98 protein-coding genes and 1 tRNA gene (1 of these 99 running past the window's edge) are annotated in these 115343 nt (G+C 67.5%); 38 read left to right on the forward strand and 61 right to left on the reverse strand.

What is annotated here, in order from left to right; translation table 11 throughout:
• The first annotated feature begins 415 nt into the window (after window positions 1-415).
• Together glgX and IEW22_RS04985 are read left to right on the forward strand one after the other, a co-directional pair.
• Window positions 416-2716, forward strand: a complete 2301-nt coding sequence (gene glgX, locus IEW22_RS04980; protein ID WP_229742196.1) for a glycogen debranching protein GlgX — start codon at window positions 416-418, stop codon at window positions 2714-2716.
• A gap of 233 nt (window positions 2717-2949) precedes the next feature.
• Complete coding sequence (locus IEW22_RS04985; protein WP_188585507.1) at window positions 2950-5349, forward strand: lysylphosphatidylglycerol synthase transmembrane domain-containing protein; 2400 nt, start codon at window positions 2950-2952, stop codon at window positions 5347-5349.
• 43 nt (window positions 5350-5392) lie between these two features.
• Here IEW22_RS04985 and IEW22_RS04990 read toward each other — a convergent pair whose 3' ends face one another.
• Both IEW22_RS04990 and IEW22_RS04995 read right to left on the reverse strand, forming a co-directional pair.
• The gene (locus tag IEW22_RS04990; RefSeq protein ID WP_188585508.1) at window positions 5393-6124 is read right to left on the reverse strand and encodes a hypothetical protein; all 732 of its coding nucleotides are present in this window, start codon (window positions 6122-6124) and stop codon (window positions 5393-5395) included.
• 139 nt (window positions 6125-6263) lie between these two features.
• Entirely contained in the window at window positions 6264-7574 is a 1311-nt protein-coding gene (locus tag IEW22_RS04995; protein ID WP_188585509.1) for an MFS transporter, read from the reverse strand.
• A gap of 113 nt (window positions 7575-7687) precedes the next feature.
• Here IEW22_RS04995 and IEW22_RS05000 point away from each other — a divergent pair, with 113 nt between their 5' ends.
• Window positions 7688-8134, forward strand: a complete 447-nt coding sequence (locus tag IEW22_RS05000) for a MerR family transcriptional regulator (protein WP_188585510.1) — start codon at window positions 7688-7690, stop codon at window positions 8132-8134.
• 38 nt (window positions 8135-8172) lie between these two features.
• On the opposite strand, the gene IEW22_RS05005 is transcribed toward IEW22_RS05000, so the two are convergent.
• Entirely contained in the window at window positions 8173-8970 is a 798-nt protein-coding gene (locus tag IEW22_RS05005; RefSeq protein ID WP_229742197.1) for a GntR family transcriptional regulator, read from the reverse strand.
• A 214-nt stretch (window positions 8971-9184) separates the two neighbouring features.
• On the opposite strand from IEW22_RS05005, the gene IEW22_RS05010 reads away from it, so the two are divergent.
• Window positions 9185-10528: a flavin-containing monooxygenase gene (locus IEW22_RS05010; protein WP_188585512.1), complete on the forward strand. Its 1344-nt coding sequence runs from the start codon at window positions 9185-9187 to the stop codon at window positions 10526-10528.
• A gap of 4 nt (window positions 10529-10532) precedes the next feature.
• Here the strand turns inward: IEW22_RS05010 and IEW22_RS05015 are convergent, their stop codons facing one another.
• Window positions 10533-12188 carry a class I adenylate-forming enzyme family protein gene (locus IEW22_RS05015; protein ID WP_188585513.1) on the reverse strand — a complete coding sequence of 552 codons (1656 nt, stop codon included), beginning with the start codon at window positions 12186-12188 and terminating at the stop codon, window positions 10533-10535.
• The gene (locus IEW22_RS05020) at window positions 12185-13336 is read right to left on the reverse strand and encodes an NAD(P)H-dependent flavin oxidoreductase (RefSeq protein ID WP_188585514.1); all 1152 of its coding nucleotides are present in this window, start codon (window positions 13334-13336) and stop codon (window positions 12185-12187) included. The genes IEW22_RS05015 and IEW22_RS05020 overlap by 4 nt, the downstream gene beginning before the upstream one ends.
• A 254-nt stretch (window positions 13337-13590) precedes the next feature.
• Between IEW22_RS05020 and IEW22_RS05025 the strand changes: the two genes are divergently transcribed.
• The 10 genes from IEW22_RS05025 to IEW22_RS05070 all read left to right on the forward strand — a co-directional run bounded on the left by IEW22_RS05025 (window position 13591) and on the right by IEW22_RS05070 (window position 23571).
• Entirely contained in the window at window positions 13591-14025 is a 435-nt protein-coding gene (locus IEW22_RS05025) for a Fur family transcriptional regulator (RefSeq protein WP_188585515.1), read from the forward strand.
• Between the two features lie 218 nt (window positions 14026-14243).
• On the forward strand, window positions 14244-16394 hold the full coding sequence (katG, locus tag IEW22_RS05030) for a catalase/peroxidase HPI (RefSeq protein WP_188585656.1): 2151 nt from the start codon (window positions 14244-14246) through the stop codon (window positions 16392-16394).
• 198 nt (window positions 16395-16592) lie between these two features.
• Entirely contained in the window at window positions 16593-17303 is a 711-nt protein-coding gene (locus tag IEW22_RS05035) for a cutinase family protein (RefSeq protein ID WP_188585516.1), read from the forward strand.
• A 123-nt stretch (window positions 17304-17426) separates the two neighbouring features.
• The gene (locus tag IEW22_RS05040) at window positions 17427-18062 is read left to right on the forward strand and encodes a TetR/AcrR family transcriptional regulator (RefSeq protein ID WP_188585517.1); all 636 of its coding nucleotides are present in this window, start codon (window positions 17427-17429) and stop codon (window positions 18060-18062) included.
• A gap of 124 nt (window positions 18063-18186) precedes the next feature.
• Window positions 18187-19809: an ABC transporter permease gene (locus IEW22_RS05045; protein WP_188585518.1), complete on the forward strand. Its 1623-nt coding sequence runs from the start codon at window positions 18187-18189 to the stop codon at window positions 19807-19809.
• A 101-nt stretch (window positions 19810-19910) separates the two neighbouring features.
• Window positions 19911-21026, forward strand: a complete 1116-nt coding sequence (locus IEW22_RS05050) for an alpha/beta hydrolase (protein WP_188585519.1) — start codon at window positions 19911-19913, stop codon at window positions 21024-21026.
• A 51-nt stretch (window positions 21027-21077) separates the two neighbouring features.
• A complete protein-coding gene (locus tag IEW22_RS05055; protein WP_188585520.1) occupies window positions 21078-21431 on the forward strand; it encodes a VOC family protein in 354 nt (117 codons plus the stop codon).
• A 37-nt stretch (window positions 21432-21468) separates the two neighbouring features.
• A complete protein-coding gene (locus IEW22_RS05060; RefSeq protein ID WP_188585521.1) occupies window positions 21469-21771 on the forward strand; it encodes a DUF2316 family protein in 303 nt (100 codons plus the stop codon).
• 167 nt (window positions 21772-21938) lie between these two features.
• Window positions 21939-22691, forward strand: a complete 753-nt coding sequence (locus IEW22_RS05065; protein ID WP_188585522.1) for a fructosamine kinase family protein — start codon at window positions 21939-21941, stop codon at window positions 22689-22691.
• 115 nt (window positions 22692-22806) lie between these two features.
• On the forward strand, window positions 22807-23571 hold the full coding sequence (locus tag IEW22_RS05070; RefSeq protein ID WP_188585523.1) for an SDR family NAD(P)-dependent oxidoreductase: 765 nt from the start codon (window positions 22807-22809) through the stop codon (window positions 23569-23571).
• Here IEW22_RS05070 and IEW22_RS05075 read toward each other — a convergent pair.
• Window positions 23525-24610: an EamA family transporter gene (locus tag IEW22_RS05075; RefSeq protein ID WP_188585524.1), complete on the reverse strand. Its 1086-nt coding sequence runs from the start codon at window positions 24608-24610 to the stop codon at window positions 23525-23527. The two genes, IEW22_RS05070 and IEW22_RS05075, sit on opposite strands and share 47 nt — an antisense overlap.
• A 70-nt stretch (window positions 24611-24680) precedes the next feature.
• Here IEW22_RS05075 and IEW22_RS05080 point away from each other — a divergent pair, with 70 nt between their 5' ends.
• Window positions 24681-25535: a LysR family transcriptional regulator gene (locus IEW22_RS05080; RefSeq protein WP_188585525.1), complete on the forward strand. Its 855-nt coding sequence runs from the start codon at window positions 24681-24683 to the stop codon at window positions 25533-25535.
• 132 nt (window positions 25536-25667) lie between these two features.
• Here IEW22_RS05080 and IEW22_RS05085 read toward each other — a convergent pair whose 3' ends face one another.
• Window positions 25668-26624, reverse strand: coding sequence for an NADP-dependent oxidoreductase (locus IEW22_RS05085; RefSeq protein ID WP_188585526.1), 957 nt, complete (start codon window positions 26622-26624; stop codon window positions 25668-25670).
• A gap of 18 nt (window positions 26625-26642) precedes the next feature.
• Window positions 26643-28034 carry an aspartate aminotransferase family protein gene (locus tag IEW22_RS05090; protein ID WP_188585527.1) on the reverse strand — a complete coding sequence of 464 codons (1392 nt, stop codon included), beginning with the start codon at window positions 28032-28034 and terminating at the stop codon, window positions 26643-26645.
• Between the two features lie 233 nt (window positions 28035-28267).
• Here IEW22_RS05090 and IEW22_RS05095 point away from each other — a divergent pair, with 233 nt between their 5' ends.
• Complete coding sequence (locus IEW22_RS05095) at window positions 28268-29494, forward strand: NAD(P)/FAD-dependent oxidoreductase (RefSeq protein WP_188585528.1); 1227 nt, start codon at window positions 28268-28270, stop codon at window positions 29492-29494.
• Window positions 29495-29557: 63 nt separating this feature from the next.
• Here the strand turns inward: IEW22_RS05095 and rnhA are convergent, their stop codons facing one another.
• From rnhA to IEW22_RS05115, 4 genes are read right to left on the reverse strand one after another with little or no spacing between them, the layout of a single operon-like run.
• Window positions 29558-30049, reverse strand: a complete 492-nt coding sequence (gene rnhA / locus IEW22_RS05100) for a ribonuclease HI (protein ID WP_188585529.1) — start codon at window positions 30047-30049, stop codon at window positions 29558-29560.
• Window positions 30050-30095: 46 nt separating this feature from the next.
• Window positions 30096-30767 (reverse strand): rhomboid-like protein, encoded by a 672-nt coding sequence (locus IEW22_RS05105; protein WP_188585530.1) that lies wholly within the window; start codon window positions 30765-30767, stop codon window positions 30096-30098.
• The gene (locus IEW22_RS05110; RefSeq protein WP_188585531.1) at window positions 30764-31969 is read right to left on the reverse strand and encodes a DUF475 domain-containing protein; all 1206 of its coding nucleotides are present in this window, start codon (window positions 31967-31969) and stop codon (window positions 30764-30766) included. The genes IEW22_RS05105 and IEW22_RS05110 overlap by 4 nt, the downstream gene beginning before the upstream one ends.
• Before the next feature lie 28 nt (window positions 31970-31997).
• Complete coding sequence (locus tag IEW22_RS05115; RefSeq protein WP_188585657.1) at window positions 31998-32330, reverse strand: hypothetical protein; 333 nt, start codon at window positions 32328-32330, stop codon at window positions 31998-32000.
• A 325-nt stretch (window positions 32331-32655) separates the two neighbouring features.
• Between IEW22_RS05115 and IEW22_RS05120 the strand changes: the two genes are divergently transcribed.
• A complete protein-coding gene (locus IEW22_RS05120) occupies window positions 32656-33000 on the forward strand; it encodes an RNA polymerase-binding protein RbpA (protein WP_188585532.1) in 345 nt (114 codons plus the stop codon).
• 230 nt (window positions 33001-33230) lie between these two features.
• Here the strand turns inward: IEW22_RS05120 and IEW22_RS05125 are convergent, their stop codons facing one another.
• The 5 genes from IEW22_RS05125 to cobN form a co-directional block, all read right to left on the reverse strand.
• On the reverse strand, window positions 33231-34049 hold the full coding sequence (locus tag IEW22_RS05125; protein ID WP_188585533.1) for a polyprenol monophosphomannose synthase: 819 nt from the start codon (window positions 34047-34049) through the stop codon (window positions 33231-33233).
• The gene (lnt, locus tag IEW22_RS05130; RefSeq protein WP_229742209.1) at window positions 34033-35697 is read right to left on the reverse strand and encodes an apolipoprotein N-acyltransferase; all 1665 of its coding nucleotides are present in this window, start codon (window positions 35695-35697) and stop codon (window positions 34033-34035) included. The genes IEW22_RS05125 and lnt overlap by 17 nt, the downstream gene beginning before the upstream one ends.
• 62 nt (window positions 35698-35759) lie before the next feature.
• Window positions 35760-37388 (reverse strand): amidohydrolase, encoded by a 1629-nt coding sequence (locus IEW22_RS05135; protein ID WP_188585535.1) that lies wholly within the window; start codon window positions 37386-37388, stop codon window positions 35760-35762.
• 127 nt (window positions 37389-37515) lie between these two features.
• Window positions 37516-37998, reverse strand: a complete 483-nt coding sequence (locus IEW22_RS05140) for an FxsA family protein (RefSeq protein ID WP_188585536.1) — start codon at window positions 37996-37998, stop codon at window positions 37516-37518.
• 63 nt (window positions 37999-38061) lie between these two features.
• Window positions 38062-41700, reverse strand: coding sequence for a cobaltochelatase subunit CobN (cobN, locus tag IEW22_RS05145; protein ID WP_188585537.1), 3639 nt, complete (start codon window positions 41698-41700; stop codon window positions 38062-38064).
• 330 nt (window positions 41701-42030) lie between these two features.
• Here cobN and cobG point away from each other — a divergent pair, with 330 nt between their 5' ends.
• The 3 genes from cobG to IEW22_RS05160 are packed head-to-tail and all read left to right on the forward strand — an operon-like array spanning window position 42031 to window position 45438.
• Window positions 42031-43212: a precorrin-3B synthase gene (gene cobG, locus IEW22_RS05150; protein ID WP_229742198.1), complete on the forward strand. Its 1182-nt coding sequence runs from the start codon at window positions 42031-42033 to the stop codon at window positions 43210-43212.
• 20 nt (window positions 43213-43232) lie between these two features.
• On the forward strand, window positions 43233-43856 hold the full coding sequence (locus IEW22_RS05155; RefSeq protein WP_188585539.1) for a precorrin-8X methylmutase: 624 nt from the start codon (window positions 43233-43235) through the stop codon (window positions 43854-43856).
• A 4-nt stretch (window positions 43857-43860) separates the two neighbouring features.
• On the forward strand, window positions 43861-45438 hold the full coding sequence (locus IEW22_RS05160) for a precorrin-2 C(20)-methyltransferase (RefSeq protein ID WP_188585540.1): 1578 nt from the start codon (window positions 43861-43863) through the stop codon (window positions 45436-45438).
• Here IEW22_RS05160 and IEW22_RS05165 read toward each other — a convergent pair.
• The 4 genes from IEW22_RS05165 to IEW22_RS05180 are packed head-to-tail and all read right to left on the reverse strand — an operon-like array spanning window position 45426 to window position 48925.
• Entirely contained in the window at window positions 45426-46172 is a 747-nt protein-coding gene (locus tag IEW22_RS05165; protein ID WP_188585541.1) for a cobalt-precorrin-6A reductase, read from the reverse strand. The two genes, IEW22_RS05160 and IEW22_RS05165, sit on opposite strands and share 13 nt — an antisense overlap.
• Window position 46173: 1 nt before the next feature.
• Window positions 46174-46944: a precorrin-4 C(11)-methyltransferase gene (gene cobM / locus IEW22_RS05170; RefSeq protein WP_188585542.1), complete on the reverse strand. Its 771-nt coding sequence runs from the start codon at window positions 46942-46944 to the stop codon at window positions 46174-46176.
• Window positions 46941-48155 (reverse strand): precorrin-6y C5,15-methyltransferase (decarboxylating) subunit CbiE, encoded by a 1215-nt coding sequence (gene cbiE, locus IEW22_RS05175; RefSeq protein ID WP_188585543.1) that lies wholly within the window; start codon window positions 48153-48155, stop codon window positions 46941-46943. Before cbiE ends, cobM begins: the two co-directional genes overlap by 4 nt.
• Entirely contained in the window at window positions 48152-48925 is a 774-nt protein-coding gene (locus tag IEW22_RS05180) for an SDR family NAD(P)-dependent oxidoreductase (protein WP_188585544.1), read from the reverse strand. Before IEW22_RS05180 ends, cbiE begins: the two co-directional genes overlap by 4 nt.
• Before the next feature lie 36 nt (window positions 48926-48961).
• Here IEW22_RS05180 and IEW22_RS05185 point away from each other — a divergent pair, with 36 nt between their 5' ends.
• Window positions 48962-49366: a TIGR03618 family F420-dependent PPOX class oxidoreductase gene (locus tag IEW22_RS05185; protein ID WP_188585545.1), complete on the forward strand. Its 405-nt coding sequence runs from the start codon at window positions 48962-48964 to the stop codon at window positions 49364-49366.
• Between the two features lie 71 nt (window positions 49367-49437).
• Here IEW22_RS05185 and IEW22_RS05190 read toward each other — a convergent pair whose 3' ends face one another.
• Window positions 49438-50553, reverse strand: coding sequence for a M24 family metallopeptidase (locus tag IEW22_RS05190; RefSeq protein ID WP_188585546.1), 1116 nt, complete (start codon window positions 50551-50553; stop codon window positions 49438-49440).
• Window positions 50554-50755: 202 nt separating this feature from the next.
• On the opposite strand from IEW22_RS05190, the gene IEW22_RS05195 reads away from it, so the two are divergent.
• Window positions 50756-51679 (forward strand): 5'-3' exonuclease, encoded by a 924-nt coding sequence (locus IEW22_RS05195; protein ID WP_188585658.1) that lies wholly within the window; start codon window positions 50756-50758, stop codon window positions 51677-51679.
• A gap of 62 nt (window positions 51680-51741) precedes the next feature.
• Here the strand turns inward: IEW22_RS05195 and IEW22_RS05200 are convergent, their stop codons facing one another.
• The 11 genes from IEW22_RS05200 to dop form a co-directional block, all read right to left on the reverse strand.
• Window positions 51742-52704, reverse strand: coding sequence for a DUF4333 domain-containing protein (locus tag IEW22_RS05200; protein WP_188585547.1), 963 nt, complete (start codon window positions 52702-52704; stop codon window positions 51742-51744).
• A 157-nt stretch (window positions 52705-52861) separates the two neighbouring features.
• Window positions 52862-55756 carry a DEAD/DEAH box helicase gene (locus IEW22_RS05210; protein ID WP_229742210.1) on the reverse strand — a complete coding sequence of 965 codons (2895 nt, stop codon included), beginning with the start codon at window positions 55754-55756 and terminating at the stop codon, window positions 52862-52864.
• 34 nt (window positions 55757-55790) lie between these two features.
• The gene (gene tatC / locus IEW22_RS05215) at window positions 55791-56792 is read right to left on the reverse strand and encodes a twin-arginine translocase subunit TatC (protein ID WP_188585548.1); all 1002 of its coding nucleotides are present in this window, start codon (window positions 56790-56792) and stop codon (window positions 55791-55793) included.
• A 135-nt stretch (window positions 56793-56927) separates the two neighbouring features.
• Window positions 56928-57191, reverse strand: a complete 264-nt coding sequence (gene tatA, locus IEW22_RS05220; RefSeq protein WP_188585549.1) for a Sec-independent protein translocase subunit TatA — start codon at window positions 57189-57191, stop codon at window positions 56928-56930.
• Between the two features lie 59 nt (window positions 57192-57250).
• Window positions 57251-58282, reverse strand: a complete 1032-nt coding sequence (locus IEW22_RS05225) for a helix-turn-helix transcriptional regulator (RefSeq protein WP_188585550.1) — start codon at window positions 58280-58282, stop codon at window positions 57251-57253.
• Window positions 58279-59319 carry a helix-turn-helix transcriptional regulator gene (locus IEW22_RS05230; protein WP_188585660.1) on the reverse strand — a complete coding sequence of 347 codons (1041 nt, stop codon included), beginning with the start codon at window positions 59317-59319 and terminating at the stop codon, window positions 58279-58281. Before IEW22_RS05230 ends, IEW22_RS05225 begins: the two co-directional genes overlap by 4 nt.
• Window positions 59320-59387: 68 nt before the next feature.
• Entirely contained in the window at window positions 59388-60746 is a 1359-nt protein-coding gene (gene pafA, locus IEW22_RS05235) for a Pup--protein ligase (protein ID WP_188585551.1), read from the reverse strand.
• A gap of 77 nt (window positions 60747-60823) precedes the next feature.
• Complete coding sequence (gene prcA / locus IEW22_RS05240; RefSeq protein WP_188585552.1) at window positions 60824-61606, reverse strand: proteasome subunit alpha; 783 nt, start codon at window positions 61604-61606, stop codon at window positions 60824-60826.
• Entirely contained in the window at window positions 61603-62439 is an 837-nt protein-coding gene (gene prcB / locus IEW22_RS05245; protein ID WP_229742199.1) for a proteasome subunit beta, read from the reverse strand. The genes prcA and prcB overlap by 4 nt, the downstream gene beginning before the upstream one ends.
• Window positions 62436-62627 (reverse strand): ubiquitin-like protein Pup, encoded by a 192-nt coding sequence (locus IEW22_RS05250; RefSeq protein ID WP_188585553.1) that lies wholly within the window; start codon window positions 62625-62627, stop codon window positions 62436-62438. The genes prcB and IEW22_RS05250 overlap by 4 nt, the downstream gene beginning before the upstream one ends.
• A gap of 178 nt (window positions 62628-62805) precedes the next feature.
• Entirely contained in the window at window positions 62806-64305 is a 1500-nt protein-coding gene (dop, locus tag IEW22_RS05255) for a depupylase/deamidase Dop (protein WP_188585554.1), read from the reverse strand.
• Between the two features lie 160 nt (window positions 64306-64465).
• Between dop and glgP the strand changes: the two genes are divergently transcribed.
• Window positions 64466-67081 carry an alpha-glucan family phosphorylase gene (gene glgP, locus IEW22_RS05260; protein WP_188585555.1) on the forward strand — a complete coding sequence of 872 codons (2616 nt, stop codon included), beginning with the start codon at window positions 64466-64468 and terminating at the stop codon, window positions 67079-67081.
• 149 nt (window positions 67082-67230) lie between these two features.
• Complete coding sequence (locus IEW22_RS05265; RefSeq protein ID WP_188585662.1) at window positions 67231-67761, forward strand: NUDIX domain-containing protein; 531 nt, start codon at window positions 67231-67233, stop codon at window positions 67759-67761.
• A gap of 5 nt (window positions 67762-67766) precedes the next feature.
• Here the strand turns inward: IEW22_RS05265 and arc are convergent, their stop codons facing one another.
• Both arc and IEW22_RS05275 read right to left on the reverse strand, forming a co-directional pair.
• Window positions 67767-69572 carry a proteasome ATPase gene (gene arc / locus IEW22_RS05270; protein WP_188585556.1) on the reverse strand — a complete coding sequence of 602 codons (1806 nt, stop codon included), beginning with the start codon at window positions 69570-69572 and terminating at the stop codon, window positions 67767-67769.
• Window positions 69573-69780: 208 nt separating this feature from the next.
• Window positions 69781-70611 carry a tRNA (adenine-N1)-methyltransferase gene (locus IEW22_RS05275; protein WP_188585557.1) on the reverse strand — a complete coding sequence of 277 codons (831 nt, stop codon included), beginning with the start codon at window positions 70609-70611 and terminating at the stop codon, window positions 69781-69783.
• Window positions 70612-70663: 52 nt separating this feature from the next.
• On the opposite strand from IEW22_RS05275, the gene IEW22_RS05280 reads away from it, so the two are divergent.
• The 3 genes from IEW22_RS05280 to IEW22_RS05290 all read left to right on the forward strand — a co-directional run bounded on the left by IEW22_RS05280 (window position 70664) and on the right by IEW22_RS05290 (window position 73254).
• Window positions 70664-71533, forward strand: coding sequence for a RecB family exonuclease (locus tag IEW22_RS05280; protein WP_373284129.1), 870 nt, complete (start codon window positions 70664-70666; stop codon window positions 71531-71533).
• Window positions 71533-72363 (forward strand): thioesterase family protein, encoded by an 831-nt coding sequence (locus IEW22_RS05285; protein WP_188585664.1) that lies wholly within the window; start codon window positions 71533-71535, stop codon window positions 72361-72363. Before IEW22_RS05280 ends, IEW22_RS05285 begins: the two co-directional genes overlap by 1 nt.
• Window positions 72364-72465: 102 nt before the next feature.
• The gene (locus IEW22_RS05290) at window positions 72466-73254 is read left to right on the forward strand and encodes an HAD-IIB family hydrolase (RefSeq protein WP_188585558.1); all 789 of its coding nucleotides are present in this window, start codon (window positions 72466-72468) and stop codon (window positions 73252-73254) included.
• A 121-nt stretch (window positions 73255-73375) separates the two neighbouring features.
• Here the strand turns inward: IEW22_RS05290 and hisG are convergent, their stop codons facing one another.
• The 4 genes from hisG to metH form a co-directional block, all read right to left on the reverse strand.
• Complete coding sequence (gene hisG / locus IEW22_RS05295; RefSeq protein ID WP_188585559.1) at window positions 73376-74221, reverse strand: ATP phosphoribosyltransferase; 846 nt, start codon at window positions 74219-74221, stop codon at window positions 73376-73378.
• 118 nt (window positions 74222-74339) lie between these two features.
• Entirely contained in the window at window positions 74340-74603 is a 264-nt protein-coding gene (locus IEW22_RS05300; protein WP_188585560.1) for a phosphoribosyl-ATP diphosphatase, read from the reverse strand.
• A complete protein-coding gene (locus IEW22_RS05305; protein ID WP_373284130.1) occupies window positions 74587-75312 on the reverse strand; it encodes an HAD family hydrolase in 726 nt (241 codons plus the stop codon). The genes IEW22_RS05300 and IEW22_RS05305 overlap by 17 nt, the downstream gene beginning before the upstream one ends.
• Before the next feature lie 111 nt (window positions 75313-75423).
• The gene (gene metH / locus IEW22_RS05310) at window positions 75424-79032 is read right to left on the reverse strand and encodes a methionine synthase (RefSeq protein WP_188585561.1); all 3609 of its coding nucleotides are present in this window, start codon (window positions 79030-79032) and stop codon (window positions 75424-75426) included.
• Between the two features lie 243 nt (window positions 79033-79275).
• Here metH and IEW22_RS05315 point away from each other — a divergent pair, with 243 nt between their 5' ends.
• The gene (locus tag IEW22_RS05315) at window positions 79276-80100 is read left to right on the forward strand and encodes a PAC2 family protein (RefSeq protein ID WP_373284134.1); all 825 of its coding nucleotides are present in this window, start codon (window positions 79276-79278) and stop codon (window positions 80098-80100) included.
• A 39-nt stretch (window positions 80101-80139) separates the two neighbouring features.
• Here IEW22_RS05315 and IEW22_RS05320 read toward each other — a convergent pair whose 3' ends face one another.
• The 6 genes from IEW22_RS05320 to IEW22_RS05345 form a co-directional block, all read right to left on the reverse strand.
• The gene (locus tag IEW22_RS05320; RefSeq protein ID WP_188585563.1) at window positions 80140-80448 is read right to left on the reverse strand and encodes a hypothetical protein; all 309 of its coding nucleotides are present in this window, start codon (window positions 80446-80448) and stop codon (window positions 80140-80142) included.
• A 99-nt stretch (window positions 80449-80547) separates the two neighbouring features.
• Complete coding sequence (gene mshC, locus IEW22_RS05325; RefSeq protein ID WP_188585564.1) at window positions 80548-81789, reverse strand: cysteine--1-D-myo-inosityl 2-amino-2-deoxy-alpha-D-glucopyranoside ligase; 1242 nt, start codon at window positions 81787-81789, stop codon at window positions 80548-80550.
• 91 nt (window positions 81790-81880) lie between these two features.
• Complete coding sequence (locus tag IEW22_RS05330) at window positions 81881-82741, reverse strand: SCO1664 family protein (RefSeq protein ID WP_373284131.1); 861 nt, start codon at window positions 82739-82741, stop codon at window positions 81881-81883.
• A complete protein-coding gene (locus IEW22_RS05335) occupies window positions 82738-83499 on the reverse strand; it encodes a DUF3090 domain-containing protein (protein ID WP_188585565.1) in 762 nt (253 codons plus the stop codon). The genes IEW22_RS05330 and IEW22_RS05335 overlap by 4 nt, the downstream gene beginning before the upstream one ends.
• A gap of 27 nt (window positions 83500-83526) precedes the next feature.
• Window positions 83527-84294: an MSMEG_4193 family putative phosphomutase gene (locus IEW22_RS05340; RefSeq protein WP_188585566.1), complete on the reverse strand. Its 768-nt coding sequence runs from the start codon at window positions 84292-84294 to the stop codon at window positions 83527-83529.
• Between the two features lie 25 nt (window positions 84295-84319).
• Window positions 84320-85162: an undecaprenyl-diphosphate phosphatase gene (locus IEW22_RS05345; RefSeq protein ID WP_188585567.1), complete on the reverse strand. Its 843-nt coding sequence runs from the start codon at window positions 85160-85162 to the stop codon at window positions 84320-84322.
• A 57-nt stretch (window positions 85163-85219) separates the two neighbouring features.
• On the opposite strand from IEW22_RS05345, the gene IEW22_RS05350 reads away from it, so the two are divergent.
• The 3 genes from IEW22_RS05350 to IEW22_RS05360 all read left to right on the forward strand — a co-directional run bounded on the left by IEW22_RS05350 (window position 85220) and on the right by IEW22_RS05360 (window position 88010).
• Window positions 85220-86341, forward strand: coding sequence for a YncE family protein (locus IEW22_RS05350; RefSeq protein WP_188585568.1), 1122 nt, complete (start codon window positions 85220-85222; stop codon window positions 86339-86341).
• Window positions 86342-86604: 263 nt separating this feature from the next.
• Window positions 86605-86832: a DUF5703 family protein gene (locus IEW22_RS05355; RefSeq protein ID WP_188585667.1), complete on the forward strand. Its 228-nt coding sequence runs from the start codon at window positions 86605-86607 to the stop codon at window positions 86830-86832.
• A gap of 80 nt (window positions 86833-86912) precedes the next feature.
• Window positions 86913-88010 carry a quinone-dependent dihydroorotate dehydrogenase gene (locus IEW22_RS05360; protein WP_188585668.1) on the forward strand — a complete coding sequence of 366 codons (1098 nt, stop codon included), beginning with the start codon at window positions 86913-86915 and terminating at the stop codon, window positions 88008-88010.
• Window positions 88011-88181: 171 nt separating this feature from the next.
• Here IEW22_RS05360 and IEW22_RS05365 read toward each other — a convergent pair whose 3' ends face one another.
• Both IEW22_RS05365 and IEW22_RS05370 read right to left on the reverse strand, forming a co-directional pair.
• Complete coding sequence (locus tag IEW22_RS05365) at window positions 88182-88721, reverse strand: YbhB/YbcL family Raf kinase inhibitor-like protein (protein ID WP_188585569.1); 540 nt, start codon at window positions 88719-88721, stop codon at window positions 88182-88184.
• Between the two features lie 147 nt (window positions 88722-88868).
• The gene (locus tag IEW22_RS05370; protein WP_188585570.1) at window positions 88869-90203 is read right to left on the reverse strand and encodes a M20/M25/M40 family metallo-hydrolase; all 1335 of its coding nucleotides are present in this window, start codon (window positions 90201-90203) and stop codon (window positions 88869-88871) included.
• A 216-nt stretch (window positions 90204-90419) separates the two neighbouring features.
• Here IEW22_RS05370 and IEW22_RS05375 point away from each other — a divergent pair.
• The 3 genes from IEW22_RS05375 (at window position 90420) to IEW22_RS05385 (ending at window position 93232) form a co-directional block, all read left to right on the forward strand.
• Window positions 90420-90505: transfer RNA gene (locus tag IEW22_RS05375), tRNA-Leu, on the forward strand.
• Window positions 90506-90603: 98 nt separating this feature from the next.
• The gene (locus tag IEW22_RS05380; protein WP_373284135.1) at window positions 90604-91659 is read left to right on the forward strand and encodes a nucleoside hydrolase; all 1056 of its coding nucleotides are present in this window, start codon (window positions 90604-90606) and stop codon (window positions 91657-91659) included.
• A gap of 169 nt (window positions 91660-91828) precedes the next feature.
• Window positions 91829-93232: a hypothetical protein gene (locus IEW22_RS05385; RefSeq protein ID WP_188585571.1), complete on the forward strand. Its 1404-nt coding sequence runs from the start codon at window positions 91829-91831 to the stop codon at window positions 93230-93232.
• 68 nt (window positions 93233-93300) lie between these two features.
• On the opposite strand, the gene meaB is transcribed toward IEW22_RS05385, so the two are convergent.
• Genes meaB through IEW22_RS05400 form a run of 3 tightly spaced genes read right to left on the reverse strand, consistent with a single transcriptional unit; the run spans window position 93301 to window position 98584 of the window.
• Entirely contained in the window at window positions 93301-94314 is a 1014-nt protein-coding gene (meaB, locus tag IEW22_RS05390) for a methylmalonyl Co-A mutase-associated GTPase MeaB (RefSeq protein ID WP_188585572.1), read from the reverse strand.
• Window positions 94314-96578, reverse strand: a complete 2265-nt coding sequence (gene scpA, locus IEW22_RS05395; protein ID WP_188585573.1) for a methylmalonyl-CoA mutase — start codon at window positions 96576-96578, stop codon at window positions 94314-94316. The genes meaB and scpA overlap by 1 nt, the downstream gene beginning before the upstream one ends.
• Entirely contained in the window at window positions 96575-98584 is a 2010-nt protein-coding gene (locus IEW22_RS05400; RefSeq protein WP_188585574.1) for a methylmalonyl-CoA mutase family protein, read from the reverse strand. The genes scpA and IEW22_RS05400 overlap by 4 nt, the downstream gene beginning before the upstream one ends.
• Before the next feature lie 330 nt (window positions 98585-98914).
• Between IEW22_RS05400 and IEW22_RS05405 the strand changes: the two genes are divergently transcribed.
• Complete coding sequence (locus IEW22_RS05405) at window positions 98915-99697, forward strand: TVP38/TMEM64 family protein (RefSeq protein ID WP_188585575.1); 783 nt, start codon at window positions 98915-98917, stop codon at window positions 99695-99697.
• Here IEW22_RS05405 and IEW22_RS05410 read toward each other — a convergent pair.
• The 3 genes from IEW22_RS05410 to IEW22_RS05420 are packed head-to-tail and all read right to left on the reverse strand — an operon-like array spanning window position 99660 to window position 102197.
• A complete protein-coding gene (locus tag IEW22_RS05410) occupies window positions 99660-100943 on the reverse strand; it encodes an SPFH domain-containing protein (RefSeq protein ID WP_188585576.1) in 1284 nt (427 codons plus the stop codon). The genes IEW22_RS05405 and IEW22_RS05410 overlap by 38 nt on opposite strands.
• A 9-nt stretch (window positions 100944-100952) precedes the next feature.
• Complete coding sequence (locus IEW22_RS05415) at window positions 100953-101381, reverse strand: NfeD family protein (RefSeq protein WP_188585577.1); 429 nt, start codon at window positions 101379-101381, stop codon at window positions 100953-100955.
• Between the two features lie 30 nt (window positions 101382-101411).
• Window positions 101412-102197, reverse strand: coding sequence for a DUF3097 domain-containing protein (locus IEW22_RS05420; RefSeq protein WP_229742212.1), 786 nt, complete (start codon window positions 102195-102197; stop codon window positions 101412-101414).
• 191 nt (window positions 102198-102388) lie between these two features.
• On the opposite strand from IEW22_RS05420, the gene IEW22_RS05425 reads away from it, so the two are divergent.
• Complete coding sequence (locus IEW22_RS05425; RefSeq protein ID WP_188585579.1) at window positions 102389-103213, forward strand: hypothetical protein; 825 nt, start codon at window positions 102389-102391, stop codon at window positions 103211-103213.
• A gap of 39 nt (window positions 103214-103252) precedes the next feature.
• On the opposite strand, the gene IEW22_RS05430 is transcribed toward IEW22_RS05425, so the two are convergent.
• The 7 genes from IEW22_RS05430 to IEW22_RS20445 all read right to left on the reverse strand — a co-directional run bounded on the left by IEW22_RS05430 (window position 103253) and on the right by IEW22_RS20445 (window position 111224).
• Window positions 103253-104371, reverse strand: coding sequence for a ferrochelatase (locus IEW22_RS05430; protein ID WP_188585580.1), 1119 nt, complete (start codon window positions 104369-104371; stop codon window positions 103253-103255).
• Complete coding sequence (gene inhA / locus IEW22_RS05435) at window positions 104368-105207, reverse strand: NADH-dependent enoyl-ACP reductase InhA (protein ID WP_188585581.1); 840 nt, start codon at window positions 105205-105207, stop codon at window positions 104368-104370. Before inhA ends, IEW22_RS05430 begins: the two co-directional genes overlap by 4 nt.
• Before the next feature lie 136 nt (window positions 105208-105343).
• Window positions 105344-106087, reverse strand: coding sequence for a 3-oxoacyl-ACP reductase FabG1 (fabG1, locus tag IEW22_RS05440; protein ID WP_188585582.1), 744 nt, complete (start codon window positions 106085-106087; stop codon window positions 105344-105346).
• Window positions 106088-106139: 52 nt separating this feature from the next.
• On the reverse strand, window positions 106140-107114 hold the full coding sequence (locus IEW22_RS05445) for a VWA domain-containing protein (protein ID WP_188585583.1): 975 nt from the start codon (window positions 107112-107114) through the stop codon (window positions 106140-106142).
• A gap of 2 nt (window positions 107115-107116) precedes the next feature.
• A complete protein-coding gene (locus IEW22_RS05450) occupies window positions 107117-108211 on the reverse strand; it encodes a DUF58 domain-containing protein (RefSeq protein WP_188585584.1) in 1095 nt (364 codons plus the stop codon).
• Window position 108212: 1 nt separating this feature from the next.
• A complete protein-coding gene (locus IEW22_RS05455) occupies window positions 108213-109496 on the reverse strand; it encodes an AAA family ATPase (RefSeq protein ID WP_229742200.1) in 1284 nt (427 codons plus the stop codon).
• Between the two features lie 189 nt (window positions 109497-109685).
• On the reverse strand, window positions 109686-111224 hold the full coding sequence (locus IEW22_RS20445; RefSeq protein WP_188585671.1) for an NlpC/P60 family protein: 1539 nt from the start codon (window positions 111222-111224) through the stop codon (window positions 109686-109688).
• 44 nt (window positions 111225-111268) lie between these two features.
• On the opposite strand from IEW22_RS20445, the gene IEW22_RS05465 reads away from it, so the two are divergent.
• On the forward strand, window positions 111269-111463 hold the full coding sequence (locus IEW22_RS05465) for a hypothetical protein (RefSeq protein WP_188585585.1): 195 nt from the start codon (window positions 111269-111271) through the stop codon (window positions 111461-111463).
• Window positions 111464-111724: 261 nt separating this feature from the next.
• Here the strand turns inward: IEW22_RS05465 and IEW22_RS05470 are convergent, their stop codons facing one another.
• Window positions 111725-112438, reverse strand: a complete 714-nt coding sequence (locus tag IEW22_RS05470; protein ID WP_188585586.1) for an Rv1476 family membrane protein — start codon at window positions 112436-112438, stop codon at window positions 111725-111727.
• A gap of 502 nt (window positions 112439-112940) precedes the next feature.
• On the opposite strand from IEW22_RS05470, the gene IEW22_RS05475 reads away from it, so the two are divergent.
• Window positions 112941-115343, forward strand: the 5' portion of a protein-coding gene (locus IEW22_RS05475; RefSeq protein WP_188585587.1) for an aconitate hydratase. The gene runs 399 nt beyond the window's last position; 2403 of the gene's 2802 nt are visible here — the first part of the coding sequence; the start codon lies at window positions 112941-112943; its stop codon lies off the right edge, out of view.

Consider the following 115343-nt stretch of genomic DNA (forward strand, 5'->3'; position numbering starts at 1 on the left):
CGCCTCGGCAGATTGACCCCCATTGAATTCGAGACCATCATCAACCACGAGGCCCCTCAGGCCGCGTGACTAACCCTGTCACCTATCCGTGCACCAGGCCCGACAGACCAGGGTGGCGTGAAAAGCCTTGTGATCCCGATGACCACCGGCGTCAGATGTCGGCTGCGGTGCGAGATCGCCCAATCCCACACACGGTGGTCGAGAGCCGACGGTCCCGGCTGCGCCGCGAAATGGACGGCCCCGATCATCACGCATATGAGCAGCACGCCGGCGAGGAGCAGCCGCAACCGCGTTGTCGTCATCCCGCCATTGTGATCCCTCCGGTGCAGTGATCCCGCCCTTGCGGCCGGGAGTGTCGTCACCGCAGCACGATGTCTCAGAAGTGTGGTGCACCAGCGCATTTACCGTCTCAGAGTTGGACAAATCCGACCTCGTACTGCGTGCGGTGGATGTCGCGGCGACGATGGTCGCGGTGGTGACGCCGATTTGGTGGCGCATGTGTCGCACGGGCGGGTCCACCGGATGCCGATCCACTCACCGACGAGGAGCCGTGACGATGGAGACGATGGCCGAGCTGCACACGGACACCGCGCTGACTCTGACACCCGGCGCACCCTTCCCGCTCGGGGCGACGCCGACGGCATCGGGTGTGAACTTCGCTGTGCATTCGTCCACGGCGACGCAGGTGTTCCTGCAACTCTTCGACGAGTCGGGGACGGCACCCTCCGACACCATCGCCCTCAACGGTCCCGCTGAAGGCGCCTGGCATGTGCACGTCGACGGCATCAAGGCCGGGCAGCGCTATGGATACCGGGCGGTCGGCGATTACGACCCTGCCCAGGGCATGCGGTTCACTCAGGCCAAACTGCTCGTCGACCCGTATGCCAAGGCCGTCACCGGGAAGTTCGTGAACTCCGACAACCTGCTTCTCGCCTACGATGCGGATGCCGGTACGGCCGATCTCACGCTCGACAACCGCGACTCGGCGTCGGTGGCACCGCAGGCGATCGTCGTCGACGACGCCGAATTCGACTGGAAGGGCGACGTCTCGCCGGCGCTTGCGCTCGAGGAGCTCGTCATCTATGAGGTACACCTCAAGGGCTTCACCGCACATGAGTCCTCGGGTGTGAGTGCACCGGGAACGTATTTGGGGTTCATCGACAAGATCGATCACCTCCGAAGGCTGGGAATCAACGCCGTCGAGTTGCTGCCGATCCACGAGAAGTACGTCGACGACTTCCTCGTCGACCGTGGACTGACCAACTACTGGGGCTACAACACGATCGGATTCTTCGCGCCGGAGTCGTCGTTTGCCGCCGGGGACCGGCCGGGCGCTCAGGTGACCGAATTCAAGACGCTCGTGCGGGCGCTGCACCAGGCGGGGATGAAAGTGATCCTCGACGTCGTGTTCAACCACACCGGCGAGGGCAACGAGATGGGGCCCACGATGTCCTTCCGAGGCATCGACAACCAGGCCTACTACATTCTGACCGGCGACGACTCCGAGCCCCGTCGCTATTACATGAATTACAGCGGCTGCGGCAACACACTGGATTTCGACAATCCGACCGTACTTGCGCTGGTAATGGACTCACTGCGTTACTGGGTCGAACAGATGCACGTCGACGGCTTTCGTTTCGATCTGGCCTCGGTGCTCGGCCGAACCGGTCGCGACGAGGACTTCAACTCGCATGCACCGTTTTTCGAGGCGGTGCGTGCCGATCCCATCCTCTCGCACGTGGTGCTGATCGCCGAACCGTGGGACACCGGCACCTATCAGGTGGGCAACTTCCCCACCGACTGGTCGGAGTGGAACGGCCGATTCCGCGATACGGTACGCAAATTCGTCAAGGGTGACGACGGACAGATCGCCGATCTCGGGCGGCGGCTGACGGGGTCGGCGGATCTGTACGGCGACGAGGGCCGGACGGCCTTCAACAGCGTCAACTTCATCACCTGTCACGACGGCTTCACCCTGCACGATCTGGTGGCCTACAACGGCAAACACAACGAAGCCAACGGTGAGGACAACCGCGACGGCTCTGACGACAACAATTCGTGGAACTGCGGGGCCGAGGGCCCCACCGACGACTCCGAGGTGCTCGAACTCCGAAAGCAATTGGTGAAGAACCATCTGTGTCTGCTGTTGTTCTCCGCAGGCACACCGATGTTGCTCGGCGGCGACGAGTTCCTGCGTACCCAGGGTGGGAACAACAACGCCTACTGCCAGGACAACGAGATCTCCTGGTACGACTGGACGTTGGCCGACGTACACCGCGACATGCTGGACTTCGCCACGAATGTGATCACGCTCACCCGCAGGTTCAAGGCCTTTCAGCACCGCAAGGAGGCCCTCGGGGACGACAACGACAGTTCGAACGCAACCAACGGCCTGGCCTGGTTCGGGGCCGACGGCGCCACACCGGACTGGTCGAATCCCACCGTGCACACCCTGTGTTACCGCCTCGACACCGAGGACACGTCGCCCCGGGGTGCGGTGTCCGGTGTGTACGCGATCCTCAACGCCGATCACCAGAACGCGTGGATCACGTTGCCCGCGTTGCCCGACGGCCTGCGCTGGCATCGGGTGATCGACACCTGTCTGCCCGCAGGCGAGGACTTCGCCGCGCCCGGCCACGAGGTGGCACTCGACCCGAGCGATCACTACCTGGCCAGCGCGCGCACGGTGGTCATCCTGGCCGCGCGCGCCTCCTGAGGGCGTCGGGAGGGCCGTCCTGGCACCTGCCGGCGGTCGCACTGGCGCCTGTCGGCAGTCGCATTGGCGCCTGTCGGCAGTCGCATTGGCGCCTGTCGGCAGTCGCACTGGCGCCTGTCGGCGCGGAGCCGTGCCGCGTGCTGCGCGGGACGACCGCAGGTGAGCCGTTAGTGTGATGCCCGGAGCAGTCGGCAACTGAGCCGAGGGGCCGGGACCTAGGAAGCCTGTTACTGATGCGTGTGGACGGACGCGAGATCACCGTATCCGGCCGCGTGTTGCAGCCGTTGACGCGGCGGACGAGCGATATCGTGCGGCTGGTCGTCGCGACGGTGTGCCTGGCGGTCGTGGTCGCCGGGTCGCTCATCACACGCAGTGACTGGGTCGCGCTCGAGCAGTCGATCTCGGGCATCGTCGGAGTGCTGACGCCCGCGCAATCCGACCTGGTCTACCTGATCTACGGCATCGCGATCCTCGCACTGCCGTTCGCCATCCTGCTCGGTCTCATCGCCGGACGTCAGTGGAAGATGCTGGTGGGTTACGCACTGGCAGCGGTGATCAGCTTTCTGCTCCTGTCGGTGAGCGAGAATGGGATCGCGGCGCCGCGATGGCATTTCAACTCTCGTGAGCGCTTACATTCGGTGGTCGCGCAGTTCCTTGACGACCCGCGCTGGATTGCGATGCTCGCCGCGGTCCTGACCGTGTCCGGCCCGTGGCTGCCCGCCCGGTGGCGCCGCTGGTGGTGGGCGCTGTTGCTGGCCTTCGTGCCCATCCACCTGGTGGTCAGTGCAGTGGTTCCCGCCAGGGCGGTGCTGGGCCTGGCCGCGGGGTTCTTCGTCGGCTCGCTGGTGGTCTGGGTGGTCGGCACGCCCGCGCTCGTGGTGCCTCTCGACGGTGCGGTCCGTGAACTGAACCGTCGTGGGATCGTCGTGTCGTCGATGTCGGTGGTGCGCCCGGCGGGTCCTGGTCCGCTGGAGTTGGCCGCCGAGGCCACCCGACCCGGCGCGGTGGCCGGCGACACGACCGCCTCGATATTCATCGACCTGTACGGGCCCAACCAGCGCGCGGGCGGCGCGGTGCGGCAGTTCTGGCGAAAGCTGCGCCTGCGCAGCCGGGAGACCTCTCCCCTGCAGCTGTCGGTTCATCGCAGCGCCGAACACCGCGGACTCATCTCGATCGCGATCGACCGGCTGGGGCTGGCTAGCAGCACACCGCTCGTGGTGACCCGCCTGGAACGAGGATGGATCCTCTACGTGCGGACCGCCGACGTGGGCTCGGTTCTGACCGAAAAGACTTCGCAGGCCGACGTGTGCGCGGTGTGGGCGGGGCTGAAGACCCTGCACAGACATGATCTGTCGCACGGCGACCTGAGGGCATCGCAGGTGAGTGTGATCGACGGGGGCGGCATCCGGTTCGGTGGCTTTGCCTTCTCCGAGTTCGGTGCCACCGAGGTCCAGATGCATTCCGATATCGCCCAGTTGCTCGCGACGTCGACGGACCTGTTCGGGGCGACGGCCGCGGTCTCGGCCGCGATCGACCAGTTCGGTAAGTCAGAGGTGCTCGCAGCCTCTGGTCGGCTCAGCAAGTCGGGGGTTCCCACGCTGGTTCGGCGCGCGCTGACCGACGACACTGCGGTGCTCAAGTCCGCGCGTGAGGAGGTGCTCGCGCAGACGGGTGCGGCCGAGATCCAGGCGGCGACCATCACCAGATTCTCGCGGTCGCAGATCATCCAGCTGGTCCTGCTGGTCGCTCTCGTCTACGTTGCGTATCCGTTCGTGAGTACCGTGCCCGCCTTCTTCACCGAATTGATTCGCACGAACTGGTGGTGGGCACTGCTCGGCCTCGCCGCCTCGTCGCTGACCTATCTGGGTGCGGCGGCGGCGTTGTGGGCGTGCGCCGACGATGTCGTGAGCTTCCGGAATCTGACCGTCATGCAGTTCGCCAACACCTTTGCCGCCACCACGACGCCCGCGGGCGTGGGTGGGTTGGCCCTGAGTACGAGGTTTTTGCAGAAGGCCGGTCTCGGTGTGGTGCGCGCGACGACGGCGGTGGCACTGCAACAGGCGGTCCAGGTGATCGTGCACATCTCGCTGCTCATCCTCTTCACCACACTGGCCGGTACATCGGCGGACCTATCGCATTTCGTGCCGTCGGCGACCGTGCTGTACCTGATCGGCGGTGTGCTGCTCGGCGTACTCGGAGTGGTGCTGCTCGTGCCGCGCCTTCGCCACTGGGTGGGGTCGGCGCTGATTCCCAAGCTCACCGAGGTGCTGGCCGACCTGCGTACCGTCGCGCGTGAGCCCCGGCGGCTGGCTGTCATTGTACTGGGTTGTGCGGCAACAACTCTCGGATCAGCGTTGGCATTGTGGGCATGCGTCAACTCGTTCGGCGGGAACACGTCGTTCGTGAGCGTCACAGTGGTCACGATGATCGGCGGCACACTTGCCTCGGCCGCGCCGACACCGGGTGGTGTCGGTGCGGTGGAGGCCGCTCTGATCGGCGGGCTCGCGGTGTTCGGGGTCTCCTCGACCGTCGCGATCCCCGCGGTGTTGCTCTACCGCGTGCTGACCTGCTGGTTGCCGGTGGTGATCGGCTGGCCGGTCATGCGATGGCTCACGCGCAGCGACATGATCTGAGCGCAGGGTCGGTGCAGTTGACGAGGGTGCCGTATGCGGCGACTCAGCGCAGCAGTCGTGGCACCAGGGCTGCTCTGCCGAGGTAGTCGGTCGGCAGGTAGGCCAACGCGCTGCGGGTCCACTGCTGACCGGATTGCGGGTCGTAGGTGCTCGGCATCGCGATGCCGGCGGGTGCGAATGCGTTGATTCCGTTGGCGATCGACGTGTAGGTCGCGCGCCAGAGATGGTCCTGGAAGGCGATCACGCCTGCGACGTCGGTCGACTCGGTGGCCGCGCGCATCGCTGCGACCTTGGCGGCCACCCCGTCGGTCGACAGGTAGATCAGCGTGCCGTCGTGGTTCTTCTCCGGGCCGATGGCGATGACATTGCGCATGTGATATTTCGCGGCAAGGACGTCGGCGATCTCGGTCTGGGCGTACACCGGGATGTCGCGGTGGCCGCGCACCTCGGCCACGGTGTCGGCGAGCGCCTCGTTCACCGGGCCGGGTGCGCCCACGGTGCGGGTGGTGTCTTGACCGGGCGCGACGCGGTTACCGAAGCTGTAGGCGATCAGGTAGGTGAAATCGGCACTGCTGCGCAGTGGGATCGTCGCCAGCGAGGTGAGGGACCGCGGTGTGTGTGCGGTGGTGTTGCCGGCTGTGGCGGAGTGATTGTGGCTGGTGACCGGCGTATTCGGGGCCGCCGCGGCATTGGGGGCCACGGCGACCATCGCGACCACCGCGGTCACGGCGGCGGCGATGCCGAATCGGCGCCACCGCTTCTGTTGCGTCCGCATTCGCACTCTCCTTCGGCGGGCTCGAGGATGGCCCATCACGGTTCGTTGTCCGAGCGAATCGTTTCCGAGCCGGGCGACCAGCGGATGACCATCACGTGGCGAGAAGCCGAATTCGCCTGGTCTGCGCGTCTCGCGGGCATTACTCGGGCGATGTCACCGAAGACGTGACGTTGTCGGTATCGCGCGGCTGTGCAGAGGCCGGCGGGGTCGGCGTCGGTGTGGGAATCGCTTGTCTGACAACGGATCGTGCAGTGGTGGCGCCATCGTGTCCGGCGCGCAGTGACAGCACTGCGTTGACCGCGAGCAGGGCGACCAGTGTCACCAGCGGCCAGGTCCAGGATCCGGTCGCGGAATGGATGGCAGACATGCCGATCGGCCCCAGCGCGGCGATCAGATACCCACCCGTCTGGCTGAAGGTCGACAGCGCCGCGATGCGAGCAGGTCGTTGGCCGCGATGTGCGAACAGCACACCTGGAAGTGATTGTCCGCCACCGAGTCCCGCGCCGAGGACGAATGCCCAGACAGCGGTCGCACCGCCGTGCCCGAGCAGCAGGCCGACCAGCCCGAGCGCGCATATCCCGATGACGGCAAGGATGTGCCGGCGGTGGTCGCGTCGCCGGCCGGCCAGCACCGGCGCGATGAATCCGCCGATCCCGACGCCGACGATGAACAGCGATTGGATGATGCCGGCCAGGGATGGCGTCGCACCGTGGGAGACCACCACCGACGGTAGCCACGCCAAAACGGCGTAGAAGAGCAGCGTCTGAATCGCGAAGAACGACAACAGGCTCCACGCCACCGGGCTGCGATGGACGCGCTCACGCCGCGCCGGCGACGGCGGTGGCGTGGGTGTGCTGGACGTGGACGGCGTGTGCGCCGCGGGTGACCGCAGGCCAGGTAGCAGCCCGACGGTGGCGGCGATCGCAGGGACGATCGCGACGGCGATGGCCGTCTGCCACGACCCTGTGGCGTGGGCGATCGGGACCATGAGTGCGGCCACGACGGCCGACCCGCAGCCCATACACACCGCGTAGACCCCCATCATCAGACCTGTCGCAGACGAGGGGAAGTGCGTGCGTACGACCACCGGAATCAGCACGTTGATCACTGCGGTCGCCGCCGCGACGATCGCAGTGCCGACCATGAGCCCCGCCATGCCGACCGGGCGCACGAGCGCGCCGAGCAGGCAGATGATCGCGGCGAAGGCCATCGCACGATCATCGCCGAGCCGGGCGCGCAGCAGTGGTGTCACCGGCGCGAACAGTCCCATCAGCAGCGGCGGCAGGAGTCCGAGCAGGGTGACCGAGGTGGAGCTGAATCCGCTGACCGGCGCGAGGGGACCGACCTGCCCGAACGCGATGCGGCTGTTGAGACTGACGGCGACGAATCCGAAGAGGAAGAGCGCGCCGCCTGAGGTGAGCGCGCCGGGACGAGTGCGCGTGGTGACCATCGGATGCCTTTCGCCTGGCTGGTAAGGGTATCCTCAGTGTGCGAACTCAAGCGCACTTGAGCGCAACCCCTGGGAACAACCCTCGACGACGAAGACAGACGGGACGTGTGCCGATGGCCGGCGATGCGCGGACATATTCGATCAGCGAGGTGGCGGAGGCATTCGGTGTGTCGGTGTCGGCGCTGCGCTATTACGAGGAAGCAGGTCTCCTCGAATCGACCGGGCGCCGCGGACGGGTCCGCTATTACGACGGTGATGCGCTGATGCACTTGGCGTACATGCAGCTGTGGCGTGAGGACGGCATGATGTCGATCGCGCAGACCCGGGCGGTGCTCGAGGCGTCGACGCTCGATGACCGTCGCGCGGTGATCGACTCGGCGCGTGCGCAAATCCGCCAACGCATTGCCGGACTGCGGCGCGCGGACGCTGTACTCACGCACATGCTCGACTGCAGGACCGACGCGCCGCTGGAGTGCCCGATGACGGGCGATCACGTGCGTCGCAGGGTCGAGGCCGCACTGACGCACGGTGAGGTCGGCGACGGCTTTCTCCCCGATTGAGGCGCCGGTCGCGCGCCGATGGGCCGTGGATGGCGGGGTCAGCCCTCGAATCCGGTGTCCTCGGCCCCCGGTAAGTCGGCCCCCGGTAAATCGGCCATGGGTGAATCGGCCCCCGGCAAGCCGGTCATGGGTGAATCGGCCACAGGTGCCACAGGTGCATTCTGTGCCAGAAAGCCGGTCGTGAGCAGTTCGGTGGTGTGTGCGATGTGGGCTCGTAGCGCCGTCATGCCGCCGTCGACGTCACGTGCGAGTGCGCGGTCGACGAGGAGTCGGTGTTCGGCCAGGAGATCGCGATCCTTCTCCGACCCGAGGGGCCGGGACCACAGCCGGTAGAGCTCGGCCTCGTCGCGCAGTCGGCAGGCCATCGTCGTCAGCCGGCTGTTCGGGCAGCCCGCCAGCAGAGCACGATGGAACTCCGCATGGGCGAGTGCCCACGCATCGGTCACCCGCTGCGGATCGGTTGAGCTGAGGAATGGAGTTCCCTCTAGAATATGGTGTGCTGCAACAACATTCGACTCCCAGGTGAGATCACCACAGGCGATGGCGCGACCGAAGACGAGACCCTCGAGTTCCAGGCGCGCCTCGGTGAGCTCCTCGAGGTGGGTCGGCGACAGGTCTGTCACGGCATAACCCAGGTTCGGTTCGTTAGTGACCAGCCCTTCGGCGGTGAGTCGTGTCAACGCCTCGCGCAGCACGCTCATGCTCGCGCTGTGTTCGGAGGACAACTCGGTGAACTTCAGGCGCCGACCGGGCAGGAGTCGACCGCTGAGGATCGAGCCGCGCAGATCGTCGTAGACGACGTCTACGCGAGTGCGTTTGCCCTGGACTGCGGTCACCCTGCTGAGCCTAATCGGCTCATGCCGGACAGGCAGGCGAACACGCGCGTCCGGGACCGGCTGCGACGGAGATCGGTGTCGAGGATCGATGGCCCCAGAGCAGGAGCTATCAACACGATCGATGCAATAGATCGGATATATGAGCTGTACAGATGACTGTGGCGGATGAATCATGGACGTCAACACCAGAGCACCAGCAACAGCGGAGGTTGAGATGTCGGACCGTACCACCGAGGTCCTCGTCATCGGCGCAGGTCAGGCGGGCATCGCCATGAGCGAGCATCTCGGCGTGCTGGGCGTCGACCACCTGGTGGTCGAACGTGATCGCATCGCCGAGCGCTGGCGCACGTGGCGCTGGGACTCCCTCGTCGCCAACGGCCCGGCCTGGCACGACCGCTTCCCCAACCTCGAGTTCGACATCGACCAGGACGCGTTCGCGACCAAGGACCAGGTCGCCTCCTACATGGAGGATTACGCGGTGAAGATCGGCGCGCCGATCGAGACCGGCGTGGAGGTGACGTCGGTGCGCAAGGCGCCGGGCCGCCAGGGGTACCGCGTCGAGACGTCGGCGGGCACGATCGACGCACGCTTTGTCGTGTCAGCCACCGGACCGTTCCAGAAGCCGATCGTCCCGAGGGTGGTCCCGCAGGATGCGGGGATCCATCAGATCCACTCGAGCTCCTATCACAACCCGGGCGATCTGCCTGCGGGAGCTGTGCTGGTGGTGGGTGCCGGCTCGTCGGGAGTCCAGATCGCTGCCGAGCTGCAGAAGGCGGGGCGCCAGGTCTACCTCGCGGTCGGGCCGCACGACCGTCCGCCCCGTAGCTACCGTGATCGCGATTTCTGTTGGTGGCTCGGTGTTCTCGGCAAGTGGGAAGCGGCGACGCCGCCCGCGGGAGCCGAACACGTGACGATCGCGGTGAGTGGTGCCGAGGGCGGACATACCGTGGACTTCCGCAAGCTCGCCGCAGATGGTGTCACGCTGGTCGGTCGTGCTAACGCTTACGTCGACGGCGTGATGCACTTCGGCACCGATCTGCGGGCCAACATCGAGGCCGGGGACGCGAACTATCTGGGGATGCTCGACGAGGCCGACGCCTACATCGAGCGCAACGGACTCGATCTGCCCGAGGAGCCGCGGGCGCGCATCAGCTACCCCGATCCCCCCTGCATGACCTCCCCTCTCCTCGAACTCGATCTCGCCGACGCCGGTGTCACCTCGATCGTGTGGGCCACCGGATTCGGACTCGACTACGACTGGCTCAAGGTCGACGCACTCGACGACCTCGGCCGTCCGGTGCACCAGCGCGGGGTGTCCCCACAGGCGGGTCTGTACTTCCTGGGACTCCCGTGGCTGTCGCGGCGCGGATCGAGCTTCATCTGGGGTGTGTGGCACGACGCGAAGTACATCGCCGACCAGATCGCCATCCAGCGTGGATATTTCGAGTATCAGGGACACCCACACTCCGCAGATGCACCGGTGACCGATGCACCGGTGACCGGAGCGCCTGTCACCGGTGCGCAGGCCACCGGTCTGGGAGCCGTCGCACCGGCCTGACCGCTCAGCCGTCGGTCGTCGGCGCGGTGCGCAGTTCGTGTTTGCGGATCTTGCCGGTGGCCGTCTTGGGCAGCGTGTCGACGACGACGATCTTCTTGGGGACCTTGAACGGGGCCAAGACCTCCCGGCAGTGCGCGCGGATGCCGTCGGGATCGGCGATGTGTCCGTCGCGTATCACCACGACGGCCGTGACGGCCTCACCCCAGTGCGGATCCGGCCGACCGACCACGGCGCACTCGGCCACCGAGGGGTGCCCCAACAATGCGCGTTCCACCTCCACCGACGAGACGTTCTCGCCGCCGGTCTTCACGATGTCCTTGGCGCGGTCGGTGAACCACACCACGCCCTCGTCGTCGATATACCCGATGTCTCCCCCGTGGAACCAGCCGTGGGCGAAGGCGTGTGTGTTCGCCTCGGCATTGTCGAGGTATCCGTCCATGAGTTGCGGACTGCGATAGACGATCTCGCCCTCTTGGTGTCGTGGGAGCAGCTTTCCGTCGGTGCTCATGATGCGAACATCGCTCATGAGGGTCGGTGCGCCCCATGAATCATCCTTCACACCTTGATGTTCGGGCCACTGTAGTTCCGACGGAGGTGTGGTCTCGGTCTGACCCGAGCCCAGCATGATGTCGGCATTCGGGAAGCGCGATCGCAGGGCGGTCAGCGTCGAGGACGGCATCGGTGCCATCGCGTACAACCCGACGCGGAGATGCGTGGTGTCTGCGTCGTCGATACGCGGGTGGTCGAGCAGCGCGGTCCACATCATCGGCAGCATGGTCAGATGCGACACGCGATGGCTGCAGAACGCCTCGATCACCGCATCGGCGTCGAATCCACGCAGCAGCACAGCGGTCGACCCGGAGAGCAAGGTCGGCATCAGGATCGCGTCGAGTGCGGTGACGTGGAACAACGGGAGCACGATCGGCGTCGCCGACGCCTGTGTCCGTGGTGACATGCCCAGTTGCATACCCGAATTCAGTGCCGAGACGACCGCGGACAGATGGCTGGTGATCACACCTTTCGCGCGCGAGGTGGTGCCCGAGGTGTACAGACAATGCAGCGGGTCACGATCGTCGACCAGGTATTCGGCGACCTCACCGTCGTGGGTGAGCAGAGTTTCCCACGGTTGTACCTGATAGGCGGCTGCGGCGGTCGCGGTTGCAGTAGCGGCGGACGATGCCCCGCCACCGTCGACGTCGATGGCGTACACGGTCTCCACAGACAGGCTCTCGGCGTGGGCACAGGCCTCGGTGAAGTGTCCGAGCAGGTCGTAGTCGACAGCTGCTGCGGTACAGCGGGTCTCGGCGAGTTGTACGGCGATGTCTGCGGCGGTCAGCATCAGATTGACCGGGAACACGGTGATCCCGGCCTTGGCGCAACCGAAGAATGTCACCACGAACTGCCAGCGATTGCGCGAGTGGAGAGCCAGTCGGTCGCCTCGCCGCATCCCGCGCTCGACGAGCGCGTTCGCGACCGAATTGGACAACGACTCGAGTTCGCCGAAACTGACCGTGCGGTCACCGTCCACGATCGCGGGCCGGTCGCCGAAGGTCTGCGCGGCGCGGGTCGGTATGTCGCCCACCACGATCCGATGCGTGAGGTTTCTGGTGAGCTCATCGACCCCGCTCAGGTCGGCACGCATCCGCAGGTCCTCGCTCATCGGTTCAGCTCCCCCGCACCGACCGGCTGCTCGTCGGCGACCGCGGCATTCGTGCGTTCCACGGCGTCGGCGAAGTCCTCGGCGAAGTCGTAGACCACGTCTGCGGCCGAGGACACCTTGGTCATCATGCCGACGCCCTGACCCACCCAGTAGGTGGCCAGCTCCCGGGCCCCGGCCTCTCCGCGTTCGGCGACCACGTCGACGTGACGCAGCGCCGGTTCGCTCAGCAGCCCCTGCAGCGGCATCGGCAGAGGCGACGGCGCATTCGGCGACTCCCAGGCGTCGGTCCAGGCCGAGCGCAGCTGTCGGGAGTACTTTCCGGTGCGGGCCTTGGATCGGACCGTGTCACGTGAGGTCGCGGCGAGGAATTTCGCCACCGTCGCCGGGGCGGTCTCGGCCTCCTCTGTGGTCAGCCACACCGATCCTGTCCACACGCCCTGCGCACCGAGGGCGATCGACGCCGCCATCTGCCTGCCGGTCACGATGCCACCCGCGGCGAGCACGGGGATGTCGGCGATCTCGGCAACGGCGTCGACGACCTCTGGTACCAGCACCATGGTGGACACTTCGCCGCAGTGTCCGCCGGCTTCCGAGCCCTGGGCGACGATGATGTCGACACCCGCCCGCGCCTGCTTGATGGCGTGCTCCTTCGCACCGACCAGCGCCGCGACGGGAATCCCCGACTTCTTGGCCTCCCGCAGCATGTAATCGGGCGGGACGCCGAGTGCGTTGGCGACCAACGCGATCGGATGTGCGAAGGCGACTTCCAGGAGTCGCTCGCCCAGGCCGTCCTCGACCAACGGACGTGTGGTGTCCGACGGTGCCGAGGAGATCCCGTGTTCGGCGAGGAGATCGGATACGAAGGCGCGGTGTTGCTGCGGGATCCGTGCGCGGAGCTCGTCGGCGTCGGTGTGGGTGCCCTGGCCTTCGAAGGTGGCCGGGGCGAGGATGTCGACGCCGTAGGGGCGTCCGCCGATGTGCTCGTCGATCCACGTCAGCTCCTGATCGAGCTCCTCAGGGCTGAACTTCGCCGCGCCGAGTACACCGATGCCGCCGGCCTTGCTGACGGCGACGACGACGTCGCGGCAGTGTGTGAATGCGAACAGGGGAAGGTCGATGCCGAGTTGACGGCAGATCGGAGTGGCCATCGAGGATCTCCTCAGGATGTTGCGGTGAAGTAGTGATGTGGCGGTGAATTCTCGAATGTGAGACGGGTGGATGTGGCGGGTCAACTGTTTCAGACTCCATCGGTCTGAAACAGTGTGAGTATGGCATTCCCGGTGGAGTCTGCGGTGCGAAACTGCCGAATTCCGGCTCGGATCGTGCGCGGTGGCTGCCGACGCAAGGGTCTCGATTCGACCAAAGTCCTGAATGAATCCAAATTGACGGCCATACTGAACCCGTGGCTCCCACACCGGAGTACGCCGACAGGTTGCGTGCAGCTGATCTCCGTGTGACCCGCCCGCGGGTCGCGGTGCTGCATGCTGTCGATCTTCATCCACACGCCGACACCGACACGCTGTATCGCGCAGCGCGAGAAGAACTTCCTGATGTGTCGCTGCAGGCCGTCTACGACGTGCTCGGCGCGCTCGCCGATGCCGGTCTGGTGCGTCGCATCCAGCCGGCCGGTCATGTGGCCCGCTACGAGATCCGCGTCGGTGACAATCACCATCACACGGTGTGCCGCCTGTGCGGCACCATCGCCGACGTCGACTGCGCCGTCGGGGCGGCGCCGTGTCTGACCGCATCAGATGACAACGGCTTCCGGCTCGACGAAGCTGAGGTCATCTACTGGGGTCTGTGTCCGTCCTGCGCGAGAGAGGCCCTGGAAGCCTGATGACCACCTGAATCCCCGACAGCCCCAACTGATTTCCTGACAGCCCCACCCGCCCGACAGCCCCACCAGATTTTCCGACAGCCCGGTACAGCAATCAAGGAGAGGTTCACCGTGTCCGATCAGAACCAGCAAGTCCCCGCCCGGAATGCGCCGCCCGCCCGGTGACCGTGATCCCCATCGGTGAGGCGAACACCGAGCCGGCCCAGAGTGGTTGCCCGATGCACATCCGACCTCCGGTCGAGGGCGGCGGCAACGACCAGTGGTGGCCGGAGAAGCTGAATCTGCGTGTACTGGCGCACAATCCAGATGTCATCCGGCCCCGTGAACCGGATTTCGACTACAACGAGGCGCTCGCCGGACTCGACGTCGAGGCGCTGGTCGCCGACGTGAAGGCGGTCATGACCGACTCGAAGTCCTGGTGGCCTGCGGACTTCGGGCACTACGGACCGTTCTTCGTCCGTATGTCGTGGCACGCGGCCGGCACATATCGCGTTGAGGACGGCCGCGGTGGCGCCGGGACGGGCATGCAGCGGTTCGCGCCGCTGAACAGCTGGCCCGACAACGTCAGCCTCGACAAGGCCCGCCGGCTGCTGTGGCCGGTGAAGAAGAAGTACGGCGCCGCGCTGTCGTGGGCCGACCTGCTGGTGCTCGCGGGCAATGTCGCACTCGAGGACATGGGCTTTGCCACCAAGGGATTTGCATTCGGACGCGTCGACGAATGGGAGGCCGAAGAGGTCTACTGGGGGTCGGAATCGGTGTGGCTCGGAACGAATCTGCGTTATTCGGGCAACCGGCAGCTGGAGAATCCGCTCGCCGCTTCGACGATGGGTCTGATCTACGTCAATCCGGAGGGACCTGAAGGCCAGCCCGACTACATGGCCGCAGCTCAGGACATCCGCGACACCTTCGGCCGGATGGCGATGAACGACGTGGAGACCGCCGCTTTGATCGTCGGCGGGCACACATTCGGCAAGACGCACGGTAACGGTGATGCCGAGAAGCTCGGACCCGAACCGGAGGCATCACCCCTCGAGCAGATGGGCCTGCGCTGGAAGAATCCGCAGGGCACCGGCGTGGGCGTCGACGCGATCACCAGCGGCCTCGAGGTCACCTGGACGCACACCCCGACCAAGTGGGACAACAGTTTCCTGGAGATCCTGTACGGCAATGAGTGGGAGCTCTTCAAGAGTCCGGCGGGGGCCAACCAGTGGCGTCCCAAGGACGGCGGATGGGCGAACTCGGTCCCGACCGCCGACGGGAAGGGCAAGACGCATCCATCGATGCTCACCACCGACCTCACGATGCGCTTCGACCCGGTGTACGGGGAGATCACCCGCCGGTGGCTCGATCATCCGGAGGAGCTCGCCGACGAATTCGCCAAGGCGTGGTTCAAGCTGCTGCACCGCGACCTGGGACCGGCGATCCGCTACCAGGGTCCGCTGGCGCCGGCGGAGACGTTCCTCTGGCAGGACAACGTTCCGGCGCACGAGGGGCCGGTCATCTCCCCCGCCGACGTGGACGCGCTGAAGGCTCAGATCCTGGACTCGGGTCTGAGCATCTCGCAGCTGGTGTCGACCGCGTGGAAGGCTGCGGCGACCTTCCGGGGCAGCGACTTCCGCGGCGGCGCCAACGGTGGTCGGCTACGTCTTCAGCCTCAACTCGGCTGGGAGGCAAGCGAGCCCGGCGAGCTGTCACCGGTCATCGCCAAGCTCGAGGAGATCGCATCCGGCTTCACCGGTGAGAGCGGTGCGACGGTGTCGTTCGCCGATCTGGTGGTCCTCGGTGGCGTGGCAGCCGTGGAGAAGGCCGCCGCCGACGCCGGCGTGGCGGTGCCGGTCCCGTTCACTCCGGGACGTACCGACGTCGGCCAGGATCAGACCGATGTGGAGTCGTTCGCGCATCTGGAACCGAAGTACGACGGTTTCCGCAACTACGAGGCCAAGGGCAATCCGCTGTCGGCCGAGTACAACCTCGTCGACAAGGCGAATCTGCTGACCCTGTCGGCCCCGGAGATGACGGTGCTGGTGGGCGGCCTGCGCGTACTCGGCGCCACGCACGGCGGGAGTTCCCACGGTGTGCTCACCGAGACCCCGGGAGTTCTGACCAACGACTTCTTCACCACGATCTGCGACATGGACGTCGAGTGGAGCCCGTCGGGGGCCGATGACGGCACGTATGTGGGCAAGGATCGCGAGTCGGGTGCACAGAAGTGGACGGCCACTCGCGTCGATCTCGCCTTCGGCGCGAACTCGGACCTGCGTGCCCTCGCCGAGGTGTACGCCGAGGACACCTCGAAGGAGAAGTTCGTCGCCGACTTCGTGGCCGCGTGGACGAAGGTGATGGAACTCGACCGATTCGATCTGGCGTGATCTGACACGTCCGGTCTCACACGATCGGATCTGCGCCCCGGGGTGACAACACCTCGGGGCGCAGACGTCTGCGGTGCCGCCCCGGTGCCGGACTTGCCCCATTTCCGCTCGGTGCCAGCATGATTGATGCCGACACGTGTCCGCGGAACGCGAGCGGGACGGCGTCGGGCGGACGGATCCGGCTGTACCTTCGGTGGCATGACCACGCGAGTGTTCGTCATCTTGTCCGCTGTGCTGACGATGGTCGCCGCGGGGGTGACAGTGCAGCTGCCCGTTGCTTCGGCGCAGGGATGTCCGGACGTTTCGGTGGTGTTCGCGCGGGGCACCGCCGAACCCGGTGGTCCGGTCGGTGTCACCGGCACCTCGTTCGTCGCGGCGCTGCAGACCCAGCTCGGTGCGCGCTCGCTGCGCGTGTACGGGGTGAATTACCCCGCGAGCGCCGACTTCCAGAATCGGCTCGCATTCGCCCAGACCGTGGTCGACGGGATCGATGACACCCAGCGCGAGGTGACCTCGACGGCTGCAGCGTGTCCGCGCACCCGAATCGTGCTCGGTGGGTATTCGCAGGGCGCAGCGGTGGTGGGTTATGCCGCCGGCGACTCGATCTCGGTGAAGCAGCAGTACAGGCGGTTCGCCGCCGACATCCCTGGTCCGCTCGCTCGAGATGTCCGGGGGCACATCGCCGCGATGGTGCTCTTCGCGCCCCCGTCGCACCGCTTTCTCGACGATGCCGGTGCACCGGATCTGACCGTCGACCCCGCGTTGGTTCCGCGAACCGTTCGCTACTGCATCCCGGGCGACACCGTGTGCGACGGTGCCCCCCTGCAACAACCCAACGGCCTGCATGTGCTGTACGCGGTCGACGGGGACACGCTGTCCGCGGCGAGATTCGCCGTCTCGCGGATCTGAGAGGCAGCGTGCACATGCGTCACACACCGACCTCGGCCCCGATGACCCGCGGATACCGCAGCCCCCGAATGCCACAAACTGCCATATTGGCAGAATCTGACATCTAGGCATACAGTGGATCCAGTGTCTGATGATCAACTCTCGCCCCGTGCGCGGCGCCAGCAGAAGTTGCTCATCGACATCTCCGACACCGCGATCCGACTCTTCATCGCACAGGGTTTCCACGAGACCACCATGGACCAGATCGCGGCGGCGGCCGAGGTCTCGGCGCGAACGCTCTACCGCTACTTCCCCACCAAGGAAGATGTCATCACCCCGGCATTGCAGGAGGGGTGGTCACGATATGTGGCGGCCTTCAGCGAACGGCCCGGCGACGAATCGGTGATCGAGAGCCTGCTGGTCTCCGCAGATGCGGCCGCACGTGGCCACGCCGGAGAGCGGACCCGCTCCTTCGTCCGGGAACTGCTCACCTCACCGCCACTGCGGCCAACCTGGTTGAGAATCCAGACGTCGTCTCACGATGCGCTTCGTCCGCATCTGGCACGGCGACTGCACCTCGATGCCGAGTCGGTCCAGGCGCGCGTGGTCGCGGCCTGTGTGGGCGAGGCCAACCGCATCGCGGTCGAGTCCGCGGCGAAGATGCCGCCAGAGCAGTTCGTGTCGGTGTTGCGCGATTGCCTGGAGGCGTTGGGGCCGATGCTCCACCCGCCCGCGCGTGGTCCGGGTGCCGCGCCCGATGTGGTCGCGCTCGAAGCCTGAGCCGAATTGCCGAACGAACAGCGGCACTCCACCGATTTCCCCGATCGGACGTGATCCGATCGACAAGGCCCGGCGATTGTCGGGCCGTCTTGTCCTGAATAGTTCTGATGTCCCAAGGAGATCCATGACGTCTTCACTCACCACGCGGTGGCGAAACACCTACAGCAAGTTGCCACCTGCGGCTCAGATGATCGGCCTGCAGCTGTGGCTGCCGGTGTTCTTCATCACCGCGTTCTGCCTTTGCTACATCATGGCGTTCCATTCGCCCAAGATGCACGACATCCCCGTTGCGGTGATGAACACACCGTCGGCATCGGTGGTGACCGATCGGGTCGACACGGCATCTCCGGGGATGTTCCAGTTCAGCTTCATCTCCGACAAAGACGACGCGATCGAGAGCGTGCGCGCCGGACACAATGCCGCGGCTCTGACCGTCCCGGCGCAGCCGGGGCAGAAGGCGGAACTGGTGATCGCCACCGCGCACCAGTACCAGGCGGCCAGCCTGGTGAAGGTCTCGTTCCAGCAGATCTTCGCGACGTCCGGCGGTGTCCAGATCACCGACATCGCACCGTTGCCGCCATCGGACTCGTTCGGTCAGGGCGCGATGTACATGATGATGTCGTGGTGTATCGCCGGTTACATGGTGGCGATGTTCATCGGCATGATGGGTGCCCCGTTGAGCCACCTCATGCGGGTGGGGATCCTGGTCGGCGGCGCGCTGGTGCTGTCGTTGCTCGCCAATCTGCTTGCCGGACTGGCGATCGGTGTCTACCCGGCAAGTCACTTCGGTGCCATGTTCGGAATCGCCTTCCTGTGGATCCTGGCGATCGGGCTGTTCACCAACGGGTTGTCGTACTTCTTCGGCCGGTTCATCACCGGTCCGGCGCTGCTGTTGTTCGTGTTCTTGTCGATCCCCTCGTCAGGCGCGGCGTTCCCGGCGTGGATGGTGCCGTCGTTCTTCGGGCATCTGCAGCCCTACGTGGTGGGTCACGGCATCACCGAGATGATCAAGCGTCAGCTCTACGGCGTGGGCGCGCCCTACTGGCAGGGGTTCCTGCTGATGGGGGTGTACGCACTGATCGGTGTGGTCACGATGTTCATCGGCAAGCGCTGGCGTGAATCGCGCGAGGTCGACCGGATCCTGGCGGGCAAGACCACCATGATGGCGGCCGCACAGGGCGGCATGATGCGCCACGGTATGGCCAATCGAGCACAGGTGCTGCGCCACCACGGGATCGATCCTGACACCGGTAAGCCGCTGTTCAAGGCCGATGACGATGAGGCCGGCGACGGTGAGCAGCACGGGCAGTCGTCGACAGCACGCGACGACTCCGAGGACACCGGACGGTCCGACGGCGACAAGAGCCATCACGACAACAGCCACCGCGACGACAACGGGTACGACGACAACGGTTACGACCCGATCACCGATCTGGAGAACTCGGTGTCGGTCGACATGATGACCAACGGGGGTCGCAGCCTCGGTCTCGGTCAGATCGACCGTGAATACGATGCGCGCACCGCGGCCAAGCGTTCGGGCAACTGGGTCACCCTGAACGACGGGGGTTCCCGGACCCGCCCGTCGACCGCTATCGATACCGGCGACGGCGCCACCGACACTGCGCAGTCACGTGCCGCCGATGCTGAGCGCAGCGACGATGGCCGCGGCGACGCTGACGACAGGGCCGAGGATCGCGAAGCCGAGATGTCGTCGAACGGTGCGCGCGGTCGCCACGAAGGGCGGTGATCGCCGGAACTGCGCCGATGTGAACACGGTCGCAGCCAGCAGCGGCCCTGTCGCGGTGCGTACACGGCTCTGCCGTTGCCCGGGGGCCTACTGTAGAGCTCATGGTGATGGCCGATCGACCTGAAGTCGAAACCGCTTCGGCGCCGGTGACCGCTCTGACGATCGCCGGGCTCGGCGAGAGCATGCTCAACGGGCTGGCGCGGGTACCCTTCCGCAAACCGTGGAAGGGACCTTCGGGGCTGTTGGACAACCTCGGGCAGTCGGTCACCCGGCAGGCGGTCCGCTCGTTCATGGGGTACTCGATGGGACTGCCCATCGAGGAGTTCCGGTCGATGGAGAAGATCCTCGACACGATCTGCCGCGTCGTGGTGCCGCCGTTCGTCGGGCTCACCGACGGTGTGGAGATCAAACGCGACACCATCGGCGGTGTTCCCGGTCTGTGGTGCCGCGCGAAGGCGAGCACCGACGAATACGTCGACGACAGCGGCGAGAAACAGACCATCGGCGCGACGATCCTCTACCTGCACGGCGGCGGCTACATCGGGACGTCGCCGATCATGTACGCGGCCTTCGCCGCGTCACTGGTCGACGTGACCGGTGCCGAGGTGTTCATCGCCGACTACCGGATGGCGCCCGAATTCCCGTTCCCGGCCGGTGTCCTCGACGCCGCCGATGTCTATCAGGGTCTGCTCGACCGCGGGGTCTCCCCCGACCACCTCGTGATCGCCGGCGACTCCGGAGGCGGCGGGCTGGCCACCTCACTCATCGGCTATCTGCACACCCACAACCGCCCGATGCCCGCGGCAGTGGCGTTGTTCTCCCCCGAAGTCGACCTCGACCTCGACCATCCCTCGATCACCGAGAACGCGCAGTTCGACATCCTCCCGTGGAACGTTCCGGTCACCCCGTATCTGCATGGCGTGCAACCCAACGACGGGCGGGTCTCGGCGATCTACGCCGAACCCGACCCGGAATGGTTTCCCCCGACGTTCATCTGCTGGGGATCCGACGAGATGTTCCGCGACGGGATCCGCGAATTCACCGAGAGTCTCAAGAAGGCTGGTGTACAGGTGGAGGAGATGGAGGAGTACGGCATGTTCCACGTCTTCCCGATCCTGATGCCGTGGGCCGAGTCGTCCAAACGGGTGTTCCGGCGACTGTCGGAACTCGCGAGCACATACGTGAAGGAAGACCCGAACGCCGCACAGACGCACTGAATCGCCACGGCGGCCGGGTTCATCACCCGACCAGGAGAAGGGAACAACACAGTGAGTGACAACGACGTGCGCATGATCGTGCTTTCCACAGACGATCTCGACGCATCGATCAAGTTCTACACCGAGACAGTGGGGATGACGCTGAAGTTCCGCGACGGCGCGCATTACGCAGCGCTCGACGGCGGTTCGGTGACGCTGGCCCTCGCAACGGACGTGGACCATCCGATTCCCGGTCAGGTGGTCGTCGGCATCAAGACCGACGATGTAGACGGGAGTGCCAAGGCGGTTGAGGAGAGCGGCGGGGGAATCGTGAAGGGGCCCTACGACGACGCGCACGAACGCCGCGCCGTGGTCTATGACAACAAGGGCAACGGGCTGGTGTTCTACAGCCCGCTCGCCCGCTAGGCCGCAGTCTCGTCGCACCTGAGATGACGTCACAGCCATGTCGCTGAATGCCCGGGAGCGGCACCGCACGAGCGACGAGCTCGGCGCGAATCTCGTCATCTCCGGTCTGACGACCGAGGAGTTGCGCCAACGTCTCGGGTTCACCACCGGTCAACTCGACGCCGCAATGGCCGCGCGCACGAGCGATCCTGCCGAGGTGTGGCTTGTGCGCGACTACCTCGAGAGCGTGATCGCGCGCCGTGGCGCAACCCCGTTCCCCTATTCGGTGCTGACCGAGGATGCACGTCGGATGGCGCAGATCTGGTTCGATCTCGCGACGCCTCCGCCACCCGAGCCCTGACCCGTCCCCTTCTGGCGTCCTGCCCCTCGAATGGCCGGCCTGTCCGTTGCGGCATACCCGATACGCGCGAATCGGACGAAACGCCTTTGGTTGCAGCATGATTGGTCAATCTCGGTCGACGCTCGACGTCAGCGGGATCGCGCTGTGGATGCGTACACTCGGTCGTGATGGAGACGTTCACCAAGCGAACCACCGGTCGTCCGGCTCACTGGGAGGTCGCGGGCCTGTCCTGGCTGGCCGAGCAGAAGTCTGCCGGCGGGGCGGATGTGGTCGAGGTGGTCGGGCTCGACAGCGGCGGATTGACCGAGTCGCGGGTCGTCGAGACCGGCGCGTCGCCGGACGCCGCGTCAGATTTCGGTCGTCGCCTGGCCGTTACCCACGATGTGCACGACGTCAACTGGGGTGAGGGCCCCCGCGGCTGGGAGGGCAGCGGCTACCGCGGACCCAACCAGCGCCTGCTCGACCTCCCGCTGACACCTCAGGAGAGCTGGGGAGTCATGTACGCAGAGAATCAGCTGATGTCGCTGGTACCCGACGCGGGATATGACGCGACAGGAGTTGCGGTCTTCGAGCGTCTGGCGCAGCGCCTCCGCGACGGCGAGTTCGAGACCGGCGACTCCCCCGCACGCCTGCACGGTGACCTGTGGTCGGGCAACCTCATGTGGACCTCCGACGGATGTGTACTCATCGACCCCTCGGCGCACGTCGGTCACCGAGAGACCGACCTCGCTGCGCTGGCGTTGTTCGGCTGCCCCTATCTCGACCGGATCATCAACGGCTACAACGAGGTTCATCCACTCGCCGGTGGCTGGGGTGAACGAGTGCGGCTGCATCAGCTGTCGATGGTCCTCATGCACGCGGTGGTGTTCGGCGGCGGGTACCGGCGTGAAGCGCTCGAGATCGCGCGCGCATACGGGTGAATGTATATGGCGCGCAACGCCTGACAGCCGCGGGCCCATGTCGGAGTGCATCGATCGATTCGGCGATGGCCGAGGAGACGACTGCGGAGAAGACGACAACGAAGGAGAAGAGAACATGGCAGATGCTTTCCTCAACAAGGTTGCATTGGTAACCGGCGGCGCGTCGGGTATCGGCAAGGCGGTGGCGGTGGCGCTGGCCGCGCAGGGAGCCGCGGTCTCGGTGGCCGACCTACGCAAAGATGCGGCGCAGGATGTGGTCGAGGAGATCACCGGCGCCGGTGGTACAGCCGTGGCCGTGGAGGTCGACGTATCCGACCCGGCGCAGGTCAAGAACGCCGTCGACCAGACGGTGAGCGCATTCGGCAAACTCGACCTCGCGCTGAACAACGCGGGTATCTCCGGACCCACCGGACTGCTCGGCGACTACGACGACTCCGACGGCTTCGCCGCGTACAAGAAGCTGATCGGGATCAACCTCGACTCGGTGTATTTCGGTATGCGCTACGAGATCCCGGCGATGCTCGCTGCCGGCGGTGGTGCGATCGTGAACACCTCCTCGATCCTCGGTGTGGTCGGCGAACCGACCGCGACGCCGTACACCACGGCCAAACACGGTGTCGCCGGGATGACGAAGGCGGCCGGCGCCGGCTATGCCGCCCAGGGCATCCGCATCAACTCCGTGCATCCGGGCTACATCGAGACCCCGCTGCTGGCGAACATGGATCGTGACGCCTACAACGGGCTGGTCGCCAAACATCCGATCGGCCGTCTGGGCACGGTCGAGGAGGTCGCGAATATGGTCCTGTTCCTGCTGTCGGACACGTCCACCTTCATCAACGGTGCGCAGTTCGTGGTCGACGGCGGCTACACAGCGGTCTGACGAACGGCACGCGGGACCGTCCCGGCGAAACGACGGCGTTGCCGGGGAGCTGATCGTCGCCGGGGAGCTGATCGACCGGTGGTGCCTGAATCGGCAGTGCTGTCAGCGGCAGTTCGGGAGCCGCCGCGCGGGACCGCGACGCCGCGCGCCGCAGCGACAGGACTGCGGCGACGTTGGACGCGACGATCAACGACATCCCGATCCATTCGTGGGCGGTGAGGTACTCGCCGAGGGTGACCATGCCCAGTAGTGCGGCCCACACCGGGTTGAGGCTGGTGAGGGTGGCGAACAGCCCGGGGTCCGCACGCCGAAGTGCCAGCAGGTCGACGGCGTAGGGAATCGCGGAGGCGAGAATGCCCGCTGCCACCGCGTATCCCAGCGCTGCGCCGTGCAGTCGCCCTGACACGATGAGCGCGACCGTCAGCGGCGCATACACCACCGCGGCGATCATGGTGGCCAGTGCTGTGCCGGTGATACCCGCAACCCGCTGCCCGAGAACCTGATTGAGGACGATGTAGTTCGCCCAGCAGGCGGCTGCCACCAGCGCCAGTCCCACCCCGAGGTAGTCGGTGGACGGGCCCGGGAGCACCAGAACGTAGACGCCGAGGGCGACGATCACCGCCAGCAGACCTTCGCGTGATCGCCGGAATGCCCACAGCGCCACCGCCAGTGGCCCGAGGAATTCCAGCGATACCGCCAGACCGAGGCCGACCCGCTCGATAGCGGTGTAGAGGGCGAGGTTCATCACACACACGGTCGCCGCGAGCGCGAGGATCGGCCACCACTGGGCCCACCGGAGTCCGCGAACCGTCGGCCGACCCACGATCCCCAGGGTCACGGCGGCGATGAGCTGGCGGACCGCCACGACGCCTGCCGGGCCGATCGCCGGGAAGGCCAGCGCGGCCAGCGCGGCACCCGTCTGATTACTGAGGCTGCCCGTCAGCGACAGCCCGACACCCGCTGCGGTCTCCCGCGAGGAACGCGCCGAGCCCGCCGAGACCGGGGTCGGCGCATCGTTGGTGTGCGACTCGATGGTCATGACAGATGAGTGTGGCCGGTGCCCGACCGGCTGCAAAATGATCGCTGCGCACCAGCTATACCATTTGCGTATGGGACTTCAGATCCGCCACCTGCGTGCCTTTCTGGCCGTGGTCGAGGAGCGCACCTTCACCGACGCGGCCCTCGTGCTCGATCTCTCGCAGGCCGCGGTCTCACGGTCGGTGGCCGCGCTGGAACGGGAATTGGGGGTGCGACTGCTCGAACGGGGCCTGCGCGAGACCACGCTGACCGAGGCGGGCAAGCGGATCATCGGCCCGGCACGGCGGACGCTGGCCGAGGCCGACTCGATCGTCACCGCACTCGACAGCTACGCCACCGAGGTGCGTATCGGCTACTCATGGGGTGCGCTGGGAGCACACACGGTGACCGTCGGTGACGAGTGGACTGCCCGGCATCCCGATCGCGAACTGCTGTTCGTGCAATCCGATTCCGCGGTCGCGGGCCTGACGGAGAAATGGGTGGATTTCGCCGTCCTGCGTCGTCGCGCCCAGAATCGTCGGGTGCACGCCGAACGTGTGGGTACCGAGCCGCGGCATGCCGCGTTGTCGACGCGCGACCCGCTGGCACGTCGGCGTCGACTGGACCTGGCCGACCTGGCTGATCGGACTGTCGCGGTCGATCCCCAGTCGGGCACCACCACACCGGAGCTGTGGGCAGGGACCGAGGGACCAGCTCATGTGCGCCGTACCCACAACGTCGACGAATGGCTCACTCTCATCGCCGGCGGACGCGCGGTGGGCATCACCCCCGAGGCCACAGTGGGTCAATATGCGCGGACCGGGGTCACCTACCGCCGCTTACGCAACGTGCCGCCGGTCGAGGTGTGGCTGGCATGGCGTGAGGGCGACGAGCCCGCCGACGCACAGGAACTCGTCGAGATCATGCGGCAGGCCTATTCGGTCTGAGCGGGTGTTCTGACCCTGCAGCCTGGACTCCTGCGGCCGGTACGAGCCGAGTCCCCATGGCGGAGGCCACCGATCGTCCCCGTGGCGGAGGCCACCGATCAGCTCGGTGGCGGAGGCCACTTACGTTGCCCCTCAACGGTTGTCGGGCCGCAGAGGCTCAGGTAGCTCGGTGGACAACACGATCTTTCCGTGGGTGTGTCCGGTGTCGAGTTCAGCGTAGGCCTCACGGACCGACTGCAGCGGATACACCGCGGCGACCGGCATCCGCACCGCGCCCCAGGCGACCAGCTCAGCGATCGCAGACAACACGGTCGTCGACGAACCCTCGGCGTTGCCCACCGACCGGACTCCGAACCGATCGACGGCGGCGAAGTCGGCGATCGTGTCGATGCGGCTGGTGTGGACTCCGAGTGACAGCGCGAGTTCCACGTAGCCGCTGCCGTGGGTGTCCAGAAAGGCGGTGATGCCGCTCGGGGCGGCGTCGCGCAGCCGGTCGGCGAGGCCGTCGCCGTATGCGACGTGGTCCACGCCCACCGACCGCAGATACGCGGCCGACGACTGACCGGCGATCCCGATGACGCGTGCGCCGGTCCGCGCGGCGAGCTGCACGGCGAGAAAACCGACCCCGCCGGCCGCGCCGCTCACCGCGAGCGTGTCGGATCCGTTGAGCCGCAGAGAGCGGACCGCGGCATAGGCGGTGGTCCCGGCGACGAACATCGAGCCGGCCCGGTAGAAATCGAGTGTCGGCGGCTTGACGATCACATGCGCGGCGGGCAACGCCACATGGTCGGCCTGCGACGAACGTTCGTCCGACCATCCCATCACCTCGCTGCCCACCGGCGGGGCCCCGTCGGCGTCGGGTGCGGCGGCGGCGACGAGTCCGGCGACATCGCTGCCCTGTCCGGAGGGGAAGGTCGACGGAAACCTGGTGGCCAGTTCACCACGGCGGATGCGGGATTCGCCCGGGTTGATACCCGCTGCCAGTACCCGCACGAGCACCTGCCCCGGGCCCGGCGTCGGTATGGGCACCTCGGCGATGTGGAGCTGGTCGACCGATCCGTAACCGTCGAGCTGTACGCGCCTGCTCACGACTCGACGCTACCTGCCTCAGGCCGGTCGGTCCCCCGTGTTCGCGGCAGCGTCACCGATCGCCTGGTCGAGAATGGCCAGCCCCAGATCGAGTTCGGCGTCAGAGGCGTTGAGCGGCGGTGCGATTCGGAAGATACCGCCCATACCCGGCAACTGGACCACGTTCATGTGCAAACCGAGTTCCAGACACCGCTCGGTGATCGCCGCGCCCAATGCGTCGCGCCCGGTGGCGACCGCCGATCCCCCAGCGTCCTCGGGTGTCACGAGCTCGATGCCCTGCAGCAACCCCCGCCCGCGCACATCCCCCACCACCGCGTGGCGCGAGGCTATGTCGGTGAGTCCGGTGCGCAGCCGGTCCCCCGACCGTGCGACCTGTTCGGCCATCGAGTCGCGCTCGAGGATGTCGAGCACGGTGTTGCCCACCGCGGCGACCAGTGGATCGGACACGTGCGTGGTGAAGAACAGGAAACCCCGTTCGTGTGCGGCGCGTTCGATCTCCGGCGACGTGATCATCGCCGCGAGCGGCAATCCCGCGCCGAGGGTCTTCGACAGCGTCAGGATGTCGGGGACGATGCCGTCGCGTTCGAAGGCATACCAGTCACCGGTGCGACACAGTCCGGTCTGTGCCTCGTCGACGATCAGCAGCATCCCCCGCTCCTCGCATTTGCGTTTCAGCGCAGCGAGATAGCCCTGGGGAAGGTCGATGATGCCGCCGGAGGACAGGATCGGTTCCACGATCGCGGCGGCGAGCGCGCCCGTCGATTGTGCGTCGACCATGTCGAAGCCCATGTCGAGCTGGCGCTGCCAGTCCAGGCTGCCGTCGGGATGGGTGAACGTGGGGTGAAAGGCGTCGGGTGTGGGCAATGCGAAGTTGCCGGGGGCCACCGGACCGTAACCGCGTCGGCCCGAACTGTAGGTGGCGGCGACCGCGCCCTGGGTCATGCCGTGCCACGACCGTGAGAACGACACCACCTCATGGCCGCCGGTGACGAGCTTGGCCATTCGAAGCGCGGCCTCGTTGGACTCGCCACCGGTGGTCAGCAGGATGACCTTCTCCAGCGGCTCGGGAAGTGTCTGCGCGAGACGGCGACTCAGATCGACAACCGGGCGCGAAAGCATCCCGCTGAACAGGTGATCGGCCGTTGCCATCTGGCGTGTCACGGTGGCCACGATCTCGGGATGGGAATGACCGAGGATCGCCGACATCTGGCCCGAGGTGAAGTCGAGGAGTGCGCGACCGTCGGCGGTGTAGACGTAGCTGCCGGAGGCGGACTCGATGATCTCGGGGCTGAACGAGCCGCCGTAGCGGATCACGTGACGATCCACATCGGACCAGAACGCCGACTCGTCGGCGGATCGGGTGGGGGCCGGTGTCTCGCGTCGAATGTGCGTACCCTGTCGGACTGCCATCGTCCCAACCTAGGGGCTCGGTGCAGGCCGCGTCCACGCGAGAGGTCCACGCAAGAGGTCCACGCGAGAGGTCCACACAAGACGTCCACGTGAGAGGCCTGCCGCGCACAACGACCGGTGGCTGGATCGTCAATCGACGCATGAGGCTCAACCGAGGTATGGGGCTCAACCGAGGTATGGGCTCAGGGGTCACGTGTAGCGTCGAAAACAACGACGCTATGGAGGTGATCGACATGTCCACCCATCAGACATTCGTGATCGTGGGCGGCGGTCTCGCCGCGGCCAAGGGCGCAGAGGCGCTGCGCGCCAATGATTTCGACGGAGATGTCGTCCTGATTGCCGGAGAGGACCGACTTCCCTACGAGCGGCCACCGCTGTCCAAGGAGTTCCTGGCGGGTAAGCAGAAGATCGCCGATTTCACCACTCACGACGCCGATTGGTATCGCGACAACAAGATCAACCTGCGCCCCGGTACACGCGTCGAATCGATTGATCGCGGCGCCAAGACCGTCACTTTGCCCGACGAGTCGACGGTGCATTACGACAAGCTGTTGCTCGCCACCGGATCGTCGTCGAGGCGTCCCGATCTGGCGGGAATCGACGCCGATGGCGTCCATCTGCTGCGCACCTACGACGAGGCGGAGGCGCTGTCGAAGGCGTTGGAGTCCACCGAACACCTCGCCATCGTCGGCGCGGGGTGGATCGGGCTGGAGGTGGCGGCGAGCGCGCGCGGACGCGGAGTCGAAGTGACCGTGATCGACCCGGCCGAACTGCCGTTGCGCACGGCGCTGGGTCCCGAGATGGGTGAGGTGTTCGCGGCTCTTCACCGCGATCACGGGGTGGATCTGCGACTGTCGACCAGTGCCGACGAACTGGTTGTCGAGGGCGGTGCGGTGACCGGTGTGAAGCTCAGCAGCGGTGAAACCGTCTCGGCCGACACAGTTCTGGTGGCGGTGGGAGCCGCTCCCGATGTGGCGCTGGCTGAGCAGGCCGGCCTCGACCTCGACCTCGGCGGTGTGGCGGTGGACTCCTCACTGAGGAGCAGTGACCCCGACATCTTCGTGGTCGGCGACATCGCAGCGGCGCAGCATCCGATCCTGGGTGAACGAATTCGGGTGGAGCACTGGGCCAATGCGCTCAACCAACCCGCAATCGCGGCGCTGGCCATGCTCGGTCAGGACGCGCAGTACGAGAATCTCCCCTACTTCTTCACCGACCAGTACGAGCTGGGTATGGAGTACTCGGGATACGCGCCCACCTACGACAAGGTGGTGGTGCGCGGTGATCTGGACAGGCGCGAGTTCGTCGCGTTCTGGGTGGACTCGGCGGGCAGTGTGCTCGCCGGTATGCAGGTCAACATCTGGGATGCGCTCGACGATGTGAAGCGACTGGTGGCCGCGCAGTCCGCTGTCGACCTGGTCAAGCTGGCCGACCCGGACGTGGCACTGGGCGATCTGTGACCGTGACCCCAGACCGCACGGGGTGTCAGCAACTCACTGACCCGAGGCTCACTGACCTGAGATTCACCGACCTGATTTGAGTCGCTTGGCGGCCGTCGTCGCCAGCACGTCGGCGCGTTCGTTGTTGACGTCGCCGGCGTGGCCCTTGACCCACCGCCACTCGACGTCGTGTCGTTTGGTGAGGTCGTGCAGTTCACGCCACAGCTCGGCGTTCTTGACCGGCTTCTTGTCGCGGGTCTTCCAGCCGTTGGCGATCCATCCGTTGATCCACTGGGTGATGCCGTTGCGCACATAGGTCGAATCGGTGTGCAGGACGACCCGGGTGGGACGGGTCAGCGCTTCGAGTCCGCGGATGGCCGCGGTGAGTTCCATCCGGTTGTTGGTGGTGTCGGGCTCGGCGTCGGAGAGTTCCTTCTCATGCTCGTTGTAGCGCAGCACCGCCCCCCACCCGCCCGGTCCGGGATTGCCCAGACATGCGCCATCAGTCCACATCTCGACGACCTGGGTGGTCGCTGACGGCTCGGTGCGTGGGGACTCGGTGTTGTCATCGGGCATGACTGGTGACGATACCGGGCCCAATCAGCTTGCTCGTGGGGGCCGCTCACCCGTCCGGTGCTGTGGAGGAGTGCTTGGCGCCGAACAGTCGAGGTCGGCGGTCGGCGGGGATCAGCGGGTAACAGAGCAGTCCGATCAGTGCTGCGGTGAAGTGACCGACGTCGGTGAACGTGACATCGCCGAACAGCGGGATGGCGAGAAAGCCCACCACAACGACGACATAGACGAAGCACCACGGTCTGCGGATGTGGTAAGTGAGGATGCCGGCGACACCGGCGAGTGCATAGCTGACGCCGAAGTCGAGGACGTAGGCCTTGGACATCGGTTCGGCGCCCTCGCGGATGGCCAGCGACAACAATCCCTGGCTGATCAGGGTGGCCCCGATATGCGTGATGAGGCACACCGCCAGCCACCGCACCGTACCCAGCCACCGTTCGACCGGTACGTGAAAGATGTTGTAGAGCACGAAATAGGCGAACCAGTAGGCGCCGTCGAGCCAGAACAGGCTCGACCACAGCACACGGACCGGGTGTCGGGTCAGCTCAACCAGATTGGTGGAGCGTGCGGCGAGGATGTGGTGGACCGCATCGGCAGGCAGGACGTGCTGAAGGATCGTGGTCACCAACAGGACTGCCAGCCACGTGTAGGTCCCGGGTGCGCTGCGGATCACGCGACCGACCCATGTGCCCACGTCGGTCACCCTGTGCGCGAGCGTCATCGGTCTGACTGGCTCTCGCCGGCTGCTCCGGTATCCGTCGATGTACCGATCTCACTCGAGGCCCCGGAGTTGCCGTCGGAGTCGCCGTCGATGCCCGAATGCTGCGCCTGTGTGCGCCGCTCGGCGACCCCTCGTCGCCGCCGGTCGCGTCGGTTGGCCACCACACTCGACAGGAAGGCCGCGCCGATGAATGCGATGCCGATCAGGCCGGTCACCACATCGTTGATGTGATGGGAGATGGTGATGAACAAGATGATCGCGAGCGCGCCGATCGCCCAGTGCGCACCGTGTTCGAGATAGCGGTACTCCGAGAGGGTGCCGGCGCGGACCAGATAGACGGTGAGTGATCGAACGAACATGGCGCCGATGAACCCGAGTCCGAGCGCGATGATGATCGGGTCGGCGGTGATCGCGAATGCGCCGATCACCCCGTCGAACGAGAACGACGCGTCGAGCACCTCGAGGTAGAGGAACAGGAAGAACGCGGCTCGACCGGTCGCCTTGACCACCGATCCGTCGCCGCTGGTCCCCTCTGCGAACCGGTCGGTGTGGAACAGTGAGGCGAGACCGTTGACCACGAGATAGGTGACGATTCCGAGGATCCCGGCGATCAGCACCGTCGAGCGATGCAGATCGGGTGCCAGGTACTCGGCCACCAGCACCAGGGTGATGAGCGAGAGAACCACGGGAACCTGTTGCAGTCGACCGACCGCGGCGAGTGGACGTTCGATCCACGACAGCCAGGTGACCTCGCGCGGGGTGAACAGGAAGTCGCAGAACAGCATGAACAAGAACATGCCGCCGAATGCGGCGATCTGCGGGTGTGCGTCGGTGAGGATCTTCTCGTAACTCGGCGATCCGTCGGCGAAGGTGTCGGCGCCGTTGGCTGGTGGGTTCATCGCGAGGTCGAAGGCCTCGACCGGATTGAGTCCCGAGGTGATCCACACGATCACCAGCGGGAACAGCAGCCGCATGCCGAACACGGCGATCACGACACCGACAGTGAGGAAGATCCGCTGCCAGAAGTCGCTGAGGCGTTCGAGAATCGTGGCGTTGATGACAGCGTTGTCGAACGACAGCGACACCTCGAGCACGCCGAGGATGACCGCGAGGGCGACCGCCTCCCACCCGCCGTAGACGAATGCGACCACGAGGGCGATCAGCGAGACAACGATCGACGAGGCGAAGACACGCAATGCCATGGTCACGTCCTCGATATCGCGTCGCTGCTCATCGCATCCGTTCGGCGTCGCGGGCGAGCACCAGCAACTCATCCGACAGGCCGCTGAGTTCGTCGCGATCGGCACCTTCGGTGATCGCGGTGGCGAGATCCTCGGCCGCGCACCGCAGCATGAACAGGCGGTCGAGCATGTCTTGAGCTTCCTGCGCGGACAGGATCACCGAATCCTCGGCCAACGAGGTGCCGGCGACGGCGTTGCGCTGTTCGTAGGCTCGCTGCCGGCAGGACTGCCGGCAGTATTTGCGCCTGCGCCCGGTCTCGGAGTCGGTCATCTCGCGCCCGCACCACGCGCAGGCGTAGGGGCGTCGCGTGGCTCGGGTCATCGTGGCCGCCGACCCGACGAGAACGTGCACCCTGTCATGATCCCCGACCGTACCGGCGATCCGCGTCGGGGTGGTGCACGGCCCATCGTGTCGGCAGAGGTCGCCGACCTCGACGTGGTGGCGACCGTCATGACATATCACGGGTAGAATAAGCCGGGCTGTTCGCGCGGCGACACGGGTCGTCGGCGCTCGCGCCGGGCGAGTCCGCAGATGCGGCAGCTCCCCACGCCCGGATCGACACTTCTCGGCGAGACACCTCGCCGAGGAAATACCACACCAGGGTGCGCGCGTTCTGGCAAGTGGATTTGGAAGAGAGGACACAGCAATGGCAGACCGAGTTCTTCGGGGAAGCCGTCTCGGAGCGGTGAGCTACGAGACAGATCGCGATCATGACCTCGCTCCCCGACGCATCGTGCAGTACCGCACCGACAACGGAGAGATCTTCGACGTCCCCTTCGCCGACGACGCGGAGGTTCCCTCGAAGTGGCCGTGCAAGAACGGCATGGAGGGGACCATCCTCGAAGGCGCCGAGCCGGAGGAGAAGAAGGTCAAGCCGCCCCGTACACACTGGGACATGTTGCTCGAACGTCGCAGCGAGGAGGAGCTCGAGGTGCTTCTCAACGAGCGTCTGGACCTGCTCAAGCAGCGTCGGCGCGGAGTGGGTAACTGAGCCCCTGACCTACGGGCCCCCTGACCTATCGAGCACGCTGACCCATCGAGCCCTGACCTGGTGGCCAGGTGGGAGTTCAGGTGATCTGAACGACGCCGCAGCCCCGGCATCACGGACTCACGATGTGTCAGAAAGGGCCCGGCTTCGTCGAAGGACGAAGCCGGGCCCTTTCTCGTATGTGGTTGCCGTCGGGTGAGTGATTGCCGCGGGGGTGATTGCCGCGGGGGTGATCAGCCCTGACGCCGTCGCAGTGCGGAGCGCACCTGTTCGACGCGTCGCTGCAGACCCCACCGGGCCACCTTGGTGAAGGCCTCGCCCATCACGCTCCCGCTCATCTTCGACTCGCCGATCTCGCGTTCGACGAAGGTGATCGGCACCTCGGCGACCGCGAAGCCTTCCTGGACGGTGCGCCAGGCCAGGTCGATCTGGAAGACGTAACCGTGGGATTCGATGCTGTCGAGGTCGAGCTTCTCGAGGACCTCACGACGGTAGGCGCGGTAGCCGGCGGTGATGTCGTGGATCGGTGCCCCGAGCGCCAGCCGGGCATAGGTGTTGGCGCCTTTGGACAGCAGTTCCCGCTGGATCGGCCAGTTCACCAGTGCGCCGCCGGGGACGTATCGGGAACCGATGACGAGGTCGTAACCCTGGTTCACGCGGTCGAGGAGACGGTGCAGCTGCTCGGGTCGATGACTGCCGTCGGCGTCCATTTCCACCAGGACTCGATAGCCCCGCGACAGCCCCCACTCGAAACCCTCGACGTAGGCGGTGCCCAACCCGTTCTTCTCGCTGCGGTGCAGCACGTGGACGAGGTCGTCGGCTGCGGCGATCTCGTCGGCGACCTCACCTGTGCCGTCGGGGCTGCCGTCGTCGACTACGAGAACCGCAACCGAATCGAGTGCGGCGCGCAAGCGCTCCAGGATCTTCGGCAGATTCTCGCGCTCGTTGTATGTCGGGATGATGACGAGAGCGCCGTCTCCCCCCGGACCCACGACTGCGGTCGTACCGTGGCGGTCGCCGCTCGTGTCGGGCCCGTCAGTCCCGGCTGCCATCGAACTCCTTCGCGGTAGCGTGCTGCGCCCGCGAGCCGGGCGCCGTTGATCCGGATGCCGCCGTACCGGGCGGATCGGTGTGGTCGTCGTGGCTGCTGCGCCGCGTACGCAACCGCAGTCCGATGACCGTTAGAAGCCCCGCCAGCGTACACACCACGACGACGATCTCAGGAATCTGCCCCAGCACGTCGGAGATGGTCTTGTCGGTGTGCAGGGGGATCTCCGCCTCGAGCATCGCGGGGACGAAGAACCCACTCCTGCTCGAGGTCGAGCCGTCGGGTGACACCACTGCGCTGACGCCGGTGGTGGCGGCGACGACGACGGCCCGACCGTGTTCGACGGCGCGCACCTGCGACATGGCCAGCTGCTGGTAGGTCATCTCGGTGCGGCCGAAGGTGGCGTTGTTGGTGGGGACCGAGAGGAACTGCGCGCCGTGGTCGACGGATTTGCGGGCCGAACGGTCGAATGCGACCTCCCAGCAGGTGGAGATGCCGACGGTGACCGGGTCGCGGCCGGTGATCGGCACCGACACCACACCGGGCCCGTGACCTGGCTGGAAGTGTCCGGCCTGGTCGGCATAGGACGAGAAGAGCCGGAAGAACGACCGCATCGGGAGGTATTCGCCGAAGGGCTGGATGATCTGCTTGTCGTACCGCGCGATCGGCCCGCGGGCGCCGTCCCAGACGAGGACCGAGTTGGTGGGTCCGGGCTCGCCGTCGACCAGCGTGCCGACCATGATCGGTGCCCCCACCGCTTCCGACGCCCCGGAGATCTCGTCGGCGGCGTCGGAGTTGACGGTCGGGTCGATATCGGAGGAGTTCTCCGGCCAGATGACGATGTCGGGGCGTGTAGCCTGCCCGCTGTTGATCCGATCGGCCAGGGCGAGGGTCTCACGGATGTGGTTGTCGAGAACCGCTCGTCGCTGCGCATTGAAGTCGAGGCCGAGCCGGGGAACGTTGCCCTGGATGGCCGCCACGGTGATCGTGTCGTCGGAGTGATTCGCGTGGTGGACCGGTGCCCACATGATCGCGGCACAGATCGGCCCGGCGAGTGTGGCGATCACCGCGGTGATCGCGCCCACGCGCACGAGCGGCTGGTCGCGTCGGCGCCGCAGTACGAGGACGGCGATGAGCGAGGCGAGTCCCGCGCCGGTGAGTGCGACCGCGAAGGACAGTCCCGGCACGCCGAACAGTGCGGCGACCGGCAGGAGCGGACTGCCGATCTGGCTGAATGCTGCTCTCCCCCAGGGGAATCCGCCGAACGGGAACGCTGAGCGTGCCCATTCGACCGTCACCCATGAGGCGGCGAACCACACGGGCGCGGCGCGAAGACGCATGACCGTGGTGGCCACTGCGCCGAACAGTGCGTAGTACACCGCGAGCACGACCGACAGCGCCACCCACGGCAACGGGCCCACGTAGACGCCGATCCACGGCAGCAGAGGCAGGAAGAACGACAATCCGAAGGCGAAACCGACCCAAGCGCCCATCGCCGCCGAGATCCGTCCGGTCGACAGTGTCGCGAACAACACGGCCAGTGACGCGATGGCCAGAAACCACAGGTCACGAGGGGGGAACGAGGCCCACATCAGTACACCGGAGAGGACCGCTCCGGCGGTGCGCGCGAGGAATTCTCGCGTTGGGGCCATCCGCTGCAGGCGGGATCGGCGAGGTTCGGTGGTGGCGACCCGTGGGTCGGCGGCGGTGGTGCTCATACGGTCTCGGCGGCGTCGAGGGCGCCGGTGTCGTAGACGACGGCGCCGGCGCTGACCGTGCGCAGACACCGCGGCAGTGCTGCTCCGGGTGACACATCGGGCAGCGGCGGCACGCCCGAGCGCGGATCGGTCGACCAGCGCTGCACGCGTGGTGAGGAGGCCGCGACCACCAGATCGTCGACGTCCCAGACCGCGTAGTGCGCGGGCGCACCGGGCACCAGTGTGCCGCTCACCCCGTCGTTGACCCCACCGGCACGCCAGCCGCCGCGGGTGCAGGCGGCGAAGGCGGCCCGCGGAGACACCGCGCTCTCTGGGTCATGGTGGTGTGCTGCGGCACGGATGGTCTCCCAGGGGCGCATCGACGTCACCGGCGAATCGGAGCTGAACGACAGGTTCACGCCCTCGCGTGCCAGTCCCGCGAAATCGTTCATGCCCGCCACACGCTCGGCGCCGAGGCGCTGCTCGTAGAGATCTCCCGGTCCGCCCCACAGCGCGTCGAACAGCGGCTGCATACTCGCGGTGACGCCGGCCGCCGCGAGCGAAGCCGCCTGGGCTCTGGTGACCATCTCCGCGTGTTCGACACGGTGCGCACAGCGCGCGACCACTGCTGAGCCGAATTCGGCGACGACGGTGTCCAGCGCGGTCGCCACGATGTCGGTCGCCGCATCCCCGATGATGTGGAAACCGGCTTGAACGCCCGCTGCGGTGCAGGCCCGCAGATGGGCCAGAACCGCCTCGGCCGGGATGTAGTTGACGCCCCGGCCGGCCGGGTCGTCGGTGTAGGGAGACGACAGGAACGCGGTGTGTGAACCGATCGCGCCGTCGACGAAGAGGTCACCGCCGAGCGCGTCGGCGCCGGTGGCCGACATCAGTTCGCGGGCGTGATCGGCATCGGTGGCCAGCTGACCCCAGTACCGCCGGATGAGCACGGGGTGATCGATCGTCGCCAGTGCCGCGAAGTCGCCGAGGCCGCTGATGTCGGGGCCGCCGTTCTCGTGGACGGCGACGATCCCGTGGGCCAGTGCGTCGTCGAGCGCTCGTCGCGCGGCACGCGCACCGGCCGCGGGCGTGATCAGCGCACGGGCCCGGCCGCGCACCTGATGATGCGCCTCGGCGGTCAGCGGCTGGTCGGGATCGAATCCCGGCAGTGTCTCGAGGTCGTCGACCAGGGCCCGCAGCGACGACGATGCGGCTGCGGAATGTTCGTCGATCCGGGCCAGATACACCGGCCGACCGCCCGCGATCGCGTCGATCTCGGCGGTGGTCGGCGGCCCGGGGATCGGCCAGGCCGAATCGTCCCAGCCCAGGCCCCAGATCAGCTCGCCCTCGGGTGCGCGGTCGCAATACGCGGCGAGCGCGCGAAGGCACGATTCACGGTCGGTCACCTCGGCGAGATCGAGACCGTCCAGGGACAGTCCTGTCGAGGTGAGATGGACATGCGAGTCGACGAAGGCCGGCGCGACGAAGGCGCCGGCGAGGTCGATGATCTGCGCGTCGGGATGCAGGGCGCGCCCGACGTGATCGGCCCCCACCCACACGACGGTGCCGTCGGTGACGGCCATGGCTGTGGCATCAGGCGAGGCGGGCGAATAGATCCGGCCCCCCGTGAGCAAGTGTGTTCCCACAATGGTCCAGTGTGCCTGCCGCCTCGGCGCACCGTGTCAGGAGGTGCGGGCAGACGGATGAGTGTGCCGGGGCGTGCACCTATGTCAGGAGTCAGGGAGTTTGTCAGGAGTCAGGGAGTCCGGGGAGTCAGGGAAGCGGGTGACGTCCCTGGCCGGCGTCGGGATGGCCGCCGTAGTGCGGGGTGTCGACCACTTCGCCGTCGATCACCGTGGCGCGGCTGAACCGGTTCATCACACCGGCGCCCTCGACACGGCGCAGGATGCGATTGGCACCGAACGCGGCCACGACCGGCCGTGCGACCCGGCGCAACCCGGGGATCAGCAACAGGATGCCCAGCACCGTCGACACCAGCCCGGGTACCAACAGCAGGACACTGGATACCCCCAGCACGGCGGTGTCGGCCAGTGGTGCGCGCGAATCGGTGTATCCGTTGGCGGCCCGGCGCAACTCGGAGAGCACCCGCGCGCCGGTGCGGCGCAGCAGCAGGAAGCCCACGAACGTCGCCAGGATGGTGATGAGCACCGCCCACGCGAAGCCGATGGAATAGCACAGCGCCACGAACACCCCGATCTCGACGATGAGGTAGGCGGCGAACACAGCAAGCTTCATACCGTGTTCAACGGATGAGGTGGCCGATTTTCTCCCGATTTCGGTAAAGAGTTGGAAAAAATGTCAGTCGCCCTCGATGTCGCCCTCGGCGGCGAGGTAGGCCGACTGCAGCTCGTCGAGCAGCTCACGGGGCGGCTCCGACCACATCCCGCGCGACACCGCTTCGAGCAGTCGTTCGGCGATGCCGTGCAGTGCCCACGGATTGGACTCGGTCATGAACTCGCGCGTGACCGGGTCGAGGACGTAGTTCTCGGTGAGCTTCTCGTACATCCAATCGGCCACCACCCCGGTGGTGGCGTCGTAGCCGAACAGGTAGTCCACGGTGGCGGCCATCTCGAAGGCGCCCTTGTAGCCGTGGCGGCGCATCGCCTCGATCCACCGGGGATTGACCACGCGGGCGCGGAACACCCGGGCTGTCTCCTCCGACAGCGTGCGCGTGCGCACGGCCTCCGGGCGGGTCGAGTCGCCGATGTAGGCCTCCGGCGAGGTGCCGGTGAGTGCGCGCACCGTGGCGACCATGCCGCCGTGGTACTGGAAGTAGTCGTCGGAGTCGGCGATGTCGTGCTCGCGGGTGTCGGTGTTCTTCGCCGCGACCTCGATCCGGCGATAGGCCGACCGCATGTCCTCGACGGCGGCCACACCGTCCTTGCCGCGGCCGTAGGCGTATCCGCCCCAGGCGGTGTAGACGTGTGCCAGATCGTCGTCGGATCGCCATTGACGGCTGTCGATCAGCGGCAGCAGTCCCGCGCCGTAGGTGCCGGGTTTGGAACCGAACACACGGGTCGCCGCACGGTCGTGGTCGCCGTGTTCGGCGGTGTCGGCGCGCACGTGGGCGGCCACATGGTTGGACCGGTCATCCTCGTCGAGAGCGGCGACCAGCCGCACGGCGTCGTCGAGCATCGTCACCACATGCGGGAAGGCGTCGCGGAAGAAGCCGGAGATCCGGACGGTGACGTCGATGCGTGGCCGGCCCAACTCCGACATCGGGATCACCTCGAGGTCACGGACCCGGCGGGAGGCCTCATCCCACACCGGCATCACGCCGAGCAGGGCGAGGACCTCGGCGATGTCGTCGCCGGAGGTCCGCATGGCACTGGTCCCCCACACGGACAGGCCGACCGACTTCGGATAGGTGCCGTGGTCGTCGAGGTAGCGCTGGAGCAGGGAGTCGGCCATCGCGCGACCGGTCTCCCAGGCCAGCCGCGACGGCACGGCCTTGGGGTCCACCGAATAGAAGTTCCGGCCGGTGGGCAGCACGTTGATCAGACCGCGCAGCGGCGATCCGCTGGGGCCGGCGGGGATGAACCCGCCGTCGAGGGCGTGCAGCACCCGGTCGATCTCGCGACCGGTCTGACGTAGCCGCGGCACCACTTCGGTAGCCGCGAAGTGCAGGATGTCGGCGACCGCCGGGGGGTGTCCCTGGGCGAGGTCGCCGATACGCTCGGTGTCCCAATCTGCCTTGGCGCAGGCGGCCACCAGCTCTCTCGCCGTCGCCTCGACCTCGTCGGTCCGGCTGCGTTCGTCGGCGGATTCGTCGAGACCGAGTGCCTCGCGCAACCCCGGGAGCGATTGGCTGCCCGCCCACATCTGCCGTGCTCGCAACATCGCCAGCACGAGGTCGATCTCGGCGTCGCCGGCGGGAGCCGACCCCAGCACATGCAGGCCGTCGCGGATCTGGACGTCCTTGATCTCGCACAACCACCCGTCGACGTGCAGGAGCATGTCGTCGAACGACTCCTCGTCGGGGCGCTCGGTCAGACCGAGGTCGTGATCCATCTTGGCCGCCTGCAACAACGTCCAGATCTGCTGGCGGATCGCGGGCAGCTTGCTCGGATCGAGTGCGGAGATGTTGGCGTGCTCGTCGAGGAGTTGTTCGAGACGGGCGATGTCGCCGTAGCTTTCCGCGCGCGCCATCGGCGGGATCAGATGGTCGACAAGCACCGCGTGCGCGCGCCGCTTGGCCTGTGTTCCCTCACCGGGGTCGTTGACGAGGAACGGGTAGATCAGTGGCAGTTCACCGATCGCGGCGTCGGGTCCGCATGACGCCGACATGCCGAGGGTCTTGCCGGGCAGCCACTCGAGGTTGCCATGCTTGCCCAGATGGCAGATCGCGTCGGCGCCGAATCCCTCCTCTGCCGTGGGTGCGGCGAGCCACCGGTAGGCAGCCAGATAATGATGCGACGGTGGCAGGTCGGGGTCGTGATAGATCGCCACCGGATTCTCGCCGAATCCGCGGGGTGGCTGCACCATCACCATGATGTTGCCGAATTGCAGTGCGGCAAAAACGAATTCGCCGTTCTCGTCATGTGAGGTGTCGACGAACAGGTCGCCGGGCAGCGCACCCCAGTGCTGCTCCATCCCCGCGCGCAGATCATCGGGCAGGCGCTGGTACCACTGGCGATAGCGGGCGGCGGAGAGGCGGTGGGGGTTGTCGGCCATCACCTCCTCGGTCAGCCAGTCCGGATCCTGGCCGCCGGCGGCGATCAGCGCATGCATGAAGGCGTCGGAATCGTCGGCGGCGGCATCGGCGCCGAATCCGGGGATCTCGTCGAGGTGGCCGAGGTCGTAGCCCGTATATGCCAGCGCTCGCATCAGGTGCAGGAGGCTGCGGGGTGTGTCGAGACCGACGGCGTTGCCGATGCGGGCGTGTTTGGTCGGGTATGCCGAGAGCATCAGGACCACCCGACGCCGCTGCGGCGGGATCTGGGCCAGTCGCGCGTGCCGGAACGCGATGCCGGCGAGCCGGTCGCAGCGCTCGTCATCGGCCCGATAGGACGGGAGCCCGTCGTCGCCGAACTCCTTGAACGAGAAGGGAACCGTGATGATGCGGCCGTCGAATTCGGGAACGGCCACCTGTGTCGCCACATCCAGCGGCGACATGCCCTCGTCACCGCCCGCCCACTGCTCGCGCGAGGAGGTGAGGCACAGTCCCTGCAAGATCGGGATATCCAGTGCGGCAAGGCGTTCGATATTCCATGCGTCATCGTCACCACCGGCCGACGCCGCACTCGGCGTAACGCCGCCGGCGGCGAGCACGGTCACGATGAGCGTATCGGCACGGCCGAGCTCGTCGATGAGATCGTCGGGGGCTGTCCGAAGAGAGGCGCAGAAGATCGGCAGCGGCCGGGCTCCCCGACGTTCCAGCGCCCGGCACAGACTGTCGATGTAGCCGGTGTTTCCCGCGAGATGCTGTGCGCGGTAATAGAGTACGGCCACACACGGGGCGTCGGCGGGCAGCGTCGCGGCGGCCGGATCCGGTTCGCGGTCGAGAACACCCCAGTACGGCACCGCCTGCGGCGCCTCGAACCCCTCCCCTGACATCAGCAGGGTGTCGGAGAGGAATCGGTGGAGGTTGACGAGATTGGTCACCCCGCCCTGTGAGAGGTAGTCATGCGCTTCGGCGGCCACCCCGGTCGGCACCGTGGACAGCGACATGAGTTCGGGGTCGGGCAGCTGTTCGCCGGAGACCACCACGGTGGGCAGGCCGCGACGCAGCACCGCGTCGAGGCCGTCGCGCCAGGCCTGCCGGCCACCGAGGAGCCGGACCACGACCACGTCGGCGCCGTCGAGGAGTTCGTCGAGCTGATCGGCCAGCAGTGAGTCGCCGGCCATCAGCCGGGCCGGGTTGGCGACGCGGAAGCCGACCCCCGAGGCGCGGGCGGTGATGAGATCGGTGTCAGATGTCGACAGGAGTGTGATCATCGGTGCCTCCTACCGGGAGTGCGCGCCCGGATCGAGTGACGGGGCATGCGTGCCGATGGGCTCGCATGCGGACGGGTCTGACTTCGCCCCGCGTCCGCGAGACGTCACAGTGGCGCGACCGTGCCGGATTCCCACCGGCTTCCGCATCCGCGGCCCAGCCTAGTTGGTGCACGTACCCACCACGCGGCGCAGGTACCGCGACAACAGCCGGTCGGTGGTGAGTAGGTCGGTGGTGAGTAGGTCGGGGTCACGATGGGTGGCCTCCGGCAGGTACAGGTGGTCGGTGCGTGGGCGTGACCGCGCGTCGGTCGACCTCCTACCCTGATGAGGATGACGCCGCGACCAGCCGACCGATGCCCCGGTGTGTTGACCACACACGCCGGAGCCGACGGTGCGCTCGCCCGGGTGCGGCTGCCGGGAGGACGCATCAGCCCCGCGGAGCTGGATGCACTCGCCGACATCGCCGAGCGCTATGGCGACGGCCATCTGGAGATCACCTCGCGGGCCAACATCCAGCTGCGCGGAGTGCACGACTCCTCCTCGCTGGCCGACTCGGTCGCCGGGGCCGGACTGCTGCCCTCGCCCGCCCACGAGCGGGTGCGCAACCTCGCGGTCTCCTCGCTCACCGGACGTATCGGCGGACGTGCCGACGTCTGGCCGATCGGTGCGGCGCTCGACGCCGCGATCCTGGCCGATCCGCAGATGAGTGGTCTGCCGGGCAAGTTCTGGTTCGGCGTGGATGACGGACACGGCGACGTGGTGTCGCTGGGTACCGACCTCACCTATGTCGCCGAGGATCCCGGTCGCGGAGTGGTCGCGGTGGCCGGACTGCCGCGTGTCGACGTGGCGAGCTCGGATGCGGTCGCGGCGCTGGTCTCTGCGGCACGACACTTCGTCGACATCCGCGTAGACCGCTGGCGGGTGAGCGATCTGAATGCGGGTGAACTGGCCGACCTCACCGCGGCGATCACCGAGATCACCGGTACGTCCCCGTCCAGCGGGTCGGTGGCCGCCGCCGGCATGGATCCGTCGATCACCACCCCGGCATCCGAGGACGCACCGCTGGTCGGATGGTTCGATCAGGATGACGGCCGGGTGCTGCTCGGCGGGGTGGTCGAGCATGCCCGGCTACCCGCGCGGCTGGCCCACTTCCTGGCCGCGGTGGACAGGCCCGTCATCCTCACTCCCCGACGCGAGATCCTGGTCTGCGATCTGGACGAAGGTGTCGCCGAGGCGGTGGTCCGGGTGCTCGCACCCATGGGCATGATCTATGACGCGCGTTCGCCGTGGGCGCGACTGACGTCCTGTGTCGGTGCGCCCGGTTGTGCCTCCGCGTTGGCTCCGGTGCGCGACGATCTGGCCCAGCGGGCGAGCACCTGGGCTGTGGAGGACGGACGTGAACACTGGGTCGGCTGCGCGCGCGCGTGCGGACGTCCACGCACCGATCACACCCTCGTGCTGGCAGATCCCGACGGCTATCGCCGCATCGGGTCGGTCCCTGTGCAGCGGTGACCACCGAATAGGGTGAGCGCGTGTACGAGTACGTGCGTGATCCCGCCGAGATCTATCGGCGATCGTTTGCGACGATCCGGTCCGAAGCCGATCTGTCGGCCTTCGACGACGACCTGGCGCAGGTGGTGGTGCGGATGATCCACGCATGCGGCCAGACCGATCTCACCGCCGACGTCGCCGCCTCACCGGGGGTGGTCACCGCCGCGCGTGCGGCATTGCGCGCAGGCGCACCCATCCTCTGCGACGCCCACATGGTCGCCTCCGGGGTCACCCGGTCACGATTGCCCGCCGATAACGAGGTGATCTGTCTTCTCGGCGATCCGCGGCTGCCCGACCTCGCCGCCGCGGCACACACCACCCGCACGGCTGCCGCGGTGCGATTGTGGGAACCGCTCCTGCAGGGGGCTGTCGTGGCGATCGGCAATGCGCCCACCGCACTGTTCGCGCTTCTGGAGATGATCGACGCCGGCGGTCCCCGCCCGGCGGCCGTGGTCGGCGCACCGGTCGGCTTCATCGGCGCCGCCGAATCCTGCGAGGCGCTCGCCGCCCACGGCGGTGTCGACTACCTCACCGTGCGCGGGCGACGTGGTGGATCGGCCATCACCTCGGCAGCGGTCAATGCGCTCGCGAGCACGAGGGAGTGAGTCGATGACCGACAACCGCCGGCAGACATCCGGTGACCTCGAGACCGATTCTGATGCACGGCATTCGGGAAAACTGTGGGGGGTCGGACTGGGGCCGGGAGATTCCGAGTTGGTGACCGTGAAGGCCGCCCGGGTGCTTGCATCCGCCGAGGTGATCGCCTTTCATTCGGCGCGACACGGGCGCAGTATCGCCCTGGGTGTCGCCGAACCCTATCTGCGCTCCGACCAGATCCGTGAGCAGCTGATCTATCCCGTCACCACCGAGGTGACCGACCATCCGCGCGGATATCGTGGGGCGCTCGACGAGTTCTACGCCGAGGCAGCCGAACGCCTAGCCGACCATCTGCGCGCAGGGCGTGACGTCGCACTGCTGGCCGAGGGTGATCCGCTGTTCTACAGCTCCTATATGCACATGCACAAACGGCTGAGCGGCGACTTCGAGACCGAGATCATCCCCGGTGTCACATCGGTCAGCGCCGCCTCGGCGGCCGCCGGCATCCCGCTGGTGGAGGCGGAGGAGACACTGACCGTGCTGCCCGCGACGGCACCCGCCGACGAACTGGCCCACCGTATCGCCGGAGCCGACGCGGTGGCGATCATGAAGCTGGGCAGGCAGTTCGACAAGGTTCTCGGCGTCCTGCGCGCTGTCGGCGTCGCCGACCGCGCCTTCTATGTCGAACGTGCGTCGACCGATCGGCAGGTCGTGCGTGCACTCGAGGAAGTCGATCCGCATTCGGTGCCCTACTTCTCGATGATCGTCATCCCCGGCGACATGAACAACCCGGCCGCACGCGCCGACGATGTACGAACCGCTGTGGGCGACGGTGATCGCTCTCCCCTCGGCGAGGTCGTGGTGGTGGGGCTGGGTCCCGGCGCCGACCGCTGGACCACCCCGGAGGTGTCGGCCGAGTTGGCCACCGCCACCGACCTCGTGGGTTACAAGACCTACCTGTCGAGGATCACGCCTCGTGCCGGACAGCGCATACACGCCAGTGACAACCGGGTGGAGAGCGAACGTGCCTGTATGGCATTGGATCTCGCGCTCTCGGGAGCTCGGGTGGCGGTGGTGTCCTCCGGCGATCCGGGTGTGTTCGCGATGGCGACCGCCGTGATGGAGATGGCCGCCGAACCGCGATGGCGCGATGTACCGGTGCGCGTGATGCCGGGCATCACCGCGGCCAATGCCGTGGCCGCGGCTGCGGGTGCGCCCCTCGGACACGACTATGCGGTGATCTCGTTGTCGGACAGGCTCAAGAGCTGGGATGTCATCGTCGACCGAGTCCGGGCGGCGGTGCACGCCGACCTTGTGCTCGCGATCTACAACCCCGGGTCGGGTGAGCGCACCTGGCAGGTCGCCGCGTTTCGGGAACTGCTCATCGACTCGGGCGCCGGTGACCGAGTGCTGGTGGTGGGCCGAGACGTCGGTGGCCCCGACGAGTCGGTCCGCATCACTACACCCCGTGAACTCGATCCGGGATGCGTCGACATGCGCACACTTCTCATCGTCGGCTCGTCGACCACCACCGTGGCCCGCCGCGACGGCGTGCCCGTCACTTACACCCCGCGCACCTACCGCCCGTGAGCCTCGACTCCACGCAGCCAGGCCAGTGCGGCCTCCACGGTCTCGACAGTGGTCACTCCCGTCGGCAGCGGCGGACGCCTGACCATCACCACCGGTAATCCGAGTTCGGCCGCGGCATCGAGTTTCGGGCGTGTGTGGGCGCCACCGGAGTTCTTGGTGACCAGCATTTCGATGCCGTTGTCGCGCAGCAGTGTTCGTTCTGCGTCGAATTCATAGGGACCGCGATCGGTGATGAGCTGGTGGCGGGCGGGCAGCGGCGGTGCCGGTGGGTCCACGACCCTGATCAGACACCACGCCGCCAGGTGAGCGAATGCGGCGAGATCACGTCGCCCGGTGGTGATGAACACCCGGTCGACCGCGTGGTCGGCGATACGTCGGGCGGCGTCGTCGACGGTGTCGACCAGCTGCCAGTCGTCGCCGGGACCCGGTGTCCACTCGGGTCGCACGAGCGTGCACAGGGGGATGCCGGTGACCTCTGCGGCCGCCGCGGCATGCCGGGAGATCGCTTGCGCAAACGGATGAGTCGCGTCGATGATCGCCCCCGGCCGGGCGGCCCTCAGCCAGTCGACGAGTCCGTCGACACCACCGAAACCGCCGATGCGGACCTCGCCGGCGGGCAGCGCCGGATCGCGCACCCGGCCGGCGAGCGAACTGACGGTGGGAATCGACTCGTGGGCGCACCGTTGTGCGAGCATGCGGGCCTGCGCGGTACCGCCGAGTACGAGGACGGCCACGTCAGTGCCGATCGCCGGATTCGGCGCGTAGCTTCGTCATCCGCGCCTGGGAGTACAGATAGCTGTCGGAGAACTCCCCGGCCGCCAGCACCCGGCCGACGAAGATCACTGCGGTGCGCACGATCCCGGCAGCTTGCATCTGGGCGGGCAACTGCGCGAGCGTGGTCGAGATGATCCGCTCGTCGTCACGACTGGCGAAGGCGACGACGGCCGCGGGGCAGTCCGCCCCGTAGACGGGTTCGAGATCGGCGACGATCTCGCTGACACGGTGGGCCGCCAGATGTAGCGCCAGCGTGACCCCGGTGGCGGCCAGCGATGCGAGGTCCTCGCCGGCGGGCATCGCCGTGGACAGCGTGGACACGCGGGTGATGAGCAGCGACTGTCCGACGGACGGCACGGTGAGCTCGGTGCCCAATGCGGCTGCCGCAGCGGCGAATGCGGGTACCCCCGGGACGATCTGATAGTCGATGCCCAGCCTGCTCAGCTCCCGGATCTGCTCGGCGACAGCCGAATACAGTGACGGATCGCCGGAATGCAGACGTGCGACGTCGTCGCCGCGCGCCTGGGCGTCGCGCATGTGGGCGATGATCTGCGCGAGCGGCATGCGTGCGGTGTCGATGAGGACCGCATCGGTCGGACACCGGGAGAGCATCGCCTCGGGGACGAGCGATCCGGCGTACAGGCATGTGCGACACCGCGACAGCAGGTCGGCACCGCGCAGCGTGATCAGATCGGGTGCACCCGGGCCCGCGCCGATGAAGTAGACCGTCACGCGGGCTCACCCGGTTTGGTGGCCACCCATTGGACGATCGGCCGGTTCGGTCGCCAGCCGCGCATCGCCCCCAGGGGTGCGAGCTCGGAGGTCTCCAGCCGCAGCAGCGAGCCGCCGACCCGGTGCTGCCAGTCGACGAGAACCGACTCCGACTCCACCGTCACCGCGTTCGCGACGCAGATGCCACCGGGCAGCAGCGCCGCCCAGCAGGCGGCGACGACCCCGGCGTCGGACAACCCGCCGCCGATGAACACCGTGTCGGGATCGGGTGCGGTCTCCAGCGCCTCGGGTGCGGTCGCAGCGACTGTCAGTCGGGAGCCGACACCGTGGCGGCGGGCGTTGCCGGCGATGACGTCTCGACGATTCGGATCGGACTCGAAAACGATCGCGCGCCCGCCCGGCGCCAGCTGAAGCCATTCGATGGCGATGCTGCCCGATCCCCCACCGACATCCCACAGCAACTGACGGGGAGCCGGACGCAGCATGCTGACGGTGAGAGCGCGGATCGGCTTCTTGGTGAGTTGACCGTCGTTGACGTACTCGTCGTCGTCACGGCCCGGGGCAGTGCTGCGGGCGGGGCCGACACAGCTGACCGAGATGACCGACAGCGCCGGTGTGGTGGCCACCCCCCAGTCCCGGGCGAGGATGGCGTCGGTGAGCTGTTCGTCGTCGGCGCCGAGGTCGCTGAGGACCCGCATCGGCGACCAGCCGAACCCCAGTGCGGTGAGGGTCTGGGCCACGTCGCCGGCGGAGTCGCCGTCGCGGGCGAGGATCAACAGCTCGACACCGTCGCTGCAGACACCCGCGAGTGCCTCCGCGGGGCCAGTCACCAGGCTGACGACGCGGGCGGACGACAGATCCACTCCGAGGCGCGCCGCGGCCAACGACACCGACGAGACATGTGGGATGACCGTGACGTTCTCGGGGCCCGCCGCAGCGGCGATCCGGGCACCCACGCCGTGGAACATCGGGTCGCCGCTGGCCAGCACATGGGTGCGGCCGACGGGAGGATCGGCGAGCAATCGGCGCAGGTGTTCGCTCATCGGTGATCGCCACGCGACGAGGTCGGCGTCGGTTCCGGTGAGTCCGGACAGCTGGCGGGCCGATCCGTAGATCGTTGTCGCCGAGGCCAACTCGGCTCTGACAGCATCGGTGAGGCCGGCCGTTCCGTCGGCCCCGATGCCGACGACGACGAATCGATGGTCGCTCATCGGGGCAGACGCCGCCACAACGACTGCGGGACCATCCGCATGACCGCGAACACCGGTCGCAGCACGCCCGGAATCCACACGATGTGCTTGCCGCGGTGCAACGCCGAGACCACCGCATCGGCCACCTGCGGAGCAGTTCTCGACAGCGGGGCCGGTCGGGTGCCCGAGGCCATCAGATCGGCGGTCATATGCCCGACCACGAACCCGGGGCGCGCGAGGAGCAGGTGAACACCGCTGCCGTACAGGGCGTCCGAGAGGCCGGTCGAGAAGCCGTCGAGTCCCGCCTTGGTGGATCCGTAGACGTAGTTGCCGCGTCGGACGCGTACTCCGGCCACCGAGGAGAACACGATGATGGCGCCGCTCGCCTGCTCCCGCAGGCAGTTGGCCAGGGTGGTCAGGACACTGACCTGACCGACGTAGTCGGTCTGCACGATCTGCAGCGCGTGGTGCGCGTCGCGTTCGGCGCGCTTCTGGCCCCCGAGGATGCCGAAGGCGAGGATCGCGACCCCGATCGGGCCGTGCTCACGCGCGATCGACGTGACCAGATCGGGGTGGGTGGCGGTGTCGTCGGCGTCGAACTCGATCGTCGCGACCGACGTGGCGCCGGCATCGAGCAGTTGCCGACGCTGCGCGTCGAGGTTGTCGGCGTGCCGGGCCGCGAGCACCACGGGTTTGCCCGAAACCAGTCGGACGGCGACCTCCAGCCCGATCTCGCTGCGGCCGCCGAAAACGACGATCGATCCCTCGGTGTCTGGTCGTGCGCCCGGCATGGCGACCAGTATCCCACCCGCGCCTACGCTGGTCTGATGCCACGCCGCCCCGCCGCACTGACCGCCCGCTGCCTGGACTTTCTCACCGAGCGCCACCTCGCGACGCTGGCGACGACGCGCGCCGACGGCACGGTGCACGTGGTGGCCGTGGGCTTCACCTACGACGCGGCGACGGCGACCGCGCGGGTGATCACCGCCGACGGCTCGCAGAAGGTCCGCAACGCCGAGCGGGGCGGATACGCCGCGCTGACCCAGATCGACGGGCCGCGATGGCTGACGCTGGAGGGCGTGGCCATCGTGCGCCGGACGCCGGCGGCGGTGCGCGACGCCGAGCGACGCTATGCCGTGCGCTACCGCATCCCCCGACCGAATCCGGCGCGCGTGGTCATCGAGGTGCAGGTGTCACGGGTGCTGGGTTCGCGCTCCCTGTTCGAGGAGTGACTGTTCGAGGAGTGTGACTGTTCCGGGAAAGAGCGGCGACGACCGATGCGTTCGCCCGACGGCTGCGCCGCTCAGACCGAACGCAGTTCGTGGGGTTGGGTGTTCATCGGCTCGCCGCCGTCGGCGGTCACCACGACGATGTCCTCGATGCGTGCACCCCAGCTGCCCGGAAAGTAGATGCCCGGTTCCACGCTGAACGCCATCCCCTCGCGCAGGACCTGATCGGAGCCGCCGACGATGTAGGGCTCCTCGTGAACAGACAGACCGATGCCGTGGCCGGTGCGGTGGATGAAGTAGTCGCCGTAGCCGGCTTCGGTGATGACCGAGCGTGCGGCCGCGTCGATCTCACCGGCGGTCGCACCGGGACGGATGGCATCCACGGCGGCCTGCTGGGCCCGCTGCAGCACCGCGTAGACATCGGTCACCTCCGAGGGCGCGGAACCCACCACATAGGTGCGGGTGCTGTCGGAGTTGTAGCCCGGCTCCACGGGTCCGCCGATGTCGACCACCACCACGTCGCCCTCGTCGATCACCCGGTCACTGACCTCGTGATGCGGATCGGCGCCGTTGGGACCGGAGCCGACGATGATGAAATCGGCGACGGTGTGGCCCTCGGCGACGATCGCGGCGTCGATGTCGGCGGCCACCTCGCGTTCGGTCCGGCCCGCCTTCAGCCAGTCGCCGACCCGGGCGTGCACACGATCGATCGCCGCACCGGCGCGCCGCAGGGCCTCGATCTCGTCGGCGTCCTTGACCATCCGCATCTCGCGCAGGACCACCGTTGCCAGCTCGGGCGGGACGCCGATCCGGTGGGTGAACGGCACCGAGTGCAAGGCCGGCATCGCGTCGACCACGGCGAAGCGGTTGATGGTTCCGAGCCCGTCGAGTGCCAGCGCATACGGGTCGTCTCCGTCGACCCAGTCGATCATGTCGACTCCCAGATCACCGAGCGCCGAGGACCGCAGCGCGGCCAACTCCATCTTCGGCACCACCACCCGCGGGCGGCCCTGGGCCGGGATCACCAGCACGGTCAGTCGCTCGAAGGTCTCGGCCCGAGAACCGGTGAGATAGCGGAAGTCCGGGCCGGTGGTGACGAACAGCGCGTCGAGGCCGGCCTGTCCGGCGAGATCGGCCGCCCGCGCGAGCCGGGAACCGTACACAACAGAATCGAATCGCCCCTCACTCATGGACCCAACCCTACGACCCGATCGTTCGGTCGGGGCGTCGAGGCCGATCGCATGCGGTGGGATCGCGCAGGTGACCTCGCACAGGTGACCTCGTGCAGTGCGATCGCGCACCGGGGTCGAACGCCCGGTGTCGGCGTGTGTCGAACGGCGTGTCTGGCAAGCTCGCCTCATGACCGCCGCGCATGCGAATGAGGGACCGTTGTTGCTCCTGGACGGAGCGGGCCTGTGGTTCCGCGCATTCCATGCCCTTCCGGAGAAGATGACCGCCCCCGACGGGCGACCGGTGAACGCGGTGCGCGGCTTCATCGACATGGTCGCCGCCCTCATCGAACGTGAACGACCCGCTCGGCTGGTGGTGTGTCTGGACAACGACTGGCGGCCGGCGTTCCGCACCGAGCTGATCCCCTCCTACAAGGCGCACCGAGTGGCCGCCGACGACCGGTCGGGAACCGTCGAGGAGGTCCCCGACACGTTGTCGCCGCAGGTCGAGCTGATCATCTCGTTGCTCGACGCGATCGGGCTGACCAGCGCGGGGGCCGACGGGTTCGAGGCCGACGACGTGATCGGGACGCTTGCCTTCGAGGAACACGAGCGTCCGGTGGTGGTGGTCAGCGGCGACCGCGACCTGTTGCAGGTGGTTGCCGACGACCCGGTGCCCGTCCGGGTGCTCTATGTGGGCCGCGGACTGGCGAAGGCGAAACTCTACGGTCCCGACGAGGTGGCCGAGGACTACGGCGTCCCGCGACAGCGCGCGGGATCGGCATATGCAGAGATGGCGATCCTGCGCGGTGACCCGTCCGACGGGTTGCCGGGGGTCAGCGGCATCGGCGAGAAGACCGCGGCGCGACTGCTCACCGAGTTCGGTGACCTGGACACGATCGAGAGCGCCGCGCGCCGAGCAGATCCGCAGATGACCACCCGGGTGGCGTCGGCGATCACCGGATCCGCCGACTATCTGGCCGCCGCCCGGGACGTGGTGTTCGTGCGCACCGACACCGACCCGGTCAGCTCCGGCGACGGCAGTCTGCCGTCAAGCGCGGCCGATCCGGGCACACTCGAGACACTCATGACCGAATTGGGTGTCGGATCGTCGGTCGGGAGACTCACCCGAGCTCTCGGCTGGTGAGGCTGCGCTTAATCGAACACGCTCGGATCGAACACGGTCGGTGAAGTCGTGTTCGGGAAGGCCTACTTGGGTGTGGGCTCGCCGACCTCGTAGCGGCCGTCGTCGCTGACCACCCGGATCGGTACCGACACCTGGGTACCGTCGATGACCGCGCTGCAACTGAATGTGGTGCCCGACTTCACTTTCTGCCCCGAGGGGCAGGAGACGGCCGTGACGTTGTCGACCTGATAGGACGACGTGAGGATGTCGGACACCCCCCGCTGAACCGCCGTGTTGTCGAGTGTCTTCGTCACTGCGAATCCGGGCACCACGAACGCGGTCACGAGCAGTACGACGAGTACGACGACGAGGACGCCGCCGCCGATCAGCAGGTTGCGCCGGCGCGTCCCGCCGGAGCCCTGTGCGGTGCTCTGGGGAGACGTGCCGTCGGGGTACTGAGCGGGTTGGCCGGGGTACTGAGTGGATTGGCCGGGGTGGTGCGGCTGTCCGTATGCGGGTTGCTGATCGTAGGACTGCTGACCGTAACCGGACTGGTCACCGTAGGTCGGATAACCCGGCTGGCCGGGTTGTCCCTGCGGTGTGTAGGCGGGTTGCCCGTAGGACTGTTGCGGGTATCCCGACTGCTGCCCGTAGGACTGCTGCCCGTAGGACTGCTGGTTGTAGGACTGTTCGCCGTAGGACTGTTGTGAGTATCCCGACTGTCCGTATCCCTCGGGTTGTCCCTGCTGACCGTACGGTTGTTGCCCGTACTCCTGCGGCTGTTGCGGGTCCCCCGGCTGCCCGTAGGGTTGCTGGCCGTAGGACTGTTGCGGGTACCCCGACTGCCCGTACCCCTGTTGCCCGTAGGGCTGTTGCGCGTAACCCTGCTGCGGGTACCCCTGCTGTTCATACCCCGGGGCGGGATACTGCTGTCCCTGCTGCGGATAGCCGCCGGGCTGTTGTCCCTGGTGGCCGCGCGCCGGGTCTCCGCCGTCCTGTTGACGATCGTCCCCGCCGGAGGAGGGCGGATTCTGCGGAGTGTTCATCGAGTCCCTTCGTCAACAGCGCCCTCGTCAGTGGCACCTCGTCACCGAGTCTGCGTCAGCGTGGCCGAGCGAGCCTCACTGCGTTCGCGGTGCCCCGAATCTACCGCACCGGTCACCCGTCGAAGAGGATCTGTCGGTCGCAGCGCCGACGTCGGGTTCACCCCAGTTCGGCGGCCACAACCCCACGTCGAATTCCGTTGACGGCCTTGCGCGCGGCCGTGCGCAGTGGACTGCCGGGGGCTGCGGTGAGCCGGATCTGTTCGAGGAGATCGACCACCTGCCTGCTCCACCGGACGAAGTCGCCGGCGGGCAGCGGTTTGCCGCGATCGCCGGCCAATGCCAGGACTTCGGCCAGCGGCCGCCCCGAGGCCCACGCGTAAGCAGCTGTGGAGAACCCGGCGTCGGGTTCTCGCGTCGACGAGACCGAATGACGTGCTTCCACCTTGGCGAGGTCACGCCAACGGCGATGGGTCTGTACGAGTGCCTCACGCAGCACCGGGTTGCGTGTGACGAGCTCAGGGCCACCGAAGGCGTCGCGACGTGACTCGTAGACGACGGCGGCGACGACTCCGGCGAGCTCGGGCGCGGCCAGGTCGTTCCATATCCCGCTGCGAATGCACTCGCAGATCAGCAGGTCCGACTCGCTGTAGATGCGCGTGAGCATCCGTCCGGCGTCGGTGATGCCGGGCCCGTCGGGACGTGTGGAGGTGTCGGCGTCATCGAACTCGCCCTCATCGAACTCGCCCTCATCGAACTCGCTGTCATCGGGGTCGCGGCCGTCCTGCGCCGCGAGATCATCGATCGCACGGTCGTGAGTCGAGAGATCCGGAGTCGATCGGCTGGGTTCATCCCCACCGGACTCGCCGATGTAGCCCAGTTCGTCGAGTACCGCGACGATGCGGTCGAAATCGACCCGCAGTCCGTCGGTGCGGTCGGTCACGCTGCGTTCGAGCGCACTGATCTCGCGCTGGAGCCGGTTACGTCGTTCGGCCAGCCGGAACAGCTCATCGTTTCCGCGCAGCGAGTGCAGCCGGTGCGCGCGCAGACGAGAGCGCAGTGTGAGCAGCTGGTGATCTTCGGCCGCCACCGAGCGCTTCTTCTGACGGCCGCGGGGGACCTCGATTCCGGTCGATCGCAGTGCGGAGGCGATGTCGCGCCGGCCTCGACCGGTGCGCCTGTCGACATGACGTGCCAGGCGCATATGTCCCAGGACCTCGGGGGGATTGACGAAGTCGCGCACACCGATCCGCCCGCTCCACGCATCGGTGGTCAACACCAGTGGCTTCGGGTCACGATGATCGCCGGCCGGTTCGAGCACCACCGCCAGCCCGCGGTGCTTACCGCCGTGCAGCGCGATGACGTGACCTCGTTTGAGGGCGTTGAGCTCCTCGACGGTCGCCGCACCCGACTCCGCGCGCACCTCGTATTTGAGTTCCCGTTCGCGGCGCTTGATCTGCTCGCGCAGGTCCATGTACTCGGTGAAGTCGCGCACCGACACCCCGCGCTCGTCGGCGAGGGTGGCCAATTCGGTGTCGAGTGCCCGCAGCCGGGCGCGTTCGGCGTCGACCTTGCGGGACTGCCCCACGACCGAGCGGTCGGCCTGGAACTGCGCGAACGAACGGTCGAGGAGGTTGCGGGCACCGTCGATGCCGAGACGTCCGATCAGGTTGACGGCCATGTTGTAGCCCGGCGCGAATGAGCTGCGCAGGGGGAAGGTGCGTGCACCGGCAAGTCCGGCGACCTGATTGGGTTCGACCTCCGGGGACCACACCACCACCGCGTGACCCTCGACGTCGATGCCGCGGCGGCCGGCGCGTCCGGTCAGCTGCGTGTACTCCCCCGGCGTCAGATCGACGTGTGCCTCGCCGTTGTACTTGACCAGTCGTTCGAGCACCACCGAGCGGGCGGGCATGTTGATACCGAGGGCCAGCGTCTCGGTGGCGAACACGACCTTGACCAGTCCGCGCACGAACAGCTCTTCCACGGCATGCCGGAACGTGGGGAGCATGCCCGCATGGTGGGCGGCGAAACCGCGACGCAGCGCCGACCGCCACGCGGCCACCCCGAGCACGTCTTCGTCGGCCGTCGAGAACTCCGCGACATAGTCGTCGACCACACGATCGACCTCAGCCGCCTCGTCGGCGCTGAGGAGATTGAGTCCCGAACGGCGGCACTGGGTCAGTGCGGCGTCGCAACCCGCGCGCGAGAAGATGAAGTCGATCGCCGGGAGCAGACCCGCACGTTCGAGAGCTGCGACGATGTCGGGCCGCGACGGCGGTCCCGGTCGGCCGCGGTAGCCGTGGCCGGTGTCGATGGCGGCGCGCTGGCGGATATAGCGGGACAGGGCGGGGTTGACGCCCGATCGTCCGCGGTTGTCGGCAGAGGGTGCGTACAGGTCGAACAACCGCGAACCGACCAGCATGTGCTGCGAGAGTGGAACCGGCCGGTGCTCGTCGACCACGACGGTGGTGTCGCCGCGGACGGTCTGGATCCATTCGCCGAATTCCTCGGCGTTGCTCACTGTCGCCGAGAGGCTCACGACCTTCACCTCGGGAGCCAGGTGCAAGATCACCTCCTCCCAGACCGCGCCACGGAACCTGTCGGCCAGGTAGTGGACCTCATCCATCACCACGTGGGAAAGGCCCTGCAGCGCTGGTGAATTGGCATAGAGCATGTTGCGGACCACCTCGGTGGTCATCACCACCACCGGCGCGTCGGGGTTGATCGAGCTGTCGCCGGTGAGCAGACCGATGTTCTCGCGGCCGTGTACGGCCACCAGATCGGCGTACTTCTGGTTGCTCAGCGCCTTGATCGGTGTGGTGTAGAAGCATTTGGTCCCGCCCTCGAGGGCGAGGTGTACAGCGAACTCGCCCACGATGGTCTTGCCGGCGCCGGTCGGAGCGCAGACCAGGACGCCGTGACCGTTCTCCAGCGCCGAACACGCCCGCAACTGGAAGGGGTCGAGTCCGAACGAGAGGCGGTCGAGGAATCGGGTGAGTTCCGGGTAGTCGGCCGGTTCCAGAGGTGAATCGGCGTCGGAGGCCGCGGACATCGGCGTCGCGGCCACGGGCGTGGAGTCGGTCCGGTCAGAGGATGTCATCGAACCGAGTGTGCACTCCCCCAGCCGAGTTGGAGTCGCGCGCGGGGGTGTCGGCGCGTGCGTCGTGGATCGCCGACGCGCTCACCGGGCCGCTGACCCCGACCGTCTGCGGCGTGTAATCGAGTGGACTGGCCTCGTCGTCGGCCACGTCGGCCCACGCGGCAGCGGGATCGCGCCGCGCCTTACGACGGTCGTGGATACGGGTGAACTGGACCGCGAACTCGAACAGCACCGTCAGAGCGCACGACAGGGCGAGCATGGTGAACGGATCCGAGCCGGGGGTGACGACGGCGGCGAACACGAACAGGCCGAAGATCAGACCGCGCCGCCACCTCTTGAGCTGTGCGTAGTGCAGCACGCCGATCAGGTTCAACGCGACCACCAGCAGCGGCAGCTCGAAGCTGACCCCGAAGATGATCAGCAGATGGATCATGAACCCGAAGTACTGATTGCCCTCGAGTGCGGTGACCTGGACGTTGTCGCCGACGGTCAACAGGAAGTGGAACGCCTTGGCGACCACCAGGTAGGCGAGCACCGCGCCCGTGACGAACAGCACCGCGGCGGTCGTCACGAACGAGATCGCGTAGCGCCGCTCGTTCTGGTGCAGACCCGGCGTGATGAACTGCCACAGCTGATACAGCCAGATCGGGCAGGCCAGAACGATGCCGGCGGTGACCGCGACCTTGAGCCGCAGCATGAACTGGTCGAACGGGCCGGTGGCCAGCAGTCGGCATTCATCCGAGTGCGTGAAGCTCGCCCGCGCCGAGTCCGGCAGCGAACAGTAGGGCCGGCGCAGCAGCTCGCCGAGGGAATCGATGCCCAGGAATCCGTAGGAGTACCAGATGAACCCGAGGATGGTGGTCAACACGATGCCCGCGATCGCGATCAGCAGGCGGGTACGCAGCTCGTAGAGGTGCTCGATCAACGACATCGTGCCGTCGGGATTGAGCTTGCGCCTACGCTGACGTGGGTCTAGAGGGATTCGCACCTTGTCGTCGGCTTCTGGTCACTGTCACACCGCGTCGATCTGGGCTGATCGACGATGGGTGTGAGCATCGCGGGAAAACGTTTGCCATCACGTCACCGCACCACGACCAGTCGGTCGCGGTGCGGTGATCGTGAGTCAAGCGGACTTGCGCTCGGTCTCGTGGTCGGCGACCGGCGGCGTGGCGTCCGACGCGGCCGGGATCTGACGAGGTGCTTCGGTGGGTGCGGCCGTATCGGCCGAATCCTTCGAACCCTCGTGCTGCATCTCCTTGACCTCACTCTTGAAGATGCGCATCGACCGGCCGAGACCGCGAGCAGCATCAGGCAGCTTCTTGGAGCCGAACAGCACCACGAAGACGACCACGACAAGAATGATGTGCCACGGCTGAATTGCGCCCATCGTTTCCTTCCCTCCCACTGGATCCGCGGTAGATGCTACCGCGGTATACACAGATGAGCCTATCGGTACTGGGCCACTGCGTCGACAGATCGACGGGTGACGGTGGCCGCTATGTCCGGATCATCGATCACCCGGATACGGCCGCCGAAGCCCAGGAGGAAGCGGATGAACCACTCGGTGGAGCCGTAGGTGATCATTGCGCGCACCGGAGCGGAGTCGTCAGACCCGCTTGCGGCCGGGTCGAGCAGCTCGATCATGTAGTGGTCGAGAACCCAGATCTCACCGCGGTCGATCTCGATGGTCGCCGTCGGGAATGCATCGGAGGTGCCGGTCAACAGACCGAGACTGTCCGCGGCGGCCGCCTCGACCGGCACGGCCGCCGGTTCGTCGAGGACTTGCGCATCCTCGATGCGGTCGAGGCGGAACAGCCGGACGTCTTCACTCGATCGACACCAGGCCTCCAGATAGGCGGCCGAGTCGACGACCTGGATCCGGATCGGGTCGACCACGCGCTCCCCCACCGAGTCACGCGAGGCCGAGTAGTAGGACATGTGCAGCGCCCGCGAGGTCCGCACGGCGTCGCGGACGACCTGCGCCGTCGGCGATTCGTCGTCGCGGGCATCGCGCTGCCCGGCTGAGGTCCCCGACCCTGCCGATCCTGACCCTGCCGATCCTGAACCCGCCGACCCTGGTTCGGCGGCGGACCCCGGGGAGGCGGCAGGCAGGGTTCCCAGCGCGGCCTCGAGTTTGGCGATCGCGCGAGTGGTGGCGGCCTTGTCGACGGCACCGCCGGACGCCGCGAGCACCTGCAATGCGGTGAGCAGCACCGCTGCCTCTCGTGGCGTCGGCCGCAGGGGTCGCTCGATACCCGCCGAGAAGACGATGCTGACACCGGAGTCGCCGTATTCGAGGTCGATCAGCTCGCCCGGTCCGTAACCGGGCAGGCCGCACATCCAGAGCAGTTGCAGGTCTTTTTGCACCTGTGCCGGCGAGGTGGCCAGATCGCGTGCGGCCTGCTCGGTCGATGCTCCGGGATGTGCGAGGAAGTACGGCACGGTGGCCAGCATGCGGTTGAGTCGTGACACGCTCATGACCGCGCCCCCTCGGTCGAGGCCCGGTGATCGGGGCCGGTGGGGTCATCCGGGCTGTGCGGCCAGCCCGCGACGCCCACCGCGGACGACTCGGCCAGTCGGGTGAGGCCGTCGACCACGGCAGCGCGCAGCTCCGGCGGGTCGAGGACCACGGCGTCGGCACCGGCGGACAGCACCAGGCGGGTCAGGCCGTGCAGCGACTCGATCTCGAGTTCGAGGTTGTCGCCGTCGCGACCGGCGATGGAGTTGGGGGTGCACGACACCGCGGCCCGGCGAAGGCCCGCTGCGCGTCCCTCGGCCACCCAGATGGTGGCGGTTCCCCGCACGGACGGCGTGTCTGCCCAGTTCACGGCATCAGCGACGATGGCGCTGAGGTCGATGTCGGCGGGGATGGAGACCTCGCCGGCGGCACCGACGGTCTGCACCTGTCCGACGATGCGCGAGAGTCGGAACGTGCGGGTGGCATCGCGGTCCCGATCGTGACCGACCACATACCAGCGACCCTTGTTCGTGACCACTCCCCACGGTTCGAGTGTGCGTGTGGTGACCGATGTTCCCGACCGGTGGTCGAACCGCACCGCGGCGCGGTTCTCGATGGCGTCGAACAGCGCCTGCAGGGTCTGCTCGGAGCCGACCGACCGCGGAGCGGCTGCCGAGAGCAGCGTGTCGGAGTCGGTGTCGACCTCGATCCCTCCGGCGCGCAGCTTGATCAGCGCGCTCTGCGACGCGGTCGACAGTTCCGGTGAGGTCCACAGGGAGGTCGCGATGGCGACTGCCGCAGCCTCGTCCCGATCGAGTTCGATCGGCGGCAGCGCATAGGCCTCCGGAGAGATCCGGTAGCCATCGATGGTGGAGTACCGCGATGTGCGACCGGTCTCGACCGGAATCCCCAGTGCCCGTAGTTCGTTCTTGTCGCGCTCGAACATCCGGTTGAACGACTCGACGGTCTTCGAGTCGTTGTAGCCCTGCACGGTGGAGCGGATCTTCTCGGCAGGGATGAACTGACGCGTGGAGAGCAGGCAGATGACCAGGTTCATCAGCCGTTCTTCCTTGGGGGTTTTCGTCGCCACCGGCTAAGAGTAATGCGTAGCCGAAGGCGGGCTGATCACATACTCGCGATGAGCCGATCGACCCTCTCGTCGACGTTGCGGAACGGGTCCTTGCACAACACCGTGCGCTGTGCCTGATCGTTGAGTTTGAGGTGGACCCAGTCGACGGTGAAGTCACGTCCGGCCTTCTGCGCCGCGGAGATGAAGTCGCCGCGCAGCTTCGCGCGGGTGGTCTGCGGCGGCTCGTTGACCGCCTCGGCGATCGCGGCGTCGGTGGTGACGCGGGTGATCAGACCCTTGCGGGAGAGCAGATCGAAGATGCCCCGACCACGTTTGATGTCGTGGTAAGCGAGGTCGAGCTGGGCGATCTTGGGGTCGGACAGATCCATGTCGTATTTGTCGATGTACCGCTGGAACAGCTTGCGCTTGATGACCCAGTCGATCTCGGTGTCGACCTTGGAGAAGTCCTGCGATTCGACCGCATCCAGCACGCGTCCCCACAGGTCTACGACGAATTCGATCTCCGGATCCGGCGCGCGATTGCGCAGGTGCTCGACAGCCCGCGAGTGGTACTCCCGCTGGATGTCGAGTGCGGTGGCCTGGCGTCCGCCGGCGAGGCGCACAGGTCGGCGGCCGGTGAGGTCGTGGCTGACCTCGCGGATCGCGCGGATCGGGTTGTCCAGAGCGAAATCACGGAAGGACACGCCGGCCTCGATCATCTCCAACACCAGCGCGGCCGACCCGACCTTGAGCATCGTGGTGGCCTCGGACATGTTGGAGTCGCCGACGATCACGTGGAGGCGACGGTACTTCTCGGCGTCGGCATGCGGCTCGTCGCGGGTGTTGATGATCGGACGCGACCGGGTGGTGGCCGAGGAGACACCCTCCCAAATGTGCTCGGCGCGCTGGGACAGCGTGTAGGTAGCAGCCTTGGGCGTCTGCAGGACCTTGCCCGCGCCGCAGATCAGCTGGCGGGTGACCAGGAACGGCAGAAGTACGTCGGAGATGCGGGAGAACTCCCCCGCGCGCACCACCAGGTAGTTCTCGTGGCACCCGTAGGAGTTGCCCGCCGAGTCGGTGTTGTTCTTGAACAGGTAGATGTCGCCGCCGATACCCTCATCGGCGAGTCGCCGTTCGGCGTCGATGAGGAGGTCCTCGAGAACCAGCTCGCCGGCGCGATCGTGGTTGATCAGTTGCACGAGGCTGTCGCACTCGGCGGTGGCGTATTCCGGATGCGAGCCCACGTCGAGGTACAGACGCCCACCGTTCTGCAAGAACACGTTTGACGAGCGACCCCACGACACCACCCGGCGGAAAAGGTAGCGGGCGACCTCATCTGGGCTCAGGCGCCGGTGTCCGTGGAAAGTGCACGTCACACCGAACTCGGTCTCGATTCCCAGTATTCGTCGCTGCACCTCATCCACACTACCGCCGTGTGGCCGGGCCGGTGGTCCGCCGCGCGTGAGCGCGTGTCCGGGCACCGGCCCGGTGCTCAGCTGGCGCCGGACTCGCCGTCGGTGCCTGCGTCCGCGTCGGCCGCATCGGCTTCCGCGGCGGGAGGGGGCAACAATGCCTCCAGTGCCGCGCCGGTGATCCGACGGAAGGCGCGTCGCGGCCGGTTGCGGTCGAGCGTGGCGACCTCGAGGTCGGAGACGTCGAGCACCCGCGGCTCGGAGTGCGATCCGCCGCTCGAGGACTGTTGCGGCGCACCGAGGGCGCTCACCGCCCACCCCAGTGCCGTCTCGAGATCGGCGTCGGCAGTGTAGGACTCGTTCATCGCGGCGTTGGCGGCGTCGTTCGAGCCGCCGATGACCAGGAACCGCTTCTCGTCGACGATCGATCCGTCGTAGGTGATGCGGTACAGCTGCGACGGTCCGGGTTTACCCGGCTTGCTGACCTCGGCGACGCACAATTCCACCTCGAACGGCTTGGGCTGTTCGGTGAAGACCGCGCCGAGGGTGTTCGCGTAGGCGTTGGCCAGCGACAGGCCGTTGACGTCGGCGCGGTCATAGCTGTACCCGCGCATGTCGGCGTGCTGGATACCCGCCTTGCGCAGCGTCTCGTACTCGTTGTACTTGCCGACCGCGGCGAAGCCGATGCGGTCGTAGATCTCACTGACCTTGCGCAGCGCGTTGGACGGATTCTCCGCCACGAACAGGACGCCGTCGGCGTAGGTCACCACCACGACGCTGCGGCCGCGGGCGATGCCCTTGCGCGCGAGATCGGAGCGATCCCGCATGATCTGTTCGGCGCTGGCGTAATACGGGAAGGTCATCGTGCATCCCCCTCGTGTTCGGCGGCGCGGCGCTCGACCACCGCGCGCGCGGCGGCCTCGATCGACTCCGGCGAAACCTCCTGTGCGCCATCGGCACCCACGATCACCGCGGTCGGGAAGATCTTGCGGACGATGTCGGGTCCACCGGTCGCCGAGTCATCGTCGGCCGCGTCGTAGAGCGCTTCCACCGCGATGGCCAGTGCCGAATCGGCGTCGAGGTCGTAGCGGAAGAGCTTCTTCAGCGACGACTTGGCGAACACCGATCCCGAACCGATCGACGTGTACCCGCCGAACTCCTCATGCCGGTCGCCGGCCACGTCGAAGGAGAAGATGCGTCCGCGTTCATCGGGGCTGTCGTGGTCGATGTCGTAGCCCACGAGCAGCGGGATCGCCGCAAGCCCCTGCATCGCCGCGCCGAGGTTGTTGCGCACCATCGCGGCCAGGCGGGTGACCTTGCCGTCGAGCGTCAGCGGGACGCCCTCGATCTTCTCGTAGTGTTCGAGTTCGACGGCGAAGAGCCGAACCATCTCGATGGCGATGCCCGCGGTCCCCGCGATGCCCGCCGCCGAGTAGTCATCGGTGACATACACCTTCTTGACGTCGCGGGTGGCGATGAGATTGCCCATCGTGGCCCGGCGATCACCTGCGAGCACGACGCCACCCGGGAAGCTCACGGCGACGATCGTGGTGCCGTGCGGGGCGATGTCACCACCGGTGCTCATGGCACCGGCAGCGCTGATCCTGTTGCCGGGCAACAGCTCCGGCGAGTGGACCCGCAGGTAATCGGAGAAGGATGAGATGTCGCGGCCGAGGGATTCGATCCGGTCGCTCACTGTCCGCCTTTCTGCACGTATGCGCGCACGAAGTCCTCTGCGTTCTCCTCCAACACGTCATCGATCTCATCGAGCAGATCGTCGGTGTCGTCGGTCAGCTTTTCGCGCCGCTCCTGGCCGGCCGCCTCGGCACCGGTCTCGTTGTCGTCGTCACCGCCACCTGAGCGCGTGGTCTGTTCCTGCGCCATAGCCGCCTCCTCGAGAAGCACACGCGTCCGGTCGTTTCCGGACTCGTTCGTAAAAACACCCTACCTGTGTGCGAGCCGCCGAGATGGCCAACGTGCCGAGCCGAGCCCGACTTCGACACGCCGGATCCGCGGCGTGTCCATCTCGGGTGTTTCGGTCATGCCGCGGCCCACGGGGCCGTCAGTTGGTGAGTTCGTCGACCAGTTCTGCGGCCGAGTCCACCGAGTCCAGGAGCTTTCCCACATGCGACTTGCTGCCGCGCAGCGGTTCGAGGGTGGGGATGCGGACCAGCGATTCACCGCCCAGATCGAAGATCACCGAGTCCCAGCTCGCCGCGGCGATGTCGGCGCCGAAGCGGCGCAGGCACTCACCGCGGAAATAGGCGCGGGTGTTGGTGGGCGGTGTGGTGATCGCCTCGGTCACCGCGGCCTCGTCGACCAGTCGCTTCATCGAACCCCGCGCCACCAGGCGGTTGTAGAGCCCCTTGTCGAGTCGTACGTCGGAATACTGCAGGTCGACCAGATGCAGGCGCGGAGCCGACCAGGCCAGACCCTCGCGGTTGCGGAAGCCCTCCAGCAGCCGCAGCTTGGCCGGCCAGTCGAGAATGTCGGCGCACTCCATCGGGTCGCGTTCGAGCTTGTCGAGCACGTCGGCCCAGGTGTCGAGGACGTCGATGGCCCGTGCGTCATCGGGGTCGCGTTCGGCCTGCAGCGCCGCGCAGCGCTCGTGGTAGATCCGTTGCAACGCCAGACCGGTCATCTCGCGACCGTCGGCGAGTGCCACCGTGGTGGTCAGCGTGGGGTCGTGGGAGATCGTGTGGACCGCTTGCACCGGCCGGGCGAGCTCGAGGTCGGACAGATCGACGCCCCCTTCGATCAGGTCGAGGACCAGCGAGGTGGTGCCGACCTTGAGGTAGGTGGCCGTCTCGGCGAGGTTGGCATCACCCAGGATCACGTGGAGTCGGCGATAGCGCTCGGGGTCGGCATGCGGCTCGTCGCGGGTGTTGATGATGCCGCGTTTGAGCGTGGTCTCCAGGCCGACCTCGACCTCGATGTAATCCGCACGTTGGGACAGCTGGAATCCGGGCTCGTCGCCGGACTGTCCGATACCCACCCGACCCGACCCACAGAACACCTGGCGGGAGGCGAAGAACGGGGTCAGTCCGGTGATCACCGCGGTGAACGGTGTCGAGCGCGCCATCAGGTAGTTCTCGTGGGTGCCGTACGAGGCCCCCTTGTTGTCGATGTTGTTCTTGTAGAGCTGCAGGCGCGGGGCTCCCGGCACGCTGGCGACGTGGCGTGCGGCCGCCTCCATCACCCGCTCGCCGGCCTTGTCCCAGATCACCGCGTCGAGGGGGTCGGTCACCTCGGGCGCCGAGTACTCGGGGTGGGCGTGGTCGACGTAGAGGCGCGCGCCGTTGGTGAGGATCATGTTCGCCGCACCCACCTCGTCGGCGTCGATCACCGGCGCGGGACCCGAGCTGCGCCCCAGATCGAATCCACGCGCGTCGCGCAACGGCGACTCGACCTCGTAATCCCAGCGCGTGCGCTTGGCCCGGGGCACGCCGGCCGCCGCCGCATAGGCCAGCACGGCCTGTGTGGACGTCATGATCGGGTTGGCCGTCGGATCCCCAGGCGCAGAGATCCCGTATTCGACCTCGGTGCCGATGATTCGTTGCATGGATAAAGCCTAGGCGCCCGTGGCTGCGGGGGGCGTGCACCGCCCTGTCGCCGGCGGCGACGGCCCCGCGGCGAGACCCCGACCACAGCGGGTGTGAACACTTGGTGTCGTGACCCCGCCGGGGCTCGCAGGCGCGATCGATCGGGGTTAGTTTTCATCCGTGAAACCTCTGAGGCAGTTCACCGTTCGCGCCACGCTCCCCGACTCGCTGTCGGCGCTGACCACCCTTGCCAACAACCTGCGGTGGTCGTGGGACACCCCGACCCAGCGGTTGTTCGAGTCGATGGATCCGGCCGCCTGGGCGTCGTCGGGAAACGACCCGATCAGGATGCTCGGCGAGATCTCGGGATCACGCCTGGCCGAACTCGCTGCCGACGACAACTTCCGCGCGCGGCTCGACGCCTGCGCTGCCGACCTCGACGACTACCTCTCGCGCGACCAGTGGCTGCAGCACGAACAGGCCGCCGGGATGCCCGAGATCCCCGGGATCGCCTACTTCTCGATGGAGTTCGGCATCTCCGAGGTTCTGCCCATCTACTCCGGCGGGCTGGGCATCCTCGCGGGCGATCACCTGAAATCAGCGTCGGAACTCGGCCTGCCGCTGGTCGGTGTGGGGTTGCTCTACCGCAACGGCTACTTTCACCAGTCGCTCAACGCCGACGGCTGGCAGGTGGAGCGCTACCCGACCGCCGACCCGCAGGGGCTGCCGCTGACCCAGCTCACCGAACCGTCGGGCGCCCCGGTGACCGTCACCGTCTCGATGCCCGACCACCGCACGTTGCGTGCCACCGTGTGGATCGCGCAGGTGGGCCGTATCCCGCTGCTGCTGCTGGATTCCAACCTCCCGGAGAACGACACCGAGCTGCGGACGGTCACCGACCGGCTCTACGGCGGCGACCAGGACCACCGGATCAAACAGGAGATCCTTCTCGGCGTCGGCGGCGTGCGCGCGGTCCGTCGGTTCACTGCGCTCACCGGCGCCGCAGAGCCGACGGTCTTCCACATGAACGAGGGCCACGGCGGCTTCCTGGGCATCGAGCGGATCCGCGAACTCGTGGCACGCCCCACCAACCCGCTGACCTTCGCCGAGGCAGTGACGGCGGTTCGGTCGGGCACGGTGTTCACCACCCACACCCCCGTCCCGGCCGGCATCGACCGCTTCCCCGACGATCTCGTGCGCTACTACCTCGGCGACGACGCGGGCCGCTCGACGCTGTTCCCAGGTCTCGGGGTCGCCGACGTGGTGGATCTGGGCCGCGAACAGACCCCGGGGGTGTTCAACATGGCCCATCTGGGCCTGCGGCTGGCCCAGCGCAGCAACGGCGTATCCCAGCTGCACGGGGCGGTCAGTCGCGAGATGTTCGCCGACCTGTGGCCGGGTTTCGAGCCCGACGAGGTACCCATCGGCTCGGTGACCAACGGCGTGCACGGGCGCACCTGGATCTCGCCGGCGTGGCGGGAGGCCGCGGCTGCCGCCGGTGCCGACGTGGCGCCCGACAGCGATTCGGCGCAGATGCTGGTGTCGCTGAAGAACGTGTCCGACGACCACCTGTGGGCCACGCGCAACATGCTGCGTGCCGAGCTGGTGTCGCTGGTGCGCGACCGGGTGCGCCGATCCGGACTCGAACGCGGCTTCAGTGAAGCCGAACTGTCGTGGACCGAGGAGGTCTTCGACCCCGACATCCTGACGATCGGCTTCGCCCGTCGCGCCGCGACCTACAAGCGACTGACGCTGATGTTGCGCGATCCCGACCGGCTCAAGAAGCTGCTCCTCGACCCCGAACGACCCATTCAGCTCGTGGTGGCGGGCAAGGCGCATCCCGCCGACAACGGCGGCAAGTCGCTGATCCAGCAGATGGTCAGGTTCGCCGACGACCCGCAGTTGCGCACCCGGATGGTTTTCCTCCCCGACTACGACATCTCGATGGCGCGGTACCTCTACCACGGGTGTGACGTATGGCTGAACAACCCGCTGCGTCCGATGGAGGCCTGCGGTACCTCGGGGATGAAGTCGGCGATCAACGGGGGACTGAACCTGTCGATCCTCGACGGCTGGTGGGATGAGATGGCCGACGGTGACGACGGCTGGGCGATCCCGACCGCCGACGGTGTGGCCGACGAGAACCGTCGCGACGACCTCGAAGCCGCTGCGCTCTACCGTCTTCTCGAGGAGTCGGTGGTCCCCGGTTTCTACGACCGCACCGCCGGCGACCCGCCCGGACGCTGGATGGAGATGGTGCGCCACACCCTGTCGGTGCTGGGCCCCAAGATCCTGGCCACCCGCATGGTCCGCGACTACACCGAGGCGATGTACGTCCCGGCGTCGCAGTCGTATCAGACGATCCGGGCCGACGACTACGCCGCAGCGCGCACACTCGCCGACTACACCGGACGGGTGCGCCGGGCCTGGCCGTCTGTGCGCATCGCCGAGGTCGACAGCACGGGCCTGCCCGACGTGCCGGTGATGTCGTCGAAGCTGACGCTGACCGCCCACGTGCGTCTGGGCGATCTGGCGCCCTCGGATGTGCGGGTGCAGGCGGTGCTCGGTCGCGTCGAGGACGACACGCTGTCGCCGGTGTCGACCGCCGACATGGTCGCGCTGACCGATCCGGGCGAGGCCGACGGCGCCATCGAGGGCGAGACGTTGTTCCGCGCAGTGATCGAACTGCCCACCGCGGGACGTCTGGGCTACACCGTCCGGGTGCTGCCGCACAACGACCTGCTCGCCTCCGACGCCGATCTGGGGCTGGTGCGGCTGCCTGAGGGCATGCAGTAGCTCGTAGTCTGTGGTGCGTGCACGAGCCCTCAGACAACCCGACTGATGCCCGACCGGTCGACCCGACGGATGTCCGACCGGTCGACCCGACGGATGCTCGACCGGTCGACCCGACCGCTGCCGACCCGGTCCCCTCGACCGCCGACGAGCTGGTCGCCGTGTTCGATCCGGAGGGCCATGCGATCGGCGCGGCGCCCAGGGGTGAGGTCTACGCGCGCGGTCTCTGGCACGGCAGCGCCGGAGTGCTGGTGCGTTCGACCGATCGCACACGCGTGTACGTCCATCGTCGTACCGACACCAAGTCGGTCTTCCCCGGCGTGCACGACTGTTTGGCCGGCGGGGTGATCGACGCCGGCGAAGAACCCGCACAGACCGCGCGGCGTGAGCTTGCCGAGGAACTCGGGATCAGCAGGGTGGACCTCACCCCGTTCGGGCAGACCCGGTGGGAGGGCCGCAGCGGTGACGCGCTGGTGCGGTGCCACCTGTTCGGCTTCGAGGCGTTCTACGACGGACCGATCCGCCACCAGCCCAGCGAGGTCGCCGACGGCTGGTGGTGGACCGAGGATGTTCTGCGCGACCACCTCGCCGACCCGTCGTGGCCCTTCGTTCCGGACAGCCGCGCCCTGCTCGACGAGTGGCGTGCTCGTCGAGCAGGGCGTGCGAGAACCACGCGGGGCTGAAACTCCTACAGGTACTGGCCGGTGTTGGTCTCGGTGTCGATGGCGCGGTTGGCACCGGAGCTCTTGCCGGTGACCAGCGTGCGGATGTAGACGATCCGCTCGCCCTTCTTGCCGGAGATCCTCGCCCAGTCGTCGGGGTTGGTGGTGTTCGGCAGATCCTCGTTCTCGGCGAACTCGTCGAGAATCGAGTCGAAGAGGTGCTGCACACGCAGACCCGGTGCCCCTGTCTCGAGCTGCGACTTGATCGCGTACTTCTTCGCGCGGTCGACCACGTTCTGGATCATCGCGCCGGAGTTGAAGTCCTTGAAGTACATGACCTCCTTGTCGCCGTTGGCGTAGGTCACCTCCAGGAACCGGTTCTCGTCGCTCTCGGCGTACATCCGCTCGACCACACGCTCGATCATCGCCGAGACGCAGGCGTCACGATTGCCGCCGAACTCGGCGATGTCGTCAGCGTGCACCGGCAGCTGGGTGGTCAGGTACTTCGAGAAGATGTCAATGGCCGATTCGGCATCGGGCCGTTCGATCTTGATCTTCACGTCCAGACGACCGGGCCGCAGGATCGCGGGGTCGATCATGTCCTCGCGGTTGGACGCGCCGATGACGATCACGTTCTCGAGGCCCTCGACACCGTCGATCTCGCTGAGCAGCTGGGGCACGACGGTGGTCTCGACGTCCGAGGACACGCCCGAACCGCGGGTGCGGAAGATCGAGTCCATCTCGTCGAAGAAGACGATCACCGGGGTTCCCTCGGACGCCTTCTCCCGTGCGCGCTGGAAGATCAACCGGATGTGGCGTTCGGTCTCACCGACGAACTTGTTGAGCAGCTCGGGGCCCTTGATGTTGAGGAAGTACGACTTGGCCTCATGTGCGTCGTCGCCGCGGGCCAGGGCGATCTTCTTGGCCAGTGAGTTGGCCACAGCCTTGGCGATCAGTGTCTTACCGCAACCGGGAGGGCCGTAGAGCAGCACACCCTTCGGGGGACGCAGCGCATAGTCACGGAACAGATCCTTGTGCAGGAACGGCAGTTCCACGGCGTCGCGGATCTGCTCGATCTGGCGTCCGAGGCCACCGATGTCCTCATACCCCACATCGGGCACCTCTTCGAGGACGAGATCTTCGACCTCGGCCTTGGGTACCCGCTCGAAGGCGAAGCCGGCCTTGGTGTCGATCAGCAGCGAGTCGCCCGGACGCAGCAGACGTTTGCCGGTCTCGCCGTCGATCTCACCGGTCAGCGGCTCGGCGAGCCACACCACGCGCTCCTCGTCGGCGTGGCCGACCACCAATGCGCGTTCGCCGTCGGCGAGAACCTCACGCAGCGTGCTGATCTCACCGACCGAGTCGTAGTCACCGGCCTCGACGATCGTCAGGGCCTCGTTGAGCCGCAGCGACTGTCCGCGGCGCAGTGTCTCGACGTCGATGTTCGGCGAGCAGGTCAGGCGCATCTTGCGACCGGAGGTGAACACGTCGACGGTGCCGTCGTCGTACACCCCGAGCAATACGCCGTAGCCGCTCGGCGGCTGACCGAGGCGATCGACCTCCTCGCGCAGGGCGATCAGTTGCTGGCGCGCCTCTTTGAGGGTTTCGAGAAGTTTCGCGTTACGCGCGGTGAGGCTCTCGACACGTGACTGCAGATCGTCGTCGTCGGGGCGACCGAACGGATTCGGCGATCCGGTGTCGGGTCGCGGCCGACGGCCGGGCGAGGTGACTGCGTCTCGGGAGTCGACCCCGTCCGAGTACGACCCGGCGGAGCGGGTCTGTGGTTCCTGGGATTCGCGGCCGTATTCATCGTGCGGACTGGACTCGGTCATTGCTGACTCCTCTCGCCGGCGGTCTGACGTACGCACCGTCGCACGGCACGTATCCGCCGATGTGTCCACGCTACCGGCGGATCGCGAAAAGTGCTTCGTGCCTCGCGATCAAGGGTGTTGAGTGAGTGTTAATTGTGTGTCACCGAAACGGTCGCGTGCCGGCAATCTCCCGTTGACACGCAGGGCGTGTCGCGTCGGCAGGCGGAGCTCAGCCGCGGGAGGGCCGGCGGTGCGGGCGAAGCGGTGTGACGCCGTCGGCCAGTCGTCGGGCGCTGACCAGAAATGCTGTGTGACCTTGCATGTTGTGCTGCGGGCGAACCGCGAGCCCCACCACATGCCAGTCGCGGACCATCGATTCCCACGACCGCGGTTCGGTCCAGCAGCCCTGTTCGCGCAGGGCTTCGACGAAGCGGGAGAGCTGTGTGACGGTTGCGACGTAGGTGATCAGGACTCCGCCTGGTTTTATCGCGCGCGCGACCGACTCCAGCGGCGCCCACGGCTCGGCCATGTCGAGGATCACGCGGTCGACGCTCGCGCGGGCGTCGTAGTCGGCGAGGTCGGCGACCTCGATCTCCCAGTTGTCGGGATGGCCGCCGAAGAACGTCTCGACGTTCCGCCGGGCGTATTCGGCATGGTCGTCGCGCACCTCGTAGGAGATGACGCGGCCGGCCGGGCCCACCGCGCGCAGCAGCGAACAGGTGAGCGCTCCCGATCCGGCACCGGCCTCCAAGACGGTGGCGCCGGGGAAGACGTCGCCCTCGGCGACGATCTGCGCGGAGTCCTTGGGGTAGATCACCGCGGCACCGCGCGGCATCGACAGCACGTAGTCGGTGAGCAGCGGCCGCAGCGCGAGGTATTCGGTGCCCGAGGTGGCGGCCACCATCGTGCCCTCGTCCGCGCCGATCAGGTCGTCGTGGGCGATGGCACCGCGGTGGGTGTGGAAGAGCTTGTGCGCTTCGAGGTGGACAGTGAACTTCCGTCCCTTGGCATCGGTGAGCTGGACCCGGTCACCGACCTCGAACGGTCCGCTGTCTGCCATGTCGCGTGTCCTCCTACGCCGGTTGTCGCATGCCAGGCATACCCTGCCAGGTGTGAGTACCCGTATCGACACGCGGCCCACCTCGATCCCCGAGATGGCGGCTGCGGGAGAATCCGGACAGCCGCGACGGTCGACCCCGGCACTGTCGCCCTCGCGGGCATCGGATTTCAAGCAGTGCCCGTTGCTCTATCGGTTCCGCGCGATCGACCGCCTGGAGGAGGAACCGACCACCGCACAGGTGCGCGGGACCCTCGTGCACGCGGCACTGGAGAACCTGTTCGACCTCGACGCACAGTTGCGCACCCATGACACCGCGATCGATCTCGTCGACGGCGCGTGGGAGGCGATCTGTGTGCAGGATCCGTCGCTGCGAGCGCTCGCCGGCGAGGATGTGACCGGATTCCTCGACAGTGCGCACGCGCTGATCACCACCTACTTCCGGATGGAGAACCCGCAGGGTTTCGATCCCGAATCATGTGAGCTGCACGTGGAACTCGATCTCGACGGGGTCGCGCTGCGGGGGTTCATCGACCGCCTCGACGTCGCGCCGACGGGAGAGATCCGCGTGGTCGACTACAAGACCGGTCGCTCCCCCGGACCGCTGTTCGAGGTGAAGGCGCTGTTTCAGATGAAGTTCTACGCGCTGGCGATCTGGCGGCTGCGCGGTGAGGTGCCCGCGCGGTTGCAACTGATGTACCTCGCCGACGGACAACAACTGCACTACACACCCGACGTCGAGGAACTCCAACGGTTCTCACGCACACTCACCGCGATCTGGTCGGCGATCCTGGAGGCCGGACGTACCGGCGATTTCCGGCCGAAGCGTTCGGCGATGTGTTCCTACTGCGACCACAAGGCGTTGTGCCCGGAGTTCGGCGGTACGCCGCCGCCGTATCCGGGATGGCCGGGAGGGCAGGCGTGATGGCATCGGACGGCTACTTCGTCCCGGCCGGCCGGGACGGCGAGTTCGAACTGTTCGACCCGACCGAACACACCCTGAGCGTGTGGAGCCCGGACATGCAGCACGGCGGACCGCCGAGCGGGCTGCTCACATGGGCGATGGAGCAGCTCGACCCGGCTGTTGACGCGACCACGCCGAGCCACCAGATCACGCGGGTCGTGGTGGACATCCTCGGTGCGATCCCCTTGACGCAGAACCGGGTCCGCGCCTACGTCACCCGACCGGGCCGTCAGATCTCGCTGGTCGGAGCGGAACTGCAGGCGCAGGGTCCCGACGGCGACTTCCGCACGGTCGCGCGGGCCTCGGCGTGGCGGATCCGGCATGCCGACACCGCCGCGCTGGTCGCCGACAGCCGTGCGGGTCTGGCTCCCCGGGAGGCCTCGCCGGACACGACGGGACGGCTCGGTGTGGACTGGGACCGGGTGGGGTTCATCGGAACCCTCGACATCTCGGTGGTCGAATCGCCCACCGGAGGCACACCCGCGGCGTGGTTACGTCCCCGCCTGGATCTGATCGCCGGACGTGAGACCACCACGCTGTCGCAGATGATGGTGGCCGCCGACGTGGCCAATGGTCTGGGCACACGTCTGAATCCACGCGAGTGGACGTGGATGAACACCGATCTCGATGTCCACCTCCGCCGGGCGCCGCATGGCGAGTGGTTGGGTATCGACGCCGAACTCTTCACCGGCACAACTGGTTTCGGCGCGACCTTTGGTGACTTCTACGACGAGAGCGGATTCCTCGGCCGGTCGGCGCAGACAGTATTGCTCGGGCCGGTGCCGCGCTGAGAGGGCCGGCCATGCCGGTCATCTCGCTCGCATGCGCGATCGGATCGCACTGACGATAGTATTCGGCGCGACGGTCGGCAGGACGCGAGAAGGGTGAGGTATATGGGAGTGGTTTCGGCTGGCAAGAGCTACCAGCTGGTGATGTTCGATCTCGACGACACGCTGGCCCCCTCGAAGAGTCCGATGTCTGCGGAGATGGCAGACCTGTTCCGCCGGCTGCTGCACACCTCGATGGCCGCCATCATCTCCGGCGGCAACTACCAGCAGTTCTCCGCGCAGGTCCTCGACCAGCTCGGCGAGTTCGACGATCTCTCCCGGCTGCACCTGCTGCCCACCAACGGCACCCAGTACGTTCGTCACGGCGACGAGGGGTGGGAGGTGGTCTACGCCGAGAACCTCACCGATGACCAGAAGCAGCGCGCCATGGACGTCCTGGAGACCGGCGCCAAGGAGCTCGGACTCTGGGAGACCGAGACCTGGGGACCTGTCCTCGAGGACCGCGGCAGTCAGATCACCTTCTCGGCGCTGGGCCAGAAGGCCCCGGTGGAGGCCAAGAGCGCATGGGATCCGGACAACTCCAAGAAGGAGAAGCTGCGCGCCTACGCCGCCGAGCGGCTGCCCGACCTCGAGGTCCGCAGCGGCGGCTCGACATCGGTCGACGTCACCAAGAAGGGTGTCGACAAGGCCTACGGCACGCGCAAGCTCATGGAAATCCTCGATCTGACCACCGACGACATCCTCTACTTCGGTGACCGCCTCGACCCCGGCGGCAACGACCACCCCGTGCTGGAACTGGGCATCGACTGCGTCGCGGTCAAGGGGTGGCAGGACACCTACGCCCGGCTGACCGCCGTCCTCGACGAGACCGACTCGGCGCGCCCCAACCACTGACGCACCGACCACTGAAGACCGAGCGCTGAAGACCGAGCACTGGGCACCGACCGCTCAGCACCGGGCGCCGACCGATGAACACCGCGCCCACCGGTCGGCGCGCGTCAGAAGCGGGTCGAAGTCAGAAGCGGCAGGACCGGATGTCGGAGGCGAGGATGGCCTTGGCGCCGAGTTCGGCGAGTTCGTCCATCAGGCTCTGGTGCCCCTTACGCGGCACCATCGCCCGCACCGCCACCCAGTTCTCGTCGGCCATCGGTGCGACGGTCGGCGACTCCAGGCCCGGGGTCAGTGCCACCGCCTGGTCGAGCAGATCACGCCGGCAGTCGTAGTCGATCATCACGTACTGCTGGCCGAGCACCACGCCCTGCACCCGCGCCACGAATTTCCTTGCCGCCTTGGACAGTTCGCCATCGCCGCGCGAGATGAGCACCGCTTCGGACTCGCACAGCGCAGGCCCGAAGGCGGCCAGTCCGTGCTGGCGCAGCGTGCGCCCGGAACTCACCACGTCGGCGATCGCATCGGCCACCCCGAGCTGGATGGAGATCTCGACGGCGCCGTCGAGCCGGATGATCTGGGCGTCGATACCGCGCCGCGCGAGATCGTCATGTACGAGGTTGGCGTAGGAGGTGGCGATTCGCTTGCCCTCGAGTGATTCGAGGGTCCAGTCGTCGCCGACCGGGGCGGCATAACGGAAGGTCGACGGCCCGAAGCCCAAGGTGAGCGCTTCGCTCACCGGAGCTCCCGAGTCCAGTGCCAGGTCGCGGCCGGTGATGCCGAGATCGAGTTCACCGGAACCGACGTAGATGGCGATGTCCTTGGGACGGAGAAAGAAGAACTCGACGTCGTTAGACGGGTCGAGCACGGTGAGATCCTTGGAGTCCGACCGGCGGCGGTAGCCCGCCTCGGACAGGATCGATGCGGCGGACTCGCTCAGCGAGCCCTTGTTGGGGACTGCGACACGCAGCATGGTGAGGTTCCTCGGTGGTCGTGCACGGTGGTCGTGCTCGAAGGTGATGGGGGTGGCAACGTGAGCGCCCGTCGCGGGCGCGCACCGACGTCGGGCGCTCGGCGAGTCTCGCCGCGCCCTACAGATGTCGGTAGACGTCGGCCAGGGTGAGGCCCCGTTTGACCATCATCACCTGCAGCCAGTAGAGCAGCTGCGAGATCTCCTCGGACAACGCGTCGTCGGACTCGTGTTCGGCGGCGAGCCACACTTCGCCGGCCTCTTCGATGATCTTCTTGCCGAGCGTGTGTACGCCGGAGTCGAGCGCTGCGACGGTGCCACTGCCCTCGGGCCGGGTCGCCGCCCTCTCGGTGAGTTCGGCGAACAGGTCATCGAATGTCTTCACGAGTCCCCTCTTCACGAGTGTTCAGTGTCTCACGTGCGCTACGCCAGGCCACCGCCAGGTCGTCGACCGTCGTCGACTCGAGAGTGGTGGCGAAGGTGCGGCCCGGGCCGTCGGGGACGTCCGCGTCGGCCGAGGGCACCACCAGCGTCGGGCAGCCGGCGGCGGTCGCCGACGCGGTTCCGGTGGGTGAATCCTCCACCGCCAGGCACATCCGTGGCGCGATGCCCAGCGCCGCTGCGGCGGTCAGGTACAGATCGGGTGCCGGTTTGCCGTCGGGGACCTCGTCGCCGCACACGGTGAACGCAAACCGGTCGCGTCCGATCGTCCCCATCGCGTGCTCGGCGAGCGGACGGTCGGTGTTGGTCACCAGCGCGATCGGGATCTCGGCGTCGGCGAGAGCATCGAGTACATCGCGGGCACCCGGTCGCCACGGGATCCCTTGGTCGAACAGCTCGGCCACCCGCGAGGTCAGCCACACGGAGTCGGTCGGGTAGTCACGGTCGGCCGGCGCCACGCCCGCCGCGACGTAGATCTTCGTGAGGGCGCCGGTCATCGAGTTGCCGAGGGTGGACTTGCGCAGCTCCTCGGTCATCGTGATGCCCTGGCGTTCGGAGAACTCCGCCATCGCGACATCCCAGAGGACCTCCGAGTCGAGGATCGTCCCGTCCATGTCCCACAGCACTGCCAGCGGCTTATCGGTCACGTCCACCCATGTTTCCCTGTGCGACCCCCTGAGACCAAACCGGTGACCACACCGGCGACCACCACCGGGACCAGATGCGCTCAGACGTTGACGTACCGCTCAGACGTTGAATATCGCTCAGACGTTAAAGTATTTGGCCTCGGGGTGGTGCAGCACGAAGGCATCGGTCGACTGCTCGGGATGCAGCTGCAGTTCCTCGGACAGCTCGACCCCGATACGTCCCGGTTCGAGCAGTTCGATCATCTTCGCGCGGTCCTCGAGGTTCGGGCAGGCCCCGTAGCCGAATGAGTATCGGGCACCGCGGTATTCGAGGTCGAAGAAGCCCTGTGCGTTGTCGGGGTCCTCGGCATCCATGCCGCGGTCACCGAACCGCAGCTCCGACCGGATGCGCTGATGCCAGTGTTCGGCGAGGGCCTCGGTCAGCTGCACGCCGATGCCGTGGACCTCGAGATAGTCGCGGTAGGCGTTCTCGGCGAACAGTTCGTTGGCGAAGTCGGCGATCGGCTCACCCATGGTGACCAGCTGGAACGGCAGTACGTCGACGGTGCCGGTGGCGATGGCGTCCTCGCGTGAGCGGATGAAGTCGGCGATGCACAGGAACCGCGGCCGCTGCTGACGTGGGAACTCGAAGGAGAACCGCACCGGCGCGTCGGCGCGGGGCTCGGTGAGCACGTCCACGCGGTCGCCGACGGAGACCGCTGGGAAGTACCCGTAGACGACTGCGGCGTGGGCGAGGATGCCCTTGGTGGCCAGCCGGTCGATCCACTCACGCAGGCGCGGGCGACCCTCCGTCTCGACCAGATCCTCATAGGACGGTCCGTCGCCGCCGCGGACACCGCGCAGACCCCACTGGCCCATGAACAGTGCGCGCTCGTCGAGGAGACCGAGGTAGTCGGCAACCGGGATGCCCCGCACGATCCGGGTTCCCCAGAACGGTGGGGTCGGGATGTCGTTGTCGGCGGCCACATCCGAACGTGCCGGGATCTCGACGGGCGTCTCGGCGGCCTTGCGCTTGGCGGCGATGCGCACCGAACGCTCGTGTCGCGCCTTGCGTTCGGCGGCCTTCTTCGCCGCGGCGATCGAGTCGGCGCTCTCGGGCACCGACCCGCCGCCACGCTTGAGTGCCATGATGTCGTCCATCAGGCGCAGACCCTCGAACGCGTCGCGCGCATAGTGCACATGGCCCTCGTAGGTATCGGACAGGTCGTTCTCCACGTACGTGCGCGTGAGTGCGGCGCCGCCGAGCAGGACCGGGTAACGCTGCGCCAGCCCGCGGGAGTTGATCTCCTCGAGGTTCTCCTTCATCACCACGGTGGACTTCACCAGCAGTCCCGACATGCCGATCACGTCGGCGCGCTTGTCCTCGGCCGCTTCGAGGATCGCGGTGATCGGCTGCTTGATGCCGATGTTGATGACCTCGTAGCCGTTGTTGCTCAAGATGATGTCGACGAGGTTCTTGCCGATGTCGTGGACATCGCCCTTGACCGTGGCAAGCACGATCCGGCCCTTGCCGTCCTCGTCGGTGGCCTCCATGTGAGGCTCGAGATGTGCCACCGCGGTCTTCATCACCTCGGCGGACTGCAGCACGAACGGCAGCTGCATCTGCCCCGAGCCGAACAACTCGCCGACGGTCTTCATCCCCGACAGCAGCGTCTCGTTGATGATCTCCAGCGGCGGTTTGTGCGTCATCGCCTCGTCGAGGTCGGCCTCGAGACCGTCCCGTTCGCCGTCGACGATGCGACGTTCGAGCCGCTCGAACAGGGGCAGCTTGGCCAGTTCCTGTGCGCGCGATTCGCGCGCCGAGGCAGCCGAGACCCCCTCGAACAATTCCATGAGTCTCTGCAGCGGGTCGTAGTCCTCGCGACCCTGCGACTGCAGACCCGCGGTGCCGCGGCGGTCATAGATCAGGTCGAGTGCGACCTCGCGCTGCTCGTCGGGAATCTTGGTCATGGGCAGGATCTTCGACGCGTGCACGATCGCGGTGTCGAGTCCCACGGCCACACACTCGTGCAGGAAGACCGAGTTGAGCACCTGCCGCGCAGCAGGGTTCAGCCCGAAGGACACGTTGGAGATGCCGAGGGTGAAGTGGACCTGCGGGTGGGCGTCCTTGATCCGCCGGATCGCCTCGATGGTCTCGATGCCGTCGCGGCGGACCTCCTCCTGACCGGTGGAGATCGGAAAGGTCAGGGCGTCGATGATGATGTCCTCGTCGGACAGACCCCAGTTATCGGTGATGTCGGCGATCAGTCGTTCGGCGACGCGCACCTTCCACTCGGCGGTGCGTGCCTGACCGTCCTCGTCGATGGTCAGCGCGACCACCGCGGCCCCGTGCTCGGTCACCAGCCGCATGATCTTCTGGAAGCGCGAGTCCGGGCCGTCGCCGTCCTCGTAGTTGACCGAGTTGACCGCGCAGCGTCCGCCCAGCGACTGCAGACCGGCCTCGATCACCGCCGGTTCGGTCGAGTCGATCATGATCGGCAGTGTGGTGTTGGTGGCGAAACGCGAGGCCAGCGCGGTCATGTCCGCGGCGCCGTCGCGCCCCACATAGTCGACGTTCAGGTCGAGCATGTGCGCGCCGTCGCGGGTCTGGTCTTTGGCGATGTCGAGGCAGCGCTGGTAGTCCTCGGCGAGCATCGCCTCGCGGAAGGCCTTGGACCCGTTGGAGTTGGTCCGCTCACCGATCATCAGGACACTGGCGTCCTGGTCGAAGGGCACCGCGGTGTAGAGCGAGGAGACCTCTGCCTGATGCGACGGGTTGCGGCGCGGCGGCCGCTTGCCCGAGACCGCCTCGGCGACCTGCCGGATGTGTTCGGGGGTGGTGCCGCAGCAGCCGCCGACCAGTGACAGACCGAATTCGTCGACGAAACCGTCGAGTGCGGCGGCCAGCTCGTCGGGCTGCAGCGGGTATTCGGCGCCGTTGGGGCCGAGTTGCGGCAGTCCGGCGTTGGGCATCACCGACACCGGCACACGAGCGTGTTTGCTCAGGTACCGCAGGTGTTCGCTCATCTCGGCGGGCCCGGTGGCGCAGTTGAGTCCGATCATGTCGACGCCCAGGGGTTCGATCGCGGCCAGAGCCGCGCCGATCTCCGAACCCAGCAGCATCGTCCCGGTGGTCTCCACGGTGACGTGGGAGATGATCGGGATCCACCGGCCCAGCGCCTGCATGGCATGCCTGGCACCGACCACGGCCGCCTTCACCTGCAGCAGGTCCTGGGAGGTCTCCACCAGGATCGCGTCGGCGCCGGCCTCCACCATGCCCAGAGCAGACTCCCGATAGGCGTCGCGGATCACCGCGAAGCTGGTGTGGCCGAGGCTGGGCAGTTTGGTCCCCGGGCCCATCGACCCGAGCACCATGCGGGGGATGCCGTCGGATGCGGGCCCGAGTGAGTCGGCGGTCTCCCGCGCGATCGCGGTGCCCTTGCGGGACAACTCTCGGATTCGATCAGCGATGTCGTAATCCCCGAGGTTGGACAGGTTGCAGCCGAAGGTGTTGGTCTCCACGGCGTCGGCGCCGGCCTCGAAGTAGGCGCGGTGGATGGCGGCGAGGACGTCGGGACGGGTGTCGTTGAGGATCTCGTTGCACCCCTCGAGACCGCGAAAATCGTCGAGGGTCAGGTCCGCTGCCTGCAACATCGTGCCCATCGCGCCGTCGCCGACGACGACGCGGGAGGTCATCGCGTCCAGCAACGGTGAGTCATAGGTGTGCGCGGTCGGCGGTACGGGCATACCCCAAGCGTAAATTGCTCTCGCCGAAACTCTGATGTCGGGCCGCGTCAACTGGGCATATGCGTCCTGACAGAGGTGCACGACGCGGGTTGGCGAGCGCTCGGACCGCGGGCGGTCGAGCCGATGCGGATGCCGGGAGGCTCGCGCGATGCCCGAGGTGCACACAGGACGCACTTTCGGTCGTAGGCTGGATCGGTGGACTCTGAGCGAATCGCCAATCTTCCCGAGCTCCGGGACCCGATCATGGTCGCTGCGTTCGAAGGATGGAACGACGCCGCCGACGCGGCCAGCGGAGCGGTCGAGCACCTGGCACTGACGTGGGATTCGGTTCCACTGGTCGACCTCGACTCCGACGACTACTACGACTTCCAGGTCAACCGTCCGACGATCAAGCAGATCGACGGCGTCACGCGTCGTATCGAATGGCCGACGACCTCACTGTCGCACTGTCGCCCGCCCGGCGCCGAGCGTGACATCGTGCTGTTGCGCGGGATCGAACCGAACATGCGCTGGCGGGGGTTCTGCCAGGACATCATCGACGTGGTCACCGAACTCGGGGTGCGCAGCGTGGTGATTCTCGGAGCGCTGCTCGCCGATGCTCCCCACACCCGGCCGGTGCCGGTGACCGGCGCCGCCTACAGTGCCGAGTCCGCGCGCACCTTCAACCTCGAGGAGAGCCGCTACGAGGGGCCGACCGGGATCACCGGGGTGCTCCAGGACATGCTGGTTCGCGCGGGCATCCCGGCCGTGTCGTTCTGGGCGGCGGTCCCCCATTACGTCTCGTCGCCGCCCAACCCGAAGGCTTCGGTGGCCCTGCTCGGCCGGGTCGAGGAGTTCCTCGATATCGAGGTTCCGCTCGGCGACATGCCCGATCAGGCCGACGAGTGGGAACGTACGGTCACCGAGATGACCGAGGACGACGAAGAGGTCGCCGAATACGTGCGCGGGCTTGAGGAGCGTGGCGACGCCGAGACCAATCTCGAGGCGATGTCGAAGATCGACGGTGACGCGTTGGCGGCAGAGTTCGAGCGCTACCTGCGCCGACGCGGTCGGGGATCGTTCGGCTGAGTCCTCGCCGGACAGGTTCGTCGGATCAGGGCCGACCGGTCAGCCGATCCGTTCGATCGATACGACCGGTGTGGTGATCCGCCAGGTGCGGATGTCGGGGTCGTCGGCCGCACGCACCCAGAACTGTGCGGACTCCCCCACTCGACACGATTTCACGCCGAGCAGCGGGATGTCCTCGGAGTCGCGGCGCAGCGCACTCACCGACCACGAGCTGTCCCCCGCGTGCCCGACACCCGGCGCGCGCAACAGCGTCATCTCCTCGAAGTCCAGCAGGTAGGTCGACGTGCGGGTGACCACAGTCCACACACCCTCGGAGGTGGCGGGATCCAACTCATCGATGCGCGACACACGAGAACTGTACTGTGCGTGCGACGTTGGGGCGACAGAGGTGGCCGCGACAGAGGTGGCCCCGGCGCAGGTGGCCCTGGCGCGAGATCTGCGCCGCACTCAGCGCAGGTCGATCCCGAGCAGCGCGTCGACCGCCGCGGTCATCTGTGCCGGCGCGTCGGTATCCGAGCCGAGTCCGGTGTGCACGTCGGCCGCCCATCCGTCGACGGCCGCGAGCGCCTTGGGCGTGTCGAGGTCGTCGGCGAGGTGTTCGCGCAGCCGTGCGATCACCGGACCCGCGTCGGGTCCGCGGGTCGCGGCCGCCGCGGCGCGCCAGCGGTCCAGACGCGCCGCCGCCTCGGTGAGCAGGTCGTCGGTCCACATCCGGTCGGTGCGGTAGTGCCCGGAGAACACGGCCAGCCGAATCGCACCCGGATGAACCTGTGCGGCAACGAGTTTGGACACGAAGACCAGGTTGCCCAGGCTCTTGGACATCTTCTCGCCGTCGAGACCGATCATGCCGGTGTGCACATAGTGTTTGGCGAAGCGCCGCTGTCCCGTCAGTGCTTCGGCGTGAGCCGCGGAGAACTCGTGATGCGGGAAGATCAGATCACATCCGCCGCCCTGGACGTCGAAACCCATCCCCAGCCGGTTGAGCGCGATCGCCGCGCACTCGACATGCCAGCCCGGACGGCCTGGACCGTTGGGTGAGTCCCACGACGGTTCGCCCTCGCGCGCCGCACGCCACAGCAGCGGGTCGAGCGGATCGCGTTTGCCGGGGCGGTCGGGATCGCCGCCGCGCTCGGCGAAGAACTTCGCCATCGTGGGCAGGTCGTAGCCCGATTCGTAGCCGAACTGCTCGGTGGCGTCGGTGCGGTAGTAGATGTCGGGGTATTCGGGGTCGTCGACGATGTAGGCCGCACCCGAGGCCAGCAGCTTGTCGACGAATTCGATGACCTCGTCGACCGATTCGACGGCTCCGATGTAGTGCTGCGGTGGCAGGACGCGTAGTGCGGTCATGTCCGACCGGAACAGGTCGGTCTCGCGCGCGCCGAGGTCGCGCCAGTCGATGCCGTCGCGGTCGGCTCGTTCGAAGAGCGGGTCGTCGACGTCGGTGACGTTCTGGACGTAGACCACGTCGTGGCCCAGGTCGCGCCAGATCCGGTTCACCAGATCGAAGGTCAGATAGGTCGCGGCGTGGCCGAGATGGGTTGCGTCATAAGGAGTTATGCCGCATACGTACATACCCGCGGTACCGCCGGGCGTCACCGGCAGCACCTGGCGGGCGGATGTGTCGTAGAGGCGCAGCGTCGGACCGGAACCCTCGAGAACGGGAACCGCGGGCTCAGACCACGAGTGCATGACTACACCCTAGAAGCCTGTGGCGCGCGTGCGGGTGACGGGTCGGTGTGCACCCTCACAACCGGGCACGGGATCACAACCGGGCACGAGATCAGAACACGGGCGATGGGATCGGGCGGCCGCGATCGGGTGTCGGCATGACCGGTGCGGCGATCAGTGACCGGGCACGCGCGATGAGTGCGGCGATCTCCTCGGCGCTGATCAGCTCCGAGAGCCGCGTTCGCAGTCCTGATGCCGGTGATGTGAGCCCCGACAGCAGGGTCTCCACGTCGCCGAGCAGATGCGGCGGGACGGGTTCGCCCGCCCAGCCCCACAGCACTGTGCGCAGCTTGTTCTCCTGATGCAGGCAGATGCCGTGGTCGACGCCGTAGACGCCGCCGTCGACGCTCTCGAGCACATGGCCGCCCTTGCGGTCGGCATTGTTGATCAGCACGTCGAGAACGGCGAGCCGGAGCAGGCGAGGATCGTCGGCGTGGACGAGGATGACCTCGTCGCCGGCGCCGTCGGTGGCCTCGAGAATCGGCTTCCACCCGGCCGGGATCATCTCCGGCGGCACCACGTCGACCAGATCGAGCCGTGGCTGCCCCGGTGTGGCGCTCGCGGGGTCGACGTCGACCGTGTCGACCCACCGCTGGACCATGCCCGGACCCAGGTCGCCCCCGCGCAGGACCGTGGTGGGGATCGCGTCCCAGCCCAGCGCCGAGGAGATCTCGTACGAGCTCACCTCACGCCCGGCGAGGGTGCCCGTCGGGAAGTCCCACAACGGGACCTCGCCCCGTACGGGTTTGTAGACCGCGCGCAGCCGCGTGTCGCGGTGTGCCAGCTCGCACACGAGCGTCGCATTGCTCGCGGTGCGGATCCGACCGAGGATCTCCATGGACCCCTGCTCGAGCGTCGTCCGGACGTCGTCGGGATCGGCCACGGTTCCGAACTCGACCGGATCGGCGCTCACTGCAGCGGCCCCTCGCCGGGATCGTCGTCGGACTCGGAATTCGTGGATTCGGGGTTCTCCCCTGCCGATCCCTCTCCGGTCGCCTCTTCCTCGAGGGAGTCCTCCTCGGCCGGTGGTGTGTCCTCGGCGAGTGGTGTGTCGTCGGGATCGTCGGCTGCCGCGTCGAGGAGGCCGGGGTCGATGAAGTCGAGGGACTTGTCGAATTCCACCCCGCGCTTGTACCCGTTGGTGCGTGCACAGATGTGTCCGGCGGGGTCGAGTGGCTGCCCGCAGAGCGGACACGGCTCGCGGCCCGCCGAGATCACCCGCGAGGAGCGTTCGGCGAACTCACGGGCGGCGGCGGTGGTGAGGAAGACCCGTACCGCGTCGGGTCCCTCCTCGGTGTCGTCGAGGACCACCGACTCGTCGAATTCGCCCTCGGTGATGGCGAGCAGCTCCACCACCACGGCCTCGGATTCGGCATCCCAGCCCAGACCCATCGTCCCGACCCGGAACTCGGCGTCGACGGGCATGATCAGCGGACTCAGGTCGACGCGTTCGGCATCCTCGGGCAGCGGGGTGCCGAATCTGCGGTGGATCTCCTCGAGCAGTGCGTCGATGCGGTCGGCGAGGATCTGCACCTGCTGTTTCTCCAACATGACGCTGATCACGCGTTTGTCGTGCACAGCCTGCAGATAGAAGGTCCGATCGCCGGGTTGTCCGACGGTGCCGGCGATGAATCGATCAGGGCTGCGGAAGACGTGTATTGCTCGTGCCATCGTCCTCCTCCTTCCCCTGTTGTCCCATTATCGGTGCGTGTGGGCGGTTGTCATCTGCCCCGGTCGGTTCGGTGGTGTGGGGTCCTGGCCGGTGGATCCGCCGACGACCGCGTCGTCGCCGGTCACCGGTGATTCGGCCGCGCCCGGCGCCCCGGCCTGCGGTGGCCGCGGGATCGGCACGGCCGGCCGGGCGCCGACGCAGTTGACGGTATGTACATACGGTCGTGTGTCGCTGTAGCGGATCACCGTGATCGAGGCGGGCTCGACCACGATCCGCTGGAACGAGTCCAGATGCATGCCCATGGCGTCGGCGACCACTGCCTTGATCACGTCACCGTGCGAGCAGGCGATCCACAGGCCATCTCGGTTCGGTCCGGCCAGCGCGGCGTCGTGGCCACGGATGGCGGCCACCGCGCGGCGTGCCACGTCGGCCAGGCCCTCGCCGCCGGGAAAGATCGCCGCCGACGGCTGTTGCTGGACAGTCCGCCACATCGGCTCGGACATGAGGTCAGAGATCGTGCGACCTGTCCACGCACCGTAGTCCACCTCGGCCAGTGCGTCGTCGACGATCTCGGGCACGTCCAGCCGCGACCGCAGCGGCGCCATCGTCTGCGCGCACCGCAGCAGCGGGGAGCGCACGATCGCGGCGATGTCGGTGAGCTCGCCGAGTCTGTCGAGGAGGCCGTCGGCTTGGGCGCGACCCTTGTCGTCGAGTTCGACACCCACCGAGCGACCGGCGAGGACCCCGGACGTGTTCGCGGTGGAACGCCCATGTCGAACGAGGATGACAGTCACGTGACCACCATAGGCACACCGTGCATCAGGTCGCGCTGATCACGCCGGCGCTGAGCAGTCCGATGACGGCCAATCCGAGCAGTACGCGGTAGCCCACGAACCAATTCAGTGAGTGGCGCGAGACGAATTGCAGCAGCCAGGCGATCGATCCGTATCCGAGTACGAACGCCACCACCGTGGCGACCAGTATCTGAGGGCCGCTGGCTTGCACCCCCTCACCCGACGGCGAAAACGCGTCGGGGAGGCTGAACAGGCCGGAGGCGAGCACTGCGGGGATCGCCAGCAGAAACGAAAACCGCACTGCCGTCTCGCGTTTGAGTCCGAGGAACAGACCCGCGCTCGACGTCGCGCCGGATCGGGACACGCCGGGGATCAGCGCGAAACACTGCGACAAGCCCATCACCACACCATCGCGCAGGGTCAGCTGCGCCATCGACCGGCGCTGAGTGCCCACCTTCTCGGCGAGCCAGATGACCCCGGAGAACAGGATGAGCATGATTGCCACCAGCCAGAGATTCCTTGCGCCGGTGCGGATCTGGTCGCGCAGGAGATAACCGATCACGCCGATCGGGATGGTGGCGAAGATGACGTACCACCCCACCCGGTAGTCGAGTCCCCGCTCGGCCGGGTTGGCAAGACCCACGAACCACGCCTTCACGATGCGTGCGATGTCCTTGGCGAAGTACACCAACACCGCGGCCTCGGTACCCAACTGGGTCACCGCGGTGAACGAGGCGCCCGCATCGTCGTCGAACCACAACGCCGACACGATGCGCAGATGCGCCGACGAGGAGATCGGGAGGAATTCGGTCAGCCCCTGAACGGCTCCGAGAACAACAGCTTGGGCCCACGTCATGGAGTCGCTCACGCCGGGACATGTTACTGACAACGGTGTCGGTTCTGCGCAGGGGCGAGCACCGTCGGCGTGGCAGCCCGCCCGAACGGCGCCGACACCGCATCAGACAAGATGGACCCCATGCGTGTCGAAGCCGCCGGCCCCCAACCCCGTCCGTCGACCCGGCGTCGGCGGATTCGCGGGGCCTCGCTTGTCGCTGCGGCGGTGGCGGCGCTGGTGGTGGTGAGCGGCTGCTCGAACTCGTCGTCGACCGATCGCTCGAAGCTGGCGACCACGGTCCCGATGACCCCGGTGGCCGCGTCGGCGACCGCAGAGCAGCCGGCGGGACGAGTGATCTCGGCACCGGATGCCGGTACCGCCATGGCCATCGACTCCGACCGCCGTGTGCTGGCGGTGCTGGCGACCAATCGCACCGATGTCGAGGTGTACCGGCTCGACGACGCCGGCGTACCCCAGCTGCCACCGACCACGATCACGCTGCCGGTACCTGCCGCGGCGCTGGGCGGCTTCTCCGACGGTGTGCTGCTGGCGGTGGGGCCGCGGTCGCTGATGTCGATCGACGCCGTCGCCGGGAAGGTGGCGACCCGCCAGATCGACGCCGGCGACCCGCTGTCGGTCGCGCGTCGCGGTGACGACGTGCTGGTCGGGACCTCCGACGGCCGCGTACAGGTGGTCGGTGCCCGCACAGTGGACGTGATCGACGGATTCGTGCGGGTCGACGCGATCGCGGTCGCCTCCGACGGGCAGACGATGGTCCTGGATCGGGCGCAGTCCTCGGCCACCGAACTCGACGTCGACAAACGCTCGCTCGGCCCGGCGCAACGCGTCGGCAACGGGGGTACCGAGATGTCGGTGGACCACGTCAACCGGTTCCTGATCTCCAACACCCGCGACGACCAGTTCATCGTGATCGCCGGGCATCCGCCGATCATGCAGATGCGATATCCGGTGTCGGGCGGACCGTACGCCGTAGACTACGACGACACCCGTGACCTGGCATGGGTCGTCAGTACCGGGAACTCCACCGCCCAGGCGTTCGACCTCAAGACCGGAATACCCGAGGAGCGGCACAGGTTCGCAACTGTCGGGCAGGCCGACTCGATGGCGGTCGATCAGCGCACCGGGACGGTCTACCTGCTCTCGGCGCGAGGTGAGGGGCTGCAGGTGGTGTCCCCGACTGCCTGGCGATGATCGCGGCGCGCCCTGACACCGACGGATATGCCGGCGGTGACCGGCGGGCAGCGACATCGGCTGACACGTTCGCCCCGGGAGCGCCCGGAGCGATGGTGACCACCTCACCGGCGGTGGGCAGATGCCCGGCGCACGGCCGACACGGCGTTGTCGGCCGCGACGCGCACGAGCTGTGCGCGTATCGCCGCCGCGCGGCGGCGAGAAAGGACGCGTACGACGTGAGACATGCTGGACGTTCCCGCGGCTTCCCGCGCGAGTGGCAGATGACCGACGACTACGAGTACATCCCGGTACGACTCCCCCCTGACGTGACCCGGGTGACGGCCTCGATGCGGCTGTCACTGGAAGCCGAATTCGGTGGCTGGGAGCTCTCGCGGGTGCGCCTCTACCCCGACGGCACGCGTAAGGTCCTGTTGCGGCGCAGACGGCCCCGTTCGGGCGCCGCCGACGACGGCGTGGGTGGCGGCGATCAGACGGAGCTCTCGGCGTGAGTGCTGACGGCACACGTACGCCGATCGACGCGACGGAGCCCGGAGGCCGGGCCGACCTGCTCGAGCGGGTCAACGATGTGATCTATCCGCGGGCGCTCAAGGCCATGTTCCGCATCCCGCCCGAGCAGATCCATCGCATCATCGCCGCGGCCATTCGGATCTGCGGGCGGTTCGCGGTCACCCGATGGCTGGTGGGCCGCGTTCTCGCGGTGCACGACCCGATCCTGACGTCCACGGTGTTCGGTGTCCGATTCCCCGGACCGCTGGGCCTCGCCGCCGGATTCGACAAGAACGCCGAGGGCGCAGACACCTGGGGTGCGCTCGGATTCGGGTACGCCGAGGTCGGCACCGTGACGGCGATCGCACAACCGGGAAACCCGGCCCCGCGACTGTTCCGGCTGCCGGCCGACCGCGCCCTGATCAACCGGATGGGGTTCAACAATCACGGCGCCGGGGCCGCAGCGCATCGGCTCACGACGCGCCGGGTGCTGTCCGGGTCACCGGGTGCGGTGCCGATCGCGGCCAACATCGGCAAGTCCAAGGTGACACCCCTCGACGAGGCGGTCGAGGACTATCTGATCAGCGCCCGTCTACTCGGCCCGCTCGCCGATTTCATGGTCGTCAATGTCAGCTCACCCAACACTCCGGGACTGCGTGACCTGCAGGCGGTGGATTCGTTGCGACCGATCCTCGCCGCGGTGACCGCGGCGGTGAACATCCCCGTGCTGGTCAAGATCGCCCCCGATCTGGCCGACGAGGACATCGACGCGGTCGCCGATCTCGCTGTCGAGCTCGGCCTCGCCGGCATCGTCGCCACCAACACGACGATCTCCCGCGACGGGTTACGCACCCCGCGCGCCGACGTCGAGGCGATCGGGCCTGGCGGCCTGTCCGGTGCCCCGCTGGCGCCACGGTCCCGCGAGGTGCTGCATCGGCTGTACGGCCGGGTCGGTGGCCGGCTCGCCATCATCTCGGTCGGTGGTCTCGAATCCGCCGACGACGCCTATGCGCGCATCCGTGCAGGCGCGTCGCTGTTGCAGGGTTACACCGGCTTCATCTACGGCGGACCCCTGTGGACGCGCCGGATCCACCAGGGGATCGCCCGCCGACTGCGTGCCGACGGATTCGCCAGCCTCGCCGAAGCGGTGGGCGCCGACGTCGCCGAGGGCGCATCCTGATCCTCTGGTTTCCGACACACCGGGGGCCTGAGGCCAGGACCGACAGCGCCGGGACCAGAGCGGGAGACGCCGACACCGTCGTGACGGCACCTGAACGCCCGGTTCCGGGAACTCGGGACCGGGCGTTCGGCTCAGACGGTCACGATCGAGCTCAGTCGGTCACGATCGAGCTCAGTCCCCGGCAGGTTCCTCGTAGGTGCCGACGATGATCGCTCGCGCGATCGCATGGCTGAACAGGTTGAATCCCAGATATGCCGGTGTGGCGCCGTCCGGCAACCCCAGCGAGTCCACGTCCACCGCATGCACGGCGACGAAGTAGCGGTGTGGGCCGTGGCCGGGCGGCGGTGCGGCACCGATGTAGCGGCGCAGTGAGGCGTCGTTGGTCAGCGTCACTGCCTCTGCGGGCAATCCGTCGCCGGATTCGCCACCCGCCCCGGCGTCCAGCGACGTCACCGACACCGGGATGTCGGCCACCGCCCAATGCCAGAACCCCGACGCCGTCGGGGCATCGGGATCGTAGACCGTGACTGCAAAACTCTTTGTCTCCGAGGGAAATCCGGACCAGCGCAGCTGCGGCGACACATCGTCTCCGCCGGCCCCCATGATCCCGCTGACCTGCGGGCGTTCCAGTGGGCGCCCATCGGCGATCGACTCGGAGGTGAGGGTGAATTCCGGCAGTGCGGGCAGTTCGTCGTACGGGTTGTGACTCATGGAGTTGCGCTGTTCCTTTCCGACTCACCGATGCGGACCGAATGCCCCACCGGTGAGTCCATTCAACGCGCCGACACCACCGCGCCGCCAGTACCGACGCGGTGAACCGAGACCGTGACCGAGTACTGGCTCAGCTGTGCACGACTCTCAGCTGTGCATCACGAAATGCTCGAGCACCTTCGTCCCGAAGATCAGCCCGTCGATCGGCACCCGTTCGTCGACACCGTGGAAGAGTGAGGCGAAGTCGAGATCGGTCGGCAGCTGCAACGGCGCGAAGCCGAAACACCGGATGCCGAGGGTGGCGAACGCTTTGGCGTCGGTACCGGCCGACAACATGTACGGCACGGTCCGGCCGCTCGGGTCGTATGCGCGGATGGCGGCTCCCATGGCGTCGACGAGATCGCCGTCGAATGTGGTCTCGTACGGGTCGAGATGAGTGATCCACTCGCGAGTCACGTTGGGCCCCAACAGTTCATCGATCTCGGCCTCGAAAGCCGCCTGACGGCCGGGGAGCACCCGGCAGTCGATGACGCCGGTGGCGGTCTGGGGGATCACATTCGCCTTGTAGCCGGCGTCGAGCATCGTGGGGTTGGCGGTGTCGCGCAGGGTGGCGCCGATGATGCGCGCGAGGCTGCCCAGTTTGAACAGCGACGTGTCGAGATCGGGCGATTCCGGTGAGAAGTCCAGTCCCGACTCCTCGCTCACCGCCGCCAGGAACTCCGCGACCGAGTCACTGATCACGAGCGGGAACGTGTGGTTGCCGATGCGGGCGACCGCCGCGGCGAGTTCGGTGACCGCGTTCTCCTCGTGGAGGAACGACCCGTGTCCGGGCGGCGCCGTGGCGGTCAGCCGCATCCACGACAGACCCTTCTCTGCCGTCTCCACGAGATACAGGCGGCGCTGTGTGCCGTCCCGACGGTCGATCGTCAGCGAGTAGCCGCCGACCTCCCCCACCGCTTCACCGACCCCGTCGAACAGCTCGGGGCGGTGCGCCACCAGCCACTGCGAGCCCCAGGTACCACCGGCCTCCTCGTCGGCGAGAAAGGCGAAGACGATGTCGCGCGGGGGGACGGTGCCGTCGCGTTTGAACTGTCGGGCCAGCGCGATCACCATCCCGACCATGTCCTTCATGTCGATCGCGCCACGGCCCCAGATGTAACCGTCTTTCACCGCGCCCGAGAACGGGTGCACACTCCAGTCGGCGGCCTGGGCGGGGACGACGTCGAGGTGGGTGTGTAACAGGAGCGCGGGACGCGAGGGGTCCGCACCAGGGAGCCGGGCGAAGACGTTGCCCCGGCGCGGCTGACCGGATTCCACGTATTCGGTGGTGTAGCCGACCTCGGCGAGTTGCTCGAGCACCCACTCGGCACATGCGGCCTCGCCGACGGTGGTGTCGGGTTCGCCGGTGTTCGTGGTGTCGAACTGGATCAGCCTGCTGACGATGTCGACGACCTCATCGGTCGCACGCGGCGTTTCGGTCACCTCACCATTCCTATCACCGCCCGCCGCCGGGGACCGATCCGGCGCGGCCTGGTGGGATCGCGACGCGCCGAACTCCTTTCCACGATGTCGTCGGCAGATGTGGTCCCACCCGACGCCGCTACCGCCGAAAAGGCCCCGACCACCGGATTTGGGGAAGCCGGGCACGGTCGGTTAGTGTTATCCGGCGCCGACACGGGTGAGCAACCCGGGTCGCGAGTCCGAGTGGCGGAATGGCAGACGCGCTAGCTTGAGGTGCTAGTGCCCTATTAACGGGCGTGGGGGTTCAAGTCCCCCCTCGGACACCGCAGCAGAGATTGAGGTTTACTCGACTCTCGTGGCTGATCTCAACGATCACAATTCTGAGCACATCGCGACCGGACGACACACCACTTCTGAGAAGATCACAGCTGGGAAGAGCTCTGGGCCGGCGCGTCCGCTGCTCCTCGACTGCGACACCGGCATCGACGACTCGCTGGCGCTGCTGTACCTGCTGTCGCGCCCGGAGGTGTCGCTGGTGTCGGTGGTCTCCACGGCCGGAAACGTCCCGGTCGACGTGGTGGCCGCCAACAATCTCGCATGGCTCTGCCTGGTGGGGCGTGCGGACATCCCGGTGTATGTGGGTTCGGCCGAGCCTCTGGTCGAACCGCTGCGCACCACCGAGGACACCCACGGTCCCCACGGTGTCGGGTATGCCGCTCTACCACCGGCATTCACCCCGCCGGCGGCACAGGATGCGGCGACTGCGTGGATCGATGCGAGCCTGACCCATCCGGGGGAACTCATCGGCCTGGTGACCGGACCGTCGACGAGCCTGTCGCGGGCCATCACCCGCGATCCCGGCCTGCCCGCCCGCCTTGCCGGACTGGTCATCATGGGCGGCACCTTCCTGCACCCGGGCAACACGGCCCCGACCGTCGAGTGGAACGTCGCCGTGGACCCGGAGTCGCTGGCCCATGTGCTCGTCTCCTTCGGCCACGGCGGGGCGCCCGCGCCCGTCATCTGCCCACTGGATCTGACCGAGCAGGCCGTGTTCACCCCGGCGCATCTGTCCCGGCTGGCCGAGCTGGCGAACAGTCAGCCGGTGGAGCGTCCTTCCGCGGGCGACACGCGCGGAGCGGCCTCGGTGGCGTCCAATCCGGTGGTGCGTCATCTCGTCGACGCCCTGCGGTTCTACTTCGAGTTCCACGCCGATCACGACGAGGGCTACATCGCCCACGCCCACGACCCGTTCGCGGCAGCCGTGGCGATCGGTGCTGCCGACGTCACCACCCGGTCGGCATGTGTGGACGTCGAACTGCGCGGAACACTCACGCGCGCAACAACTGTCGCCGATGATCGGGGATTCTGGGGGCGTCCCGACAACGCGTCGATCGCGACTGCCGCCGACATGGACGCCTTCCTTGACGATCTCGTGGAGTCGATCGCACGGCTGGCGAATGCGGTTGGACAGACTTAGTTACGCAAAACACCTGGTACGAGGTGATGTCAGCCATGTGTCAGACATCCGTCCGACCCTGTTCATCTGCCTGCAATGTGTGCTATCCATAGCGGACATAGCTGGCGCATAGCCTTCCCGCGTCAGTCGCCGGCCCGGCCGCGCGGTCCTATTCAGGGGGAGTTCGTTGGTGGAGTCTGTACGTGTCCGGGGGCTGGTCGCTGCCGTCGCGGCATCGCTGTGTGTGATGTCGGTCGGTGTTGCTGCAGGAGAGGCGCAGGCCAGGCCGGTGAGTCCGCCGAAAGCGTTGTGCGCCAACTCCGATCAGGCGACGCTGGGCTCCGTCTTCGACGCGGTGCTCGATGCCGCGACACCGATTCTGCCCGTTGCGTACCGGAAAGTGTTGCCGCAGTTGCGGGCCGAGGGGCACGACCGGCTCAGCAAGACCGGGATCTCGATGCTCATGGTGTCCTCGCCCGCATCGGAGTTGACCTCCGATGCCGATGCCCCGCTGCGCACTCTGAAAGATCCGGTGACCAATTACATCGTCACCCAGCTGATGAACGTGCGCGATGGGCGGATCGCACAGTCGATCCCGGCCGAGAAGCTGACCCTCAACCAGGCGATCGAGACGTCGTACTTCCTCATCTACACCACCACACTGGTGCCGATGAAGATCATCTCGGGCATGATCCCGTCGATCATGTCGGTCGGGCCGGTATCGCTGGGCACACTGATCACGCTGCCGATGACGCTCGGCTCCTACGGTTTCACCGCGATCTACACCGCCACCCAGCGATCGCTGGAGTCGAGGTGTGTGGTCAAGGCCGATCCGGCCACACTCGAGGGCGCCGGAACTCCCGTCGCCGGCACCGACACCGGCGTGCGGGTGTCACCGCTGGTCACCGAGCTCGCCGAGACACTCGCGGTCAACGACGGCACCTGCAAGCCGGTGTCGGATATGACGCTGGGGCGGGTCATCGCCCGCACCGTCTCCTATCTGAGGACCCATGCGCCCGACGCCGCGACCCGCGCGGCCATCGTCGACCAGGGTGCTCGGCTGGAGTGGATCGCGAAGAACGTGATGGTCGCCGACAACCTCATCCCGGAGAATCCCGATGATTTCACCACCATCGAGACGCTGCTGTCGACGGCACTGGGATTCATCCCCAAGGTGGGGGGTGCGGCCACCGACACGCTGATCGGGCTGGGCGCCAACGCATCCAAGGGCAAGCGGTTCGATCACACCGTGCCGCTGGCATCCCTCCCGGTCGACAAATCGCTCACCGCGGCCCGCTTCGCCTACTCGCTGACCACGCAGGTGATGGAGATCGGTTTCAGCGTGTTCACCGGCAAGCTGGGTGATCTGTTCTCCGCCGACTACCCCACCGCGGCACTCAACCCGTTCGACCTCATCCCCTCACCGTTCCCGCTCATCAACGTGCCCAACGCTTATGGCCTGGCGACGTATCAGCATGTGCTGCGCTCGGTGTGCCTCGTGGAGGACCGCCTCGCACCGGTGAAGGTGACAGCGAAGGCGCCCGCCACCCCGAAGAAGGCAAACAGGACGCTCACCCGAGTGAAGGCGATCTGAGCCGGTACACGCTCGATGAGCGCTCACCCATTGCGGAGGGGTGAGCGCTCAAGAGCCCTCGAGAACCCTCAGGAGTCGAAGGCCTCGAGGATGGCCTCGGCGGCCAGCGCGGGGGTGAGTGTGCCGTCGGCGACCCGGCGTTCGACGTCCTCGCGGAGCGAGGCGACGGCGGTATCGGCGGCGAGACGTCCCAGCACCCGGTCGCGCACCATCTCCCAGGTCCATTCGATCTGCTGACGCGATCGGCGGCGGTCGAACTCGCCCGCGTCCTCGAGGGCACGCCGGTGACGGAGAACCGTCTCCCACAGCTCGGTGACGCCGGTGTTCTCGATGGCGCTCATGGTGAGCACCGGCGGCCGCCACAGACCCTCATGCGGATAGATGATCCGCAACGCGGTGGTGAGTTCGCGTGCGGCCGAGCGCGCTTCGTTGAGGTGTTTGCCGTCGGCCTTGTTCACCACCACGATGTCGGCGAGTTCGAGGACGCCCTTCTTGATGCCCTGAAGTGAATCGCCGGTGCGGGCCAGTGTCAGGAAGCAGAACGTGTCGACCATCTGGGAGACGGTGACCTCCGACTGCCCCACACCCACCGTCTCGACGAGGACGACGTCGTAGCCTGCGGCCTCCACCAGCACGATCGTCTCGCGGGTGGCCCGGGCCACCCCACCGAGTGTGCCGGAGGTCGGTGACGGCCGGATGTAGGCGTCGGGATGGGCTGCCAGTCTCCCCATTCGGGTCTTGTCTCCGAGGATCGAGCCGCCGGTGCGCGTCGAGGACGGGTCCACGGCCAGCACGGCGACCCGATGACCGGCCTCGATCAGCGACATACCCAGCGTCTCGATGGTCGTGGACTTGCCCACCCCGGGTACACCCGTGATGCCCACGCGCACCGACGATCCCGTGGCCCCGGCCAGCTGCAGCAGCAACTGCTGGGCCTGGTCGCGGTGGTCCGCGCGCTGAGACTCCACCAGTGTGATCGCGCGTGCGAGGTCGGCGCGCCGGCCGGCGGTGATCCCTGCGGCGAGCGCATCGACGTCCACGGGTGGGCGGCGCACGGCTCCTGTCGTCGGATCGGGGGCCATCAGCTCGGCGGGGTCCCGAGGTCGAGACCGAGTCGCTGCGCGAGCGCTTCGATCAGCTCGCTGGCCGAGTCGGCGATCACAGTGCCCGGCGGGAAGATCGCGGTGGCCCCGGAGGCGTACAGCGCGTCGAAGTCGCCGGGCGGGATCACCCCGCCCACGACGATCATGATGTCGGGCCGGCCGGCCTCGGCGAGTGCCTCGCGCAGCGCCGGGACCAGGGTGAGGTGTCCGGCGGCCAGCGACGACACGCCGACCACATGAACGTCGTTGTCGGCGGCCTGCTGGGCCACCTCGTCGGGTGTCTGGAACAGCGGGCCCACGTCGACGTCGAAGCCGAGGTCGGCGAAGGCGGTGGCGATCACCTTCTGGCCGCGGTCGTGGCCGTCCTGACCCATCTTGGCGAGCAGGATGCGTGGGCGCCGACCCTCGGCGCGGGCGAAGCGCTCGATCAGCTCGGTGGCTGCCGAGAAGTTGCTCACGTCGCCGGCCTCATGCCGATACACCCCGCTGATCGTCTTGATCTCCGCCTGATGGCGACCGTAGACCTCCTCGAGTGCGCTGGAGATCTCGCCCACCGTCGCACCGGTGCGCGCCGCGTCGATGGCCAGTGCCAGCAGGTTGTTGTCCATCCCGCCGTCGGTGGACGCCGCAGCCCTGGTCAACTCGGCCAGTGCGGCGTCGACCTTCTCGGTATCGCGTTCGGCCCGGATGCTGTCGAGTTTGGCCAGCTGCTCGGTGCGCACCCGCGAGTTCTCGACCTTGAGGACCTCGATGTCGGCGTCGTCGGCCACCTGGTACTTGTTGACCCCGATCACCGGCTGGGCGCCGGAATCGATACGCGCCTGCGTACGGGCGGCGGCTTCCTCGATGCGCAGTTTCGGGATGCCCTCCCCGATCGCCTTGGCCATCCCGCCGGCCTCCTCGACCTCGGCGATGTGCGCGCGGGCCCGCTCGGCGAGTTGATGGGTCAGCCACTCGACGTAGTTCGATCCGCCCCACGGGTCGATCGTCCGGGTGGTGCCCGACTCCTGCTGCAACAGCAGCTGGGTGTTACGTGCGATGCGTGCCGAGAAGTCCGTCGGCAGCGCCAACGCCTCATCGAGTGCGTTGGTGTGCAACGACTGTGTGTGCCCCTGTGTGGCCGCCATCGCCTCCACACACGTACGGGCCACGTTGTTGAAGGGATCCTGGGCGGTGAGCGACCACCCGGATGTCTGCGAATGTGTGCGCAGTGACAGCGATTTGGGGCTCTTCGGTTCGAACTTCGCCACCAGTTCGCTCCACAGCAACCGAGCCGCCCGCAGTTTGGCGACCTCCATGAAGAAGTTCATCCCGATACCCCAGAAGAACGACAGACGCGGGGCGAACTTGTCGATGTCGAGCCCGGCCGCCAGACCGGCGCGCAGGTACTCCACGCCATCGGCGAGGGTGTAGGCGAGTTCGAGATCGGCGGTGGCTCCGGCCTCCTGGATGTGGTAGCCGGAGATCGAGATCGAGTTGAAACGCGGCATGCGCGTGGAGGTGTATTCGAAGATGTCGGAGATGATGCGCATCGACGGTTGCGGCGGATAGATGTAGGTGTTGCGCACCATGAACTCTTTGAGGATGTCGTTCTGGATGGTGCCCGCGAGTTGTTCGGGGGCGACCCCCTGTTCCTCCGCGGCTACCACGTACAGCGCGAGGATCGGCAGCACCGCCCCGTTCATGGTCATCGAGACCGACACCGAACCCAGGTCGATCCCGTCGAAGAGCTGACGCATGTCATAGATGGAATCGATTGCCACACCGGCCATTCCGACGTCACCGGTGACACGGGGATGGTCGGAGTCGTAGCCGCGGTGGGTGGCGAGGTCGAAGGCCACCGACAGCCCCTTCTGCCCCGCCGCGAGGTTGCGGCGGTAGAAGGCATTCGACTCCGCGGCCGTGGAGAACCCGGCGTACTGGCGGATGGTCCACGGCTGGTTGACGTACATCGTGGGATAGGGTCCGCGGATGAACGGCACGGCGCCGGGGACCGAGTCGAGCGGATAGGGATGCTCCTGGTCGGCCCGGGTGATTGCGTCGCGGTCGGCGCGGGTGTAGATCGTCGCGACGTCGATCTGCTCGGGTGTCGACCACGACTCGTGATCCGAGCGGGTCCCACCTCCGTCGGACGCCGAACCCTGGGTATCCGGTGTCACACGGTGTCCGTCGGTGCGGTCGGCGGGCCCGGGATGCAGTGGTACGTCGGCGAAACTGCCGATCTGCGACTGTGTGCTGGTCATCGGGAGTGCCCTGCCTCCTGCGCTGATGCGGTCGGTACGTCGAGCCGGGGGACGCCGAGTTCGTCGAGGATCGTCGCGAGTGCGGTCACGGCGTCGATGCCCGCCGACAGGTAGCCGTCGCACGGCGGAGCGTCGGCCGGCCATGCGGACGGCTTGCCGGCCAGATAGATGTGGCCGAAACCCCTCTCGCGCAATGCCCGGACCACGTCGGCGCCGTGGGCGGCGTAGGCCTTGTCGGTGCCGCAGACGACGGCTACTGCGGACGGTTCGAGCGTGGCGATGGTCTGGGGGTCCACGGTTCCAGGATTGTCGGCGGCGACGCCGCCGGCGGCGAGGAGGTTGGTGATGAACGTCGTGCGCACGTTGTGTTCGGCCAGTGGTCCGATCGGTGCGAGAGTGGCTGTCGCCCGGTCGTGTCCGGTCGCGACGCGATGATCGGAACGATCACGCAGGGCCTCGAAGGGAGCGGCGAGTCGATGGACGTCGCCGGGGTAACCCGCGAGCTGTTCGATGACCTCGGGTGCTGCAACGGAGGACGCGAGCAGTGGGAACTCGCTGACTCCGGTGATCGGGATGCGGCGCGTTGATACTGACTTCTCCCGTGCTGCAACGGTTTCGGCCAGACGTTCAGCGATACTCCCGTCGTCGACGGCCTGCGCGAAGCCGCCGACTGCCTCGATCTCACGGAACAGATCCCATGCCGCCGCGGCCAGATCGTCGGTGAGGCTCTCGACGTACCACGAGCCGCCGGCCGGGTCGAGGACTCGTCCGAGGTGAGACTCTTCGAGCAACAGCAGCTGGGTGTTGCGGGCGATGCGCCGGGAGAACCGCGGCGGGGAGGTCCGCGCGGCCGGCGGGAGCGCCGCGTCATAGCCGAAGACGGTGATCTGATCGGCACCGCCCACGCCGGCGGCGAAGGTTGCGACGGTGGCGCGCAACATGTTCACCCACGGATCGCGCTGGGTGAACATCGCCGGCGCGGTGATCGCGTGGACGAGTGCACCACCGGAGTCGGGCGTGCCGCACACCTGGGCGACCCTGGCCCAGAGAGCCCGCAGCGCACGGATTTTCGCGATGACGGTGAATTGATCGTCATCGGCGGATATTGCGAAAGTGATCTGCCCGAACGCTTCTGGCGTCGTCAGTCCGGCGGCGGTCAGCTCGCGCAGATGCTCGACGCCCGCGGCCACGCACATCGCGAGTTCCTGTGCGGCGCCGGCGCCGGCATTCGCCAGATGCACTCCGTCGACGCGGAATGTGGCGGCCGCGTGCGTGCGAGCGGCGCCGGCCAGCGTCACCGCATCCTCGACGCCGATCGTCGGCGCTGCGGCGACGCGGGCAGTGTGCGGACTCACGCCCAGGCTGACGGTGACGGCGGCGGAGGTGTCGCGCTCGTCGGGGAGCAACGCGAACAGCGCCTCGGCGGCCTCTATGACGTGTTCGCCCGCGTCGAGGGTGACCGGGATCAGGTCGAGGAGAACCCCCTCGAGGACGGTGGGGATGTCGGTGGGCGTGATCGGACCGCCGTCGGCGACCGTGAGCATCAGCCCCGACACACCCACCGACAGGGCGTCGAGGATGACACCGTTGACCTCGGCGGCATCGGCCGACGGGTCGTCGTCGCCGCCGAAACGCTCGGTGACCCGCCAGCCCATCACCGGGTCGCGTGCACCGTCGGCTCCGCGGACGAAGGGCGGTTGCCCGGGCAAGCTGTTCTCGGCCCGCGCCCCGTTCTCGGCCCGCGCCCCGTTCTCGGACAGCTCAGCAAGCCGGGTGTACAGCGGCCGGACGGAGATGCCGTCGCCGATGTCGGTCGAGAGCATCTCGTCGGGGCGCGCGAGCAGGTCTTCGACGGTGGTGCGGGCCGACTTCGCCAGAACGGCCGCCGCGGCGGCCGACCACTGGTCGTAGGCGCCACGCAACTCGGCGTCGGATGACCCGGAGTCGGATAGCTCGGAGCCGGGCAGCCCCGCATCTGGCAGGGTGCCGCCGGACCCTTCCACCATCGCCTGACCGCCTCTCTCGATTCGCCGTGCCCGCCGGGACAGGTGCGCACGCGCCGTCGGTTTCCATCGTCTGCCCTGCCGTCGGCAACCGGGAAGTGATGTGGTTTCACCGACACTGGCCGACGTACACCGAACACCTCACAACCTGATGTTCGACATTATCCGACGCTGCGTGCGACGCAGGATCGAGGTCGGCGGTCGTGCGCACACACATCCGTAGACTGTCGCGATGTGACAGCCCGGCGAGCCAGCGACAGTTCCGACTCCAGCGGTGCGGACATCGATGCATCCGTCGGACGGTCCGACCCGCCCGCGACGGCTCCTCCCACGATGACTCCCGCCCCGACCTCGCGCCCATCGACCTCGCGCCGACTGCTGCGCGCGATCGCAGGCTCGGCATGTGTGGTCGCCGTGGTGGCCGCGGCCTATCTCGTGCCGGTGCCGTCGATGGCCAGTCTGCGTGGCTGGGCCGATTCCATCGGCCCCGGCTTCGTGGTGGTGTTCTTCCTCGCCTACGCCGTGGTGACCATCGGGCCGATCCCGCGCACACCGTTCACCGTCGCCGCGGGTGTGCTCTTCGGGCCCGTCGTCGGATTCGTCGGCGCGATGCTCGCCACCACGGTCGCCGCCTGCGCGGCATTCGCGGTAGCGCGCAGCGTCGGGCGGGACCGCATCAGCGTGCGGCTTCGTCACCCGATCGTCGCGCGCATCGATCATCGCCTGGCCCGGCGCGGCTGGCTGGCCGTCGGCTCGCTGCGGCTCATCGCGGCCTGCCCGTTCGCGGTCGCGAACTACTGTTCGGGGCTCTCGGCGGTGCGGGTGCGCCACTACCTGCCCGCGACGATCGTCGGCGTCGCGCCCGGAACCGCGTCGGTGGTCATCCTCGGTGATGCGCTGACCGGCCACGCCCACCCGGTGATGCTGGCGCTGAGCGTGGCGCTGTTCCTCGTCGGTGTCGGCGGGCTGCTGCTCGACGAGTATCTCGACCGTCGAGCGGGTGCGACCGTCCCGGCGCAGGTGGGCGCCGGGCCCAGTTCTCCTGCTGTCAGTTCGCCGGCTGTCAGTTCTCCTGCTGTCAGTTCTCCTGCTGCGGAGACTGCTGTTCCGGAGTGATCTCACCGGCCGTGGTTCGCGGGGCAGATCGGTCGCCGGTCGCGGTGTCAGCGGCCTGGGTGTCAGCGGCCCCGGTGTCAGCGGCCTGGGCAGACCCGGTCTCGCCGCTGCCGACCGCTCGCCGGGTCGCCGCGGCGCGCACGCTCGGCGGCGATGCGGGGTCGACGGGTTTGCGAGCGACGGCCTCGGCGTCGGCCACGGCCTTGGCCACCTTGGGGTCGGTGCTCATGTCGAACCAGGCGTCGACATCCTCGTCGTCGGCGGCGCGCGCGGGCGTCTCCGGGGCCTCGTAGCGGAAGACCCCGTCGTCACCCTGCATGCCGAACGACCGGGCGAATCCTTGAAGTGCAGAGCCGAAGTCGGTGGGGACCACCCACACCTTGCTGGCCTCACCGCGGGCCATCTCGGGGAGCTTCTGCAGATACTCGTAGGCGAGCAGTTCCGGAGTGGGTGCTGCCGCCTTGATCGCCGCGAAGGTCTTCTCGATCGACTTCGCCTCGCCCTGCGCCCGAAGATATTGGGCGGCGCGATCACCCTGCGCGCGCAGGATGCGTGACTGCCGGTCGCCCTCGGCCGAGAGGATCGCTGCCTGTTTGGCGCCCTCGGCGGCGAGGATCTCACTCTGCTTGGCGCCCTCGGCGGTCTTAATCGCCGACTCGCGCTGGCCTTCGGCGGTGAGGATCGTGGCCCGCTTCTCGCGGTCGGCCTTCATCTGCTTTTCCATCGATTCCTGGATCGACGGCGGCGGCAGGATCGATTTCAACTCGACGCGGGCCACTCGCAGTCCCCACCGACCGGTCGCCTGGTCGAGGACGCCGCGCAGCTGCCCGTTGATCGAGTCACGCGACGTCAGCGTCTCCTCGAGGGTCATTCCGCCGACCACATTGCGCAACGTGGTGATGGTGAGCTGTTCGACACCGGTGATGTAGTCGTTGATCTCGTAGACGGCCGCCTGCGGATTGGTCACCTGGAAATAGACCACCGTGTCGATGGACACGGTGAGGTTGTCCTCGGTGATCACGGGCTGCGGCGGGAAGGTGACCACCCGCTCGCGCAGGTCCACCCGAGCGCGGATCCGATCGATGAACGGCACGAGGAAGGTCAGCTGACCCGACACGGTCTTGACGTAGCGGCCGAGTCTCTCCACCACCGCCGCTTCGGCCTGCGGAATCAGCGCAACGGATTTCACCACCACGACCACCGCGACGAGCACCACCACCACAAGGACGATCAATCCGGCATACATGTTCTCGGCTCAGCCTCTCCACACCAGCGCGGTGGCACCGTCGATACGCATGACGGTCACCTTCTCGCCGGTCTCGTATACATCGTGTTGGTTCAACGGGCGCGCGGTCCACAGGTCGCCGTCGATACGCACCTGGCCGTCCTGATCGTCCACTGTGCTCACCACGGTGGCCGATTTCCCTTCCAGCGCTTGCACATTCATCGACACCGTCGGTCCGCGGCGCAGATGTCTGCGCACCACGGGACGGACCGTGCCCAGCAGCATGATCGACACCACGGCGAAGACGACGCCCTCCGCCCAGGCGGGTGTGTCGGCGATCGCGTCGACGACCGCGGCACTCGCGGCCCCGCCCGCGAGCATCAGCAACACCAGCTCACCACTGAGCGCCTCGGCGCCGACCAGAAGCAGCGCCGCGATCACCCAGATCAGCGCCGACATGTCTTCAGTGTGCCAGATGTCGGGTCGGCCTCACCCGTGTTCGCCCTCGGCGGCGGCCACGAAGTCGATGAGTTCTTCGACAGCGCGGATGAGCGGGACCTCGACGTCGCGGTAACTCGACACCGCGGCCGACACCCGGTGCCACCCGTCCAGCGGCGCACCCCAGCCCAGCTCGCGACAGATTCCCGTCTTCCAGTCCTGCCCCCGCGGGATCACCGGCCACGCGCGGATGCCGACCGCCGCCGGTTTCACCGCCTGCCAGATGTCGATGTAGGGATGCCCGCACACCAACACATCAGGTCCGACAAGTTGTGTGAGCCGAGATTCCTTGGATCCGGCGACCAGATGATCCACCAGCACTCCCGCTCGCCGACGCGGACCGGGTGCGAAGTAGGCCAGTACCTCGTCGAGGTTGTCCAGTCCGTCCAGCCCCTCCACGACGATGCCCTCGACGCGCAGATCGTCACCCCACACCCGTTCCACCAGTTCGGCATCGTGAATACCCTCGACGAAGATCCGGCTGGCCCGGGCCACCCGCGCTCGGCCGCCCGTCACGGCCACCGAACCCGACGCGGTGCGTGTGCGGGGTGGTCCGGCGGGTGCGGATTTGGGACGGACCAGCGTCACCGGCTTGCCGTCGATGAGGAATGCCGCTTCGCGCAGTGCGAACAGCCGGGTGCGCCGGTGACGATCCTCCAGCCGCACGAAGTCGCCGTCGTAGGTGCGCTCGAAGCCCACGACCGCCCCGCAGAAGCCGCTGGCGGCATCCTCGGCGACCAGCCCCTTCTGTGCGGCCACCTCGGGCGGGCGCGGCATGCGAGGCTTTCGTGGCGACGACAGCACGTCGCGGCCGTAGCGGTCATCCTTCACGGGAGGCGACCGTAGACGATCGATCGGTGCGAAGCGGCGAGCCACGCCGGACGACTACAGTGGCGAAACGATGACTGCGAGTAGACGAGACCGTGAGTAGACGATGACCACGAGTAGACGATGACCGCGAGCACACGATGACCGAGATCGGATCTCCGCTGACCACGGTGTGGGGCGCAGCTCCGGCCCTGGCAGGGTGGGCTGCGGCCTGGCGTGCTGGCGACTGTTCGCCCGACGACGTCCTCGATGCGCTGCATGATCTCGACGGGCAGTCGGTGCTCACCCACCAGGTGGGTGTGGCCGACATCGAGACCGCCGGGGAGCTCGAGCTGCGCCCCACCGGTGAGGGCACCGACGCATTGCTGCGGATCCTGCGCGCACCGACGGTCTTCGAGGTCCTCACCCCGGCACCGGGCGACACGATGGGCCTGCCGGCCGGGCCGGTGCGTACCGCCGCGCTCAATGCGGGCGAACTCGTGGTTCTGCGCGACCCCCGGCGCCGAAAGACGTTCTGCCTCATCGCACATCGTGCCGATCGGTACACCCTGGTGTGGACGCTGCACAGCTGCCCGCAACTGCGAACGCCGGTGCCACGGCCGCTCTGCGAGGTCGAATACGAACTCCGCGAGGCGGTTCGGGAGGTGACCGACATCCTCAGCCGGCTGTCGGGGCGGACCAACACGCCCGAGGATCTGCGCGCCCGGCTACACGATCTCACCGCCCGGCGGATGGTCGATCTGCCACCGACCGCCGACGACCGCGTGCACCGCGTGATCGCCCAGGCGGCGCAGGTGGGAGCGATCGCCGACCTGGCATTGCAGTCGGCGGGCGGGTTCGGGGTCACCGGCACCCACCAGGACACCGGTGAGACCGCCCTGCGTCGACTCGCCGACCTGGCGCGGGTGGCCCGGATGACGGCGGTGAACACCGCCATCGCCCGCTTCGGCGTCGTCGAGAACTGACCCCGCGCCCTTCGGCACCCCTACGTCAGCGCCCCAACGTCAGCGCGCAGGCCGCGCCGGACGAGCGGGCACCGCACAGCACCCCAGTCGGCACAGCTGGCCGTTGTCGCCGCATCCCAGTGAGCTGAGATCACCAGCGCCCGAGGCGTACTCGCCGATCAGATCGGCGATCATCGCGATGAACCGCGGGTCGGTGCCCACCGTCGCCGCACGCACATAGGCGATCCCGAGTTCTTCGGCCCGCTCGGCCGCTTCGTTGTCGAGATCCCACACCACCTCAAGGTGGTCGGAGATGAACCCGATCGGGGCGGCGATGACCGCGGTCACCCCCTGCGCCGCAAGGGCATCGAGGTGATCGCAGATGTCGGGTTCGAGCCACGGCACCGACGGCGGCCCCGACCGCGACTGCCACACCTGGTCATAGGATTCGTAGCCCGCCTGCGCCGCGGCCGCAGCCGACGCGCGGGCGACCTGCCTGCTGTAGAGGTGTCCGCCGTCGGCCGGTGGGCCGGCGGTGGTGTCGGCCGATATCGGGATGGAGTGCGCGGTGAACACCAGCCGGGCGTCGCCGCGCACCTCTGCGGGCAGTTCCTCGCGGGCGGCGAGGATCGCCGCGGCCGATGCGGCGAAGAACTCGGGCCGATCCCAGTATTGCGGCAGCTTCCTGAGCACCACGGCCTGCGGGCGCAGACCCGGGTGGCCGTCGGCGAGTGCGTCGACGGCACGGGCGATGTCCTCGTGGTACTGACGGCATCCGGAGTACCCGCCCCACGCGGAGGTCGGGAACACCAGGATGCGGCGGTGCCCGTCGGAGTACATCTGCTCGACGGTGTCCTCGGCGAACGGATGCCAGTTGCGGTTGCCGAAGTAGATCGGCAACCGCGGCCCCACCTCGTCGAGTCGCGCCGACAACGCGTCGATCATCTGACGGTTGAGGCCGTTGATCGGTGACACACCGTCGAAGTGGTAGTAGTGCTCGGCGACCGCGTCGAGTCGTTCGCGCGGGATGCCGCGACCGCGTGTGACATTCTCCAGGAACGGCATCACCTCACTGCGGTTCTCGGGCCCCCCGAAGGACAGGAACAGCACGGCGTCGAAGGCCGCCTGCCCTGCATCCTCGATCCGATCTGTCGGTGTCGACCCGCCTGGCAGAGTCATTCTCCGGAGATGAAGTTCTCGGGGAACCAGGTGTTGTGGCTGGCGCCGCCGTCGACGTAGACGATCGAGCCGGTGCTGCCCGCCAGCCAGTCCGACATCAGCGCGCAGACGCTCTTGGCGACGACGGTCGGGTCGTTGACGTCCCAGCCGATCGGCGAGGCGCCGTCCCAGTACTCGTTGAGCATGGTGAGCTTCTTCGCGTCGTCGGTGGCGGTTCCCGAGATCGCCTTGGCGGCGAGAGTCTTGATCGGTCCTGCGGCCACCAGGTTGGAGCGGATCCGCTTGGCGTAGCCCACTTCTCGCGCAACGTAGCGGTTGACCGACTCCAGGGCGGCCTTGGCGACGCCCATCCAGTTGTAGTCGGGCATCGCGGTGCGCGGATCGAAGTCCATCCCCACGATCGAGCCGCCCTCGTTCATCACCGGCAGCACCGCACGGGCCAGCGAGGCGTAACTCCACGCCGAGATCTGGAAGGCCCTGGCCACGTCGGGACCCGGACCCTCGAGGAATGGCACGGCGTCAGGGCCCATCAGTGTTTTGGGGGCGAAGGCGATCGAGTGCATCACCGCATCGAGTCCCTCGGGCGCGAGCTCGGCGATCTTGTCCGACAGGGCAGCCAGATCATCCTCGTCGGTCACGTCGAGCGGGATCGCCGGCGGCACCTCGGCGGGCAGCCGCTTGGCGATCCGGTCGATCAGGCGCAGCCGCTCGGGGATGCCCGTGATGATCACCTTCGCGCCCTGCTCCTGAGCCATCTTGGCGGTGTGGAAGGCGATCGACGCGTCGGTGATGATGCCGGTGATCAGAACAGTCTTTCCGTCGAGCAATCCGCTCACGTGTCTACTCCTGGGTGTGGGTGGACGCTGGTCGCCGTGCACCGGATCGTCGGGTGCGGGAGGTCAGCGCGATGATGGATCTGCAATCGGTGGGAGGTGTTGAGGGTCTGAGGCCGCCACGTCCGGTGCGACAGGGTCAGTGGCCCATCCCGAGGCCCCCGTCGACCGGGATGACCGCGCCGGACACATAGGCCGCGTCGTCGGAGGCGAGCCAACTGATCACCGCGGCAACCTCTTCCGGCTTACCGATGCGCTGGGCGGGGATCGCCTTGAGTGCTTGCTCCTTGTACTCGGCGGGTAGCTCGGCGGTCATGTCGGTGTCGATGAAGCCGGGCGCCACCACATTCGCAGTGATGTTGCGGGAGCCGATCTCACGCGTCAGCGACCGGGCCATACCGATCAGGCCCGCCTTGGAGGCCGCATAATTCACCTGGCCGGGGAGACCGCTGGTACCGGCGACCGACCCGAGGAAGATGAAGCGACCGAACCGGTTTCGCAGCATCGAACGAGTCGCGGCCTTCGCGCAGCGGAAGGCGCCGGTCAGGTTGGCGTCGATGACGGAGGTGAACTGCTCCTCGCTCATCCGCATGATGAGGGTGTCGGCGGTGATACCGGCGTTGGCGACGAGGACCTCGACAGCACCCTGATGTGCCTCGACCTCCTTGAACGCCGTGGCCACCGACTCGGCGTCGGTGACGTCGCATTTCACCCCGAACAGGCCCTCGGGCGCACCCGAACCGCGATGGGTGACAGCCACCCGATGGCCGTCGTCGGCGAGGCGGCGTGCGACCGCCAGTCCGATGCCGCGGTTACCGCCCGTGACGAGCACCGACCGTGAGGTGCGCGTCGCGCTCGTCGTGGTCTCGTTGGTTTCTGCCATGTGGGTCAACCTATCGTCTGGGTGGGGCTCATGTGTCGTGTGGGCGTCGAACTCACGGGAGACGCTGATTGATCACGATCGCGCCGGCCGCGCCGAGCAGCACCAGCAGCGTTCCGGCGATGAGCCAGGGCCGTGAATTGTCGCCGCGCCGGGTCTCGTAGCCGATCTGCTTCTGCAAGGTGTCGTAGACCTTGGTGAGCTCACCCAGACTCGACGCGGTGTAGAAGTCGCCGCCGGAGAGATTGGCGATCTGATGCAGGGAGTCGTCGTCGACCGGGACGGGGATGCTCTGGCCTTCCAGTTGCACTGTGCCCGTGGCCGTCCCGAACGAGATCGTCGAGACGGGGATGTGCAGTTCCTTCGCCTTACGCGCAGCCGTGAAGCCGCCGCGGGGGTCGTTGGGATCGTCGGGCACGGTCTCCTTGCCGTCCGAGAGCAACACGATGCGCGCCGGCGGTGCCGACTTGTCGCCGCCGAGTGCCGAGTTGAGCGTCTGGATCTGCTGGATCGCCGCGAAGATGCCTTCGCCGGTGGCGGTGCGGTCGTCGAGTCGCAACTTGTCGATGGCGTCATAGGTCGCGCGGTGATCAGGCGTCGGCGAGACCAGGGTGACCGCATACCCCGCGAAGGAGATCAGCCCGAGATTGATCCCGTTGGTGAGTTCGGAGGCGAACTTCTTGCCGGCCGACTGCGCGGCCTCGATCCGTGAGGGGGCCACGTCGGTGGCATTCATCGACCGGGACACGTCGATGACCAGCATCACGGTCGCGCGGTTACGCGGGACCTTGCGGTCCGCCTGCGGTCCGGCCAGCGCGATCGTCAGCAGGATCAGCCCCACCAACAGCAACGCCAGCGGGGCATGCCGCCATCGATTGGGTCCCGACGACGTGACCGAGTCGAGGACGTCGAGATTGGCGAAGCGCAGCGCGCGCGATCGGCGGCGACGCTGCACCCAGACGTAGAGCACCACGACCGCCACGACGGCCAGCAGCAGCAACAGCCACAGCGGACTCGACAGGTCGGTCATCCTCACCTCACCCCGGCCGCGAGGCGTCGGCGGCTCGCGACGAATGCAGCGATGTCGGAGATCAAGTCGCGGTCGGTGCGCAGCCGCATGACCGGCGCCCCCGCTCCGCGCAGCGAACGGTCGACCGCCGCCTGATGTCGCGACGCTGCGACGGCGAAATCGTGGCGGAGCTTCTCGGTCAACATCACCTCACGGACCTGGCCGGATTCGGCATCCCGGAGAACCACCTCGCCGACGTCGGGTAGCTCGAGATCGCGTGGGTCGAGTACTTCGACCGCGAGGAGTTCGTGGTGGGCGCCGATCGCGCGCAGCGGGCGGTCCCAGTCGATGGGCCCGAGGAAATCACTTATGACCACGGCCAGGCCGTGACGGCGTTGCGGGCGGCGCAGCGCCTCGAGACCTGCGGCGAGATCTCCGCGCACGCCATCGGTTCCGCGCGAGGTGGTGGCAATGGTGCGCAACACCGTGAGTGCGTGTTGACGGCCGACACGTGCGGGCACACGGACGACCCCGTCGCCGGTGGTGATGATCGCGCCGAGCCGGTTGCCCCCGCCCAGGGTGAGGAAGGCGATGGCCGCCGCCGCGGCGACCGCGACATCACGTTTGGTGGTCCGTGCGGTACCGAAGTCCATACTCGCCGACATGTCGACGACCAGCCACGTCTCGAGTTCGCGGTCGGCGATCATCTGGCGGACGTGGGGATGGGTCGTACGTGCGGTCACCGACCAGTCCATCCGGCGCACGTCGTCGCCGGGCTGATAGGCCCGCGACTCCCCCGCCTCGCTGCCGGGGCCGGGGATCAGGCCGAGATGCTCGCCCTGCAGCATGCCGTCGAGCTTGCGCCGGACGGTGAGCTCGAGGGTGCGCAGTGCAGCCGCGAGACCGGGATCGGTCAGGGTGCCGTGTGCGAAGGAGGGGGTGCCCGCCGCGTCACCGGCCGCAGACGTCTGCGACCGGTCGGTGGACGTGCCCGATCGGGAGTCGGCCGCGGCCGACGTCGGCGAGGCGGACTTCGGTGTGGATGAACCCGATCGGGGGAAGCGGTCGACGAGCGCCGACACCCAGTCACCGACGGTGCGCTTGTGGGATTCGGGCATGTCAGCGCGGCGGCTGGCCCGGGTTCTGCCTGACCGCACCCTGCGGCGGCTGCTGCGGACCACTCGGGGTCATGGTGCCCTGCTGGGGCGGTGGGCCGTAGGGCGGCTGTCCACCCGATCGAGGACCGGCGGGCTGCTGCGGTCCGCGCTGCGCGGGGATCGGCTGACCGACCGGCATCTGCGGCGGCGCATATCCTGGGCGCGGGGCACCCGCCGGTGCCTGAGGTGCCGGCCCCTGACCGGTGGGCATCGGACCCGCGGGGTTGACCGGCGTCGAGGTGACCTGGGGTAGCCCGACGGTCTGCAGCACCCGCGTGATGACGGCGTCGGCGTCCACCTCGTCGGCCAGCGCGTCATAGCTGAGCACCAGGCGGTGACGCAGGACATCGGGGATCACCGAGAGCACATCCTGAGGGATCACATAGTCGCGGCCGCGGACGAGCGCCAGCGCCCGAGCGGCGGCGATGATGCCGAGTGTCGCACGGGGTGACGCGCCGTAGGACAGCCAGGACGCGACATCGTTCATGCCGAGTTCGGCGGGGTGGCGGGTGGCGTTGATGACGCGCACCACGTAATCGACGAGGGCGTGGTGCACGAAGACGTTGGCCGCGACCTTCTGCAGCCGGATCATCGTCTCCGGGTCGAGGACCTGATTCGGCTCGGGAACGGAGTTGCCCATCCGATAGACGATCTCGCGCTCCTCCTCGACGGAGGGGTAGTCGACGACGACCTTGAACAGGAAGCGGTCGCGCTGAGCCTCGGGGAGCGGGTACACGCCCTCGTTCTCGATGGGGTTCTGGGTGGCCATCACCAAGAACGGGGCCGGGATCGGGTAGGTCACACCGCCGATCGACACCTGCCGTTCGGCCATCACCTCCAGCAACGCCGACTGCACCTTGGCCGGGGCACGGTTGATCTCGTCGGCGAGCAGGAAGTTCGCGAACACCGGCCCGAGCTCGGTGTCGAATTCCTCGCGCCCCTGGCGGTAGATGCGGGTGCCCAGCAGGTCGGTGGGAACCAGGTCGGGGGTGAACTGCACGCGGGAGAAGCTGCCGCCGATCACCTTCGCATAGGTTTCGACTGCCAGGGTCTTCGCGACGCCGGGAACACCCTCGAGCAGCACATGTCCGCGAGCGAGCAGGCCCACGAGGATCCGTTCGATCAGCTCATCCTGTCCCACGATCACACGCTTGACCTCGAACATCACCCGTTCGAGCAACGCGATGTCGGAGTCGGCGACGATGTCGTGACCGGTATCGGAGCCTTCACCCTGCGCTGTCGACACGCGCTTCCCTTCAGTCGTGGATTGTGCGAACACGAGACTAGTCGTCGGTGTTCCTCAGACGCCACAACCGGTGTCCGCCGCGGCGCCGGACCCGGATCACCCCGAGTCGGTCCGAGGACCGTGCCACCGCACGACGAGCGAGTCCGTGGGACGAGGACGGTGCGGACAGATGTCGCCGCCCGTCGGGAGTCACAGCATGCGCACCACGTAGGGCATGGCGCCGGCCGTGCGGAGTGCGGAGATCTTGACGACGTCACCGGACTCGGGTGCCTCGATCATCTGGTTGTTCCCCAGATACAGCGCCACGTGCTCGCTGGCATTGGGGCCGTAGAAGATCATGTCGCCGCGCTGCATATCCGATAGCGGGACGTGCGGACCCGAGGTGTACTGGTAGCCGGTGTAGTGCGGCAACGAGATCCCCACCGCCGCGAAGGCGTAGATCATCAGCCCCGAGCAGTCGAAGCCGATCTTGTTGTAGTCGCCGTAACTGTCGGCGACGCCGCCGTCGTGGATGCCCAGGGTCGGACCATCGGCATCGCCGCCGCCCCACGCGTAGGGCACTCCGAGCTGCGACTCGGCCCGGTTGATCACCATCTCGATACCCGCCGAGCCGGTGACCGTCGGCGTGTCACTGCTCGAGTCCGAATCCGAGGTGGAGTCCCCGTCGGGGGTGGTGGCCGCGGCACTGTCCGACGTATCCGAGCTTCCCGAGTTCTGGATCGCGGTGACCAACGCCGCGAGGATCGACTCCGCACCGTCGACAGCCACCTGGACGGCGACCTTGCCGGCCGCGGCCATCGCCTGTTGCTGGGCGGCCTGCGGATCGGGGCCGACCTGTGCGGCTGCGGGCGTCGATGCCGGGACGCCCGGACCGGCCGGTGCACCCGGCGCCGGAACCGCGACAGCAGCCGCGCCCGCCGGTCCGGATGCCGACGGCGCCTGCGCGGCCGGCTGTGACGGGCTGGTGGCAGCTGGGTTGGGACTGGCTGGGGTGGGATTGGTCGGGTTGGGATTAGTCGGGGTGGAATTGGCTGGGGTGGTATCGCTTCCGCCGGGAGCGGCGGCGACGCCAGAGGCCGCGCGCAGCATGTTCAGACGTTGTTGTGCGGCGTCCCGGGCCGAGATCAGCGACGCCCGCTTCTGCTGTTCGGTCTTCAGTGCGTCGAGAGCTTCGGTGATCGCGCCGAGTGCGTCGTTCTTGCGCGCGGCCGCGGTGCCGGCCGCCTGGACGGCCTGCCTGCGGGTGGCCTCGGCGGCGGCGGCCTTGTTGGCCTGCTCGTTGCGCTGGCGAGTGAGCGCGTCGATGGTGGCCTGCTGCTGGCGTCCGAGCTGGTCGATGACCGACGCGCGGTCGAGCACCGAGTCGGGGTCCGACGTCGAGAGATAGTTGGTCATCGAGGTCGTCGTCCCGCCGTGGACATACGCCGAGCGCATCAGCTCGTCGAACTTGTGTTGGGCCGCGGCGACCGCGCCGTCGGCCGCGTGCAACGAGTTCTGCGCACCGTCGGCGGCCACGGTGGCCAGACGCCGCGCGGTGAGGGCGTTCTGGTAGTCGATGACCGCGCGGTTGACCGTCTGGCGCTTGATGGCGACGGTGCTGTCGAGGTCGGCCAGGGTCTGGTCGGTGTCGGCGATCTTGTTGATCAGTCCGGCGATCCCACCCTCGCCGCCGGGCGACTCGGGCCGGGGCGTGGCGGCGGCCTGCGGACCTCCGAAGGCACCGATCATCCCGGCGATGACCACCACGACGGTGGCCGATGAGATTCGCTGCAGTGTTTGCGACCGGCGCGCTGACGCGCGCGTTCGCCCTCCTGCATCGGTGTTCGGTGGTGCTTCTTCGGTCGGCGGGCGGCCTCGTCGGGCCGCACGAGGCCATCGAGCAGTCGAACGTCGCGTCACTTGCTGACTCCCTCGCGGGTCGGCACGCGATGCCGTCGGCCTCGTACCAGGCCGACGGCATCGCATGACGTGCACTGTGCGTCGGTCGCGTCTGTCACACCGACTTACGGATGCCCCGGAGGTGAGCAACTTCCCCATTGACACCAACCGAGACACCAGAACCGTACGCCACATTCGTACCTGAAGAAACATGGACCACGAATTACAACAACGTGATTACCAGCGGAAATGCGGAGAAACCGACATGTGAGAACCCGGCCGACCAGTGGTCTGCCGGGTGAGTGCGGTGAGGGTGACGGCGGTGTCGCCCGCAGCCGTCACGAGCGGGTTCAGGGGCCGGTCGACTCGCTGCCGCTCGGCGTGGTGCCGGTCTGGGCGCTGCTCGGTTCGCTGTCCGTGCGTGGCACGTCGGCTCGTATCCCCCGCTGACCACGACGTTCGACGACCGGATCAGCCTCGCCGAGGTCGGCGCCGCGGTCGGCCTCGGTTCCGTCGTCGACCGAGGCGTCTGGCGACGACTTGCGACGGTTGCGCAACTGGGTGAATCGGGCGATCACCGCGCCGATGACCACCACCACGATCAGCACGAGGGTGATCGCAGTCCACGACACCTGGTCGGAGGTGATGCGATCCACATAGGTGTTGGCCGCCTGCGACGGAGTGCTGACCGGGAGATTGTCACGAGCCTGCTCGAGTGTGACGCGAGAGAAGTCGTCGGAGGCCGATCCGAGGTCATTGGGTCCGAAGACGACGACGGTGCCGCCGGTGTGTTTCTGCAGTTCGGTGGCGATGTCGCGATAGCTGGTCGATCCGTACTGCTCGGAGAGGACCACGAAGTAGATGTCATGGCCCTTGGCGCGGGCGGTGGCGACGGCGTGTTCGAGTGCGGCTGTCTCGTCGTCGGGCGCCGAGACATGTGTCGCCCGCAGCTGCGCCTCGATGGCCGGGAGATCGACCGAGGCGGGCACGACCATCGGGAACGGCCCGAGCGTGTGCGCGGCCGTGGATGCGGACCATCCCGCGAGTTCGCGCGTCGGCGTCATCTCGACCGGCCTTTCCACTTCAGCTGACTCGTTGGGGCGAGGACTCGGCGGTTGCGGGGATCCGGCGGTGGGCAGATCGGGCGCAACGGACCGCACGAGCGCCACAAGAACCTACCTCAGAGGGAGACGTCCGATCGCACCCCACACCCGGCCCGTCGCCGCTCTGTTGTCGCCGCTCTGTTGTCGCCCCGACGTGGTTGCGGCGCCGATGGCCGACCAATGCCCGTCCGTCGCCCACCGGTGGTGCGCTTTTGAAGTAGCGTCGACAGCGACTCCCGCGTGGCCCCGTGTGCCATACAGTACGGACGTACTGTTAAGCTGGTGACCATGCGCCTGTCAGGGCGGGACGTTCTCATCTCGACCGCGCACCCGGCAGCTCCGGTTGACCGCGGCGCCGTGCGAGAACCCGTCCCCCGCCCCGAGGAGCAGCACCGGTTCCAGCCTTCCGGTGCACAACAGCCCACCGGCATCGCATGGCCGGTAACACAGAGTGGAGTTGGAAGTGAGCATTGATTCCTTTGGTGCCAAGGGCACCTTGGAAGTCGGCGACAAGTCCTACGAGATCTACCGGCTCAACGCCGTCAAGGGCACCGAGAAGCTGCCCTACGCACTGAAGGTGCTGGCCGAAAACCTGCTGCGCACCGAGGACGGTGCCAACATCACCACTGAGCACATCAACGCCATTGCCAACTGGGATCCCTCGGCACAGCCGAGCATCGAGATCCAGTTCACGCCGGCGCGCGTCATCATGCAGGACTTCACAGGTGTGCCGTGTGTGGTCGACCTCGCCACCATGCGCGATGCGGTGAAGTCGCTCGGTGGCGATCCCGACAAGGTCAACCCCCTCGCGCCCGCCGAGATGGTCATCGACCACTCGGTCATCATCGAGGCCTTCGGCAACGCGCAGGCCTTCGAGCGCAACGTGGAGATCGAGTACCAGCGCAACGAGGAGCGCTACAAGTTCCTGCGGTGGGGCCAGGGCGCCTTCGACGACTTCCGCGTGGTTCCGCCGGGCACCGGCATCGTCCACCAGGTCAACATCGAGCACCTGGCGCGCTCGATCATGGTTCGTGACGGCGTCGCCTATCCCGACACCTGCATCGGAACCGACTCGCACACCACCATGGAGAACGGCCTCGGCGTTCTCGGCTGGGGCGTCGGCGGTATCGAGGCCGAGGCCGCGATGCTGGGCCAGCCCGTCTCGATGCTGATCCCCCGCGTGGTCGGCTTCAAGCTGACCGGTGCCACCAAGCCGGGCGTCACCGCCACCGACGTGGTCCTCACCATCACCGACATGCTGCGCAAGCACGGTGTGGTCGGCAAGTTCGTGGAGTTCTACGGCAACGGTGTGGCCGAGGTGCCGCTGGCCAACCGCGCCACCATCGGCAACATGAGCCCGGAGTTCGGTTCCACCTGCGCGATCTTCCCGATCGACGGCGAGACCATCAACTACCTCAAGCTCACCGGCCGCCCGCAGGAGACGCTCGACCTCGTCGAGGCGTATGCCAAGGAGCAGGGCATGTGGCTGGAGAAGGATGCCGCCGAGGCCCAGTATTCGGAGTACATGGAGCTCGATCTGTCGACGGTGGTCCCCTCGATCGCCGGCCCGAAGCGTCCGCAGGACCGCATCGAGCTGTGGGATGCCAAGAACGCGTTCCGCAAGGACATCCACAACTACGTCGAAGAGGGCAACACACCGGCCTATACGCAGGTCGACGAGGCCGAAGCCGAGAGCTTCCCCGCTTCCGACGCGCCGGCGCTGTCGTTCGCCGAGGACGATTCGGTGATCCCGCTGCACGACGCCTCACAGCGTGCCGAGGGTCGCCCGACCAAGCCGGTGAAGGTCTCCTCCCCCGAGCGCGGCGACATGATCCTCGATCACGGCATCGTGACCATCGCCTCGATCACCAGCTGCACCAACACCTCCAACCCGTCTGTCATGCTCGGCGCGGGCCTGCTCGCGAAGAAGGCCGTCGAGAAGGGTCTCACCCAGAAACCGTGGGTGAAGACCTCGATGGCTCCGGGTTCGCAGGTCGTCACCGGGTACTACGACAAGGCAGGACTGTGGCCGTACCTGGAGAAGCTCGGCTTCTTCCTGGTGGGCTATGGCTGCACCACCTGCATCGGCAACTCGGGCCCGCTGCCCGAGGAGATCTCCAAGGCGATCAACGACAACGATCTGACCGCCACCGCGGTGCTGTCGGGTAACCGCAACTTCGAGGGTCGCATCAACCCCGACGTGAAGATGAACTACCTCGCTTCGCCGCCGCTGGTCATCGCCTACGCGCTGGCGGGCACGATGGACTTCGACTTCGAGAACGACGCCCTGGGCACCGACGCCGACGGCAACGAGGTGTTCCTGAAGGACATCTGGCCGACCAACGAGGAGATCGCGCAGACGATCTCGAGCTCGATCAGCCCCGAGCAGTACGCCGAGGATTACGCGGACGTGTTCAAGGGTGACGAGCGCTGGCGCGGACTGCCCACCCCCGACGGCAAGACCTTCGAGTGGGACGACGAGTCGACCTACGTGCGCAAGCCTCCGTACTTCGACGGCATGAAGCTCGAGGCAGACCCGGTCACCGACATCACCGGCGCGCGTGTGCTCGCCAAGCTCGGCGACTCGGTCACCACCGACCACATCTCCCCCGCCTCGACGATCAAGCCCGGTACTCCCGCCGCGCAGTATCTCGACGCACACGGTGTGGCCCGCAAGGATTACAACTCGCTCGGTGCCCGTCGCGGCAACCACGAGGTGATGATCCGGTCGACCTTCGGCAACATCCGCCTGCAGAACCAGCTGGTCGACGTCGCGGGTGGTTACACCCGTGACTTCACCCAGGACGGTGCGCCGCAGTCGTTCATCTACGACGCCGCGCAGAACTACGCGAAGGCCGGCACTCCG

Source organism: Gordonia jinhuaensis, from assembly GCF_014639795.1.
GTDB classification, from domain to species: domain Bacteria; phylum Actinomycetota; class Actinomycetes; order Mycobacteriales; family Mycobacteriaceae; genus Gordonia_B; species Gordonia_B jinhuaensis.

Excerpts from the sequence above, each read along its gene's own strand:
- IEW22_RS05110 (WP_188585531.1), bottom strand. The coding sequence starts at position 31,969 with ATGGCATTGCGTGTCTTCGCCTCGTCGATCGTTGTCTCGCTGATCGCC.
- IEW22_RS05470 (WP_188585586.1), bottom strand. The coding sequence starts at position 112,438 with ATGACGCCGACGCGCGAACTCGCGGGATGGTCCGCATCCACGGCCGCG.
- IEW22_RS05290 (WP_188585558.1), top strand. The coding sequence starts at position 72,466 with ATGGGAGTGGTTTCGGCTGGCAAGAGCTACCAGCTGGTGATGTTCGAT.
- IEW22_RS04995 (WP_188585509.1), bottom strand. The coding sequence starts at position 7,574 with ATGGTCACCACGCGCACTCGTCCCGGCGCGCTCACCTCAGGCGGCGCG.
- metH (WP_188585561.1), bottom strand. The coding sequence starts at position 79,032 with ATGCCCGTACCGCCGACCGCGCACACCTATGACTCACCGTTGCTGGAC.
- IEW22_RS05430 (WP_188585580.1), bottom strand. The coding sequence starts at position 104,371 with ATGACTCTGCCAGGCGGGTCGACACCGACAGATCGGATCGAGGATGCA.
- IEW22_RS05060 (WP_188585521.1), top strand. The coding sequence starts at position 21,469 with ATGTCGCTGAATGCCCGGGAGCGGCACCGCACGAGCGACGAGCTCGGC.
- IEW22_RS05080 (WP_188585525.1), top strand. The coding sequence starts at position 24,681 with ATGGGACTTCAGATCCGCCACCTGCGTGCCTTTCTGGCCGTGGTCGAG.
- IEW22_RS05160 (WP_188585540.1), top strand. The coding sequence starts at position 43,861 with ATGACCGACAACCGCCGGCAGACATCCGGTGACCTCGAGACCGATTCT.
- IEW22_RS05410 (WP_188585576.1), bottom strand. The coding sequence starts at position 100,943 with ATGTATGCCGGATTGATCGTCCTTGTGGTGGTGGTGCTCGTCGCGGTG.
- IEW22_RS05365 (WP_188585569.1), bottom strand. The coding sequence starts at position 88,721 with ATGAGTCACAACCCGTACGACGAACTGCCCGCACTGCCGGAATTCACC.
- IEW22_RS05425 (WP_188585579.1), top strand. The coding sequence starts at position 102,389 with ATGACCGAGATCGGATCTCCGCTGACCACGGTGTGGGGCGCAGCTCCG.
- fabG1 (WP_188585582.1), bottom strand. The coding sequence starts at position 106,087 with ATGGCAGAAACCAACGAGACCACGACGAGCGCGACGCGCACCTCACGG.
- IEW22_RS05050 (WP_188585519.1), top strand. The coding sequence starts at position 19,911 with ATGGTGATGGCCGATCGACCTGAAGTCGAAACCGCTTCGGCGCCGGTG.
- IEW22_RS05445 (WP_188585583.1), bottom strand. The coding sequence starts at position 107,114 with ATGACCGACCTGTCGAGTCCGCTGTGGCTGTTGCTGCTGCTGGCCGTC.
- meaB (WP_188585572.1), bottom strand. The coding sequence starts at position 94,314 with ATGGCCCCCGATCCGACGACAGGAGCCGTGCGCCGCCCACCCGTGGAC.
- mshC (WP_188585564.1), bottom strand. The coding sequence starts at position 81,789 with ATGCACTCGTGGTCTGAGCCCGCGGTTCCCGTTCTCGAGGGTTCCGGT.
- IEW22_RS05450 (WP_188585584.1), bottom strand. The coding sequence starts at position 108,211 with ATGCCCGAATCCCACAAGCGCACCGTCGGTGACTGGGTGTCGGCGCTC.
- IEW22_RS05405 (WP_188585575.1), top strand. The coding sequence starts at position 98,915 with ATGACTCCCGCCCCGACCTCGCGCCCATCGACCTCGCGCCGACTGCTG.
- IEW22_RS05010 (WP_188585512.1), top strand. The coding sequence starts at position 9,185 with ATGTCGGACCGTACCACCGAGGTCCTCGTCATCGGCGCAGGTCAGGCG.
- IEW22_RS05275 (WP_188585557.1), bottom strand. The coding sequence starts at position 70,611 with ATGGCAGACAGCGGACCGTTCGAGGTCGGTGACCGGGTCCAGCTCACC.
- tatA (WP_188585549.1), bottom strand. The coding sequence starts at position 57,191 with ATGGGCGCAATTCAGCCGTGGCACATCATTCTTGTCGTGGTCGTCTTC.
- IEW22_RS05020 (WP_188585514.1), bottom strand. The coding sequence starts at position 13,336 with ATGGCCACTCCGATCTGCCGTCAACTCGGCATCGACCTTCCCCTGTTC.
- IEW22_RS05335 (WP_188585565.1), bottom strand. The coding sequence starts at position 83,499 with ATGGCACGAGCAATACACGTCTTCCGCAGCCCTGATCGATTCATCGCC.
- IEW22_RS04990 (WP_188585508.1), bottom strand. The coding sequence starts at position 6,124 with ATGCGGACGCAACAGAAGCGGTGGCGCCGATTCGGCATCGCCGCCGCC.
- IEW22_RS04985 (WP_188585507.1), top strand. The coding sequence starts at position 2,950 with ATGCGTGTGGACGGACGCGAGATCACCGTATCCGGCCGCGTGTTGCAG.
- cbiE (WP_188585543.1), bottom strand. The coding sequence starts at position 48,155 with ATGAGCGACCATCGATTCGTCGTCGTCGGCATCGGGGCCGACGGAACG.
- IEW22_RS05015 (WP_188585513.1), bottom strand. The coding sequence starts at position 12,188 with ATGAGCGAGGACCTGCGGATGCGTGCCGACCTGAGCGGGGTCGATGAG.
- arc (WP_188585556.1), bottom strand. The coding sequence starts at position 69,572 with ATGACCGAGTCCAGTCCGCACGATGAATACGGCCGCGAATCCCAGGAA.
- scpA (WP_188585573.1), bottom strand. The coding sequence starts at position 96,578 with ATGACCAGCACACAGTCGCAGATCGGCAGTTTCGCCGACGTACCACTG.
- IEW22_RS05225 (WP_188585550.1), bottom strand. The coding sequence starts at position 58,282 with ATGAGCGTGTCACGACTCAACCGCATGCTGGCCACCGTGCCGTACTTC.
- IEW22_RS05185 (WP_188585545.1), top strand. The coding sequence starts at position 48,962 with ATGCCACGCCGCCCCGCCGCACTGACCGCCCGCTGCCTGGACTTTCTC.
- IEW22_RS05035 (WP_188585516.1), top strand. The coding sequence starts at position 16,593 with ATGACCACGCGAGTGTTCGTCATCTTGTCCGCTGTGCTGACGATGGTC.
- cobG (WP_229742198.1), top strand. The coding sequence starts at position 42,031 with ATGACGCCGCGACCAGCCGACCGATGCCCCGGTGTGTTGACCACACAC.
- prcA (WP_188585552.1), bottom strand. The coding sequence starts at position 61,606 with ATGACCTTCCCGTATTACGCCAGCGCCGAACAGATCATGCGGGATCGC.
- IEW22_RS05070 (WP_188585523.1), top strand. The coding sequence starts at position 22,807 with ATGGCAGATGCTTTCCTCAACAAGGTTGCATTGGTAACCGGCGGCGCG.
- IEW22_RS05090 (WP_188585527.1), bottom strand. The coding sequence starts at position 28,034 with ATGGCAGTCCGACAGGGTACGCACATTCGACGCGAGACACCGGCCCCC.
- IEW22_RS05065 (WP_188585522.1), top strand. The coding sequence starts at position 21,939 with ATGGAGACGTTCACCAAGCGAACCACCGGTCGTCCGGCTCACTGGGAG.
- IEW22_RS05075 (WP_188585524.1), bottom strand. The coding sequence starts at position 24,610 with ATGACCATCGAGTCGCACACCAACGATGCGCCGACCCCGGTCTCGGCG.
- hisG (WP_188585559.1), bottom strand. The coding sequence starts at position 74,221 with ATGCTGCGTGTCGCAGTCCCCAACAAGGGCTCGCTGAGCGAGTCCGCC.
- IEW22_RS05200 (WP_188585547.1), bottom strand. The coding sequence starts at position 52,704 with ATGAACACTCCGCAGAATCCGCCCTCCTCCGGCGGGGACGATCGTCAA.
- IEW22_RS05115 (WP_188585657.1), bottom strand. The coding sequence starts at position 32,330 with ATGACCCGAGCCACGCGACGCCCCTACGCCTGCGCGTGGTGCGGGCGC.
- IEW22_RS05105 (WP_188585530.1), bottom strand. The coding sequence starts at position 30,767 with ATGACGCTCGCGCACAGGGTGACCGACGTGGGCACATGGGTCGGTCGC.
- IEW22_RS05355 (WP_188585667.1), top strand. The coding sequence starts at position 86,605 with ATGACCGACGACTACGAGTACATCCCGGTACGACTCCCCCCTGACGTG.
- IEW22_RS05000 (WP_188585510.1), top strand. The coding sequence starts at position 7,688 with ATGGCCGGCGATGCGCGGACATATTCGATCAGCGAGGTGGCGGAGGCA.
- IEW22_RS05125 (WP_188585533.1), bottom strand. The coding sequence starts at position 34,049 with ATGGCAGCCGGGACTGACGGGCCCGACACGAGCGGCGACCGCCACGGT.
- IEW22_RS05210 (WP_229742210.1), bottom strand. The coding sequence starts at position 55,756 with ATGTCCGCGGCCTCCGACGCCGATTCACCTCTGGAACCGGCCGACTAC.
- IEW22_RS05095 (WP_188585528.1), top strand. The coding sequence starts at position 28,268 with ATGTCCACCCATCAGACATTCGTGATCGTGGGCGGCGGTCTCGCCGCG.
- katG (WP_188585656.1), top strand. The coding sequence starts at position 14,244 with ATGCACATCCGACCTCCGGTCGAGGGCGGCGGCAACGACCAGTGGTGG.
- IEW22_RS05120 (WP_188585532.1), top strand. The coding sequence starts at position 32,656 with ATGGCAGACCGAGTTCTTCGGGGAAGCCGTCTCGGAGCGGTGAGCTAC.
- cobN (WP_188585537.1), bottom strand. The coding sequence starts at position 41,700 with ATGATCACACTCCTGTCGACATCTGACACCGATCTCATCACCGCCCGC.
- IEW22_RS05315 (WP_373284134.1), top strand. The coding sequence starts at position 79,276 with ATGGTCGCTGCGTTCGAAGGATGGAACGACGCCGCCGACGCGGCCAGC.
- IEW22_RS05420 (WP_229742212.1), bottom strand. The coding sequence starts at position 102,197 with ATGCCGCGCCCGCCCGAGGTGGCCGCACAGAAGGGGCTGGTCGCCGAG.
- dop (WP_188585554.1), bottom strand. The coding sequence starts at position 64,305 with ATGCAACGAATCATCGGCACCGAGGTCGAATACGGGATCTCTGCGCCT.
- lnt (WP_229742209.1), bottom strand. The coding sequence starts at position 35,697 with ATGGCCCCAACGCGAGAATTCCTCGCGCGCACCGCCGGAGCGGTCCTC.
- IEW22_RS05400 (WP_188585574.1), bottom strand. The coding sequence starts at position 98,584 with ATGGTGGAAGGGTCCGGCGGCACCCTGCCAGATGCGGGGCTGCCCGGC.
- rnhA (WP_188585529.1), bottom strand. The coding sequence starts at position 30,049 with ATGCCCGATGACAACACCGAGTCCCCACGCACCGAGCCGTCAGCGACC.
- IEW22_RS05415 (WP_188585577.1), bottom strand. The coding sequence starts at position 101,381 with ATGTCGGCGCTGATCTGGGTGATCGCGGCGCTGCTTCTGGTCGGCGCC.
- IEW22_RS05180 (WP_188585544.1), bottom strand. The coding sequence starts at position 48,925 with ATGCCGGGCGCACGACCAGACACCGAGGGATCGATCGTCGTTTTCGGC.
- IEW22_RS20445 (WP_188585671.1), bottom strand. The coding sequence starts at position 111,224 with ATGATCGGTGCCTTCGGAGGTCCGCAGGCCGCCGCCACGCCCCGGCCC.
- IEW22_RS05230 (WP_188585660.1), bottom strand. The coding sequence starts at position 59,319 with ATGAACCTGGTCATCTGCCTGCTCTCCACGCGTCAGTTCATCCCTGCC.
- IEW22_RS05045 (WP_188585518.1), top strand. The coding sequence starts at position 18,187 with ATGACGTCTTCACTCACCACGCGGTGGCGAAACACCTACAGCAAGTTG.
- IEW22_RS05140 (WP_188585536.1), bottom strand. The coding sequence starts at position 37,998 with ATGAAGCTTGCTGTGTTCGCCGCCTACCTCATCGTCGAGATCGGGGTG.
- IEW22_RS05250 (WP_188585553.1), bottom strand. The coding sequence starts at position 62,627 with ATGGCGCAGGAACAGACCACGCGCTCAGGTGGCGGTGACGACGACAAC.
- IEW22_RS05285 (WP_188585664.1), top strand. The coding sequence starts at position 71,533 with ATGGCATCGGACGGCTACTTCGTCCCGGCCGGCCGGGACGGCGAGTTC.
- IEW22_RS05190 (WP_188585546.1), bottom strand. The coding sequence starts at position 50,553 with ATGAGTGAGGGGCGATTCGATTCTGTTGTGTACGGTTCCCGGCTCGCG.